This is a genomic window from Enterocloster sp., from assembly GCF_057861365.1.
Window position 1 is genome coordinate 114,378 of the sequence record NZ_DBMACH010000002.1, and the last position, 115,343, is coordinate 229,720.

General features: G+C 47.9%; 104 protein-coding genes, 4 pseudogenes and 1 riboswitch (2 of these 109 cut by a window edge). Of the genes and pseudogenes, 90 read left to right on the plus strand and 18 right to left on the minus strand.

Translation table 11 applies throughout. The features are described from left to right. The 14 genes from kdpA to ACZM6M_RS03405 form a co-directional block, all read left to right on the plus strand. On the plus strand, positions 1–1,423 hold the 3' portion of the coding sequence (kdpA, locus tag ACZM6M_RS03340; protein ID WP_489489698.1) for a potassium-transporting ATPase subunit KdpA. Its footprint begins 305 nt before the window's first position; 1,423 of the gene's 1,728 nt are visible here — the last part of the coding sequence; the start codon falls outside the window, past its left edge; the stop codon is at positions 1,421–1,423. Between the two features lie 28 nt (positions 1,424–1,451). Continuing rightward, entirely contained in the window at positions 1,452–3,506 is a 2,055-nt protein-coding gene (gene kdpB / locus ACZM6M_RS03345; protein ID WP_337433978.1) for a potassium-transporting ATPase subunit KdpB, read from the plus strand. 43 nt (positions 3,507–3,549) lie between these two features. Continuing rightward, entirely contained in the window at positions 3,550–4,188 is a 639-nt protein-coding gene (gene kdpC / locus ACZM6M_RS03350; protein WP_066549515.1) for a potassium-transporting ATPase subunit KdpC, read from the plus strand. A gap of 10 nt (positions 4,189–4,198) precedes the next feature. Beyond that, positions 4,199–6,259: a DUF4118 domain-containing protein gene (locus ACZM6M_RS03355; protein ID WP_489489700.1), complete on the plus strand. Its 2,061-nt coding sequence runs from the start codon at positions 4,199–4,201 to the stop codon at positions 6,257–6,259. Next, on the plus strand, positions 6,256–8,214 hold the full coding sequence (locus ACZM6M_RS03360) for an ATP-binding protein (RefSeq protein WP_489489702.1): 1,959 nt from the start codon (positions 6,256–6,258) through the stop codon (positions 8,212–8,214). The genes ACZM6M_RS03355 and ACZM6M_RS03360 overlap by 4 nt, the downstream gene beginning before the upstream one ends. Before the next feature lie 121 nt (positions 8,215–8,335). Beyond that, a complete protein-coding gene (locus tag ACZM6M_RS03365) occupies positions 8,336–9,859 on the plus strand; it encodes a 4Fe-4S dicluster domain-containing protein (protein WP_066549508.1) in 1,524 nt (507 codons plus the stop codon). A 146-nt stretch (positions 9,860–10,005) separates the two neighbouring features. Next, positions 10,006–12,867, plus strand: coding sequence for an ATP-binding protein (locus tag ACZM6M_RS03370; protein WP_337934200.1), 2,862 nt, complete (start codon positions 10,006–10,008; stop codon positions 12,865–12,867). Next, positions 12,818–14,335 (plus strand): HD-GYP domain-containing protein, encoded by a 1,518-nt coding sequence (locus tag ACZM6M_RS03375; protein WP_337934201.1) that lies wholly within the window; start codon positions 12,818–12,820, stop codon positions 14,333–14,335. The genes ACZM6M_RS03370 and ACZM6M_RS03375 overlap by 50 nt, the downstream gene beginning before the upstream one ends. Before the next feature lie 24 nt (positions 14,336–14,359). After that, positions 14,360–14,728 (plus strand): Hpt domain-containing protein, encoded by a 369-nt coding sequence (locus tag ACZM6M_RS03380; RefSeq protein WP_417046018.1) that lies wholly within the window; start codon positions 14,360–14,362, stop codon positions 14,726–14,728. A 24-nt stretch (positions 14,729–14,752) separates the two neighbouring features. Further along, positions 14,753–15,694, plus strand: coding sequence for a 2-hydroxyacid dehydrogenase (locus ACZM6M_RS03385; protein ID WP_337934203.1), 942 nt, complete (start codon positions 14,753–14,755; stop codon positions 15,692–15,694). 14 nt (positions 15,695–15,708) lie between these two features. Then, positions 15,709–15,987, plus strand: coding sequence for an acylphosphatase (locus ACZM6M_RS03390; protein ID WP_066549499.1), 279 nt, complete (start codon positions 15,709–15,711; stop codon positions 15,985–15,987). Positions 15,988–16,017: 30 nt separating this feature from the next. Continuing rightward, positions 16,018–16,884, plus strand: coding sequence for a YihY/virulence factor BrkB family protein (locus tag ACZM6M_RS03395; RefSeq protein WP_340277144.1), 867 nt, complete (start codon positions 16,018–16,020; stop codon positions 16,882–16,884). Further along, entirely contained in the window at positions 16,881–18,629 is a 1,749-nt protein-coding gene (locus ACZM6M_RS03400; protein ID WP_484076422.1) for an ABC transporter ATP-binding protein, read from the plus strand. The genes ACZM6M_RS03395 and ACZM6M_RS03400 overlap by 4 nt, the downstream gene beginning before the upstream one ends. Further along, a complete protein-coding gene (locus ACZM6M_RS03405; protein WP_296038332.1) occupies positions 18,619–20,394 on the plus strand; it encodes an ABC transporter ATP-binding protein in 1,776 nt (591 codons plus the stop codon). Before ACZM6M_RS03400 ends, ACZM6M_RS03405 begins: the two co-directional genes overlap by 11 nt. Before the next feature lie 11 nt (positions 20,395–20,405). Here ACZM6M_RS03405 and ACZM6M_RS03410 read toward each other — a convergent pair whose 3' ends face one another. Then, positions 20,406–21,092: a YjjG family noncanonical pyrimidine nucleotidase gene (locus ACZM6M_RS03410; protein ID WP_066549487.1), complete on the minus strand. Its 687-nt coding sequence runs from the start codon at positions 21,090–21,092 to the stop codon at positions 20,406–20,408. A 136-nt stretch (positions 21,093–21,228) separates the two neighbouring features. Here ACZM6M_RS03410 and ACZM6M_RS03415 point away from each other — a divergent pair, with 136 nt between their 5' ends. From ACZM6M_RS03415 to ACZM6M_RS03425, 3 genes are all read left to right on the plus strand, one after another. Then, complete coding sequence (locus ACZM6M_RS03415; protein WP_066549485.1) at positions 21,229–22,599, plus strand: hemolysin family protein; 1,371 nt, start codon at positions 21,229–21,231, stop codon at positions 22,597–22,599. Between the two features lie 107 nt (positions 22,600–22,706). Beyond that, on the plus strand, positions 22,707–23,855 hold the full coding sequence (locus ACZM6M_RS03420; protein WP_296038328.1) for a sodium ion-translocating decarboxylase subunit beta: 1,149 nt from the start codon (positions 22,707–22,709) through the stop codon (positions 23,853–23,855). A gap of 12 nt (positions 23,856–23,867) precedes the next feature. Continuing rightward, positions 23,868–23,996: an OadG-related small transporter subunit gene (locus tag ACZM6M_RS03425; protein ID WP_278284588.1), complete on the plus strand. Its 129-nt coding sequence runs from the start codon at positions 23,868–23,870 to the stop codon at positions 23,994–23,996. 88 nt (positions 23,997–24,084) lie between these two features. Here ACZM6M_RS03425 and ACZM6M_RS03430 read toward each other — a convergent pair whose 3' ends face one another. Continuing rightward, a complete protein-coding gene (locus ACZM6M_RS03430) occupies positions 24,085–27,003 on the minus strand; it encodes a polysaccharide lyase 8 family protein (protein WP_489489705.1) in 2,919 nt (972 codons plus the stop codon). 341 nt (positions 27,004–27,344) lie between these two features. After that, positions 27,345–28,442 carry a redox-regulated ATPase YchF gene (gene ychF / locus ACZM6M_RS03435; protein WP_066549480.1) on the minus strand — a complete coding sequence of 366 codons (1,098 nt, stop codon included), beginning with the start codon at positions 28,440–28,442 and terminating at the stop codon, positions 27,345–27,347. Positions 28,443–28,841: 399 nt separating this feature from the next. Between ychF and ACZM6M_RS03440 the strand changes: the two genes are divergently transcribed. Together ACZM6M_RS03440 and ACZM6M_RS03445 are read left to right on the plus strand one after the other, a co-directional pair. Further along, positions 28,842–30,353, plus strand: coding sequence for a Y-family DNA polymerase (locus ACZM6M_RS03440; protein WP_489489759.1), 1,512 nt, complete (start codon positions 28,842–28,844; stop codon positions 30,351–30,353). Further along, entirely contained in the window at positions 30,350–30,874 is a 525-nt protein-coding gene (locus tag ACZM6M_RS03445) for a YolD-like family protein (RefSeq protein WP_242963015.1), read from the plus strand. Before ACZM6M_RS03440 ends, ACZM6M_RS03445 begins: the two co-directional genes overlap by 4 nt. On the opposite strand, the gene sdaAA is transcribed toward ACZM6M_RS03445, so the two are convergent. Both sdaAA and sdaAB read right to left on the minus strand, forming a co-directional pair. Then, entirely contained in the window at positions 30,871–31,752 is an 882-nt protein-coding gene (sdaAA, locus tag ACZM6M_RS03450; RefSeq protein ID WP_337433965.1) for an L-serine ammonia-lyase, iron-sulfur-dependent, subunit alpha, read from the minus strand. The two genes, ACZM6M_RS03445 and sdaAA, sit on opposite strands and share 4 nt — an antisense overlap. 45 nt (positions 31,753–31,797) lie before the next feature. Continuing rightward, on the minus strand, positions 31,798–32,466 hold the full coding sequence (sdaAB, locus tag ACZM6M_RS03455; RefSeq protein WP_066549475.1) for an L-serine ammonia-lyase, iron-sulfur-dependent subunit beta: 669 nt from the start codon (positions 32,464–32,466) through the stop codon (positions 31,798–31,800). A gap of 168 nt (positions 32,467–32,634) precedes the next feature. Between sdaAB and ACZM6M_RS03460 the strand changes: the two genes are divergently transcribed. The 9 genes from ACZM6M_RS03460 (at position 32,635) to atpC (ending at position 40,019) form a co-directional block, all read left to right on the plus strand. Next, positions 32,635–33,516 (plus strand): LysR family transcriptional regulator, encoded by an 882-nt coding sequence (locus ACZM6M_RS03460; protein ID WP_066549468.1) that lies wholly within the window; start codon positions 32,635–32,637, stop codon positions 33,514–33,516. Positions 33,517–33,808: 292 nt separating this feature from the next. Beyond that, on the plus strand, positions 33,809–34,495 hold the full coding sequence (locus ACZM6M_RS03465) for a F0F1 ATP synthase subunit A (RefSeq protein WP_066549466.1): 687 nt from the start codon (positions 33,809–33,811) through the stop codon (positions 34,493–34,495). A gap of 29 nt (positions 34,496–34,524) precedes the next feature. Beyond that, complete coding sequence (gene atpE, locus ACZM6M_RS03470; RefSeq protein WP_066549462.1) at positions 34,525–34,749, plus strand: ATP synthase F0 subunit C; 225 nt, start codon at positions 34,525–34,527, stop codon at positions 34,747–34,749. Between the two features lie 25 nt (positions 34,750–34,774). Next, positions 34,775–35,266, plus strand: coding sequence for a F0F1 ATP synthase subunit B (gene atpF, locus ACZM6M_RS03475; protein WP_066549460.1), 492 nt, complete (start codon positions 34,775–34,777; stop codon positions 35,264–35,266). Then, positions 35,259–35,765, plus strand: coding sequence for a F0F1 ATP synthase subunit delta (locus ACZM6M_RS03480; protein WP_066549458.1), 507 nt, complete (start codon positions 35,259–35,261; stop codon positions 35,763–35,765). The genes atpF and ACZM6M_RS03480 overlap by 8 nt, the downstream gene beginning before the upstream one ends. A gap of 19 nt (positions 35,766–35,784) precedes the next feature. Further along, positions 35,785–37,323, plus strand: a complete 1,539-nt coding sequence (gene atpA / locus ACZM6M_RS03485; RefSeq protein WP_340277060.1) for a F0F1 ATP synthase subunit alpha — start codon at positions 35,785–35,787, stop codon at positions 37,321–37,323. After that, positions 37,290–38,180 carry an ATP synthase F1 subunit gamma gene (gene atpG, locus ACZM6M_RS03490; protein WP_484077989.1) on the plus strand — a complete coding sequence of 297 codons (891 nt, stop codon included), beginning with the start codon at positions 37,290–37,292 and terminating at the stop codon, positions 38,178–38,180. The genes atpA and atpG overlap by 34 nt, the downstream gene beginning before the upstream one ends. Positions 38,181–38,188: 8 nt before the next feature. After that, positions 38,189–39,589, plus strand: coding sequence for a F0F1 ATP synthase subunit beta (atpD, locus tag ACZM6M_RS03495; protein ID WP_066549451.1), 1,401 nt, complete (start codon positions 38,189–38,191; stop codon positions 39,587–39,589). A gap of 1 nt (position 39,590) precedes the next feature. Next, positions 39,591–40,019, plus strand: a complete 429-nt coding sequence (gene atpC, locus ACZM6M_RS03500) for an ATP synthase F1 subunit epsilon (RefSeq protein ID WP_066549450.1) — start codon at positions 39,591–39,593, stop codon at positions 40,017–40,019. A 28-nt stretch (positions 40,020–40,047) separates the two neighbouring features. Here the strand turns inward: atpC and ACZM6M_RS03505 are convergent, their stop codons facing one another. Next, entirely contained in the window at positions 40,048–40,938 is an 891-nt protein-coding gene (locus ACZM6M_RS03505; RefSeq protein WP_066549448.1) for a LysR family transcriptional regulator, read from the minus strand. Between the two features lie 216 nt (positions 40,939–41,154). On the opposite strand from ACZM6M_RS03505, the pseudogene ACZM6M_RS03510 reads away from it, so the two are divergent. Further along, positions 41,155–42,087 (plus strand): annotated as a pseudogene (locus tag ACZM6M_RS03510) (type I phosphomannose isomerase catalytic subunit); the annotation flags it as partial. Next, positions 42,070–42,909, plus strand: coding sequence for a DUF7402 domain-containing protein (locus ACZM6M_RS03515; RefSeq protein ID WP_066550929.1), 840 nt, complete (start codon positions 42,070–42,072; stop codon positions 42,907–42,909). The pseudogene ACZM6M_RS03510 and the gene ACZM6M_RS03515, both read left to right, overlap by 18 nt. On the opposite strand, the gene ACZM6M_RS03520 is transcribed toward ACZM6M_RS03515, so the two are convergent. After that, positions 42,906–43,832 carry a LysR family transcriptional regulator gene (locus tag ACZM6M_RS03520; RefSeq protein ID WP_066549441.1) on the minus strand — a complete coding sequence of 309 codons (927 nt, stop codon included), beginning with the start codon at positions 43,830–43,832 and terminating at the stop codon, positions 42,906–42,908. The genes ACZM6M_RS03515 and ACZM6M_RS03520 overlap by 4 nt on opposite strands. 152 nt (positions 43,833–43,984) lie before the next feature. Here ACZM6M_RS03520 and ACZM6M_RS03525 point away from each other — a divergent pair, with 152 nt between their 5' ends. From ACZM6M_RS03525 to ACZM6M_RS03590, 14 genes are all read left to right on the plus strand, one after another. Next, complete coding sequence (locus tag ACZM6M_RS03525; protein WP_317437894.1) at positions 43,985–44,812, plus strand: ABC transporter permease; 828 nt, start codon at positions 43,985–43,987, stop codon at positions 44,810–44,812. Beyond that, positions 44,812–45,594 (plus strand): ABC transporter permease, encoded by a 783-nt coding sequence (locus ACZM6M_RS03530; RefSeq protein ID WP_317437895.1) that lies wholly within the window; start codon positions 44,812–44,814, stop codon positions 45,592–45,594. Before ACZM6M_RS03525 ends, ACZM6M_RS03530 begins: the two co-directional genes overlap by 1 nt. A gap of 12 nt (positions 45,595–45,606) precedes the next feature. After that, a complete protein-coding gene (locus ACZM6M_RS03535) occupies positions 45,607–46,647 on the plus strand; it encodes an ABC transporter ATP-binding protein (RefSeq protein WP_337433959.1) in 1,041 nt (346 codons plus the stop codon). Positions 46,648–46,686: 39 nt separating this feature from the next. Next, the gene (locus tag ACZM6M_RS03540; protein WP_066549430.1) at positions 46,687–47,742 is read left to right on the plus strand and encodes an ABC transporter substrate-binding protein; all 1,056 of its coding nucleotides are present in this window, start codon (positions 46,687–46,689) and stop codon (positions 47,740–47,742) included. Positions 47,743–47,755: 13 nt separating this feature from the next. Continuing rightward, on the plus strand, positions 47,756–49,474 hold the full coding sequence (locus tag ACZM6M_RS03545) for an adenine deaminase C-terminal domain-containing protein (RefSeq protein ID WP_489489708.1): 1,719 nt from the start codon (positions 47,756–47,758) through the stop codon (positions 49,472–49,474). Between the two features lie 2 nt (positions 49,475–49,476). Then, complete coding sequence (locus tag ACZM6M_RS03550; RefSeq protein WP_340277048.1) at positions 49,477–50,817, plus strand: amidohydrolase family protein; 1,341 nt, start codon at positions 49,477–49,479, stop codon at positions 50,815–50,817. Positions 50,818–50,889: 72 nt separating this feature from the next. Further along, complete coding sequence (locus tag ACZM6M_RS03555) at positions 50,890–51,747, plus strand: sirohydrochlorin cobaltochelatase (protein ID WP_417045807.1); 858 nt, start codon at positions 50,890–50,892, stop codon at positions 51,745–51,747. A gap of 114 nt (positions 51,748–51,861) precedes the next feature. Then, on the plus strand, positions 51,862–53,415 hold the full coding sequence (locus tag ACZM6M_RS03560; RefSeq protein ID WP_340277044.1) for a purple acid phosphatase family protein: 1,554 nt from the start codon (positions 51,862–51,864) through the stop codon (positions 53,413–53,415). A gap of 7 nt (positions 53,416–53,422) precedes the next feature. Next, positions 53,423–54,550 (plus strand): YibE/F family protein, encoded by a 1,128-nt coding sequence (locus ACZM6M_RS03565; protein WP_418763132.1) that lies wholly within the window; start codon positions 53,423–53,425, stop codon positions 54,548–54,550. 134 nt (positions 54,551–54,684) lie between these two features. Continuing rightward, on the plus strand, positions 54,685–54,834 hold the full coding sequence (locus ACZM6M_RS03570; RefSeq protein ID WP_337433952.1) for a hypothetical protein: 150 nt from the start codon (positions 54,685–54,687) through the stop codon (positions 54,832–54,834). Beyond that, positions 54,815–55,129, plus strand: coding sequence for a hypothetical protein (locus tag ACZM6M_RS03575; RefSeq protein ID WP_489489711.1), 315 nt, complete (start codon positions 54,815–54,817; stop codon positions 55,127–55,129). Before ACZM6M_RS03570 ends, ACZM6M_RS03575 begins: the two co-directional genes overlap by 20 nt. Positions 55,130–55,196: 67 nt before the next feature. Next, positions 55,197–55,667, plus strand: coding sequence for an LURP-one-related/scramblase family protein (locus ACZM6M_RS03580; RefSeq protein WP_337433950.1), 471 nt, complete (start codon positions 55,197–55,199; stop codon positions 55,665–55,667). Positions 55,668–55,675: 8 nt separating this feature from the next. Beyond that, complete coding sequence (locus ACZM6M_RS03585; RefSeq protein ID WP_066549412.1) at positions 55,676–56,098, plus strand: 2-thiouracil desulfurase family protein; 423 nt, start codon at positions 55,676–55,678, stop codon at positions 56,096–56,098. Next, positions 56,095–56,793 (plus strand): metallophosphoesterase, encoded by a 699-nt coding sequence (locus ACZM6M_RS03590; RefSeq protein ID WP_066549411.1) that lies wholly within the window; start codon positions 56,095–56,097, stop codon positions 56,791–56,793. Before ACZM6M_RS03585 ends, ACZM6M_RS03590 begins: the two co-directional genes overlap by 4 nt. Here the strand turns inward: ACZM6M_RS03590 and ACZM6M_RS03595 are convergent. Further along, on the minus strand, positions 56,790–58,034 hold the full coding sequence (locus ACZM6M_RS03595; RefSeq protein ID WP_066549410.1) for an NAD(P)-dependent oxidoreductase: 1,245 nt from the start codon (positions 58,032–58,034) through the stop codon (positions 56,790–56,792). The two genes, ACZM6M_RS03590 and ACZM6M_RS03595, sit on opposite strands and share 4 nt — an antisense overlap. A gap of 213 nt (positions 58,035–58,247) precedes the next feature. Between ACZM6M_RS03595 and nagA the strand changes: the two genes are divergently transcribed. Both nagA and ACZM6M_RS03605 read left to right on the plus strand, forming a co-directional pair. After that, positions 58,248–59,396 carry an N-acetylglucosamine-6-phosphate deacetylase gene (nagA, locus tag ACZM6M_RS03600; RefSeq protein ID WP_418926850.1) on the plus strand — a complete coding sequence of 383 codons (1,149 nt, stop codon included), beginning with the start codon at positions 58,248–58,250 and terminating at the stop codon, positions 59,394–59,396. 126 nt (positions 59,397–59,522) lie between these two features. Continuing rightward, positions 59,523–60,428: a DUF1266 domain-containing protein gene (locus tag ACZM6M_RS03605; RefSeq protein ID WP_418926849.1), complete on the plus strand. Its 906-nt coding sequence runs from the start codon at positions 59,523–59,525 to the stop codon at positions 60,426–60,428. An 87-nt stretch (positions 60,429–60,515) separates the two neighbouring features. On the opposite strand, the pseudogene ACZM6M_RS03610 reads toward ACZM6M_RS03605, so the two are convergent. From ACZM6M_RS03610 to ACZM6M_RS03620, 3 genes and pseudogenes are all read right to left on the minus strand, one after another. After that, positions 60,516–61,058, minus strand: a pseudogene (locus tag ACZM6M_RS03610) (GlgC family sugar phosphate nucleotidyltransferase); the annotation flags it as partial. Next, a pseudogene (locus ACZM6M_RS03615) lies at positions 61,055–61,996 on the minus strand (glucose-1-phosphate adenylyltransferase); the annotation flags it as partial. The pseudogenes ACZM6M_RS03610 and ACZM6M_RS03615, both read right to left, overlap by 4 nt. Before the next feature lie 215 nt (positions 61,997–62,211). Then, positions 62,212–62,802: a GNAT family N-acetyltransferase gene (locus tag ACZM6M_RS03620; RefSeq protein ID WP_418926656.1), complete on the minus strand. Its 591-nt coding sequence runs from the start codon at positions 62,800–62,802 to the stop codon at positions 62,212–62,214. A 142-nt stretch (positions 62,803–62,944) separates the two neighbouring features. Beyond that, positions 62,945–63,114: riboswitch (Lysine riboswitch) on the plus strand. Positions 63,115–63,229: 115 nt separating this feature from the next. On the opposite strand from ACZM6M_RS03620, the gene ACZM6M_RS03625 reads away from it, so the two are divergent. The 9 genes from ACZM6M_RS03625 (at position 63,230) to ACZM6M_RS03665 (ending at position 73,330) form a co-directional block, all read left to right on the plus strand. After that, entirely contained in the window at positions 63,230–64,711 is a 1,482-nt protein-coding gene (locus tag ACZM6M_RS03625) for an alanine/glycine:cation symporter family protein (RefSeq protein ID WP_296038695.1), read from the plus strand. Between the two features lie 17 nt (positions 64,712–64,728). Beyond that, on the plus strand, positions 64,729–66,342 hold the full coding sequence (locus tag ACZM6M_RS03630; RefSeq protein ID WP_066549395.1) for an amidohydrolase: 1,614 nt from the start codon (positions 64,729–64,731) through the stop codon (positions 66,340–66,342). Between the two features lie 8 nt (positions 66,343–66,350). Next, on the plus strand, positions 66,351–66,986 hold the full coding sequence (locus ACZM6M_RS03635; RefSeq protein WP_337433945.1) for an endonuclease III domain-containing protein: 636 nt from the start codon (positions 66,351–66,353) through the stop codon (positions 66,984–66,986). Between the two features lie 65 nt (positions 66,987–67,051). Next, positions 67,052–68,215: a glycosyl hydrolase family 18 protein gene (locus ACZM6M_RS03640; RefSeq protein WP_489489714.1), complete on the plus strand. Its 1,164-nt coding sequence runs from the start codon at positions 67,052–67,054 to the stop codon at positions 68,213–68,215. 73 nt (positions 68,216–68,288) lie between these two features. Next, positions 68,289–69,275: a diaminopimelate dehydrogenase gene (locus ACZM6M_RS03645; RefSeq protein ID WP_418493961.1), complete on the plus strand. Its 987-nt coding sequence runs from the start codon at positions 68,289–68,291 to the stop codon at positions 69,273–69,275. A 10-nt stretch (positions 69,276–69,285) separates the two neighbouring features. Beyond that, entirely contained in the window at positions 69,286–71,295 is a 2,010-nt protein-coding gene (locus tag ACZM6M_RS03650) for a molybdopterin-containing oxidoreductase family protein (RefSeq protein ID WP_489489716.1), read from the plus strand. 26 nt (positions 71,296–71,321) lie between these two features. Then, entirely contained in the window at positions 71,322–72,593 is a 1,272-nt protein-coding gene (locus ACZM6M_RS03655) for a DUF1576 domain-containing protein (protein WP_337434039.1), read from the plus strand. Positions 72,594–72,672: 79 nt separating this feature from the next. After that, positions 72,673–72,921, plus strand: a complete 249-nt coding sequence (locus ACZM6M_RS03660) for a hypothetical protein (RefSeq protein WP_066549386.1) — start codon at positions 72,673–72,675, stop codon at positions 72,919–72,921. Positions 72,922–72,934: 13 nt separating this feature from the next. Continuing rightward, positions 72,935–73,330, plus strand: coding sequence for a DUF2085 domain-containing protein (locus ACZM6M_RS03665; protein WP_337433941.1), 396 nt, complete (start codon positions 72,935–72,937; stop codon positions 73,328–73,330). A 37-nt stretch (positions 73,331–73,367) separates the two neighbouring features. Here the strand turns inward: ACZM6M_RS03665 and ACZM6M_RS03670 are convergent, their stop codons facing one another. Together ACZM6M_RS03670 and ACZM6M_RS03675 are read right to left on the minus strand one after the other, a co-directional pair. Continuing rightward, positions 73,368–73,727, minus strand: a complete 360-nt coding sequence (locus ACZM6M_RS03670) for a NusG domain II-containing protein (RefSeq protein ID WP_340277020.1) — start codon at positions 73,725–73,727, stop codon at positions 73,368–73,370. Continuing rightward, entirely contained in the window at positions 73,727–74,221 is a 495-nt protein-coding gene (locus ACZM6M_RS03675) for a hypothetical protein (protein ID WP_066549380.1), read from the minus strand. The genes ACZM6M_RS03670 and ACZM6M_RS03675 overlap by 1 nt, the downstream gene beginning before the upstream one ends. Before the next feature lie 88 nt (positions 74,222–74,309). Between ACZM6M_RS03675 and ACZM6M_RS03680 the strand changes: the two genes are divergently transcribed. From ACZM6M_RS03680 to ACZM6M_RS03690, 3 genes are all read left to right on the plus strand, one after another. Next, the gene (locus tag ACZM6M_RS03680; protein ID WP_337433939.1) at positions 74,310–74,816 is read left to right on the plus strand and encodes a Gx transporter family protein; all 507 of its coding nucleotides are present in this window, start codon (positions 74,310–74,312) and stop codon (positions 74,814–74,816) included. 194 nt (positions 74,817–75,010) lie between these two features. Next, positions 75,011–76,531: a UDP-glucose--hexose-1-phosphate uridylyltransferase gene (galT, locus tag ACZM6M_RS03685; protein ID WP_489489720.1), complete on the plus strand. Its 1,521-nt coding sequence runs from the start codon at positions 75,011–75,013 to the stop codon at positions 76,529–76,531. 30 nt (positions 76,532–76,561) lie between these two features. Beyond that, the gene (locus ACZM6M_RS03690) at positions 76,562–76,894 is read left to right on the plus strand and encodes a cupin domain-containing protein (protein ID WP_337433937.1); all 333 of its coding nucleotides are present in this window, start codon (positions 76,562–76,564) and stop codon (positions 76,892–76,894) included. A gap of 6 nt (positions 76,895–76,900) precedes the next feature. On the opposite strand, the gene ACZM6M_RS03695 is transcribed toward ACZM6M_RS03690, so the two are convergent. Beyond that, positions 76,901–78,310, minus strand: coding sequence for a spore germination protein (locus ACZM6M_RS03695; RefSeq protein ID WP_337433936.1), 1,410 nt, complete (start codon positions 78,308–78,310; stop codon positions 76,901–76,903). 458 nt (positions 78,311–78,768) lie between these two features. Between ACZM6M_RS03695 and ACZM6M_RS03700 the strand changes: the two genes are divergently transcribed. Continuing rightward, positions 78,769–79,188: an RrF2 family transcriptional regulator gene (locus ACZM6M_RS03700; RefSeq protein ID WP_066549371.1), complete on the plus strand. Its 420-nt coding sequence runs from the start codon at positions 78,769–78,771 to the stop codon at positions 79,186–79,188. A 6-nt stretch (positions 79,189–79,194) separates the two neighbouring features. On the opposite strand, the gene ACZM6M_RS03705 is transcribed toward ACZM6M_RS03700, so the two are convergent. Continuing rightward, the gene (locus ACZM6M_RS03705) at positions 79,195–79,968 is read right to left on the minus strand and encodes a tRNA threonylcarbamoyladenosine dehydratase (protein ID WP_066549369.1); all 774 of its coding nucleotides are present in this window, start codon (positions 79,966–79,968) and stop codon (positions 79,195–79,197) included. 222 nt (positions 79,969–80,190) lie between these two features. On the opposite strand from ACZM6M_RS03705, the gene ACZM6M_RS03710 reads away from it, so the two are divergent. The 12 genes from ACZM6M_RS03710 (at position 80,191) to ACZM6M_RS03765 (ending at position 91,161) form a co-directional block, all read left to right on the plus strand. Beyond that, entirely contained in the window at positions 80,191–82,167 is a 1,977-nt protein-coding gene (locus ACZM6M_RS03710) for an NAD(+) synthase (RefSeq protein ID WP_337433935.1), read from the plus strand. Continuing rightward, entirely contained in the window at positions 82,164–82,955 is a 792-nt protein-coding gene (locus ACZM6M_RS03715; protein ID WP_066549366.1) for a TrmH family RNA methyltransferase, read from the plus strand. The genes ACZM6M_RS03710 and ACZM6M_RS03715 overlap by 4 nt, the downstream gene beginning before the upstream one ends. A 56-nt stretch (positions 82,956–83,011) precedes the next feature. Further along, the gene (locus tag ACZM6M_RS03720) at positions 83,012–83,230 is read left to right on the plus strand and encodes an NfeD family protein (protein WP_066549364.1); all 219 of its coding nucleotides are present in this window, start codon (positions 83,012–83,014) and stop codon (positions 83,228–83,230) included. Beyond that, the gene (locus ACZM6M_RS03725; protein WP_066549361.1) at positions 83,227–84,366 is read left to right on the plus strand and encodes a patatin-like phospholipase family protein; all 1,140 of its coding nucleotides are present in this window, start codon (positions 83,227–83,229) and stop codon (positions 84,364–84,366) included. Before ACZM6M_RS03720 ends, ACZM6M_RS03725 begins: the two co-directional genes overlap by 4 nt. A gap of 102 nt (positions 84,367–84,468) precedes the next feature. Continuing rightward, entirely contained in the window at positions 84,469–85,458 is a 990-nt protein-coding gene (gene argF, locus ACZM6M_RS03730; RefSeq protein ID WP_337433934.1) for an ornithine carbamoyltransferase, read from the plus strand. Between the two features lie 48 nt (positions 85,459–85,506). Then, complete coding sequence (locus tag ACZM6M_RS03735) at positions 85,507–85,815, plus strand: DUF6637 family protein (RefSeq protein WP_418926630.1); 309 nt, start codon at positions 85,507–85,509, stop codon at positions 85,813–85,815. Between the two features lie 16 nt (positions 85,816–85,831). Beyond that, positions 85,832–86,812: a biotin--[acetyl-CoA-carboxylase] ligase gene (locus ACZM6M_RS03740; protein WP_066549357.1), complete on the plus strand. Its 981-nt coding sequence runs from the start codon at positions 85,832–85,834 to the stop codon at positions 86,810–86,812. Further along, complete coding sequence (mutY, locus tag ACZM6M_RS03745; RefSeq protein ID WP_417045233.1) at positions 86,805–87,944, plus strand: A/G-specific adenine glycosylase; 1,140 nt, start codon at positions 86,805–86,807, stop codon at positions 87,942–87,944. The genes ACZM6M_RS03740 and mutY overlap by 8 nt, the downstream gene beginning before the upstream one ends. Further along, entirely contained in the window at positions 87,941–88,834 is an 894-nt protein-coding gene (locus ACZM6M_RS03750) for a diacylglycerol/lipid kinase family protein (protein ID WP_337433933.1), read from the plus strand. Before mutY ends, ACZM6M_RS03750 begins: the two co-directional genes overlap by 4 nt. Positions 88,835–88,911: 77 nt before the next feature. After that, positions 88,912–90,054: an RNA polymerase sigma factor RpoD gene (gene rpoD / locus ACZM6M_RS03755; RefSeq protein WP_066549352.1), complete on the plus strand. Its 1,143-nt coding sequence runs from the start codon at positions 88,912–88,914 to the stop codon at positions 90,052–90,054. A 96-nt stretch (positions 90,055–90,150) separates the two neighbouring features. Further along, positions 90,151–90,801 carry an epoxyqueuosine reductase QueH gene (locus ACZM6M_RS03760; RefSeq protein ID WP_066549349.1) on the plus strand — a complete coding sequence of 217 codons (651 nt, stop codon included), beginning with the start codon at positions 90,151–90,153 and terminating at the stop codon, positions 90,799–90,801. A 93-nt stretch (positions 90,802–90,894) separates the two neighbouring features. Then, on the plus strand, positions 90,895–91,161 hold the full coding sequence (locus ACZM6M_RS03765; RefSeq protein ID WP_066549348.1) for an HPr family phosphocarrier protein: 267 nt from the start codon (positions 90,895–90,897) through the stop codon (positions 91,159–91,161). A gap of 85 nt (positions 91,162–91,246) precedes the next feature. Here ACZM6M_RS03765 and ACZM6M_RS03770 read toward each other — a convergent pair whose 3' ends face one another. Both ACZM6M_RS03770 and ACZM6M_RS03775 read right to left on the minus strand, forming a co-directional pair. Further along, positions 91,247–93,808, minus strand: coding sequence for a heavy metal translocating P-type ATPase (locus tag ACZM6M_RS03770; protein ID WP_418496536.1), 2,562 nt, complete (start codon positions 93,806–93,808; stop codon positions 91,247–91,249). Positions 93,809–93,825: 17 nt separating this feature from the next. Then, positions 93,826–94,137, minus strand: coding sequence for a metal-sensing transcriptional repressor (locus ACZM6M_RS03775; protein ID WP_066549347.1), 312 nt, complete (start codon positions 94,135–94,137; stop codon positions 93,826–93,828). Positions 94,138–94,345: 208 nt separating this feature from the next. Between ACZM6M_RS03775 and ACZM6M_RS03780 the strand changes: the two genes are divergently transcribed. The 7 genes from ACZM6M_RS03780 to ACZM6M_RS03810 all read left to right on the plus strand — a co-directional run bounded on the left by ACZM6M_RS03780 (position 94,346) and on the right by ACZM6M_RS03810 (position 102,256). Then, entirely contained in the window at positions 94,346–95,266 is a 921-nt protein-coding gene (locus ACZM6M_RS03780; RefSeq protein ID WP_337433931.1) for a DUF4349 domain-containing protein, read from the plus strand. Positions 95,267–95,333: 67 nt separating this feature from the next. After that, positions 95,334–95,936, plus strand: a complete 603-nt coding sequence (locus ACZM6M_RS03785) for a TetR/AcrR family transcriptional regulator (RefSeq protein WP_066549341.1) — start codon at positions 95,334–95,336, stop codon at positions 95,934–95,936. Between the two features lie 148 nt (positions 95,937–96,084). Further along, entirely contained in the window at positions 96,085–96,702 is a 618-nt protein-coding gene (locus tag ACZM6M_RS03790; protein ID WP_337433930.1) for a TetR/AcrR family transcriptional regulator, read from the plus strand. 33 nt (positions 96,703–96,735) lie between these two features. Continuing rightward, entirely contained in the window at positions 96,736–97,863 is a 1,128-nt protein-coding gene (locus ACZM6M_RS03795; RefSeq protein WP_489489728.1) for an efflux RND transporter periplasmic adaptor subunit, read from the plus strand. A gap of 3 nt (positions 97,864–97,866) precedes the next feature. Beyond that, positions 97,867–100,911, plus strand: coding sequence for an efflux RND transporter permease subunit (locus ACZM6M_RS03800; protein WP_417045833.1), 3,045 nt, complete (start codon positions 97,867–97,869; stop codon positions 100,909–100,911). Positions 100,912–101,127: 216 nt separating this feature from the next. After that, on the plus strand, positions 101,128–101,748 hold the full coding sequence (locus ACZM6M_RS03805) for a TetR/AcrR family transcriptional regulator (protein ID WP_419504073.1): 621 nt from the start codon (positions 101,128–101,130) through the stop codon (positions 101,746–101,748). A gap of 22 nt (positions 101,749–101,770) precedes the next feature. Then, positions 101,771–102,256, plus strand: a complete 486-nt coding sequence (locus ACZM6M_RS03810) for a hypothetical protein (protein WP_066549327.1) — start codon at positions 101,771–101,773, stop codon at positions 102,254–102,256. A gap of 189 nt (positions 102,257–102,445) precedes the next feature. Here ACZM6M_RS03810 and ACZM6M_RS03815 read toward each other — a convergent pair whose 3' ends face one another. Continuing rightward, on the minus strand, positions 102,446–103,468 hold the full coding sequence (locus ACZM6M_RS03815) for a LacI family DNA-binding transcriptional regulator (protein ID WP_417046121.1): 1,023 nt from the start codon (positions 103,466–103,468) through the stop codon (positions 102,446–102,448). Positions 103,469–103,702: 234 nt separating this feature from the next. Between ACZM6M_RS03815 and ACZM6M_RS03820 the strand changes: the two genes are divergently transcribed. The 12 genes and pseudogenes from ACZM6M_RS03820 to htpG all read left to right on the plus strand — a co-directional run. Beyond that, on the plus strand, positions 103,703–104,512 hold the full coding sequence (locus ACZM6M_RS03820; RefSeq protein WP_489489731.1) for an ABC transporter permease: 810 nt from the start codon (positions 103,703–103,705) through the stop codon (positions 104,510–104,512). Further along, positions 104,488–105,279: an ABC transporter ATP-binding protein gene (locus tag ACZM6M_RS03825; RefSeq protein ID WP_489489733.1), complete on the plus strand. Its 792-nt coding sequence runs from the start codon at positions 104,488–104,490 to the stop codon at positions 105,277–105,279. The genes ACZM6M_RS03820 and ACZM6M_RS03825 overlap by 25 nt, the downstream gene beginning before the upstream one ends. A 61-nt stretch (positions 105,280–105,340) precedes the next feature. Then, entirely contained in the window at positions 105,341–106,441 is a 1,101-nt protein-coding gene (locus ACZM6M_RS03830) for an ABC transporter substrate-binding protein (RefSeq protein ID WP_489489734.1), read from the plus strand. 103 nt (positions 106,442–106,544) lie between these two features. After that, positions 106,545–107,366, plus strand: a complete 822-nt coding sequence (locus ACZM6M_RS03835) for a sugar phosphate isomerase family (RefSeq protein WP_418762046.1) — start codon at positions 106,545–106,547, stop codon at positions 107,364–107,366. Positions 107,367–107,386: 20 nt separating this feature from the next. Beyond that, positions 107,387–108,580, plus strand: coding sequence for a diphosphate--fructose-6-phosphate 1-phosphotransferase (locus ACZM6M_RS03840; RefSeq protein WP_418762045.1), 1,194 nt, complete (start codon positions 107,387–107,389; stop codon positions 108,578–108,580). After that, a complete protein-coding gene (locus tag ACZM6M_RS03845; RefSeq protein WP_489489737.1) occupies positions 108,577–109,380 on the plus strand; it encodes a triose-phosphate isomerase in 804 nt (267 codons plus the stop codon). The genes ACZM6M_RS03840 and ACZM6M_RS03845 overlap by 4 nt, the downstream gene beginning before the upstream one ends. Continuing rightward, positions 109,299–109,571, plus strand: a pseudogene (locus ACZM6M_RS03850) (triose-phosphate isomerase); the annotation flags it as partial. The gene ACZM6M_RS03845 and the pseudogene ACZM6M_RS03850, both read left to right, overlap by 82 nt. Positions 109,572–109,596: 25 nt before the next feature. Next, positions 109,597–111,048 (plus strand): lactate racemase domain-containing protein, encoded by a 1,452-nt coding sequence (locus ACZM6M_RS03855; protein ID WP_418762043.1) that lies wholly within the window; start codon positions 109,597–109,599, stop codon positions 111,046–111,048. Next, positions 111,039–112,196: a class II fructose-bisphosphate aldolase gene (locus tag ACZM6M_RS03860; RefSeq protein WP_340276988.1), complete on the plus strand. Its 1,158-nt coding sequence runs from the start codon at positions 111,039–111,041 to the stop codon at positions 112,194–112,196. Before ACZM6M_RS03855 ends, ACZM6M_RS03860 begins: the two co-directional genes overlap by 10 nt. A gap of 191 nt (positions 112,197–112,387) precedes the next feature. After that, complete coding sequence (locus tag ACZM6M_RS03865) at positions 112,388–112,894, plus strand: DUF5721 family protein (RefSeq protein ID WP_066549209.1); 507 nt, start codon at positions 112,388–112,390, stop codon at positions 112,892–112,894. A gap of 59 nt (positions 112,895–112,953) precedes the next feature. Then, the gene (locus ACZM6M_RS03870) at positions 112,954–114,165 is read left to right on the plus strand and encodes a sigma-70 family RNA polymerase sigma factor (RefSeq protein WP_066549208.1); all 1,212 of its coding nucleotides are present in this window, start codon (positions 112,954–112,956) and stop codon (positions 114,163–114,165) included. A gap of 185 nt (positions 114,166–114,350) precedes the next feature. Continuing rightward, a protein-coding gene (gene htpG, locus ACZM6M_RS03875; RefSeq protein ID WP_317439835.1) for a molecular chaperone HtpG crosses the window boundary here: on the plus strand, positions 114,351–115,343 show its start. 1,017 nt of this gene lie beyond the right edge of the window; 993 of the gene's 2,010 nt are visible here — the first part of the coding sequence; the start codon lies at positions 114,351–114,353; its stop codon lies beyond the right edge, outside the window.

Sequence of the window (115,343 nt, forward strand, 5' to 3'; positions counted from 1 at the left end):
TACGATTATCAGCTTTATGACAAATACAAACCTTCAGCACTATGCCGGAGAGTCGGGACTTTCCTATTTAAGCCAGACGCTGGTAATCATTTTTATGATGTTTACCTCGGCGGCCACGGGATATGCGGCCTGCATGGCCTTTATCCGCGGAATAACCGGAACGGGAAAGGATATGGGAAACTTCTATGAGGATATGATCCGTATCATGACCCGTGTGCTGATTCCCGTTTCCATTGTGATCGCACTGATCCTTGTAAGCCAGGGAACACCGGAAAATTATACAGCCAATCTGACGGTGCAGACGTTAGAGGGGAAAAATCAGGATATCGCCATGGGGCCGATGGCAGCGCTGGTTGCCATTAAGCATCTGGGAACCAACGGAGGCGGCTTTTTGGGGGCCAATTCATCGACTCCTCTGGAGAACCCGACCATTCTTTCCAATATGGTAGAAATGTATGCAATGGCAATTCTGCCCGGAGCCTGCGTGATCGTCTTTGGACGTATGTTCCATGATAAGAATAAAAAAGCGCAGGCAGAAAAGAAGGGCACCCGTCCCATGTTTGGCCGTCAGGCAGGCCCTGTATTCGGAGCCATGGCAATTCTGTTTTTAGTGGGGCTTATGATCTGCTTTTTTGCCGAAAAGGCCGGAAATCCGGTTCTGGAGCAGGCCGGTTTAAGTCAGGCCATGGGAAATATGGAAGGCAAAGAGGTACGGTTTGGAATCAGCCAGTCGGCGCTCTTTACCACCGTTACCACCTCCTTTACAACCGGTACGGTCAACAATATGCATGATTCCCTTACACCCTTAGGCGGTATGGTGCCGCTGCTGCACATGATGCTTAACTGCGTATTCGGCGGCAAGGGCGTCGGATTTATGAACATGATTATGTATGCGATCCTGGCAGTTTTCCTCTGCGGACTTATGATCGGCCGTACGCCGGAATATCTGGGAAAGAAGATTGAAGGCAGGGAAATGAAGCTGATCGTGATCGTACTGATCCTTCATCCTCTTTTAATCCTGGGCTTTTCCGCTCTGGCAGTGGTAAACCAGGCGGGACTTGCAGGAATCACCAATCCGGGCTTTCACGGCTTAAGCCAGGTGCTCTATGAATTTGCCTCTTCAGCGGCAAACAACGGCTCCGGCTTTGAGGGGCTGGCGGACAATACGGGATTCTGGAATATGACAACCGGCATTGTAATGTTTTTAGGGCGCTATATTCCTATTATTGCCCAGATCGCCATTGCAGGAAGCCTTCTTGCAAAGCGCCGCATGAATGAAAGCGTGGGTACGCTGCGCACGGACAATGTGCTCTTTATGCTGATTCTTGTGTTTATCGTATATATTTTTGCGGCTCTGACCTTCTTCCCGGCTCTGGCTCTGGGACCAATCGCAGAGCATCTGATCCTGTGGTACCCCATGTAGGCAGGGAAACAGGTAGAAAGGAATTTCTATGGCAAGAGAGAAACATACTGAATTTATTACAAAGGATATTCTGAAAAGCTCCGTTAAAGGGGCCTTTCAGAAGCTGGATCCCAGATATATGATAAAGAATCCGGTGATGTTTGTGGTGGAGGTCGGATTTTTCATTACCCTGCTGTTAAGCATTTTTCCTTCTATGTTTGGAGATGGCGGTGAGCTTCGGATTTACAATACGATCGTAACGCTGATCCTGTTTGTGACAATCCTGTTTGCAAACTTTGCAGAATCGGTTGCAGAGGGCCGTGGAAAAGCTCAGGCAGAGACGTTAAAAAAGACGAAAAAGGATACCACTGCCCGGATTCTGGATAAGGCAGGGAATGAAACGGTGATCCCGGCTTCCCAGTTAAAGAAGGGAGACGTAGTATTAGTAGAAGCAGGAGAGCTGATCCCCAATGACGGAGAGGTGATTGAAGGAATTGCTTCTGTGGATGAATCGGCTATTACCGGTGAATCTGCCCCTGTAACAAGAGAGGCAGGCGGTGATTTTTCTTCTGTCACAGGCGGAACCACGGTGGTATCAGACTGGTTAAAGATCCGGATTACCTCAGAACCAGGCCAGTCCTTCTTAGATAAGATGATTTCACTTGTAGAAGGCGCGTCCAGACAGAAGACGCCCAATGAGATCGCTTTAAATACCCTTCTTGTAAGCTTAACCATTATTTTCCTTATTGTGGTAGTGACGCTGCACTGCTTTGCAGATTATTCTCAGACCCGGATTCCCATTTCAACCCTGATTGCCCTTCTGGTATGTCTGATCCCAACTACTATCGGCGGCCTTCTTTCTGCTATCGGTATTGCGGGAATGGACCGTGTGACCCGGTTTAATGTAATTGCCATGAGCGGTAAGGCCGTAGAGGCCTGCGGAGACGTAGATACCATGATCCTTGATAAGACGGGAACCATTACATATGGAAACCGTCTGGCTGCGGAGTTTTATCCGGTAAAGGGTGTTTTAAAGGAAGACCTGATCGATTATGCGGTGATGACCTCATTAAAGGATACCACTCCGGAAGGAAAATCGGTAGTAGAACTGGGAAATACCATGGGAACCAGGATCGACCCTTCGGCAGCCAGTCAGATGGAATTTGTGGAGTTTACGGCTCAGACCAAGATGAGCGGCGTTAATCTTTCAAACGGTATGGAGGTAAGAAAGGGCGCCTCCGAGGCCATCAAGGCCAGAGTAAGGGAATTAAATGGAACCATCCCTAAAGATCTGGAAGAAATTGTAACAGGAATTTCCAAGCTGGGTGGTACTCCCTTAGTGGTTTGCGCCGGAAATGTGATTTATGGTGTGATTTACTTAAAGGATACCGTAAAGCCCGGACTGACGGAACGCTTTGAGCGCCTGCGCCAGATCGGAATCAAGACCATCATGTGTACCGGTGATAATCCTCTGACAGCAGCTACCATTGCGAAGGAGGCAGGCGTAGACGGCTTTATCGCAGAGTGTAAGCCGGAGGATAAGATCGACGCCATTAAAAAAGAGCAGGCAGAGGGAAAGATCGTGGCAATGACCGGCGACGGAACGAATGATGCTCCGGCTCTGGCTCAGGCGGATGTGGGGCTGGCAATGAATTCCGGTACGGCCGCGGCAAAAGAGGCTGCTAATATGGTTGATCTGGATTCCGACCCTACAAAGATCCTTGAGGTAGTAGAGATCGGAAAGCAGCTTTTGATTACCAGAGGTTCTCTGACTACTTTTAGTATTGCAAATGACGTGGCAAAGTATTTCGCCATTATCCCGGCCATGTTTATGATGGTGATTCCTCAGATGGGCCGGCTTAATATCATGGGGCTTTCAAGCCCATACAGCGCCATTTTATCCGCACTGATTTTTAATGCGCTGATCATTCCCGGACTGATCCCCATTGCAATGCGCGGCGTTAAATATAAGCCTATGAGCTCGGAGCGTATGCTGCTTAAAAATATGGGAATCTACGGAGCAGGCGGAATTGTAGTACCTTTTATCGGAATCAAGATCATTGACCTGATCATTGCTCCCCTGGTTGGACTGATGGGGCTGTAATACAGCCCCCGGTTTCCGGGCGGTTTATGAGGAGGAGAAGAATATGAAGCAATTTTTAAAGACATTAAAGGGAGCGGTTGTCCTGACCGTGCTTATGGCTGTTTTAAGCTCTGTTATATATCCGGCTGTGACGACGGTACTGGCTCAGACGGTGTTTAAGGAAAAGGCAGATGGAAGCCTGATTTACGCAGACGGAAAGGCGGTAGGCTCTGAGGTGGTGGGACAGCAGTGGAGCGATCCCCGCTTTTTCAAAGGAAGACCTTCTTCGGTCAATTATAATGTGTATACAGATGAGGAAAAGGCAGACGGAACCTATACAGGCGTGGCATCGGGAACCTATAACTATGGTCCATCCAATGAGGCATTAAAGGAAAGGGTGGAAACAGCTGTAACAGAGTTTAAGGCAGAATATAAAAAAGCCACAGGAGAAGAACTGACAGAGGAAATCCCGACAGATCTTTTAACTGCTTCCGGTTCCGGACTGGATCCCCATATCAGCCCGGCATCAGCCAAGATCCAGGTTCCCATTGTGGCAGCCAATACAGGCTTTGAGGAGGAGGAGCTTTACCAGATGGTAGAAGCCCACACAGAGCATAAGGCGCTTGGGATTTTTGGAGAGGAACGGGTCAATGTGCTGAAACTGAATCTGGATCTGGCAAGGAAGCTGGGAGTGACAGCATAAGGAGGCTTAGATGGAAGAGAACAGACCGGACCCGGAGCTTCTTTTAAAAAAGCTCCGTAAAGAGGAAGAAAAGCGGGAGAAGGAGCAGAGGGGAAAGCTTAAGATCTTTCTGGGATATGCGGCCGGCGTGGGAAAGACCTATGCCATGCTGGAAGCAGCCCAGACCCTTCGCGACAGAGGGGAAGAGGTGGTAGCCGGATATATTGAGCCCCATGACCGCCCGGCTACTCTGGCTATGGCAGAGGGGCTGGAAACGCTTCCTCCCTTTATGGTTGAATATAAAGGCATCCGTTTAAGGGAATTTGATCTGGACGGAGCCTTAAAGAGAAAACCAAAGCTGATCTTAGTGGATGAGCTGGCACATACAAATGCTCCCGGACTGCGGCACGAAAAGCGGTATCAGGATGTAAAGGAGCTTTTACAGGCCGGGATCAGCGTATATACCACCTTAAATATCCAGCATCTGGAAAGCCTCAATGACCAGATCGGAAGCATTACGGGAATCCGGGTCAGGGAAAGGATTCCGGACGGGATTTTTGATCAGGCAGATCAGGTAGAACTGATCGACATTGAGCCTTCGGATCTGCTTCAGAGACTGAAGGAGGGAAAAATCTATCATGCAGTTCAGGCAGAACGGGCGCTGGATCATTTCTTTGCAGAGGAAAAGCTGATTGCCCTGCGTGAGATTGCATTAAGACGTACGGCGGACAGGGTAAACCGTCTGGCAGTGATGGAGCGGGAAAACAGAGGCGGGGCCGATTACTATACAGGTGAGCATGTGCTGACCTGTATTTCGCCGTCTCCGACCTGCGCAAAGGTAATCCGTACGGCGTCCCGTTTGGCCTATGCATTTCGGGGAGAATTTACAGCCCTTTATGTGGAAACGCCTTCGTTACAGCATGCAGATCCGAAAGTCAGGCAGATGGTAGAGGAAAATATCCATCTGGCGAAAGCTCTGGGAGCCAGAATTGCTACGGTTTTTGGAGAGGATATTGCAGGGCAGATCGCAGAGTATGCCAAGCTTAGCAATGTATCAAAAGTAGTTCTTGGAAGAACGAATCACAAGATTTTATTTGGACAGACAAAGGGAACACTGGCAGATCATGTGGCTCAGTATGCGCCCAAACTGGATATTTACATTATTCCGGATATAGAAAACGGAGGGACGAAAAAGAAAAGAGGTTTTTATGCCGGATACGGCAGAGGAAAAAGAAAGAAGCCGGAGACTTTTATGGAAGGGATCGGAGGAGACTGCGTGAAATGTTTTCTGGCTTTGGCAGTATCTACAGGGTTTGGAATGATGTTTCAGCATTTTCAAATGTCTGAATCCAATATTATCATGCTCTATCTTCTGGGGATTCTTTTAGCGGCTATGACTGTTTCCAGACGGGGGGCAGTAGTCGTATCTTCTCTGCTCAGCGTGCTTTTGTTTAATTTCTTTTTTGTAGAGCCTCTTTACAGTTTTCAGATGGATGGAAAAGAATATCCGGTTACGATCGCCGTAATGCTGGCGGCTTCCCTTATTACTTCTTCTCTTATGAACCGTGTCCGCAGCCATTCCAGAGAAATGGCAAAAAAGGCATACCGGACGGAGATCCTTTTAGATAACAGCAGAAGGCTGCGGAGAATCCGGGATAAAAAGGAAGCGGTAAAGGAGGTGAGCGGACAGATCAAAAAGCTTCTGGGGCTGCCCGTGCTTTTTTATCTGTATTCCGGAGGCGGACTGGAAGGGCCGTTTTTCTTCCCGGCTGACGGAGAGGGCCATATGCAGGAGGAGGAATTTTTAAATCAGAAAGAACGGGCAGTGGCGATGTGGAGCGCCGCACGGGGAAAGAGGGCCGGAGCATGTACCCATACGCTGCCGGATGCCAAAGCGATTTACCTTCCTGTTAAGAGCGGTGATAGAGTATATGGCGTAGCGGGAATTGCTCTGGAGGAGCGAAGGGAGATCCCCCCGTTTGAATACAGCCTTTTAACCGCCATGTTAAATGAAGCCGGACTGGTATTTGAACGTATGGAAATGATGGCGGCTTCAGATGAAATGAAAGAAAGGAAGGGGGAAATTATATGACTCAGGGAGAGCATATTTTAGTTTGTCTGTCCTCTTCTCCGGCCAATGGAACCATTATCCGGGCTGCTGCCCGGATGGCGGAGGCCTTTAAGGGGGAATTTACAGCGCTGTATGTGGAAACTTCCCAATCCCAGAAAATGGACGAGGAGGACAGGAGCCGGCTTCGGGGGCATATCCGTCTGGCAAAGAAGCTGGGAGCCAAGATCGAAACCACCTGCGGGGACGACATTGCGTTTCAGATATCTGAGTTTGCCAGACTTTCCGGCGTGACAAAGATCGTGATCGGAAGAAGCATGGCGGAGCGCAGGCATCTGTTTGGAAAGCCGCCTCTGACGGAAAAGCTCATTACCAATGCTCCCAATATGGATATCTATATTATTCCCTGTCAGATGGCGGAAAACCGCAAGTTCAGCCGCAAAAACTGGCAGAGCGCTCTTGTATTATCTGTTGGAGATATGATAAAGAGTGTTTTGGGACTGGCAGCGGCAAGTTTCATCGGTATCCTGTTTGAACATTTGGGCTTTGATGAGGCTAATATTATTACTGTTTATGTGCTTGCAGTATTGATTATATCTGTGGTGATCCGCAATCAGATCTACAGCCTGATAGCGTCGATTGTCAGTGTTTTAGTATTTAATTTTCTGTTTACAGATCCCAAATATTCGCTGATGGCTTATGACAGAGGCTATCCAGTGACTTTTTTTGTGATGTTTATTGCTGCTTTCCTTACGGGGACGTTAGCTTCCCGGATGAAAAACGGTTCCAGACAGCTGGCCCATGTGGCTTTTCGGACCCGGGTGCTGTTTGAGACGAACCAGCTTTTACAGCAGAAAAAGACCCGGACTGAGATTGTATCTGCCACGGCCCACCAGCTGATGAAGCTTTTAAACCGGGATATCATTTTTTATCTGGCAAAGGACGGGAAGCTGGGAGAAGCTCAGGTATTCCGGATAGAAGGAACAGACATACCGGAGGATTATGTATCGGAAGAGGAAAAAAAGGCCGCCCAGTGGGCGTTTGACAATAACCGCCATGCAGGAGCTACCACCAGAACCCTGTCCCATGCAAGCTGTCTGTATCTGGCTGTGCGGATTAACGACACGGTATACGGAGTGGTGGGAATCGTCATAAAGAAGCATCCGCTTGCCATGTTTGAAAACAGTATTCTCCTTTCGATTTTAGGTGAATGTGCCCTGGCGCTTGAAAATGAAAAAAATGCATGGGAAAAGCAGGAGGCGGCTGTCCTGGCAAAAAACGAACAGCTGCGCTCCCAGCTTTTAAGGGCTATTTCCCATGATCTGCGTACCCCTCTGACCTCGATCTCCGGCAATGCGAGCAATCTTTTATCTAACGGTCCCTCCTTTGACGAGGCCACCAGACAGAGTCTGTATCAGGACATTTATGACGACGCCATGTGGCTCATTAACCTGGTAGAAAATCTTCTTTCCGTCACCCGGCTGGAGGAAGGGAGGCTGAATTTAAATATGTCTGCGGAACTGGTAGATGAGGTGATAAAAGAGGCGCTTAATCATGTGGACCGGAAATGCACGGAGCATATTCTTACGGAACGCTGTGAGGACGAACTCCTTTTGGCAAAAATGGATGCCAAGCTGATCGTCCAGGTGGTGATTAACCTGGTAAATAATGCCATCAAGTATACAGAGCCCGGTTCCCATATTTCGGTTGAAGCAAAACAGGAGGGAAAATGGGCGGTGATTTCCGTGGCCGATGACGGACCCGGCGTTCCGGATGAAAATAAAGAGAAGCTTTTTGAAATGTTTTACAGCGGGGCCAACCGGATCGTGGACAGCCGCAGAAGCCTGGGGCTGGGGCTTTCCCTGTGCAAATCCATTGTAAATGCCCATGGAGGCACCATTTCTATACGCGATAATGAGCCTCATGGGGCCGTGTTTACTTTTACGCTTCCCGTAGAAGAGGTACAGCTGACAGAATAAACCGGAAAAAATGTGTATTTTTGATGATACAAGGCGATTGTATGCTTAAAAAGGCTTGCAATCGCCTTTATCCATGCCTATAATATGTTTGATAAAAAATAGACAAGTGAGGATACAGAATATGAGAGGAGTAGAGACCAGGATCCAGGAGATCCGTCACAGAATTTTCCGTGAGGTTGCCCGCATGGCTTATCACACCGAATGGCCGGTGGACAAGAGGATCGAGGAGCTTCCCTACAAGATCATTCCCGGCGAAGTTGGGAATTTCCGCAACGATGTATTTTTAGAGCGCGCCATTGTAGGAGAACGTCTTCGTCTTGCCATGGGTCTTCCCAGCCGCAGTGCAGCAGAGCATGCGCCTCTTTCCGATAACATAGAAGCAGCCGATAAGGCGGAGACCTATTATACGCCGCCGCTGATCAATGTGATCAAGTTTGCCTGCAATGCCTGCAAGGAAAAACGTGTTATGGTAACAGACGGCTGCCAGGGCTGTCTGGCCCATCCCTGCGTGGAGGTCTGTCCCAAGGATGCCATTCATTTAGACCGTACCAACGGCCGTTCCCATATTGATGAGGACAAGTGCATTAAGTGCGGCAAGTGTGCAACCGTATGTTCCTATAAGGCGATCATCATTCAGGAGCGCCCCTGCGCCGCTGCCTGCGGAATGGACGCCATCCGCAGCGACGCAAACGGCAAGGCGGACATTGATTACGAAAAGTGCGTGTCATGCGGACAGTGCCTTGTAAACTGCCCCTTTGGAGCCATTGCAGATAAGTCCCAGATCTTTCAGGTCATCCGCTCCATCCAGTCCGGAGAAAAGGTGTATGCTGCCGTTGCTCCGGCCTTTGTAGGCCAGTTCGGTCCGAAGGTAACACCGGGAAAGGTTCGTGCGGCGATGAAGGCCCTGGGCTTTACGGATGTATTTGAGGTAGCGATCGGAGCGGATCTGTGTGCGACCCAGGAGGCCATTGACTTTTTGGAGGAGGTACCAGAAAAGCTTCCGTTTATGGCAACTTCCTGCTGTCCGGCCTGGTCTGTGATGGCAAAGAAGCTGTTCCCGGAGTACGCTAACTGCATTTCCATGGCATTGACCCCTATGGTTCTGACCGCCAGACTGATCAAGAGAGAGCACCCGGATGCCAAGATCGTATTTATCGGCCCCTGCGCGGCAAAGAAGCTGGAAGCGATGAGAAAATCTGTCCGCAGCGAGGTGGATTTTGTCCTGACCTTTGAAGAAATGGATGGAATCTTTGATGCAAAGCATGTGGATATTGAGAATATCGAAGAGGATCCAGAGGGCGTAAATGACGCTTCCACAGATGGAAGAAACTTTGCTGTGGCAGGCGGCGTGGCCAAGTCCGTAGCCGATGTGATCCATGCAAAATATCCGGATAAGGAAGTAAAGATCGCCAATGCAGAAGGCTTAAAGGAATGCCGTCAGCTTCTTAAGATGGCAACTCTTGGAAAGTACAACGGTTATCTGTTAGAGGGTATGGCCTGTCCCGGCGGCTGTGTAGCCGGAGCCGGAACCATGCAGCCTGTGAAAAAATCCCAGGCAGCCGTAAATCTCTACGCATCCAAGGCAAAGCATAAAAACTCAAATGAAACAGAGCATGTAAAAGAGCTGGATAAGCTTGTATATTAAAAAGATAAAATCCCCGGACAGCGGCTGGAGACGGCCTTTTGTCCGGGGATTTTTCTGTTTTTGCCCCCAGGCCGTTGCTTAAAAGAAAAAATTTCGATATAATGGACAGATAAAAGAAAAAATCTGCAAATGGAGAGGATGCTGTTTTGGAAACAGAGAAGAAACAGACCGTGCACACGAACGTTAAATGGAAAATTTTAGCTGCCACCGCTGTTTTCCTTACTTTGATCCTGGCGTTTCCTGGCTATTGTCAGGAGAAAAAACGGATCATCCGGGTGGGAGTATTCTCCATGGAAGGCTATCATATGACGGATGCAGATGGAGTGCGCAGCGGTTACGGCTATGACTTTCTTCAGAAGCTGAGCCGTTATGGAAATGTAGTTTATGAATATAAAACTGCAAACGCTGAGAATGGCGGCGTCCTGAAAATGCTGAAAAACGGAGAAGTTGACCTTGTGACATCGGCGGTAAAACGCGGGCAATGGGAAGAGGATTTTGTGTTTTCAAATCAGCCTGTAGGTACCTGCGGCACCATGCTGACGATAAAGGCGGGAAATGAACAGATCATTCCTCAGGACTATTCTACCTATGACGGGATGAGGGTAGGAATGATCCGTCAAAACATCAGAAATGAAAATTTTAAAAAATTTGCCGAAATGAAGGGCTTTTCCTATGAAAGTGTTTATTATCCAGATGCAGCCGCTCTTTATGACGGACTTCAAAGCGGTGAGGTAGATGCAGCAGTTACTACCAGTTTGCGGGCAGTTAAGAATGAATGGATGCTGGATATTTTTTCCCGGGAACCATTTTATGTTATGGTACGCAAAGAAGATACAAAGCTTTTGCAGTGGGTGGATCAGGCCATCGCGGCTATGGATCAGGACGAACCGGGATGGAGAACGCTGCTTTCCAGTCAATATTATGAAGATCAGCTCCATGGATCGCTTCATCTGAGCCAGAATGAAAAGAAATATCTGGATCAGCTGGAAAAAAATGGAAGTGTTTTTACGGTGGCGGTAAATCCGGACCGCTTTCCCTATTCCTACTATGAAGACGGACAGATAAAAGGAATCCTTCCGGAGCTTTTTGCGGATATTGCAGAGCGGGTGGGGATACGGTATCAGATTTTGATATCCAGGACCAGAGAAGAATATAAAACTCTTTTAGATGAAAAAAGGCCGGATTTGTGCATTGACTGTCATGACAGCTTTTCGCGGGCAGAGGATCTGGGCTATAAGCTGACTGATTCCTATGTAAGTGCAGGTATGTCCTGGCTTGAATTTAAGGATTCCAAGGGAGAAAAAGAGAAGATCGCTGTGATCGGAAATTCTGTTTTTCCTGAAAGCCTGCCTGAAACTCTGGGAAAGGACTGCCTGGTATACTGTGATTCCTTTGCAGAATGTTTAAAGGCGATGGAGACGGGAAGAGCAGATGCTTCCTATGCGTATACCTATCAGGTGGAAAAAACTGTGTTTGACGATATAAAGGATAAATATAAGACATCGTTTACATCGCATTATCAGTATTTTAATATTGGTATTTCCGAGGATCTTGACAGTATTCTGGTCCGGATCCTGAATAAGGGTATAAAGAGCATGGATTCTGATTTTGTAGATCAGGTTATCAGCAGGAACACCGATTACGGTACCCCGCCTTTTTCCATTGCCAGAGTGGCCTACCAGTATCCTGGACTTATGATCCTTTTATGCGTTATGATCGCAGCGATCATTGCGGGACTTGTATGGGTCTATGTACAGTATAAGTATCACAGCCGTTTGATGACAGCCCTGGAGGAGGCCAAAAGCGCCAGTAGGGCCAAGTCGGAATTCCTCTCTAATATGTCCCACGATATCCGTACGCCGATTAACGGGATTATGGGAATGCTGGAAATCGCCCGGCGCAGTATAGGGAATCCGGAGCGGATGGAGGATTGTCTGAATAAAATCCAGGGAGCTGCGGGTCATCTGATGGCTCTGATCAACGATGTGCTTGATATGGCAAAGCTGGAAAGCGGAAAAGCAGAAAGCAGCATGGAATCTTTTGAGCTGCAGGAGATCCTGGATGACTGTATTTCCATTACAGAGGGACAGCTTACAGGCAGGAGGATAGAATTTATAAAAGAGACGGATTACGCCAGAGGGGAGCGGGCAGTGGGAAATCCTCTTCATCTGCGCCGGATCCTTTTAAATCTTTTAAGCAATGCAGTTAAGTATACAGAAGACGGCGGAAGGATTCGCTTTTGCGTTCATAAAGAGGCAGAAGATGAAAACAGCATGCTTTTTGTATTTACAGTGGAAGACACCGGGATCGGCATGAGTCCGGAATATATGGATCATTTATTTGAGGCGTTTACCCAGGAGCATCGACAGGCCAGAACTACCTATCGGGGCACCGGCCTGGGAATGGCAATTACCAAAAAACTGGTCGATCAGCTGGGAGGAGTAATTGAGGCAGAAAGCCATCAGGGAGAAGGAAGCTGCTTTACCGTCAGGCTTTCCTTTGAAAAGGGAGAAGCTTCAGATGTGCATGAGGAAAGGAAAATGACATCTTGCCGGGCTGTTCTGAATGGTCTTAAGATCCTGGTGGCTGACGATAATGAATTGAACAGGGAAATTGCCGTATGCCTTTTGGAAGAAGAGGGTGCGCATGTGACGGCTGCAGAGAATGGAAAACAGGCTGCAGAGGTGTTTGAAAATCATCCGCCAGGCTGCTTTGACGCCATTCTTATGGACATTATGATGCCGGAAATGGATGGGCTGGAGGCTGCAAAAAGGATCCGCTCCTGTAAAGGACGGCCGGATGGAGAGACGGTTCCCATTATCGCCATGACAGCCAATGTGTTCGCAGAGGATATCGCAAAAACGCATGGTGCAGGAATGGATGCCCATCTTATAAAACCCATCGACTTGGATCAGGTATGCAGGGCACTGCACAAGTTGGTTAGAAAAGAGAAGAAGGATGAAGAGTACGGAAATAAGAACAAAACAGAGAATTCTGATCGTAGATGATTCGGAAATGAACCGGGCGATCCTTGCGGATATGCTGGGAGAGGGATACGAAATTTTAGAAGCGGAAAATGGTCTTGAGGCGGTAGCGTATTTAAAAAAGCTTACTACCAATATTGACCTGCTCCTGTTGGATATCATGATGCCTCTGATGGACGGATTTGAGGTTCTGGCTGTGATGAATAAATATCATATGATTTCCGACATTCCTGTGATTATGATTTCTGCAGAAAGCGCTTCCTCTTATGTGGAGCGTGCGTATGAAATGGGAGTTACAGACTATATCAGCCGCCCCTTTAATGCGCTTGTGGTTCAAAAGAGGGTGGAAAATACGCTCATGCTTTATGCCAAACAGAAGCGTCTGGTCCACATGGTGGCAGACCAGATTTATGAGAAGGAAAAGAATAACGATATGATGATCAATATTCTGAGCCATATGGTGGAATTCAGAAATGGAGAAAGCGGACTTCATATTCTTCATATCCATACAATGACAGAAATCCTGCTGCGTCAGTTATGCTCCAAAACAGACCGCTACGGCCTGACAAGAGAGGATATTGAGCGTATCAGCACAGCCTCAGCGCTGCATGACGTGGGAAAAATCAGTGTGCCTGATTCAATTTTAAATAAGCCGGGCCGTCTTACAGATGAAGAATTTCAGATCATGAAAAGCCATTCTGTGATAGGAGCCCAGATGCTTTCCCAGCTTCCTGTTTATAAGGATGAGCCCTTTATCCAGACTGCCTATGAAATCTGCCGATGGCATCATGAGCGCTATGACGGAAAAGGGTATCCGGACGGTTTAAAGGGAGACGAGATCCCGATTTCAGCTCAGATCGTATCTTTGGCGGATGTGTATGACGCCCTTACCAGCGAGCGCTGCTATAAAAAGGCATTTTCCCATCAAAAAGCCATGGAAATGATTTTAAACGGAGAGTGCGGCGCCATAAATCCCTTGCTTCTGGAGTGTCTTGAGGAAGTGCAGGAGCTGATCCGCGAAGAACTGCAGGTTTATTCTCCAGGCATCAGGCATAACCGGCAGATCTATGAGACAGTGGAGCGCAAACTGTATAATAAAGAACTTCGGATGGTGGGATACAATGTAGGCCAGATAGAGATCCAGGAGGAGAAAAAACAGTTTTTTCTTTCAAAAATCCCCATAGTCAGCTTTGAGTACAGCGCAGTGACAGGTATTACAGAGATGTCCGGTTATGCGGCAGAGGTTTTTGGAATGGAACCGAATGTGCTGGATATAAGAGATGAATCCTGGATAAATTCGTCAGGTACAGAGGCTGGGAAAATTGTAAAAATGGTTCGCGAAACAACGCCAGAGGATTCTGAGCGGGAGGATGAAATAGAACTCCTGTTTAATAATGTACTCCATAAGTGCCGTGTGACGGTACGTACTCTGTGGTCGAAAGATCAGAAACCTCAGTATCTGGGTGCGGTAGGAGTGGCTGTAAAAATATGAAAAGGCGTAATAGAGGTGGTATTTATGACAATAAAAGAATGCTATGAACAAATAGGAGCCGATTATGAGGATGTGCGTTCCAGACTGCGCAGCGATCTGCTGATCCGTAAGTTCTTTTTAAAATTTCCCGATGATAAGAGCTTTGGACAGTTAAAGGAGGCGTTAAAATCCGGGGATCGTGAGGGAGCCTTTCGAGGGGTCCACACCTTAAAGGGGGTGGCGCAGAATCTGGGATTTGTTCCGCTTTATGAGGCGGCGGACCGTCTTACAGAGGATCTGCGTCCTGAGGGAAAAGGAGCGGCTTTGGAAGAAGTAAACGATGCTTTTGCGGTGGTAAATGAGGCGTATGAGAAAATTATAAAGACGGCAGAGCAGTTTATAAAAGAAGAATAGAAGAATTAAAAGGAGGACGGAAAAATGAAACTGGTCATCATAGAACCTTTGGGTGTAGAAAAGGAACGGCTGCTTTCCATGGCAGAGGAGGCCCTAAAAGGAAGGGCAGAGATTATTTATTATGATACAAGAGCAACGGATACGCAGGAGCTGATCCGAAGGGGGCAGGATGCGGATGTGATCGTGGTGTCGAATCTGCCTTTAAATGGAGAGGTGATCCGGGGCTGCAGAAATCTGAAGCTTTTATCCGTGGCATTTACAGGGGTCGACCACATTGACATGGAGGCCTGTAAAAAACAGGGGGTAACGGTGTGCAATTGCGCCGGCTATTCTACCTGTGCGGTGGCGGATCTCGTCTTTGGCCTGCTTATCGGCCTGTACCGCAATCTGATCTCCTGCGACAGCGTCTGCCGCAGGGAAGGGACGAAGGACGGCCTGGTGGGCTTTGAACTGGAGGGAAAGACTTTTGGCGTCATCGGAACAGGAGCGATCGGCCTGCGGGTAGCAAAGATCGCAAAGGCATTTGGCTGCCGGGTGCTGGCTTACAGCCGTACCGTAAAGGAACTTCCAGGTATAACCTATGTGGATATGGACAGACTCCTGGAGGAAAGTGATATCATTTCCCTCCATGTGCCATTAAATGACAAAACACGAGGCATGATCGGGGCCAAAGAGATTGGAAAGATGAAAAAAACAGCCGTACTGATCAATACGGCCAGAGGGCCGATCGTAGATTCGAAAGCTCTCGCAGAGGCATTAAAGGAGGGGCGTCTTGCCGGAGCCGGTGTAGATGTATTTGAACAGGAACCTCCGGTGCCGTCGGATCATCCGCTGTTTTCGGCGCCCAATACGATCGTGACGCCTCATGCTGCCTTTGCTACGAAGGAAGCCATGGTAAAGCGGGCTGTGACTGTATTTGAAAATGTGGATTTCTATTTAAAGGGTACGCCACGGAATGTGATGTGAGAAAGGGCCATATAATGAGGAAACAGATCCGCAGACATATTTATTTTTCCGGACGGGTTCAGGAGGTGGGATTCCGCTTTACCGCCTGCCTTCTGGCCCGCCGCCTGGGCCTTACCGGCTGGGTGAAAAACCTGTGGGACGGCCGGGTTGAAATGGAGGTTCAGGGAACAGAGGATGAGATCCGCCGTCTGATCCAGGGGCTGCAGGAAGGACCTTATATACGAATTGAGGGGATGGAAGCAGAGAATCTTCCTTTAAAGGAGAAAGAAAGGGAATTTCGTGAGACCTGGTAAAAAATGGATATTGTATGAAGGGAGAGAAGGATGGTAAAATGGATTGCTGCCGGAAGAGAAATTTACCGGAAGTACAAGGAGGATGAGATGACCGTCTATGCGGCTCAGGTCTCTTTTTTTGTGCTCCTGTCCTTCGTACCCTTTATTATGCTGCTTCTTACTGCGGTCCAGATGATACCGGCCATTTCGCAGGCGGAATTTATGGAACTGGTCGTAGCATTTACGCCGGAGGATTATAAATCTCTGGCGTTTCGCATGGTAAATGATCTTTCTTTAAAGTCTCCGGCTACGATGGTTTCCCTTACAGCGGTGACGGCGTTATGGTCGGCCGGAAGGGGGATGTTCAGCATGGCAAGAGGGCTGGACCGCGTATGGGGAAAGGAGGAGAAATACTGGTACATTATCAGCCGGCTGATCTGCTGCGGCTACACTATTGTTTTTGTGGCTGTGTGCATCCTTTCTCTGATCCTTCTGGTGTTTGGCCAGCTTCTTCGGGGGTTTTTGAACACACATTTTCCCTTTGTGGGAGCTGTGATTGGCCGGCTGATCGATTTCAGATCCCTGTGGTTTTTTCTGGTTCTGTTTTTCTTTTTCTGGGGGATTTATACCTTTGTGCCGGAAAAGCGCTTAAAGGCGGCAAAGCAGATTCCGGGAGCGCTCTTTTCCGCTTTGGCATGGATGGTTTTTTCTCTGGGCTTTTCCATTTACTTTAACCGGATCGGAGGACGGGGATATTCGTATATGTACGGCAGCCTTGCAGCCATTGTGATCCTCCTTTTGTGGCTGTATTTCTGTATGTGCATTCTTTTTATGGGGGCAGAGCTGAACTGGTTTTTTGTACGGCTGTGCGGTGGAGAATGGAAAAAATTCGATAGAAACAAGGAGAAACGGCAATGAAACGATTGCTCAGTTATATGAAGGCGTACAGGACAGAAAGCATCCTGGGGCCTCTTTTTAAGATGCTTGAGGCCAGCTTTGAGCTGTTTGTGCCTCTGGTGGTGGCAAGTATGATCGACGTTGGAATAGGGGGGAGGGATACGGGCTATGTGTCTCTTATGGGAGGCTTTCTGGTGCTCCTTGGAGTGATCGGCCTGGCCTGCTCCCTCACCGCGCAGTATTTTGCAGCCAAGGCAGCCACCGGAGCAGCTACGGCTCTGCGCAATGATCTGTTTACGCATATTTCAGGCCTGTCTTATAAAGAAATCGACCAGGTGGGAGCATCTGCCCTGATTACCCGCATGACCAGCGATATCAATCAGGTACAGAACGGCATCAATATGACTCTGCGCCTGCTTCTGCGGTCTCCGTTTGTAGTGTTTGGAGCCATGGTAATGGCCTTTACGGTAGACCGGAAGGCGGCCATGGTTTTTGCAGTGACGATCCCTCTTTTATGTATCGTAGTATTTGGGATCATGCTTATCAGTATGCCCCTGTATCAGGCGGTACAAAAAAAGCTGGACCGGGTACTGATGACTACGAGAGAAAATCTCATGGGAATCCGGGTGATCCGTGCCTTTAACCGGCAGGAAAGTGAAAAGAAAACGTTTGAGAAGGAAAATGGCAGCCTGGTGCAGATGCAGGTATTTGTGGGAAAAATTTCCGCTCTTTTAAATCCCGTTACCTATGTGATCGTCAATCTGGCTGCTGTGGCTGTGATCTGGGTGGGGGCAGAACGCACCGATGCAGGCATCATTACTCAGGGACAGGTCATTGCGCTTGTAAACTATATGTCTCAGATCCTCACAGAACTGGTTAAAATGGCCAATCTTATTATCCTGATCTCAAAGGCAGTGGCCTGCATGAAGCGGGTGGACGGAGTATTTGAGCTGGAAAGCAGCCTAAGGGACGGCTCCGGTTTGAATCCTGCCGGGGCAGAAAAACAAAGCGGTCCAATGGTGGAATTTAAGCGCGTAAGCTTCTCCTATGGGGAGACTCAGTCGGAAGTCCTTACAGATCTTTCATTCTGCGCCATGAAGGGGCAGACGGTGGGAGTCATAGGAGGCACCGGTTCCGGCAAATCTACGCTTGTAAATCTGATCCCCCGGTTTTATGATGTGGGAAAGGGAATGGTTCTTGTAGATGGCCGTGATGTGAAGGATTATTCTATGAAAGAGCTACGTTCCATCATCGGAGTGGTGCCTCAGAAGGCGGTGCTTTTTAAGGGGAGCCTTAAAGACAATATGCGCTGGGGAAAGGCGGATGCCTCGGATGAGGAAATCTGGGAGGCATTAGAAATTGCCCAGGCAAAGGAAGTGGCAGAGAAAAAGGGACAGGGACTGGAGTTTATGATCGATCAGGGAGGCCGAAATCTGTCCGGAGGCCAGAGGCAGCGTCTGACCATTGCCAGGGCTCTGGTGCGCAGGCCGCGGATCCTGATCCTGGATGACAGCGCATCAGCCCTTGATTTTGCCACAGATGCCAGGCTGAGAAGAGCGATCCGGGAAAAAACGGGGGATATGACGGTATTTATCGTATCCCAGAGGGTATCGGCTATCCAAAGTGCAGACTGTATTCTGGTACTGGATGACGGGCATCTGGCCGGTATGGGAACCCATAAAGAGCTTCTTTCTTCCTGTGAGGTTTATCGGGAAATCTGTCTGTCGCAGCTTTCAAACGAGGAGGTGGAACGGGATGAGCAGTAAGGGAAAATTAGATAAAACAAAAAGCATACAGACCCTGAAAAGGATCCTGCTCTATATAAAAGATTACCGTGCGGCAGTGCTTTTGTCCCTTTTTCTGGCAGTGACAACGGTGGCTTCAACTCTCTATATCCCGATCCTTACGGGACAGGCTGTGGATCAGATCGTGGGAAGAGGACAGGTGGACTTTCAGCAGCTGATCCAGATACTGAAACGGATTTTGATCGTTATGGCAGTGACAGCAGTAAGCCAGTGGCTGATGAACCATATCAACAATACCATTACCTACCGTGTTTCCATGGATATACGTACCCGGGCATTCGATCATCTGGAGGTTCTTCCTTTAAGTTACGTTGATTCTCATCCGGCGGGAGATATGATCAGCCGTATTATTACAGATATTGACCAGTTTTCAGAAGGCCTGCTGTTAGGCTTTACCCAGTTATTTACCGGTGCTTTAACGATTTTGGGAACTCTTTTATTTATGCTGTCGATCCAGCCATTTATTACTGCTGCGGTGGTGGTGTTGACGCCAGTATCCTTTTTTGTAGCCAGCTTTATTGCAAAAAAGACTTTTGTGATGTTTAAGCAGCAGTCTGAGGCCAGAGGTGAACTCACAACACTCACAGATGAGATGCTGGGAAATATGAAGGTCGTTCAGGCCTTTGGATATGAGAAGGAGGCTGAAAAACGTTTTCAGGAGATTAACAGCCGGTTGGCCGGATGCAGCCTTAAGGCCACCTTCTTTTCTTCCATTACCAATCCGGCCACCCGTTTTGTTAACAGCATGGTCTATGCGGCGGTTGGGATTACCGGAGCCTGGGGAGTGATCCGTGGGCTTTTAACCATCGGGCAGCTGACCAGCTTTTTAAGCTATGCCAATCAGTATACAAAGCCATTTAATGAAATTTCTGGAGTAGTGACAGAGCTGCAGAATGCGTTGGCCTCTGCTGCCAGGGTTTTTGAACTTATGGATGAACCAGCCATCCCGGAGGATGGACCGGAGGCTGTTGTTTTAAAGGATGTGGATGGAAATGTAGCTCTGGAGCATGTGAGCTTTTCCTATCAGCCGGAGCGTCCTTTGATCGAGGATCTGAACCTGAGCGTCAAACCGGGGCAGAGAGTGGCGATCGTTGGGCCGACGGGCTGCGGAAAGACTACCGTGATCAATCTTCTTATGCGTTTTTATGACGTAAAATCAGGAAGCGTACGGGTAGAAGGAAGAGATATCCGGGATATAACGAGACAGAGTTTAAGAGCCAGCTATGGCATGGTTCTTCAGGAAACCTGGCTGAAGGCCGGAACCATCCGGGAAAATATCGCTTACGGAAGGCCGGAAGCTTCAGAGGAAGAGATCATCCGTGCAGCAAAAGAGGCACACGCCCACAGCTTTATCATGCGTATGCCTCAGGGATATGATACGGTCATAAATGAAGATGGAGGGAATCTGTCTCAGGGACAGAAACAGCTTTTATGCATTGCCAGAGTGATGCTCTGCCTACCGTCTATGCTGATCCTGGATGAGGCCACCTCATCCATTGATACCCGCACAGAAATCCGGGTACAGAAGGCATTTTCACGGATGATGGAGGGAAGAACCAGTTTTATTGTGGCCCACCGTCTTTCTACCATCCGGGAAGCGGATGTGATCCTGGTCATGCGTGATGGCCGTATTGTGGAAAAGGGCCGTCACAAAGAGCTGCTGCGTAAAAACGGCTTTTATGCAGAAATCTATAATAGCCAGTTTGCCCCTTCCACGGGGGAATGACCGTTTACTCTTTACATGGAGCGAAGAAGGTCCGGTAGCTCGCTAAGAGCTTTGATCGTATGATCGGGGCGGATTTCTCCGGAAGATTCTTTTAAGTCCTTATTAAACCATATGGTGCGGATCCCTGCACGGATTCCGCCTAAGATATCAGAGGTTAGGCTGTCACCGACCATGACAGCCTCCTCTTTTTTAAAATCAGGGATTGTTGCAAAGCAGCGTTCAAAAAATGAGGTTTCCGGCTTGTTGCAGCCCAGTTCCTCGGAGATGAAGATCTGTTCAAAAAACGGTTCGATCTCTGCACTTTTGAGTCTGCTTTTCTGCACAGATGCTGTGCCGTTTGTTGCCAGATAGAGATGAAAGGAGCCATAAAGCGCCTGAAGCATTTCCACAGCCCCGTCCATAAAGTAATGGCCCTGTCCTAAAAGGCCTTCATAAATACGGGCGGCTTCCTCAGGGGACGCATCCGTTTTAAGCTCGTCAAAGAGAAGCCGGTAGCGGCGCACCTTTACCTGTTCCCTTGTAAGCTTTCCCTGCTCCAAAAGCTTCCACTGGGCCAGATTGAGCTGGCTGTAGCGGCGGATCACCTCTGGAGAATGTGGGACAGACAGGGCGGAAAGGGTCTTTTCCAATGCTATAGCCTCGGCTTTATTAAAATCCAGAATGGTATTATCTACATCAAGAAAAATATGAGTGATCATTTTTACCTCCAAGTATGTATCATTGATGTTACTTTAACACAGTTTTAACGCTTCGTAAATAAAACTTTTAGCTGACAAATTCCTCCTTTTTCAGTATAATGTACCTTATACCATCAAAAAGGAGGAATTTTTTATTATGGAATCCGATCCGCAATCGGCCAGTATCATCACACAGCTTCTGATCCTTCTGGTGCTGACTCTTGTCAATGCATTCTTTTCAGGCTCTGAGATGGCTGTGGTCTCTGTCAACAAAAACAAAATCCACCGTCTGGCGGAGCAGGGCAATAAAAACGCTGCTCTGATCGAACGTCTGATGGAGGACTCTACGGTCTTTCTTTCTACGATCCAGGTCGCGATCACTCTGGCAGGCTTCTTTTCCAGTGCGTCTGCGGCTACCGGTATTGCTCAGGTACTGGCAGTAAAAATGAGCCAGTGGAATGTGCCCTACAGCCAGACGGCAGCAGGAGTGCTTGTTACCATTCTTTTGGCCTATTTTAATCTGGTTTTTGGTGAGCTTGTGCCAAAGAGGATTGCTCTTCAGAAGGCAGAGGGCTTTAGCCTGTTCTGCGTAGGCCCGGTATATTTCATTTCCAGGCTCATGAATCCCTTTATCCATCTGCTCACCTTTTCCACCAGCGGTATTTTAAAGCTTATGGGGATGCACAGTGAAACTCTGGAGACAGACGTATCAGAGGAAGAGATCAAATCCCTTCTGGAAACAGGAAGTGAGACAGGGGTATTTAATGAAATTGAAAAGGAAATGATCACATCCATTTTTTCTTTTGATGACAAGAAGGCCAGAGAGGTCATGGTGCCCAGACAGGAAATGGTGGCGATTGATATTGAAGAACCGTTGGAATCCTATCTGGATGAAATTTTACAGTCTATGCATTCCAAGATTCCGGTTTATGAGGGAGATATGGATAATATCATCGGCATCCTGTCCACCAAGCTTTTAGTGATTCAGGCGAGAGAACGCTCCTTTGAAACACTGGATATCCGCTCCATCCTGCTGCCGCCGTATTTTGTGCCGGAAAATCTCCGCACAGACGCCCTGTTTGAACAGATGCAGGCCAGAAAGGAAAAGATGGCTATTCTGGTGGATGAGTATGGTGGGGTTTCCGGTATGGTGACCCTGGAAGATCTGATCGAGGAGATTGTGGGAGATATCCATGAAAAATATGAGGAGGAAGAGCCGGAAATACAGGAGTTAGAGCCTCACCGGGTTTATCGGATCGCAGGCAGTATTTCTCTTTTTGACCTGAAGGAAAAACTCCATCTTCATATGGACAGCACCTGCGATACGCTTTCCGGCTATCTGATGGAGCTGTTAGGCCATATTCCTGAAGAGGGAGAGCTTCCGCTGACCGCTCAGACGGAGGAGGCGTATTTTGAGATCGAATCTGTGGAGGACAGAGTGATCGATAAGGTAAAGCTTACTTTAAGAGATCTGCCGGATGCGATTGAAGAGGAAGAAATATTGCAGAAAATTAGCAGACAAATGTAAAATAATCAGTTATAATAAGAGCGATGTGCGAAACGGCACAAAAATACCGCAGATGTGTATGGAGAAAAAAGAGGGTTTTCTATACACGCGCAAAAGGAGGAGAAACGATGAGTTTTCTTTTGGAGGGAATCCTGGCAGTCACCTGGCAGCAGCTGGTCATGTATGTGGTGGGTATTGTGCTCATATGGCTGGCGGTCAAAAAGGAATATGAGCCTTCGCTGCTGCTGCCGTTGGGATTTGGTGCAATTTTGGTGAATCTTCCCTATTCCGGTGTGATCGACCAGATGGTTCAGGGAAAGGTTCCGGCAGCGGGTATCATCCAGTGGCTTTTTGAGACCGGAATTGAAGCATCGGAGGCTATGCCGATCCTGCTGTTTATCGGTATCGGAGCTATGATTGATTTTGGGCCCCTGCTCAGTCAGCCTGTGCTGTTTCTGTTCGGTGCGGCCGCACAGTTTGGTATCTTTGCAGCAATCCTGATCGCCTGTCTGCTGGGCTTTGATCTTAAAGACGCTGCATCCATCGGTATCATCGGAGCTGCGGACGGCCCTACCTCGATCCTTGTATCTCAGGTGCTTGGTTCTAACTATATGGGACCGATTGCAGTGGCAGCCTATTCCTATATGGCTCTGGTTCCTATTATCCAGCCTTTTGCGATCAGGCTCGTAACTACTCACAAAGAACGCTGTATCCATATGGAGTACAATCCCAAGAGTGTCAATAAAACACTGCGGATCGCATTTCCGATTGCAGTTACGATTATTGTAGGCTTTATTTCTCCTCAGTCGGTCGCTTTGGTCGGCTTTCTGATGTTCGGCAATCTGCTGCGTGAATGTGGCGTGCTTAACAGCTTAAGCCAGGCAGCGCAGAATGAGCTGGCAAATATCATTACCCTTCTTCTGGGAATTACGATTTCCTTCAGCATGAAGGCAGAGCAGTTTGTAAATCCTGCAACACTGATGATCATGGCCTTAGGCCTGGTTGCTTTTGTGTTTGATACCATAGGCGGAGTGCTTTTTGCAAAGCTGGTTAATGTATTCCTTAAAATGGCAGGCAAAAAGCCTGTAAACCCAATGATCGGCGGCTGCGGCATTTCCGCGTTCCCCATGTCTTCCCGTGTCGTTCAAAGACTGGCGGCAGAAGAGGAGCCGGGAAATATCATTCTCATGCAGGCAGCCGGAACCAATGTATCCGGACAGGTGGCCTCTGTGATTGCAGGCGGCCTGGTGATCAGTATTGTGACACAGTATCTGTAAGGAGGAAGGTTTATGAATAACATGGCAATTGCCCTGGAAATCATGGCAAAGGGAATGGGTGGAATTTTTGTTGCTATTTTTGTGATCATGCTGGCAGTGATCGTTTTGGGAAAGATTACTGGTGGCAAGAAGGACGAATAGAAACTGCTTTTAGAAAAATTAGTGTAAAAAGGCGCCGCTGTAGAGAATGCGGCGCCTTTTTTAGTTTTTAGAGCAGATTGCCGTACGTTTACTGGATCACTGCCCGCATGGTTTTTCCGCACATTCCGTTTACATTAAATTCCAGATAAACAGAGCCGTTTTCAGTACGGATCGTGATACCGTCATCTGCTTCGATCAGTTTGCCGGATATGGGAAGCTCCTGAAGCTTCAGGCAGATCGTTCCTGTATTGAGCATGGTGGGGTCGGACAGGGCGATGGTAAAGGCTCCGTTGTTTTCCTGAACCATCACAGATGCCTGGCTGTCGCAGCTGATCCGGTCTGTCTGTCCGCCTGCTTCATCCCAGAAGTTTACAGCCAGAGTGTTGGTGGAATGATTGTTTACGGCCTGCAGCTTCTCAGAGTTTTCAAGTATTTCCACATCAGGAGACTGGCTGTAGGCTTTCGTTTCTTCGCTGGTCATATCCGGAAGGAGAACATAGCTGTAGGTATCATTTTCCGGTGCAGCGCCGTGGTCAAACCAGCATGTGAAATAGGAGCGCTCAGCAGTTTCCTCCTCTGTCTTTAGATCGCCTTTGATCTGGTGATAGCTTCCGGTTCTGGTACTGCCCATGATGTGAACGTCCTGTTTTTCAGGGAAGTAGTAGCCAATATCAGAGCCGGTTTCGGTATTTCCTTTTAAATGAAGCCACTGGGGAGAAATGATCTGCTCCTCAGGCATGATCCATTCTCCTGCATCGGAGCTTATCTGATTGGAACCGCCGCTGTTTAATTTCCGGTTTTCCACAGTGGTGATTACCGGAGCGTCTGAACCGCTGTTTTGGATTCCCGCACCCAGACAGACAATCTCATCATCAAACATGAAGTAGGACTTTTCTGCACGGAAGCTGTCTGCATAGACAGTAGAAGAGGCATTGCTTTGATCCCCATTGGATACTGCAGTGCCGTTTACCTTCATTCCGCTGACTCCGGTCGTTCCGATCGAGGTGCCGCCCACCCAGTTTTCAGGAGAGAGAAAATCGCCGCCCTGATGGAATCCGCTGGAATCAGGCTCGCCGTTGTCGACTTCTTCTGCCACGATGGTTGTTCCCGGCAGTCTCAGGGGATCCACGGTATCCCAGAAGTGATCCGTATACTGCTGCTTATCATCATTATAGAGATAGGTCATTCCGAACCCGGTGAACCAGCCTTTCAGGTTCTCGTCGTTCATGATCTCGCAGTTGCTGATGCGGCTGGAATACATACTGATGCCGAACAGATAATCAGTGGTCCGGTGTATGGTGCGGTCCATGTAAGGATATACCTGGTGCATCGCTGCTTCGGCTGAGGAGGTATCGATGGTATCGTCTGCCATGATTTCTTTCAGGCTTGAAAATACGGAGATATCCTTTACTCCGGCCAGGAACTGCTCTTCACCGGACTGGCTTACCCATGTTTTTACAGCGCCGCGGATCTGTGCGGCAGTTTCCGGAGAAACGATATCAATGGTTTGGACGATCATTTCAATGATCTGCTGTCCGGCAGCCCGGTCAGTCAGATCGGGTCTGGAAATGGCTCTGCCACGGAGCATATCCAGCGCAGCGCCCTGATAGATAGAAGGAAGATAGCCCTTGACTACGTAGGATTCCAGCATTTTGGCGTTTTCCGGAGAAAGAGCCCAGGGGCTGTCTGCCAGCAGAGAGCTTAAGCGCACGGAGCCTTTCAGAAAATCAATGCCGTAGGAAGCCGTGTAGGGTACGGTACCGTGGTCAATGTAGGAGCCGTCTTCATAAAATCCATTTGCATAGACATAGTTTCCGTCTTTCAGTTCCGGTTTCTGAAAGCGTTCCAGGGTAGTGGCAGCTGCCTGCTTTGCAAGAGCCAGATATTCGCTGTCTTCACACACCAGGCCAAGGCCGACGGATGTGTAGGCGCAATCCATCAGGTTTGCGCTGGCGGCAGGCGCATAGCCGGAAGGAAGGGTACTGGCAGTACCTAAAACAGCCAGATGAAATGGATCGGGCATGAAGAATTCCACGCCTTTTACAAATTTGCGGCTTTGCTCTTTGGGAATATCATCATAAATATAGAGGACAGCCGGAAGGACGTTCTTTGGCATTCCGATTTCCCAGTTCCACCAGTTGTCGGTTTCGGAGCGGGGATAGTAGCAGTTATCGGTCAGCCAGTCCAAAATATTGACAATATCCGTTAAGAGGGCTTCATTTTTATAGTAGGAACTGGAAGGGGATGCGTAGGCTTTGGCCATAGCCTCTGCCTTCTGATAACTTTTGCGGAATTTTGCGGCGTCATTTTTGTAGTTTTCTTCATCGCCTCCTGCAAGATCCTCCGCCCAGGGAACGCCTGCGCAGCCGCTGCCTTTATAAAGGTAGCTGTTCCATGCATTGTCACAGGCCTGGTCTGTGGCCTGGATCATAGCAGCGGCAGCGGGAGAGGATATATCTATATTTCCTCCGGTCAGACGCTCTACATAGCGGGTACGGAGTGTCTGAAAATCCTCTTTGGATGTTTCGGGAAGCTGATCCTCTGAAAAAATCCGAACTTCCATAGGAAAGATCCGGCGATTGCCGTTTTTGTCCTCCGCTACTGCAAACAGATGATTGCCTTTTTCAAGAGCAGTAATGGTTCCGTCTGGTTCGATTTTTAAAAGATGTTCTGCAGAGGCATAACCGGCTGTGCGTTCCCCGTCCGTTTCTCCGTCGCTTAGCGGATACTTTTTCTGGCTGCCTCCTACGGTTTTCATGCCGTTTGTGACAGTCCAGCGGATTTCGCCCTTAAAATTGGCCGGGAGCGGCAGCCTGGTGGATTCTCCTTTTACAAGAACCACGGGCTCTGCCCAGGATTCTCCTTCTGCGGGTTCTGCGGTCGGAGCTGCGTTTATGTCCGCGGTAGAATCCGGAATGGTGTCTGTTTTTGTGCTGTTCATCTGGCAGCCGGCTGCGCTGACTGTCATGCAGGAAATCAGGGCAGCGATCAGTGCTTTTTTGTACATTGCATTTCCTCCTTTTTTATGAACGGTATTCATGAACGTTTGATGCGAGCAGAACAAGGTGTTCGCGGTATTGTGAGTTTACTTCAGTTTACCAATATATTTACCAAAGTTTACAAGACATATATACCATTATTTTACCAATAAATCAAGACAAACTGAAAAAAGTTTACAAAAAAATGGGAAAACAGACGAAATAATGATTGATCTGAGCAAAAAAGAAGCTTATAGCTGTTTCGGTGGGGATAGAAAGAAAAAAACCGCCTGCTACCAGATGGTATATCAGGCGGTAATGAAGGAGAATCATAAAACAAGATCGATCTCCCTCTGGCAAAATGATTAAATTATACATTAAAACGGAACAGAACCACATCTCCGTCCTTCATGACGTATTCCTTGCCCTCAGAACGCACAAGTCCCTTTTCTTTTGCGGCATTCATGCTTCCGCAGGCCATAAGATCGTCATAGTTTACAACCTCTGCCCGGATAAAGCCGCGTTCAAAATCGCTGTGGATTTTTCCGGCAGCCTGAGGTGCCTTGGTGCCTACTTTAATGGTCCATGCTCTGGACTCCTGAGGACCTGCAGTCAGATAGCTCATAAGTCCCAGAATACGGTAGCTGGCAGCGATGAGCTTCTCAAGTCCGGACTCTGTTAAGCCCAGATCATCAAGGAACATTTTCTTTTCATCTTCCTCAAGCTCTGCAATTTCCTGCTCGATTTCTGCACAGATCACAAATACCTCACAGTCATTTTCTGCTGCAAACTGGCGTACCTCAGATACATACCGGTTGGAAGCGCCGTCATCTGCCAGATCATCCTCGGAAACATTGGCAGCAAAGATAACAGGCTTCCAGGTCAGCAAATCCAGCGTGTTGATAAATGCGCGGTCATCCTCGTCTTCGGGTTCAAAGCTGCGGGCCAGCTTTCCATCCTCCAGATGTGCTTTGATCGCCTTTAAAAGAGCGACCTCCTTTGCCAGCTCCTTATTGTTAAATGCGCCTTTGGACTGCTTTGCGATCCGGCGCTCCAGGATTTCGATATCAGAGAAGATCAGTTCCAGATTGATGGTTTCAATGTCGCGGACCGGATCTACGCTTCCGTCTACATGAATCACATTAGGGTCATCAAAGCAGCGCACCACATGGACGATCGCGTCTACCTCCCGGATATTGGAAAGAAACTGATTTCCCAGACCTTCACCTTTGGAAGCTCCCTTTACCAGACCTGCAATATCTACAAATTCAATCACTGCATGGGTGGTTTTTTCGGAGTTATACATGGCGGTCAGCTTGTCCAGCCTCTCATCGGGAACCGGTACAACGCCTACATTGGGATCGATGGTACAGAAGGGATAATTGGCAGACTCGGCGCCTGCTTTTGTGAGAGAATTAAAAAGTGTACTTTTTCCTACATTCGGAAGTCCGACGATACCTAATTTCATTTTTATCTTTACCTGTTCAGAAACCCTTGATTTATGCGGGTTTCTGCCTTTCTCTATATTTCTTTTATTGTATGTTAAAAAAGTCTGATGCAGATATAAAGTATATCACAGGGATTCCGTTTTTTCAATCACTGAAGTGGAAATACGGGGTGTTTCGCAGCAGTTCAGCCCTGCAAAAAAGATGTTTCTTTTTGGTTTATTTCTGGTAAACTATGTTTATAGGCACACGGGCTGTATTTTAGCCGGTGTAAAGCCCGTGGATCCGGTTGTTAACTGCATGATCCTGCCATATGATGTACACGATTTAAGGATACGTTTTGCAGCTTTGTTGTTTATTATGTTCGTTGACAGCCCATAAGGAAAGGAGGTTTTCCATTGTCCCGTCCACAGCAAGACCGCATGTATATAGCCATTGATTTAAAATCCTTTTACGCCTCCGTAGAGTGTGTGGAGCGGGGGCTGGATCCTTTAAAGACCAATCTGGTAGTTGCGGATATAAGCCGTACGGAAAAAACCATCTGTCTGGCAGTGTCCCCCTCCCTTAAGGCCCATGGCATTTTCGGCCGCGCAAGGCTTTTTGAGGTGGTTCAGAGGACAAAGGAGGTAAATGCCCTTCGCAGATTAAACGCACCGGGAAGGAAGCTTACAGGGGAGTCCTGGAAGGATGATGAATTAAAGGCAGACCCGTCTCTGGCTCTTTCTTACATCATTGCTCCGCCCAGAATGGCGGAATATATGAAATGGAGCGCCAGGATTTACAATATTTATCTGAAATACATTGCGCCGGAGGATATTCATGTCTATTCCATTGACGAGGTGTTTATGGATGTAACCCAGTATCTGGAAATTTATGGTATGACTCCCGCACAGCTGGCTGGAAAAATAATCAGGGATGTGCTGGCACAGACCGGGATAACAGCATCAGGAGGGATTGCACCGAATCTTTACCTGTGTAAAGCTGCCTTGGACATTGTTGCAAAGCATGTGTCCCCGGATGAGGATGGGGTGCGGATCGCCCAGCTAAATGAGATGTCTTACCGCAGGCTCTTATGGGATCACCGGCCTTTGACGGATTTTTGGAGAGTTGGAAAGGGATACGCCCGAAAACTGGAAGAAAATGGAATCTATACCATGGGAGATGTGGCAAGATGTTCCCTGGGAAAGCAGGGAGAGGCCCACAGCGAGGAACTGTTGTACCGGCTGTTTGGGATCAATGCAGAGCTTTTGATCGATCACGCCTGGGGATGGGAACCCTGCACGATTCAGGATATCAAGTCCTATAAGCCTCAGACGAACAGCCTTTGTTCCGGTCAGGTGCTGCGCGGTCCGTCCTCCTGGGATCAGGCCAGACTGGTGGTGAAGGAAATGGCTGATCAGCTTGCGTTAGATTTGGTAGAAAAAGGGCTGGTTACGGATCAGATCGTGCTTACTGTGGGCTATGACAGGGAAAATCTGACCGATCCGTTGCGCAGAGGCGCCTATGGGGGAGAGATCACCTCCGACCGGTATGGCCGTCCTGTTCCAAAGCATGCACACGGTACCCGGAATCTGGATCAGCCCACCTCCTCAGCCAGAAAGCTCAGGGAAGCGGCGGCAGCTCTTTTTGACCGGATCGCGGATCCGGGGCTTCTGGTTCGCAGGCTTTATGTGACAGCCGGACGGGCCGTGCCGGAGGAAAATATAAAAAAAGAAGAGGTTTATGAACAGCTGGATCTGTTTACCGATTATATGGCGTTAGAGCAGCAGAGAAAGAAGGAAAATGAGGCGCTGGAACGGGAAAAGAAAATGCAGCAGGCTATGGTGGATATTCGGAAAAAGTTTGGGAAAAACGCTATTTTAAAGGGAATGAATCTGGAGGAAGGCGCTACGGCCAGAGAACGAAACCGTCAGATCGGAGGTCATAAAGCATGATCGGGAAAAATAACAGGCTTTATACAGGCCCGGATGCAGAATGGGAGCGAAGGGTAAGAGAGAGCATGGAGGCAGGAAAAGAATGGGCTTTTAAAGTTCCGTCCCATGCGTATGATGATATCATTCATCTGCCTCACCATGTATCCTCTGTCCATCCTCCCATGTCTCTTCACGACCGGGCGGCTCAGTTTTCGCCCTTTGCTGCCCTGAGTGGCTTTGAAGGGGAAATAAGGGAAACAGAGAGGCTTACAGAGGGGAAAATAGAACTGGATGAGGAAGAAGCGGGCCGGCTGGACGAAAGGCTCAGACAGATCCGGCAGCATCTTTCCGTCTGCCCCCGTGTTTCTCTTACCTGGTTTTTGCCGGATGAGAGAAAGAACGGAGGCTCCTATGAAAGGGCTGCCGGAAGGGTAAAAAAGCTGGATCCGGTCCAGGGGCTTCTTGTCTTCACGGACGGAAGGAAGATCCCGCTGGAGCAAATTGTCTGGATTGAAGAAGAGACGGGGATATCTGATTTTTAAGAACAGTGTCCGTTGCAGCCGTACTGACATCCCGTAGGCGTTACGGCACAGCCGCCCATGGCAGTTTCCCGAAGTTCGCCGGGAAGTTTTTTGCCTACGGTATACATAGCTTCCAGCATTTCATCAAAGGGAATCAGCTGGGGGATTCCAGCCAAAGCCAGTTCTGCAGCGATCATGGCATTTGCTACACCGGAAGCATTTCTCATCTGGCAGGGATATTCAACCAGACCGCCTACCGGATCGCAGACCAGTCCCAGCATATTCATAAGAACTGTGCTTGCAGCATAGAGACACTGGCGAGGTGAGCCTCCCATAAGTTCTACGGCGGCAGAAGCAGCCATGGCAGAAGCAACGCCTACTTCGGCCTGACAGCCGCCTACTGCGCCTGCTACAGTGGCATTGCGCATGGCCAGATATCCGATTGCTCCGGCATTAAACAAAGCATCAACAGCCTGACTGTCAGAAAAATCATGTTCCTCTTTTAAAGAAAGAACTACTCCGGGGACAATACCTGAGGAGCCTGCAGTGGGGGCAGCTACGATCAGACCCATGGAGGCATTGACCTCCAGTACAGCCATGGCATAGGTAATTCCCCGGCTGACTGCTGTACCGCAGATGTTTTTTTCAGCTTTAAAAAGCTGATTCAGCTGTTTTGCTTCTCCTCCGATGAGGCCGCCGATGGATTTTCCGGGGGAGGAAATAGGGGAGAGGGCTGCCTCTTTCATAATATTCCATGCAGTTTCCATTCGTGTGTATATGGAAGATTCTGTTTTTTCTGTCTGGTCACTTTCGCGTAAAAGCATAGCTCTGGAAATGCTTATTTTTTCTTTTTCACAAAATTCCAACAATTCTTTTCCGTTCTTAAAATCAGTATTCATGATCTGGATTCTCCTTTTGTATATGAAACGTATTCGGAAAATGAGTTACAGATGAACCAGCATTACATTTCGCACAGAAGGATTCTGGCAGATTTTTTCGCTGACAGAATCCGGAAGCTCATCATCAGATTCTACGATAGAGTAAGCAGTCTGTCCTTTTTCTTCACGGAAGAGTTTCATAAAGGCAATATTGATGTTTTCTTCTGCCAGACAGCGTGTAATGTGGGCCACAACACCGGGAGTATCCTGATGGATTACAATAGCAGTGCTGTATTCACCGGTAAAGTCTACGTCTACCTGATTGATACGGCTGATGCGGATTTTTCCGCCGCCTAAAGATTCTCCCCGCACTGTAAGTGTCTGACCGTCTTCATTAACCATGGTAATATCTACAGTATTGGGATGATCTACCTCTTCTGTCTCGTTGATATGAAAATGGTATTCAAGTCCTTTTTCTTCAGCAATGGAGAAAGAGTCAGGGATACGTTTGTCATCAGTCGTAAATCCCATAATACCGCCCAGAAGAGCCCGGTCAGTTCCGTGACCACGGTAGGTTTTGGCAAAAGAGCCGTAGAGGGTAAAATCCACTTTTTTTAAAGGTCCGTTTATCATTTTCTGAGCCAAAAAGGCCAGGGAATCAGCACCTGCGGTATGGGAGCTGGAAGGCCCGATCATGTTGGGGCCTATTACATCAAAAACACTGATAAATGCCATAATGCAGTTCCTTTCTGTTTTCTGGTATTGCCATAGATCTGGAGTATAGTTTTATCCTTGACGTTACTATATATAAAGTATATCATGTAGAATAGGAAGAATCAAATTCATGGATTATATAGATTGATTGAAAAAAATTCATAACAGGATTGAAAAGGAGAGAATGAGGTGGAGATACGTCAGATACAGTCTTTTGTAACCATTACTCAGACAGGAAGCTTTTCCGGAGCAGCCCAGTTACTGGGATATTCCCAGTCAGCAATTACGGTTCAGATTCGTCTTCTGGAGGAAGAACTGGGAGTCAGGCTGTTTGACCGTATGGGTAAAAAGATAGGCCTGACTTCCCAGGGAAAGCGTTTTTTACTTTGCGCAGATGAGATACTAAAGCAGGTACAAATGGCAGGAGAGTTGAAAAATACAGGGGAAGAGCTTAAGGATCCTCTTCATATCGGTACCCTGACATCCATCTGCTTTTCAAAGTTTCCTCCGATTCTGCAGTATTTCAGAGAGCACCATCCCAGGGTTCCTATTCGTATTACCACTGCATCTCCGGGAGAACTGATTGACATGATGGAGCATAATCAGCTGGATCTGGTTTACCTGTTGGATCGTTCACGCTACAGTGATCGATGGGAAAAGGTGATGGAGGTACCGGAACCGGTGATGTTTGTGGCTTCTCCACGGTTTCATTTGGCCGGGCAGAAGGAGATTTATCTGGAGCAGCTTCTGAAAGAGCCTTTTCTTCTGACAGAGAGAAACGAAAACTACCGCAGGGAGCTGGATCAGTTTCTGGAATCCAGAGGAGTAACACTGACTCCGTTTTTGGAAATCAGCAGTACGGAATTTATTATACGTATGGTGTGTGAAAACAGAGGAATTACCTATCTGCCGTATTTTGCCGTGGAGAAGAATATAGAAGAAAAAAATCTTATGGTACTTAATGTGCCTGATTTTAAGCTTCAGATGTATCGTCAGATCTTTTATTATAAAAACAAATGGAAAACTCCGGAAATGGAGGAATTTATCCGTTTAGCCCGTGAACTGCGGTAGCGAAAATTTCGCTCCGCAGTTTTTTGTCTATAAAAATAGGTTTAAAAACAGGATAACAATTCATATATTTTTAAATCACAATGAAATAAAAATAAGCCTTCCATTAAAAAATCACAAATAATTTTCCAAAATCCCCAAAGCCTATTATGGGAAAATTATGCATATTTTATTTTCATAATGTGAAAGTTATCAATTTATAACAATTTCCATATTTGAAATGGGAATATCAGGTGGCTATAATAGCGTCGAAATGAAAAAGAAACCGTTTTGGAGGAAAGGATGGTGAGATAAGTTGGATCAGCTGGTTGAATCATTGATGGAAGAATTGAATTGTAACACTGTATTTACAATTCCCATATTTGGAGGAATTCAGGTCTTTGAATCTGTGGTGGTAACCTGGATAATCATGGCAGTTCTGATGGGGGCTTCCCTGATCCTGACCAGACATTTGAAGGTCAGGAATATAAGTACACGTCAGGCAGCGCTGGAAAGTGGCTTTTCATTTGTTTACAGCTTCTTTTCAGATCTGCTGGGAGAAGAGGGAAAAGAATATATTCCCTATCTGATCACAGTAGCGGTTTATATTGCAATTGCAAACATGATCGGCCTTTTGGGATTTAAATCTCCCACAAAGGATCTGAATGTAACTGCATCACTGGCGGTTATGAGTATTATTTTAGTAGAGGCTGCAGGAATCCGCAGTAAAGGCGTAAAGGGCTGGATCAGAAGTTTTGCGGAGCCAATACCCATTGTTGCGCCGATTAATGTGCTGGAGCTTTTTATCCGTCCGCTGTCACTGTGCATGCGTTTGTTTGGAAATGTATTGGGAGCAATTGTGGTCATGGCTTTAATAAAGTATCTTGTGCCTCTGGTGCTTCCCCTTCCGTTCAGCGGATATTTTGATATATTTGATGGAGTGATACAGGCATACGTGTTTGTTTTTCTTACATCATTATATATAAAAGAGGCAATTGAATAAACAAAAACAAATAAAAGGAGATTGAAAAAATGTCAGGAATTATCGCAATTGGAGCAGCAGTAGCAGTTATTACAGGAATTGGAGCAGGAATTGGAATCGGTATGGCAACTTCTAAAGCAGTTGATGCAATCGCAAGACAGCCTGAGGCAGACGGTAAGATCACAAAGGCTCTTCTGCTGGGATGTGCCCTTGCAGAGGCTACTGCAATTTATGGTTTTGTTATCGGCCTTCTGATTATCCTGTTTTTAAAGTAAGTTGGAATAGAAAGGCATTTTGAATATGTTAAGAATAAGCGTTTGGAATATTGCTTTTACGATCATTAATATTCTGGTGCTGTTTTTCTTCATGAGGCACTTCCTGATGAAACCTGTCATGGAAATTCTGGAGGAAAGAAAGAAGCTGGTGGAAAAGGATCTGGACGAGGCAGACAGATCAAAAATCCAGGCAGCAGAACTCAAAGAGAGGTATGAGGCATCTCTTGCAGCTGCTGAAAAAGAGGCCGACTGTATCGTAGCAAAGGCCAGGCAGCAGGCGCAGAGTGAATATGAACGTATGATGGAACAGGCAGATCAGGATGCCAGGAAAAAACTGCAGGCTTCTGAAAAGACCATGGAACTGGAACGGGAAAAGGTATTAAATGAATTGAGAACCTCTGTAACAGGACTTGCCATGACAGCTGCCGCAAGGCTTTTGACAGAGAAGAACAGCCCGGAATGGAATAAACGGCAGTATGATGTATTTCTGGCAGGTGAAGGTGAGAAGAATGACTGAACAGACACGGATGTACGGAAGGGTTCTTTATGAATTGCATCTTCCTGAAAAAATGGTATGTGAGATGGTAAAGGTTATTCGGGAAAATCCACTGTTGGTTCAGATCCTGTCAGATCCGGTGCTGCCGTCATTTAAAAAGGACAGAATAATTGAAAAAGTGTGGCGGGCCTCTGAGTTTACGGAAATAGTACCTTCCTTTCTGAAAAAGGTATGTGCAGCAGGCTGTATTGGCAGTATGGATTCCATACTGTCAGTATGGGAACAGTGCCTGAGGGATGAAAAAGGAATTATTCAGGCAGAACTTTTTTACGTTACACCGCCAGATGAGGAGGAACTTCAGAAAATCCGCAGATTTTTGTGTGGAAAATATGGAAAAAAAGAGGTTCAGTTTATACTGGCGTCTGCCCCGGAACTGATCGGAGGTTTTCTTCTTCGAACAGAAAATGTGGAATATGACTATAGTCTGAAAAGCCGGTTAGAAGAACTTTTTGGTATATAGGAGAATAGGAGTTATCATTATGAGTACAATCAGTTCTCAGGAAGTTATCTCCATCGTAAAGGGCGAGATTGAGGATTACGATGCTCATGCAGGCAGAATTCGTGAAACCGGATCTGTAATCTGGGTGGGAGATGGAATTGCCATTGTATATGGAATCGATCACGCTATGTATGGAGAGATTGTGATATTTGAAAACGGTGTTCGCGGTATGGTTCAGGACATTCGTAAAAATGAGATTGGCTGTATCCTTTTTGGAAAAGATACAGGAATTATGGAAGGTACAAAGGTAACAAGGACAAGAAAACGGGCTGGAGTTCCTGTGGGAAGCGGATTTTTAGGTCGTGTCGTCAATGCGCTCGGTGATACTATAGACGGTCTTGGTCCTGTAAAAGAAGAGGATTATTATCCGGTAGAGCGGGAGGCTCCCGGAATAGTGGAAAGAAAATCCGTAAGTGTTCCAATGGAAACGGGTATTCTTGCTATTGATTCCATGTTCCCTATTGGCCGGGGGCAGCGAGAGCTGATTATCGGTGACCGTCAGACTGGGAAAACATCCATTGCACTGGATACTATTATCAATCAGAAAGGAAAGGATGTAATCTGTATCTATGTTGCTATAGGACAGAAGGCATCTACAGTTGCAAAGCTGGTTAATACTCTGAAAAATAAGGATGCACTGGATTATACGGTGGTGATGGCGTCTACAGCCAGCGATCCGGCTCCTCTGCAGTATATTGCCCCTTACGCAGGAACTGCAATGGCGGAATATTTTATGCATCAGGGAAAAGATGTGCTGATCGTCTATGACGATCTGTCCAAGCATGCTGTAGCGTACAGAGCGCTGTCTCTGCTTTTGGAACGCTCTCCGGGCCGTGAAGCATATCCGGGAGATGTATTCTATCTTCATTCCAGACTTCTGGAACGGTCCTGCCGGTTAAATGACCAGCTTGGAGGAGGGTCGATCACAGCTCTCCCTGTTATAGAAACACAGGCGGGAGACGTGTCAGCTTATATTCCCACTAATGTTATTTCTATTACAGACGGACAGATTTTCCTGGAAAGCGATCTGTTTTTTGCAGGTATGCGTCCGGCAGTGAATGTGGGACTTTCCGTATCACGTGTGGGAGGAGCTGCTCAGACCAAGGCCATGAAAAAGGCCAGCGGAAGTATACGAATTGATCTGGCCCAGTATCGCGAGATGGAGGTTTTTACTCAGTTCAGTTCAGATTTGGATGAGGCTACAAAGGAGCAGCTGGCTTACGGAAAACGTCTGATGGAGCTGTTAAAGCAGCCTTTGGGCCGTCCCTTATCTCTTCATGAACAGGTGATTACGCTGTGTGCCGTGACACATAAGGTCATGCTCACGGCAGAGGTCAGACAGATCAAGGAATTCCAGATGGGAATGCTGGAGTGGTTTGACCGGAAACATCCGGAACTTGGAAATGAGATTGAGGAAACGAAGGTCTTAAGCGATGAGCTTGCAGACAGGATCGTGGCTGCGGCGAACGAGTTTAAGGAGGCAGTATGGCAAACGCAAGAGAGATCCAGAGCCGTATAAAAAGTATTAAGGATACACGCAAGATCACAAATGCCATGTATTTGATCTCATCAACCAAGCTGAAAAAAAGCAGAAAGCTTCTGACAGATACAGAACCTTATTTTTATACTCTGCAGGGAGTAATACGACGTATTCTGCGTCATATGGAGGTTACAGAGCATCCGTTTTTTGACATGAGAGAAGAGATTCCCAACGGTCAGCGTTCCAGAGGGTTGGTTGTGATCACAGGAGATAAGGGGCTTGCAGGTGCGTATAACCACAATATTCTGAAATTGGCAGGTGAGTGGATGGAAGAAAGCGGGAATAATCACCTGTATGTGGTTGGAGAACTGGGAAGACAGTATTTTTCTGCCCGGCATATTCCCATAGAAGAGCAGTTCCATTATACGGTTCAGAATCCATCCATGCACCGGGCAAGAATGATTGCTTCCCGTGTCCTTCAGGATTTTATGGATAAACGTCTGGATGAAGTCTGGGTTATTTATACAGAAATGGTAAATTCCATGAAAATGGAGGCACGGACAGAACAGCTCCTGCCTCTGAAAAAAGAAGATTTTGGAAGTCTTGTGATTCCGGCGGATACTCATCAGGAGGAGATCCAGATGGTTCCTTCTCCTGAAGCAGTACTGGATCATGTAGTACCCAATTATGTAACCGGCTTTGTATTTGGCGCCCTGGTGGAGTCTTTCTGCAGTGAACAGAATTCACGAATGATGGCTATGCAGTCTGCAAGTGATAATGGGGCAAAGCTGCTGAATGAGCTGGCTGTTGAATATAATCGTGTGCGTCAGGCTGCCATTACTCAGGAAATCACTGAGGTAATAGGCGGAGCCAGATCACAGAGAAAGAAACGATAGGAGGAGCCATGAATAAAGGAAAGATCGTGCAGGTTATGGGACCTGTAGTAGATGTGGCATTTGAGAATGGCGCTCTTCCCCATATTCAGGATGCCCTTGTGACATACAACGAAGGAAAACGCTGTGTAATGGAGGTGGCTCAGCATATTGGCGGAGATGTAGTCCGCTGCGTAATGCTGGCTTCCAGCGAGGGCCTGTATAAGGATATGGAGGTTGAGGCGACCGGAAGAGGGATCTGTGTGCCGGTAGGAGAGAAAACACTGGGACGGCTCTTTAATGTTCTGGGTGAAACAATTGACGGCGGAGAAAGTCTGGAAAAAGAGGAAAAGTGGGTTATTCACAGAGATCCGCCATCCTTTGAAGACCAGAGTCCCGTAGTTGAAATGCTGGAAACAGGAATCAAGGTGATTGACCTTCTTGCTCCGTATGCAAAAGGAGGAAAAATCGGACTTTTTGGCGGCGCCGGAGTAGGAAAGACAGTGCTGATCCAGGAGCTGATCACCAACATAGCAATGGAACATGGCGGATACTCCATTTTTACCGGAGTCGGTGAACGTTCCAGAGAGGGAAATGATCTTTGGACAGAAATGGGAGAATCCGGAGTGCTTAAAAAAACAGCGCTGGTGTTTGGACAGATGAACGAGCCGCCGGGGGCCCGTATGAGAGTAGCGGAAACAGGGCTTACCATGGCAGAATACTTCCGCGATGTACAGCATCAGGATGTGCTGCTGTTTATTGATAATATTTTCCGTTTTGTTCAGGCAGGCTCTGAGGTCTCGGCTCTTTTGGGACGTATGCCCTCTGCTGTAGGATATCAGCCGACGCTGGCAACCGATGTAGGCGCACTTCAGGAGCGGATCGCATCTACAAAAAACGGATCTGTTACCTCGGTACAGGCAGTTTATGTGCCTGCAGATGATTTGACAGATCCGGCGCCCGCCACAACCTTTGCCCACCTGGATGCAACCACAGTCCTTTCCAGAAAAATTGTAGAACAGGGAATTTATCCGGCAGTGGATCCTCTGGAATCCACATCGCGTATTCTGGAAGAGGATGTAGTAGGTAAAGAGCATTATGAGGTGGCAAATAAGGTGCAGCAGATGCTTCAGAAATACAAGGAGCTGCAGGACATTATCGCTATCCTCGGTATGGAGGAGTTGTCTGAGGAGGATAAGCTTACGGTAGGGCGCGCCAGAAAAATACAGAGATTTTTGTCTCAGCCCTTCCATGTAGCTGAGAATTTTACCGGTGTTCCGGGAAAATATGTACCTGTTAAGGAAACGGTCCGGGGCTTTAAGATGATCATTGACGGAGAAATGGATTCTTATCCGGAAGCAGCCTTCTTTAATGTGGGAACCATTGATGAAGTGATCGAAAAAGCCAGGTCCATGGAGGAAAAGGAGCGGTAATATGTCAACATTCTGGCTTAAGGTCATCGCAAGTGACCATACGTTTTATAATGGAAACTGTGAAATGCTGGTCGTTCCTGCCCATGATGGGGAATTTGGAATTCTTCCACATATGGAGGCAATGATCCTGGCGATCCGGGAAGGCGTATTGAAATTCCGCATTCCCGGATCCAAGGAGATAGAAGAGGCTGTAGTGGGAACAGGGATTGTTCAGGTAGCGAACAACAGAGTCACTGTTGTTACTGACACAGCAGAGCGGCCGGAGGATATTGACCGGATCAGGGCTGAGCAGGCTTTGGAAAGAGCCAGGGAGCAGCTGCGCCAGAAACAGAGCATTGCGGAATACAAAATGTCTCAGGCGGCCCTGGCGCGGGCCCTGAACAGGCTGCAGGTTAGCCAGAAAAAGGGAACTTATTATAACGGCCTGTAGGAAGATTTATAAGCGGTCTGCACAACGCTCAGATCCAGCGGGAATTGCGGACCAGAAAGCTGCAGAAATCGTTTAATACAGATTTATCCACACTTTTAGGGGATCGGGTAAGCGTGATCTGACGGCGGCACACCTGTCCTTCTATAGGGAGAAGCCTGACGGGGGAACTGCTCTGGGAATTCCATTCGGAGGGGAGAGGTCCCCATGAATACTGGGGCCAGAAGCCGATTCCCATTCCGGCGGCAATCAGATTGCGTACAGACTCAGTTGTGTCACTTTCAAAAACAATTCTGGGTGTAAAGCCAGCCTCCATAAAATAACTGTTGGTAATCTGGCGGATGGGTCTTGATCCTGCCAGACAGATATATCCGGCATCTTTTGTATCTGTCAGCCGTATGGAAGTGCGGTGACCATATGGAGAATGGGTGGGAACTGCAAGGTAAAGGTCTTCTTCCAGCATTACAATGGGCTGTTCGCCTGTGGGCGAAGGAATATCTGCCCGTCGGGCGGAAACACAGAGATCATAGTCATCAGACTGATCAGAAGTCTGATACAGCTGGAAATTCACATCCGGACGGAGACTGCGAAAGGCAATAATCCTGTTGGTGATTAAAGCAGACGCAGATAAAAGACGAAGCCGTATGGTATGAATAGCCTGTTCTCTTCCCATCTGCAGCTCTGCTGCCAGCTGGTCCAGGCTGCTTATAATAGGAATCAGCCGTTTTTGCAGGAAGCGCCCGGCGTCATTTAATTCAATAGAGCGGCTTTTGCGTTCAAACAGAGGAACGCCAAGTTCCGCTTCCAGACGGTGGATTGCCTGAGAAAGAGCGGGCTGGGCAATCTGAAGATGTTCAGCAGCCTTTGTTATATGCTGGTATTCGGCTGCTGTGAGAAAATATCGCAATTGAAGAAGTTCCATATGTATCACCTCAAAAAAATATTTATGAAATATAGCATGAAGAAGCAGATATGTCAATGCACGGACTGCTTCTTTTTGTATGTGTTTTACAGTTTAGCTCACCTTTTAAAAGGAAAACGCTTGACGGATAAGCCAGGTACGGCTAAGATGAACATGAGTGCTGTCTCTGTTTTGAAACAGGATCAGATACAGTAAAGATAGAAAGGTGTGTGTAAAATGTACGAACTGTTATTTTTGAAACCGATTTTCAAAGAGGCCGTATGGGGCGGAAACCGGCTGAAGGATCAGTTTGGCTATGAAATCCCAAGCGACCATACCGGTGAGTGCTGGGCTATCAGTGCTCATGAAAATGGAGACTGTGAAGTGGCAGAGGGAGAATATAAGGGACAGCGTTTGTCTGTCTTATGGGCAGAGCATCCGGAATTATTTGGCAATGAGGATGGGTGTCTGGGAGATCGCTTCCCTCTTCTTATAAAGATTATTGATGCAAAGGATGATTTAAGCATCCAGGTTCATCCGGATGATGCATATGCCGCAGCCAATGAAAATGGTTCTCTGGGAAAGACAGAATGCTGGTACATTCTGGATTGTGAGCCGGATACTTCTATTGTTATAGGGCATCATGCAAAAGATAAGGAAGAGCTGAAGCAGATGGTGGAGCAGGGAAATTATTCTCAGCTGATCCGTCAGATCCCGGTTCATAAGGGAGATTTCTTCCAGATCGATCCGGGCTGTGTTCATGCTATCAAAGGCGGTACTGTGATTCTGGAGACGCAGCAGTCCAGTGATGTAACGTATCGTGTGTACGATTATGACAGAAAGTGGAACGGAGCGCCCAGAATGCTCCATGTAAAGGAAAGCCTGGACGTGATCAAGACCCCCTTTGTACCTGCAAAGGATCAGAGAAAATCGTACCATACAGAGGCGGCGGATCAGGAGCATCTGGAAACCTGCCCATTTTATACCGTAGAGAAATTCGAGGTTCATGGCTGCTGGCAGCATAAGTTTTCAGATCGTTTTGCCAATGTGAGCGTTCTGGAAGGAGAAGGAACGGTAGATGGAATTCCGGTAAAGAAGGGAACGCACTTTATTGTCCCGGCAGGTCATAATGTCTGTGAATTTAAGGGAAATATGACTCTTATCTGCTCCTGGATCCCGGCAGAGGCAAAGGAGACAAAAGAGGATCAGATTTCTATCCGTGTTTCAGACTGGAAGGGTCATACCAAGGCATTTGCACAGGATCCGGAGGAAAGCATACTGGCATTTAAGGATGTATATGAGCCGGGAGATATCATTCAGTTTCATTTTCCTGAAACAGAAGGGTATTATATGGTACGTGTAGATGATACCATGGATGAAGCTCTGGTATATATGACAAAGAAGGATCTTACGTTTGAGGTACCGTTTGATGAAAAGAAATTCTCCTACAATCCCAAGAGTTTTACTGGTGTGCGTCATTATCTGACCTGCCGTAAGGCTGCTTCATGGGAAACCGGTATTTATCGTAATCTGGCTAAAAATGTGCTTGATCAGCACGGGGACAGAGGCTGCTATCCTCATGCTTCTGCAAATGTGGAAACAAGAGGGGAGTCTGTTTTTGCAGCCCGTAATGCAATTGATGGCGTAACCGCTACTCTGAGTCACGGAAAATGGCCATATGAGTCCTGGGGCATCAACCGCAGAGATGATGCGGAACTTTTGCTGGAGTTTGGCCGTCCGGTGGACATCGATCAGGTGCGTTTGTGGACCAGAGCTGATTTTCCGCATGATAACTGGTGGGTCAGCGCAGTTCTTACCTTTTCAGACGGCACCAGAGAGGTGGTAAATATGGAAAAGAGCGAGAAGGCTCATACCTTTGCCATTACAAAGAAGGGGATTACCTGGGTACGCCTGTCTGATCTGATCAAGGCAGACGATCCATCTCCATTCCCGGCTTTAACCCAGATTGAGGTTTATGGAAAAGAAGCTTAGGAAGAGCTGTTTCCATATATTTTTAACAGATCTATATAATCTTTAACATGTTTTGGCATATACCTTCCGGGCCGGCAGGCTGCAATGGTTGTGGTAAGGACAGGCTTTTCTCCTACACAATAGCAGCCTGGCCGATCTGAACGAAGAGATGCCATATAGTTGAAATAACTTTCCGGTGCAAAGGCAGCTCCCATTCCGTCCATAGCAAGTTTGATGGACATCTGGCTGTTGCGTGTATGCAGAAGTACCGGAGGATTAATTTCATGCCGGGCGAAGAGATCCCTGGCGATGCCGCCGGTGTTCTGATCCGGATATAAAAGAATAAAATTTTCCTGAGAGAGCTTTTTTAAATCCAGCCATGGATGAGAAAAGCCCTCTTTTTTTTCGGCCTCTTTTTCAAGAGGATGGCCTTCCGGCAGTATCAGTACGATTTCCTCTGTGCGGATAACCTGATAATCTAATAATTTTGGAAAAGTATGTACATTATAAATTGTAAGGTCAATAGAGGTATTTTTCAGCGTCTGTTCAGCGACAAAGCTGACTTCCTCCATAATGTTAATTGTCACATGAGGATAGCGCCGGTGGAATTCCATCAGAGTAGGCTGCAGTAAAGTGCTTCCGAGCATGATGGGAATGGCAATATTGAGCCGTCCATGGGCTCTTCGGGTAATATCTTCATATTCCTGATCCCATTCCTGGCCAAAGGCTGCGATCTGTTCGGCATAGTATAGATAGCGTTCTCCCATATAAGTAGGGATGTATCCCTGTTCCAGACGGGAAAAGAGGGGGGAGCCAAGCTGCTGTTCCAGATTCTTGAGGTATTTGCTGAGAGAAGGCTGGGAGATAAACAGGGCTTTTGCTGCTTTTCCGATGCTTTTATAGTGTGCAATAGCCAGAATGTAGCGTGCTTCTTTTAAATCCATGGATTAACCTCCTTTTTAATCAGTATATCATAGCTTTACTGCATAAAAAATATAGAAATTATGTATTGGACGGAATGTATATTACTTTTTATAATAAATTCAGAATTAAAAATTAGTATAATTAATGAATATATTCAGAATGGAGGAAGAACATGAAGAAAAGCAGTACATGGATGATGCTGGCTCCCGGGCTGATCATTTTGCTGTTGTGTCTGGGTCTGCCCCTTATAAGTGTGCTGACCCCTACATTTACAGCAGGACAATATCCTCTCAGTGCGTATGTGGAGTTTTTTCAGGATGAGTACTACAGAAAAATTCTGTTTCGCACCCTGAAAATTGCAGTTATTACCACAGGGATCTGCATGGCAGGAGGGATTCCCACCGCATATTTTATAAGCCGGTGTGATAAAAAATGGAGAGGTCTTCTTCTGGCAGCATCCATTTTTCCAATGATGACAAATTCTGTGATCCGAAGTTTTGCCTGGATCAATATTTTAGGAAGCAACGGTATAATCAACCGCATTCTGCTGGCTCTCAATGTAGCTGATAAGCCCATGAAGCTTCTTTATACAGATTTTGCTATTATTATCGGTTCTGTGTATCTGTTTCTTCCTCTTATGATCGTTACGGTTACAGGTGTAATGGAGAATATAGATGATGATATGATGGAGGCGGCTCAGAGTCTGGGAGCAGGACGATTTGAGGCTTTTATGAAAGTGATTTTCCCTATGAGTCTTCCGGGAATTATAGTAGGAGGTATCCTTGTTTTCACAGGAACCCTCACTGCATATACAACACCTCAGCTGCTTGGAGGAAACAGCAATATGGTTCTGGCAACTCTGATTTATCAGAGAGCCATGTCTGTAGGGGATTGGAACGGGGCTTCTGCAGTAGCGCTGATTATGATCGTAATTACTCTTATAGTAATCAGGGGCTTTAATGCTCTGGCAGCAAGATTGGATAAAAGAGGAGGAAAATAATGAAAAAGAACCGTTGGCTGACAGTTTACGCTGTCCTGGTATTTTTGTTTTTGATGATCCCTCTGGTGATTATTACCGTTACGGCTTTTGGAGGAGGAAGTGCGATTACATTTCCAATTGATTCTTTTTCCCTGAAATGGTTTGGAAATGTTTTTGCTTTGAAGTCTTTCCGGCGTTCCTTTCTGACCAGTCTGGAAGTGGCATTCCTTGCAACCTTTATTGCTCTTTTGGTGGGAATTCCTGCAGCATACGCACTGGCACGGTCAGGAATCCGCGGAAAACAGCTTCTGCGATCCGTATTTTTGTCTCCAACCATTGTTCCTGGGATTGTAGTAGGTTTTATCCTGTATCAGTTCCTGATCCTGACTTTCCGCCTTCCGGTTATGGCAAGTCTTCTGGCAGGCCATTTTCTTGTAACTCTGCCTTATGTAATCCGTGTAGTTGGTTCTGCTATGGAGCAGTTTGATTTTTCTATTGAAGAAGCTGCCTGGAGTCTGGGATGTCCTAAGGGAGCAGCATTTTTTAAAGTGGTTCTCCCCAATGTAACCTCCGGTATTTCATCTGCTTTTATGCTGGCTTTTATCAACTCATTTAATAATATTCCTGTATCCATGTTTTTAACGGGTCCCGGTGTCAGCACCTTCCCGGCAACACTGATGAATTATATTGAATACAATTATGACCCTACGGTGTCCGCTGTTTCTGTGCTTTTAATGGCAGCTACTGTACTTATTATGGTAATCGTGGACAGAACCCTGGGAATTGCTTCACTGGCAAAATAGGAGGATAAGAAAATGGCATTTATGACATTAGAGAAAATCGGCGTCAGCTATGATAAGAAAAAACAGATCTTAAAGGGCCTGGATCTGTCTGTGGAAAAAGGCGAGCTGGTATCACTCCTTGGTCCCAGCGGATGCGGAAAGACTACGACTCTTCGGGTAGTGGCCGGCTTTATTGAACCAGGTGAAGGAACCTTTACACTGGACGGAGAAGATATGACAAAGGTTCCGGTACACAAGCGAAATTTTGGAATAGTATTTCAAAGCTATGCCCTTTTTCCGCATCTGACGGTATATGATAATGTGGCTTTTGGACTGCGTACGCGCAAGATGGATAAGGCACAGATTGACAGAAAGGTAAAAGAGATTCTGGAGGTTTGCGGCCTGACAGAGCTGTCTGGCCGTTTTCCGAGAGAAATGTCCGGTGGACAAAGACAGAGAGTTGCTCTTGCAAGAGCACTGGTAATCGAACCTAAGCTTCTTCTTTTAGATGAGCCACTGAGTAATCTTGATGCAAAACTTCGCATCAGTATGAGAGTCGAAATTAAGCGCCTTCAGAAAAAACTGGGAATTACTACTTTGTTTGTTACTCACGATCAGGAAGAATGTTTCTCTATTTCTGATAAAGTGGCTGTTATGAATGGAGGGATCATCGAACAGTATGACACACCGGAACAGATTTACAGACAGCCTGCCACAGAGTTTGTAGCCCGGTTTATTGGATTTGAAAATTTCCTGAATCTGGAAAGATGTGGGGATGGAAGTTATCTTGCAGGCGGTCAGAGCCGTTTCTGTTCTTTTATGGAATGTCCGGAAGGAGAATTTACAGGAACGATCAGACCGGATGATATCCGTATTGCAGCACCGGATCAGCAGGAAAATGTTATTACCGGAAGAATCGGCGTTCGCACCTTTCTTGGAAAGAGCTATCAGTATGAAGTGGAAACAGCTGCTGGTGTTCTGAAGGTTAACATGAATACGGAATGTATCTATGCTGAGGGGGATCAGATTCGTCTGTATCTTCCTGAGGATAAGCTGATCCTGGTACGGCGGTAAAAAGCAGAAAATTGAAATTATTATAAAAGGAGAAAAAAGATGAAAAAGAGAGTATTAGCAGCAGTCTGCATGGCAGCTATGGCAGTAACAGCCTGTTCCGGTGGAGCAGAAGGAGAAGGTGCACAGGCAGGTGGAAAGCAGAAACTGGTTCTGTCTACGTATGGTTTGAGTGAGGATATTTCAGCAGAGGAGGTTTATGCTCCTTTTGAAGAGCAGTTTAACTGCCAGATTGTGACAGAAACCGGAGGAACCAATGACAGATATACTAAGCTGAAGGCAGACAGTGAAACTACGATTGATGTAATTGAACTGTCTCAGGCTATGGCTGCCAAGGGTGCAGAGGAAGGTTTGTTTGAGACCATTGATTTAAGTAAAATTGAACATGCCTCTGATCTGATCGCGGCAGCAAAGACGCTGGCTGACAATGGTCAGGGTGTTCCTTATACTATTAACAGTATTGGGATTATGTATAATCCGGAAGCAGTAGGGTTTGAGATTACAGGCTTTGATGATCTGTGGAAGCCGGAACTGGCAGGTATGGTATCTATTCCCGAGATTACTACAACCTTCGGACCGGCTATGGTATATATGGCCAGTGATCATGCAGGAGTTGATATTAAAACCGATAACGGAGAGGCTGCTTTTAAGGCACTGGAGGAATTAAAGCCAAATCTGGTAAAAACATATGCCAAATCCTCAGACCTGATCAACATGTTTACGTCCGGTGAAGTAGCAGCTGCTGTAGTGGGAGACTTTGGTGTTCCGACGATTAAGGCAGCAAATCCTGATCTTGTATACGTAACTCCGGAAGGAACCTATGCGAATTTTAACACCATCAGTATTACGAAGAATTGCCAGAATAAAGAACTGGCTTATGAGTATTTAAATTACCGTTTAAGTGCAGAGCTTCAGTCTAAGACAGGAAAAGCCTTAAATGAGGCTCCAACGAATAAAACAGTTACGTTTACAGAGGAGGAGTCCCAAAATATGACATACGGTCCGGCAGCAGAAAAAGCAAAAGTTCTGGACTATGGCTTTGTTAATCCTCTTTTAAATCAGTGGATCGATCAGTGGAACAGAATTATCAATAACTAAAGGAGCAGGAACTATGTCCCCGGATTATATTATAAGAAATGTCAATATCTACCAGACTTTCCGTCAGTGTTTTGAACTCCGGGATGCAGCTGTAAAGGACGGCCGTTTTTATGCCGTCCTTCCTGTTAATTCGGGTGTTTATCCCGAAGGCGTTCCCGTCTATGATGCGCAGGGGCGTTATATGATCCCGGGGCTGATTGATATTCATATGCATATAGAAAGCTCCATGACCTGTCCGTCCCGTTTCGGACCGCTGGCTCTGTCTCATGGGACTACAACGATAGTGGCAGATGCACATGAGATTGCCAATGTGTTCGGCATGAAAGGGATTGCGGAATTTCAATCTCAGAAAACAGAAATGGATATTTTCTGGGCTATTCCTTCCAGCGTTCCGGCTACAGATACAGCTTTGGAAACATCTGGAGCCACTATTACACCTGAGGATGCAGCAGCTCTTTTGGAGGACAGAAATATCCTTTGTCTGGGAGAAGTGATGAATTTTAAGCAGCTGGCTTCTGAAGATGACAGAGATACGCCGATTCGGCAGATGATTCGTCTGTGTCGGAAGAAAAGAGGAAGGGATATCCGTTTGGAGGGACATTGCCCCAGAATTTCCGGTGCTGACTTAAACCGGTTTATTTATGAAGGAATTGATGCGGATCATACTCAGCAGACTCCCGAGTCTGTTCTGGAAAAGACAGATCTTGGAATGTTTCTGGAACTGCAGAGAAAATCCCTGACGCCCGAGGTGGTAGAAACGCTGAACCATTATAATCTGTACGAAAATACTGCACTTGTAACGGATGATGTTATGCCGGATCAGCTTTTGAAGGGGCATCTGAATCAGATTGTGCGGACAGCTGTTCTGGCAGGAATGCCGGTGGAAAAGGCAATTTACTGTGCCACTTATACACCGGCCAGAAGAATGCATCTGGATGACAGAGGAATGATTGGTCCGGGAAAACTGGCTGATTTTGTGTTCCTTAAAGATCTGGATACCATGGAACCGGAAGCAGTGGTGAAAGAAGGACGCCTTGCCTGGATTGAGGGAGATTCCCGCTGCGGTATGGAAGAAGAAACGAACTTTCCAGAGCATTTTTATCATTCCGTCCACTGCAGGCCGGCTGTACTGGAGGATTTCATCCTGAAAGCACCGGTGAAATTCGGGCATGTTACAGCCAATGTGATGCAGATTAATACATTCGGAACAGCAACCCGACACATAAAGCGTCAGCTTCCGGTAAAGGATGGAATTGTCTGCTGGCAGGAAGCAGGGCTGAGTCTGGCAGTTCTCTATGAGCGCCACGGGAAAAATGGAAATATAGGTTACGGACTTGTGGAAGGAGCATTTGCAAAGAAGGGAGCTGCAGCTACAACCTGGTGTCATGACAGTCATAATCTGCTGGTTTTAGGAACTTCTCCTGAGGATATGGTTTTGGCTCAGAAACGTATTTTAGAGCTTGAGGGAGGATACTGTATTTTTTCAGACGGCTGTTGTCTGGGGCAGGTACAGCTGAATGTGGCAGGAATTATAAATGAAGGTTCTCTTGAAAAACTTTCCTGTGAACTGGGACAGATAAGAAAGAGCATGGCTTCTCTGGGATATAAAAATAATAATGAAATCATGTCCATGTCTACTCTGGCGCTTCCTGTTTCCCCGGCATTAAAGCTTACAGACAGAGGATTGCTGGATGTAAAAACCCAGAAACAAGTAGAGCTTATCGAGGTATAAAGATGAAAACCATAATCACTAACTCTATTATCATTACAATGAATTCTGATATGGAGGTGTTTCCTGACGGCTATGTGAAAATAGAAGGTACGAAGATTCTGGAGACAGGGCCTTCCTGTGATCTGAAGGAGACAACAGAAGAATTAAGAGCTGCTGGCTGGCAGATAAAAGACGGAAAAAGAGGAATTCTTATGCCTGGTATGGTTAATACACACTGCCATCTGGGAATGATTCCATTTCGGGGACTGGGCGATGACTGTAAAGACCGGCTTCGTGTGTTTCTGCTTCCAATGGAGCAGAAGGCTATGAGCCGGAGAATGGCAGCACTTTCCAGCCGCTATGCAATTTGCGAGCTGCTGCTGTCCGGAGTTACTTCCGTAATGGATATGTATTATTTTGAGGCTGCTGTAGCTCAGGTTATGGATCAGACAGGAATCAGGGGAATTGCCGGACAGACATTAATGGATGAAGGCGGATGTGACGCTTCTGATGCAGATCAGTCTCTGAGTATGGCAAAAGAACTGATAGAAACATACAGAATGCATCCACGTATCAGTGGATGTGCTGCACCTCATGCTACTAATACTTGCAGTCCGCAGATTCTGAAAAAAGCCTGGGAACTTGATACTGCCAATCAGGTACCATTTACTCTTCATGCAGCAGAAATGGATTACGAGATGACCTGGCTGGCACAAACACGGGGCTGTACGCCGGTTGGATACCTGGATCAGCTGGGGGTCCTTTCAAATCAAACGGCTGCAGCTCACTGCATCCATCTGACGGATCGTGACATAGAAATTTTAAGGCAGAGAGGAAGCGGAGTGTGTCACTGTATCGGCTCCAATGCCAAGGCGGCGAAGGGAGTAGCACCGGTGCTTAAGCTGTTAAAGGAAGGTGTTTCGGTAGGCCTTGGAACAGATGGACCGGCCAGCGGCAATACTCTGGATCTCTTTACGCAGATGCGTTTGTGCGCCGGATTTCAGAAAAACAACAGCCATGACAGAAGTGCCATGCCTGCAAAAGATATTGTTTCCATGGCGACCCGTCAGGGAGCCAGGGTTCTGGGACTGGAAGAAAAAACAGGTTCTATTGAACCTGGCAAAGAAGCAGACCTGGTACTGGTGGAAACAGATTCTCCCAATATGTTTCCTGTTTACGATCCCTATTCTGCCCTGGTTTACAGTGCCAATGCATCCAATGTGAGAGATGTATATGTGGCAGGTACCTGCCTGGTTCAGGATAAAAAATTGGTTTATGAGGATTTTGAGTCGATCAGAAGAGAACTTTCAGACTGTATGGGAAGAAGTGCCTTTGGAGAGATGCAGGAGCTGCATCGGCTGTAAAAAAATTGACAGAAAAAATGATTTCCATTAAACTGTAAATACTCATTAAAAACACAACAGGAGAATGAACGAATGAATCTGAAAACAGTATCGGAAATCAAGGGTACAAATCAGAATAAAACAGGAGAACGGGAACTGCTGGCAGTCAGTTTTGGAACCAGCTACAAAAACACAAGAGAAAGAACCATTGAAGCCATAGAAAGAGATATGGAGAGCGCTATGCCGGAATATATCCTGCATCGGGCTTTTACAAGTCAGATTATTATTAACCGGGTAAAACAAAAAGAAAATCTGGTTATTGATAATGTAAGAGATGCTTTAAAGCATGCGGTAGAGAATGGTGTAAAAACACTGATCATTCAGCCTACACATATGATGAAGGGATTTGAATACCAGGATCTGGCTGAAGAAGCATCGGAGTACAGGGCATTATTTGAATACATGGCTGTGGGAGAGCCGCTTTTGACATCAGAGGAAGATTTTGAAACAGTGATCCGCGCTATTACCGAAGATACAAAGGAATATGATGATGGTGAGACAGCTGTTTGCTTTATGGGACACGGTACAGAGGCAGAAGCTAATCAGGTATATAAAAAGCTTCAGAGTATTCTCCTGCAAAAGGGGTTTACGAATTATTATATAGGGACTGTAGAAGCGGAGCCGTCTATTGAAGATGTACTCAGGGAAGTGAAAAAAGGATCCTATAAGAAGGTTGTACTTCAGCCGCTTATGATCGTGGCAGGAGACCATGCAAACAATGATATGGCAGGAGACGAAGAAGGATCCTGGAAAAGGGAATTTGAAAGGGCCGGATATGAAGTCAGCTGTGTTTTAAAAGGACTGGGAGAGATTGAACTGATACGGCATCTGTTTGTCAGTCATGCAAAAGCAGCCGGAGAGCTGTTTTTGCCGGAAACAGGAAAAGAGTAACAAAAATTGATGTATTTCATACATAAACCTGATAGTAAATTTTACATTTCCTTTCTATACTTATATTTATCAGGGAATAGCAGGCCTGAAAACTAAAAGAAGAAGGGAAATGTTATGAAAAAGAAGAGAGTTATGGCCGGAATTCTGGTCGGAGCGTTGGCTGTAGGCGGTCATCAGGTGTGGGCTGCGACTGTCCATTACAATGACTCATCCGTAACCGGAGGGAGTGCAGAATGGCAGGCGTGGACCAGACAGTGGGAGCAGCTGGCAAATGACTATACTCAGGTATCCCTTACTCCGGGAGCGGCAGCGTCTCAGCTGAATTTTGCATGGTATAGCGAGGGCGAAAATGCAACTCCGGTGGTATATTTTGGAATGGACGCAGATGACTTAAAGGCCTGGGAAGGTCAGGCATCTGGTGTGGATACAAACCTTACAGGTGGAAAAGTTTATTCTTACAATTATGTGACTGTAGACGGACTGAAAGAGAACAGTACATATTACTATTCTGTTGAAAAAAACGGCGTCAGGACTCCGGCAGAGGTTTATAAAACGGGCAGCTTCAGCAATGTAAATATTCTTTACGTCGGCGATCCGCAGGTGGGCGCTTCAAAGGGACAGCCCCAGGGAGAGGGTAAGCTGTCAGCGGATCCAGGCGCAGCGAACACTGCGGCCCGTAATGATGGATTTGGCTGGGATCGTACGCTGGATATTGCCCTGGCAGAAAACCCTGATCTTAATTTTGTGATTTCTGCTGGTGATCAGGTGAATAAAACCGGAAAGCCTAAGGAAGAAGAGTATGCTGCATACCTATCCGCAAGCGCGTTAAAGAGCCTTCCGGTAGCCACTACCATCGGAAACCATGACTCTTTAAATAAAGACTACAGCTATCATTTTAATAATCCCAATCCTACCAATTTAGGCATGACTGAGGCCGGCGGGGATTATTACTATACATATGGCCCGGGTTTGTTTATTGTTTTAAATACGAATAATTACAATGTGGCAGAACATGAGCAGGCCATTAAACAGGCGGTAGAGAATTTCCCTGATACAAAGTGGCGTATTGTTACGATACATCAGGATATTTACGGATCCGGTCTGGATCATTCCGATACAGACGGTATGATCCTCCGTACTCAGCTGACGCCTGTATTTGACAAATATGATGTAGATGTGGTTTTGCAGGGACATGACCATACATACAGCCGTTCTAAGCTGCTTTATGGGGATGGAAAAACGCATGGCGCGTATGAATTCCGTCTGGATGAAACAGGCAGTGACTATGACTGGGATCACGCCTATAATGTAAATACAGATGAGTCTATTGCGCTGTATCCGGAGGATGAGCCGTCGGCAGCCTTAAAGGAAGCCTTTGCCCAGGATAACCATTGTTATACGATCGAAGGTTCCGGTCAGTCCGTTGTAACAAATCCTAAGGGAACGCTGTATATGACGGCTAACTCTGCATCCGGATCCAAATATTATGAGCTTACAAATACCCAGCAGGATTATATTGAGGTAAGAAGCCAGAACTGGCTCCCCAGCTATTCTGTGATCAATCTTACTTATGATGATTTCAAGATTACCAGTTATCAGATTACGGATAATGGAAAGGTAGAGACAATAGACAATACCTTTACCATTCACAAGACAGGCAGCAGATAACAGGAAAATGAAAGATATAGAAAACTTAGCTGTAAAAAAATTACTGATCCTGGCGGCCGTTGTGCTTCTTAGCGCTCTGGCCGTCGTAAATCTGAACCATATTTCAAAAACCAGACTGGTCAATCGGACAGGGCAGAGCTTTGAAACGGGAGTGGTCGTACGTATCCTGGAGGACAACATTCAGGAAGACGGCATGAGAGTGGGACAGCAGACGGTGGTTGTGCGGATGACAAGCGGCGAAAAAAAAGGACAGGAGCTTATCACAACCAGCAGCGCCGGATATTTATTTGGAGCGGCGTGTACAGTAGGGATGCGTGTGGTGGTCATTCAAAGCATAGCAGGCGATTCTGTGATCACAAGCATATATTCCAGGGACAGGACAGCCGTAATGATTGGTTTTGCAGTCCTGTATCTGGCGATTTTATGTATTGTAGGCGGTAAAAAGGGGCTGCGCGGAGCCTTAGGGCTGGTTTTTACGTTTGGTGCAATTGTGTATGTTTATCTTCCGGCTGTTTATCTGGGAAATTCACCGTTTTGGACGGCTGTTTTTATCTGCGCAGTGACCACGCTGGTTACGATGTATCTGATCGGCGGAGCGGGAGAAAAGACACTGTGCGCTACTGTTGGGACGTTATCGGGAGTAATTATTGCAGGCTTCACAGCTACTGTTTTTTCACAGCTTTCCGGAATTACCGGATGGAATGTATCAGACATAGAAAGCCTGCTTACTTTATACGAAACAAATGGGATTAAAATAGGAGGGCTGCTTTTTTCCGGCCTTCTGATCAGTTCTCTTGGAGCCGTTATGGATGTGGCAATGTCTATTTCCAGCGCGATGAAAGAACTCTGCGACCAGAATCCGTCAATTACCAGAATGGAGCTGATGAAGTCGGGAATGCGGGTAGGACGGGATATGATGGGAACAGATTCCAATACCCTGATTCTGGCATTTGCAGGAAGCAGTGTATCGATGCTTCTTATGGATTATGCCTATGATCTGCCATTTCTTCAGATCATCAACTCAAATAACATAGGAATTGCAGTCATGCAGGGGCTTTCCGGCAGTTTTGGCATTGTTCTCAGTGTTCCAGTTACTGTGATATTTGCTGCGTTTGTGTATTGTAGAAAAAAATAAAGAGTGCTTTATGGCAGCGGAAGGAATGTTATCCGCTGCCTTTTTGTAATAAAAAAGTAAGGGAGTAAAATATAAAAGCATGCTATAATGGAGATGTACCAAACAAATATGATGTATTGCAGGAGGAAATGCATATGAATATGATTGGAGGACTGTTTGGAATCCTTATGGCACTGACCATCTGGGCCGGTATGATCGCGCTGTTTTTTTATATTGCATACCGTGTGATACGGACCGCAGTTAAGCATGGAGTTATGGATGCCTATGAAGAAATCCATAAATAAAACTGTCGGAAACGGTACAGCTGTTCTTCTGGTATTTCTGGCAGCATGGATATTTTTTTGCCGGATTCCCTCTTTGGGGCTGCCGGATGAAAAGGAGGCAGAACTTTTCTCCGGCCCGGATACCAGACGGGAGAAACAGACTGTGTGTATAAGACAGGGAGAGCAGCTTGCTGAGCTTTCGGAGCTTCCCGTATATGGACAAACGTATGACGGAGACGGGATGCAGAGCTTGATAAGCTTCCGGCAGGAGTCTGGTATGTGGCAGCAGAAACGGACCGGAAGGGCCGTTATATAGAAGAGCTGGAGCAGTGGGAGCATTTCGGAAGCCAGTTTGTATTCTGTATGATAAAGGAGGAAGCGGCATGAAACTTATATTTAAGCAGAGACTGTTTTCATGGTTTGACAGCTATGATATCTATTACGAAGACGGAACCACTGCCTATACTGTAAAAGGACAGCTTTCCTGGGGACACTGCCTGAAAATATACGATGGTCAGGGACGTGAGGCCGGTATGGTGAAGGAACGTATTTTTACCATGCTGCCCAGATTTGAGCTGTATCTGGGACAGGAATATGCAGGCTGCATCAGTAAGGAATTGACCTTTTTTAAGCCGCGCTACAATATTGACTGCAATGGCTGGCATGTGGAAGGGGATTTTCTGGAATGGGATTATAAGATCTTAGACCGGAACGGAAGGCTGGCAGCGGCGGTTTCAAAGGAACTATTCCGCATGACAGATACATATGTAATCGACGTGGAAGATTCGTGGGACGCCCTCTGCGCCCTGATGGTGGTGCTTGCCATTGATGCGGAAAAATGTTCCCGGAATTAGGAGAGTATATGAAGGTTTTAGTCAGCGCCTGTCTTCTGGGCGAAAACTGTAAGTATAATGGAAAGAATAACAGAAATGAGGCGGTTCTTCGTTTTGTAGAGGATAAGGAGGTTATTTCCATCTGTCCGGAGCTTTTAACCGGACTGGGTGCGCCTCGTACGCCTGTAGAGCTGTCCGGAGGCCGGGTGGTAGACAGGGAAGGAAAGGACAGAGATGCCCTGTACCGAAAGGGCGTGGAAATGGCTCTGGAACAGATAAAGGATATGGATATTGACCTTGCCATTCTTCAGTCGCGCAGTCCTACCTGCGGAGTACGCCAGATTTATGACGGCACCTTTACAGGGAGAAAGATTGATGGGATGGGAATTTTTGCCCGTGAGCTGAAAGAGCGTGGAATCCCTCTTATGGATGCAGAGGAGTGTGAAGGATGAGCCTGTACGCCATAGGTGATCTCCATTTGTCCTTTACGGCCAACAAGCCTATGGATATATTTGGAAAAGAATGGAAGGATCATGTAAAAAAGATCGAAAAGAACTGGAATAAGATGATTTCTTCTGGGGATACAGTGGTTCTCGCAGGGGATCACTCCTGGGGGAGAAATTTAAAGGAAGCAGAGGCTGATCTGGAATTTATTGCGTCCCTTCCCGGACGCAAGATTCTTCTGCGGGGGAATCACGATATGTTCTGGGATGCAGGAAGGACAAAAAGGCTGAATGAAAAATATAATGGCCGTCTTTTCTTTCTCCAGAACAATTTTTATTCTTATGGAAATACGGCATTGGTAGGAACCAAAGGATATTGCTATGAGGGAAAGGACAGCCCGGAGCATTTTGAAAAGCTGGTAAAGCGGGAGCTGGAGCGCCTGCGGCTGTCCTATGAGCTGGCTGTGGCAGCAGGCTATACCTCTTTTATTCAGTTTCTTCACTATCCGCCTACCAGTATTGGAGAAGAGGAAAGCGGTTTTACCCGGATGGCGCTGGAATATGGGGCAGATCAGGTGATTTACGCTCATTGCCATGGGAAAGACCGCTTTCAGGACAGTTTTCTGGGAAATGTAGACGGGGTGAATTACCGTCTGGTGTCCTCTGATTATCTGAAATTTAAACCGGAACGGATTCTTCCTTAATCAGGTGCCTCTTCTGTCTGTTTCAGGCTCTGCATATACTGATGCATGGATTCGGCCACAATTTTACTGTGGGCTACGGCTTCCACCACTGTCCGCGCACCGTTTACCACATCTCCGGAGGCAAAGATGCCGGGACGGGTGGTATGACCGGTTTCATCTGCCACCAAAAGACCTTTGGCATCAGCAGCCAGTCCCTCAGTGGTGTTGACAATCCGGTTCTGTGGACCCTGACTGATGGAAATAATCACGCTGTCAGCGGGGTAAAGGGTTTCGCTTCCGGGAATTTCGGTGAGACGGCCTTCTTCATCCTCGGCCATATCCTTAAAGATTACTCCTTCATCTGTGATTTCCACAGGAGCCTTGTTGTATTCAAACTGAACTCCCTCCAGCTGGGCATAGCTGAATTCATGGTGGCTGGCTGCCACCTTTTTTGTGATGGAAAAGCAGGTCAGATAGCGTACGCCTTTTCGGATGGCGGTTCTTGCCACATCCATAGCGGCATTCCCCGCTCCGATCACAATAACCCGTTCGCCCAGGCAGTAACTGTCAGGATTATTCAGATAATTGATTCCAAAGTGCACATGTCCCAGCGTTTCGCCTTTGATATGAAGGGCATTGGGCTTCCATACACCGGTTCCTACGAAAATAGCTTTATAGCCGTCGCGGAAGAGGTCGTCAATACCGATTGCCCCTCCGATATGGGTGTTTGGCCGGAATTTGATGCCTTTCAGATCCAGATGGCGGTATTTGAAATCGTCCAGAACAGACTTTGGAAGGCGGAATTCAGGAATGCCGTAGCGCAGTACGCCTCCGATCTGGTCCTTACCCTCAAAGATAGTCACATCATAGCCGTACCGTGCCAAAATCACTGCGATGGTCAGGCCGGCAGGGCCGGAGCCGACGATCGCTGCACGGATGCCGTTTGATGGAGCCGGCCCCTTTGTCATTTTGTTGGCATAGGTGGTGGAAATATAGCTTTCAATGGTTGAAAAATGGACCGGAGCACCCTTGCGTCCCAAAACGCAGTGGCCCTCGCACTGATTTTCATGGTTGCAGACCAGACTGCACACAGTGGTCAGCGGATTATTTTCAAAGAGCATCTGCCCGGCCTCATCTAATTTCCCTTCCTTTAAGAGGCGGATCACCTGGGGAATCGGAGTGCTGATGGGGCAGCCCTTTTGACACTGGGGAACTTTGCAGCCAAGGCAGCGGCTGGCTTCATCCATAACATGTAATGCCATATTGATTTCCTTTCTACTTTTTTTCTATCTTATCATAAAAGAAAATCTGTTGCCAGTGCATAATGGCATGTATCTGATTCTGATACGAATGATAAAAAATGCACAATCTTAAAAGCATGACACAAACGTTTGGGTAAAAGTTTCACAAAGTATCCCCGGTCTGTGTTACTATGAAGACAGAAATAAAAATATAAGAACGGGAGAGGTATCATTATGAGCAGACAGTTATTTTACAATGGACGTGTATACAGGGATCATCGGTTTGAAACGCTCTGTGTTCTTTCTGAAAATGGTGTGATCACCGAGATCGGAGAATGGATTTATGCTCCTGAGGCAGAGCGCATTGATTTAAAGGGACGCCGTCTGGTGCCGGGATTTTTAGATATCCATACCCATGGTGCTGCTGGGGTGGATGTAAACAGCGCAGACCCTGATGGATATGAGAAGATCAGCCGCTTTATGGCATCTCAGGGTACAACTGGCTGGCTGGGTTCTGTGCTCACAGATACGAAGGAGCAGACACTGGCCTGTATTGAAGCATATAAACAGTGGAAGGGCATGGAACACAAAGGCGCCGCCATGATGGGGATCCATCTGGAGGGTCCATTTTTAAGCCCAGAGTATAAGGGCGCTATGCCGGAGCATCTGCTGCAGAGTAAAAATATTCCTTTGATCGAGGAATACCAGAAGGCTGCCCAGGGGGAAATACGTTACATTACGGTTTCGCCTGAGGTAGACGGCATGGTAGAGGATATCCCCAAATTAAAGGCTCTTGGCATCCAGGTAGCCATCGGCCATTCTGGGGCAGATTATGATACGGCCAGAGCGGCCGTTGCAAATGGAGCAATGGCGTCGACCCATACAGGAAATGCAATGAAGCTGCTCCACCAGCATTTTCCTGCCATCTGGGGAGCGGTGCTGGAGGATGACCGTGTTTACTGCGAGGTGATCTGCGACGGCCGCCATCTGCATCCGGGAACGGTGCGCTTGATCTTAAAGACAAAGGGGCTTGAGCGGGTAGTAGCTGTGACTGATTCGATCATGGCTGCGGGTCTGCCGGATGGAGAGTATCGCCTGGGCGTTAATGAGGTTGTGGTCATTGACGGGGATGCAAAACTGAAAGAAAATGGTACACGGGCAGGAAGTACCTTGACTTCGGGAAAAGCACTGAAAAATCTGATTGCCTTTACAGGGCGGCCGGCAGAGGAGCTTATTCCGCTTCTCACAGAAAATCCGGCAAAGCTTCTGGGCATGGATGGCCAGAGGGGATTTATCCGCCAGGGACTTTTCGCAGACTTTGTGGTGTTGGATGAGAATGATGGGGTAGAAGAAACTTATGTACAGGGACGGCGTGTTTTTTAAAATTTCCTGACATTTATTATAATTTCGTCAGAAATGTGTAAGTTGGCAATCCGAAACGCCTGTGCTATACTGTAAATGTGCTCAGACAGAAGGTGCACAGCAGAGATAGGTGAGAGGATGATTCGGATGAATACAGGACGAAAATGGTTTATAAAAGCAGCAGCTCTTGCCTGCGCGGCGATGCTTATGACTCCCCTTATAGCCTTTGCAGGCTGGCAGAAAGAGGGAGATACCTATGCGTATTATGAAGAGGATGGCACTCGGGTGGTCAATGACTTCCGTAGATCAGGCAATCAGTGGTTTTACCTGGATGAAAACGGCCATATTTTAAAGAACTGTCAAAGGGAAATCAACGGAAAGCTTTATACATTCAATGAAAGAGGCGCTATGGACTCAAGTCCTTCCCGCAGATCAGGGGAAGGGAGTAAAAGCAGTGTATCAGGCTCTTCTTTTACAGCTATCAGCAGCCGGCAGCAGTATTTAAACAAAACAGCAAATCCCTATATGAACAATCAGACAGTTCAGTGGTTTAATGCTGCCTGTGCGATTCTTACCCGGCACAATGCTGGCAATATCCGTGCCTTTGGCGGTGGCTTAAAGCTTGCGGGAAAGGAAGAGAACGGCGAGGAGATGGATAGGGCGGCAAAAGATCAGAATCGTCAGATGTTAAAGACCAGCTGGGGGATCACAGACCGTTCTTCGGCAGACCGTGTTTTACAGGAGCTTTTATCGTCGGCATCAGCAGAAAATTCTGCCTATGATTACAGCAGGGCCATGTCCAATCTGGGTTTTTATTATCTGGCGGATTATTATACAGAGACAGAAGCTTTGGATCGGGCGTTAGAGGTGGCAAAGGAAATACAGAAGAGCTTTTCTTCCTGGGAGGAATTTGTAGAGGATTATCTGAAGGGCTATGAAGAGCGTTCCGGCGACAGCTCAAAAGAGAGAAGAGAAATTTATGAAAATCTGAAAGCAAGTCAGTGGAATCCTTATGAGGTGGACTGGAATTTAAAGCTTAAAAAGAGCTGGTAAGAGGCTTTATACAGGATAGGGAAGAGGATCACCCCTCAGGGCGGAATGGAAAGACCGGTCTGAGGGGTGATTTTTAAGCATATGATGTTATACAGTTCTGGATTTTGCGATATATACCGGGAAGGTGTCTGAACCCTTTAATTCCTTATCGGCTGTAACCGTCACGTTCTTATCGGTGATCACATATTCAAGATCAGCGCCTTCTTCGATCACAGTATCCTGCATAAGAACGCAGTTTTTTACCCTTGCGCCCTTTGCGATTTTTACACCGCGGAACAGGATAGAGTTTTCTGCTTCTCCCTCGATTACACAACCGTCCGCTGCCATGATATTATTTGCACGGGAGCCGTTGATGTAGCGGGTGGGGTTGTCATCACGGATCTTTGTATATACGGGACTGGGGGAAAACAGAGCATCCAGATTTTCATCATCCAGCAGCTTCATGTTTTCGTCAAAGTAGCTATTCATATCACAGATCCGGGCGGTATAGCCGTCAAAACGGAAGGATCGGATATCCAGTTTGTCAATCTGCGGCGCTAAAATGTCGCGTTCAAAATATACATAGCCGCGGATAAAGGCTGTATTGATGAGATCGATCAAGAGTTCTCTTGACATAACGCAGATATGAAGAGTACGGAGTGGCGTACGGTGCCTGCAATACGGCAGCCGTCGGTGATCATGGAGTTTTCTACAACGCCTCCGTCTGAAATCTTGTGTCCGGTCATACCGCTGTTACGGCTATAAATCTTCCAGTTTTCGTCAAACAGGTTGATGCCGCTGTGCTCCGGATCCAGAACCTCCATATTGGCCTCCCAGAGAGAAGGAATCGTTCCTACATCCTTCCAGTAGCCGTCAAAGTGGTAGGCGTACATCCTGCGTCCGTCCTTTAAGAGATTAGGGATGATATTGTTGCCGAAATCATTTTCAGAATCCGGATCTTCCTCATCTTCAATGAGATATTTTCTTAAAATATCCCAGTTAAAGATATAGATACCCATAGATGCCAGATTGGATTTAGGATTTTTGGGTTTTTCCTGGAATTCGGTGATGCGGTCGTTTTCATCCGCTACCATCAGGCCAAAGCGGGAAGCATCCTCCCAGGGGACTTCCATGACAGCCACGCTGAATTCCGCATTCTTTTCCTTATGGAAGCGGAGAAAATCGCTGTAATCCTGCTTACAGATCTGATCGCCAGAAAGGATGATCACATACTGGGGATCATAGCGTTCAATAAAGGATATATTCTGATAAATTGCATTGGCTGTACCCTTGTACCAGTCCGAGCCGGAGGCTTTCTGATAGGGCGGAAGCACATGAACTCCGCCGTGAAGGCGGTCCAGATCCCAGGGCTGTCCATTTCCGATATATTCATTCAGTACCAGAGGCTGGTACTGGGTCAGGATACCTACTGTGTCAATTCCTGAATTTACGCAGTTTGACAGCGGAAAGTCGATAATACGGTATTTTCCGCCAAAAGGAACTGCAGGTTTTGCCAGCTTTTGAGTCAGGGCATAAAGCCGTGAACCCTGGCCGCCGGCAAGCAGCATTGCGATCATTTCTTTTGCCATTTCAAATTCTCCCCTTGTATAGTAGTGACGCCTCGGTCCACAGAACACATAAGCCACTCTGCTTACCGGGCAGCATTCCCAACGAAAAACATTTCAGGAATGTTCTGTTAGAATTGTAGCACAAATCGGTAAAAACGGACAGTATTTTGTAAAAAAAGAACATGAATACAATATTCAAAAGACAAAGTGCAAAATCATGCATAATAGAAGATGCTTTAAACAGGCATCCGGTGAAGCAGTTCCTGGAAAGGGATAATGGGTTCTGCATGGCCGGAATGGGGGCCAAGCTGTTTTTCCATCCAGATCATACTGTACCAGCGGTCGAATTTATAGCCGCAGTTTTTAAACATTCCTGCCAGTTCATAGCCCAGATGGCGGTGGAAATCAGCGCTGTTTCTGGTAAGATATTCATCTTCCTTATCCGGCCATGCGATGCAGGCGTAAAGATTGAGGATATTCTGGGCAGTAAGTGCGTGCTCCAGAGCTTCATAGAGTTTTTTTCCAATCCCTGTGCCGCGGGCATCAGTCCGTATATAAATGGAAACCTCAGCGCACCAGTCATAGGCTGCCCGTTCATGAAAAGGGCCTGCATAAGCATAGCCTAAAAGCTGTCCGTCTTTTTCTGCTGCCAGATAGGGGTAGCGCTTTAAGGTGTGGCGGATCCGGCGGGTAAATTCCTCCACAGTGGGAACCTCATATTCAAAGGTAATGGCAGTATGCTCCACATAGGGACGGTAAATATCAAGGAGAGCCTGGCTGTCAGCGGTGGAAACGGGGCGAATGGTGATGGGTGGTGTGAGTGACATAATGTGTACCTCCGGATAAAACATATGATTTTTTAGTATAGGACGAAAAAAAGATTGTATCAAGTGAAATTTGGCCGAAGAAATAAACTTGCAAAAACAGTTGACAGCCAGCGTGAAACCAGCTATGATACTACAAAAAGAGTACGGCAATAGAGGTGCGGATACTATCAGTACCTGTTTGGAGGCAGCGAAGCCAGGGAAGAGCAGGGAAAGGAGGAGCCGCCGAAATGTACTGCTTTCGCAGGCAGTATGTTGGGGTGCAGTCGAACAGGCTGCACACTCTCACCAAACGGTGGAGGCGCTATTGTTTCATGGATGGATGATTTATGGAGCAGTGGGATGCAAAAACCGCTGCTCCTTTTTTGCGGGCAGAGCCCAGGTGGAATAGATTGCTGTACATAAACAAAAGAAAAGGGGGATCATAAAAATGATCGAATTTCTCAACTGGTTAGACGGCGTCCTGTGGGGGCTTCCGTTAATCGTACTGATGATTTCTACCGGTATTTATTTCACAGTCCGTTCCGGATTCTTTCAGTTCAGGCGCTTTGGCTGGATTTTAAAGAATACCGGTGGCACGATTTTAAACAAAAAAAGCCAGAAGCAGGAGGATAATGCAAAGGGAATGTTAAGTTCCTTTGAAGCAATTTCCACAGCAATCGGCGGTACGGTAGGCTTTGGAAATATTGCCGGTGTGGCTACGGCAGTTGCGGCAGGAGGCCCTGGCGCTGTGCTGTGGATGTGGCTGTCTGCCTGTCTTGGAATGATCTTGAAGCAGGTAGAGGTAACGCTGGGCTGCTATTACCGCCATACCAATGAAAAGGGTGAATATTACGGCGGCCCTACCTATTATATGGAGCGGGGACTGGGAGAGGAGCGCCGCTGGGGAAAGCTGTGGCTGATACCGGCAGTTATTTTCGGCGCAGGTATTTTCTCTACATTCTTTGTAACCTCCTCTACGCTGACTGCTTCCCAGGTGGTAGCAGGAGCCTTTAAAATGGATACGGTGAATATCGGAGGCTTTCAGATTGAGGGCGTTATTCTGGTGGGAGCGGCTCTTTGCGTTCTGACCTATATTGTAACGGACGGAGGCACCAAAAAGATTGCGTCTTTGTTCAGCAAGCTGGTCCCCTTAATGAGCGTTTTCTACATTTTAATGGGAATTGGCATGATTCTGGCAAATCTTTCCAGAGTGCCCTCTGTGTTTGCTGCCATTGTAACAAATGCGTTCACTGGTACGGCAGCCATCGGCGGCTTTGCCGGCTGTGCAGTCAGTGAGATGATCCGGGTAGGTATGGCACGTTCCGTATACTCCAATGAGGCCGGCTGGGGTACTTCTCCCATGATCCATTCCTCTGCCAGAACACCCCATCCTGTTGCACAGGGACTTTGGGGTTCCTTTGAAGTATTTTTTGATACCTTTGTAGTCTGCTCCATCACATCTGTTTCTGTGCTTTTAAGCGGAAACTGGACCAACGGCACAGACGGCGGCACTCTGGCATTAAGCGCCTTTTCCCAGAGTTTTGGTACTGCAGGAAGCCTGCTTTTAGCTTTGATCATGGTTATTTTTACTGTCACCACCTCCGGCGGCTGGTTTACCTACTATCTGTCAATCCTGGAGCACCTTTGCAAAAAGGAAGGCCCCATGAAAAAAGTGATGCTGAAGCTGTTTTACGCAGTCCGTGCGCTTCCGGGCCTTATCTGGACGATTTATCTGGTAAAGACAAATAATCAGGGCTTTATCTGGACCGTGGTAGACATTACTTCTGCCATTCCCACCTTTGTGAATGTGGCTGTGATCCTGCTGCTGTCAAAGGACTATTTCCGTCTGTTAAAGGATTATAAGGCACGGTATCTTGGAGAGGGAACAGCAGAGCCGGATGCCTGCCTGTTCTATGAAGAAAAGCACTGACGAAAGGAGAATGTGCCATGAAACATATTTATTTTAATGGAAAGGTTTATACAGGCAGTCTTCCGCTGGCTGAGGCCTTTGCGGTAGAAAATGGTAAATTTATCTTTGCCGGTTCCAGCAAATCCGTTCTAAAACTGGCCGGGGAGGGAGATGTGTGTACCGATCTTAAGGGCCGTTTTGTATGCAGCGGTTTTAATGACAGCCATATGCATCTTTTAGGATACGGAAACAGCCTGTGTTCTGCCCGGCTGGCTGCCCGTACAGAGAGCCTGGCGGATATGCTTCAGTGCCTAAAGGAGTTTTACAGGGAGAATCCCTGCGCAGAGGGTGAATGGCTGATGGGCCGGGGATGGAATCAGGATTATTTTACAGATGCAGACCGGATGCCGGACCGTCATGATCTGGATCAGGTATCAGAGGACGTGCCCGTCTGTGCGGTCCGGGCCTGCGGTCACTGTCTGGTCGTAAATACAAAGGCATTACAGCTGCTTGGCATCACAAAGGATACGCCCCAGCCGGAGGGCGGATGTATCGGTATGGATGAGGAGGGGCCGGACGGCCGTTTCTTTGACAATGCCATGGATCTGGTGTACCATGCAATTCCCGTTCCGGATAAGGAAGGGATCAAAAACAGGATCCGTCTGGCCTGCAGGGCTTTAAATTCCTACGGTGTTACCAGCAGCCAGACGGATGACTACTGCATGTACCGGGATGTGCCGTGGCAGACTGTGAATGAGGCCTACAGGGAGCTGGAGGCAGAGGGAGAGCTTACGGTTCGTGTCTATGAACAGTGTAACTTCACAGAGCTTTCAGAGCTTAAAGCTTTTGTAGAGGCGGGAAATGTCACGGGCAGCGGTACAGAGCTTTTTAAGGTCGGGCCTCTTAAGATGCTGGGAGACGGAGCATTGGGAGCCAGAACTGCGTATCTGAGCCGCCCTTATGCGGATGATCCGTCCACCTGCGGGATCCCTGTATTTTCCCAGGAGGTTTTTGACGAAATGATCGGCTATGCAAATGCGCACGGAATGCAGGCAGCCGTCCATGCCATCGGAGATGCCTGTCTGGACCGTGTTTTAGATGCCTATGAAAAGGCATTAAAGGAGCATCCGAGAGAGGATCACCGCCATGGGATTGTTCACTGCCAGATTACCCGTCCGGATCAGCTTGAGCGGATTGCCCGCTTAAAGCTTCATGTGTATGCCCAGAGTATTTTTCTGGATTATGATAATCATATTGTAAAAGACAGAGTGGGAGAGGAACTGGCATCGACCAGCTACAGCTGGAAAACCCTTATGAAACAGGGGGTTTCTGTCAGCAACGGTACGGACTGTCCGGTGGAGCTGCCCGACGCTCTGGCTTCTATGGAGTGTGCCGTGACCCGCACTACCATAAAGGATCATGTAGGACCCTATCTTCCAGATGAAGCTTTTACAGTGCAGGAAGCTCTTGACAGCTATACGATCCGTGGGGCAGAAGGAAGCTTTGAGGAGAAGATAAAAGGAAAGATCTGTCCCGGTATGCTGGCAGACTTTGTGATCCTGGAGCAGTCGCCCTTTGAAACGGCTCCGGAACAGCTTCATACGATACCGGTTCATGCTGCGTATCTGGGAGGAAGAAAGGTATTTGGATAAATATGGAAATGACGAAAAAGGAACTGGCCTTAAAGCTGATCGAGCGTCTTAAGAAAGCCTATCCGGAGGCTTCCTGTACCCTGGATTATAATCAGGCGTGGAAGCTTTTGGTAGGCGTCCGTCTGGCGGCCCAGTGTACGGATGAGCGGGTCAACATTGTAACGGAGAAGCTGTACAAAAAGTTTCCGGATGTGGATGCCCTGGCGGCTGCTTCGCCGGAGGAGATTGAGGAGATCGTAAGGCCCTGCGGCCTGGGACGGAGCAAGGCCAGGGATATAAGCGCCTGTATGCGGATCTTAAAAGAGCAATATGGCGGACAGGTGCCTGAAACCTTTGATGATCTGTTGAAGCTTCCGGGTGTGGGACGTAAAAGCGCCAATCTGATCATGGGTGACGTATTTGGAAAGCCTGCCATTGTAACAGATACCCATTGCATCCGTCTGGTGAACCGTATGGGATTGGTAGAGGGCATAAAAGATCCTAAAAAGGTGGAAATGGCTCTCTGGAAGCTGATTCCTCCAAAGGAAGGCAGTGATTTCTGCCACCGTCTGGTATTCCACGGAAGAGCAGTCTGCAGTGCGAGGACAAAGCCGGACTGCGAACACTGCTGCGTATCAGACCTGTGCGCCAGGAATGGGGTCTGAAAGAAAAGAGGGAAAACTTCCTTTCTGCCTGCATATAGTTTTACAAAAAGCAAAGAGGCAGAAACATGCTGGAAGATGAATGGATTTATGTAGTAGAAGAAGGGGATACAGTGGATGAGATAGCCGCAAAAACCGGAAGGCCGGTTGGAGAACTGATCTGGGCCAACCAGCTGGAATATCCCTACCGCCTGGCAGTGGGCCAGTCTCTTTATGTGGGGGCAGAAGGCAGTATAGGGGCCGGAAGTCCCCTTCTTTATTCCTTTGGATATGCCTATCCTTTTATTGATCGGGATACATTGGATGAAACCCTGCCATTTCTTACAGATATTTACATTTTCTCCTATGGTTTTACGGCAGAGGGGGATCTGGTCTCTCCTCATATCGAGGATACGCCGGTCATCCAGTCCGCCCGGACTGCGGGCGTCCGTCCGGTGATGGTACTCACGCCTCTGGGCCCGGACGGGCGGTTTAATAACCGGCTGATCACAGAGCTTCTTTCGAATGACCGGGCCGTGCGCCGGCTGGTCTGGCAGCTGATGGCTGTGATAGAGCAAAAGGAGTATGAGGGACTGGATATTGATTTTGAATATGTGCCGGCCGGTGACAGGGAGCGGTTTGCGGAGTTTGTCCGCCTCTGTGCAGGGGTGTTTAGGGCATTGGGGATTTTTGTCAGTGCTGCCCTGGCGCCAAAGACCTCCGATGACCAGCCGGGGCTTCTCTATGAAGGCATTGATTACCGGGCCATCGGCGAAGCGGCAGACAGGGTGATGCTTATGGCCTATGAGTGGGGATATTCCCAGGGGCCGCCTATGGCAGTGGCGCCCATCCATATGGTCCGTCGGGTGGCGGATTATGCATTAAGCAGGATCCCGGCAGAAAAGATCAGCCTTGGCATTCCAAATTATGGATATGACTGGCCCCTTCCTTATGAGCGGGGACGCACACGGGCAGTTACATTAAATACCCGCCAGGCCATACAGCTGGCCATTGACCATGGCTCTGTGATCTATTTTGATGAGCTGACACAGTCTCCCTATTTTCATTACTGGCAGTACGGCATCCGCCATGAGGTATGGTTTGAGGATGTGCGAAGCTTAAAGGCGAAGTTTGAACTTATAAGGGAGAAAAAACTCACTGGCGCGGGTTTCTGGCAGCTGATGTATTTTTACCGCCCCGGCTGGCTGCTTCTTACGCGAATGTTTGCGCTTGCAAAGGAAAATTTCATATAGTATACTTTTTACAGTGGCCGGAACGGATATCTGCATCCGGCTAAAAGACCCTAAGAGAAAGGAAGACAAAATTATGAGCATCAGAATCGGAATCCTTGGATACGGAAACCTGGGAAGGGGAGTGGAGTGTGCAGTTAAGCACAATCCGGATATGGAACTGAAGGCAGTGTTTACCCGGAGAGACCCATCGTCCCTTTCTCTCCTGACAGAGGGAGTAAAGGTATATTCAGTTAATGACATTCTCACAATGAAAGATGAGATTGATGTAATGATCATCTGCGGAGGCAGCGCTACGGATCTTCCAAAGCAGACACCGGAAATGGCGAAGTATTTTAATGTGATCGACAGTTTTGATACCCACGCAAAGATTCCGGAGCATTTTGAGGCAGTAGACCGGAGCGCTTTTGAGAGCGGCCATGTGGCAGTGATCTCTGTGGGCTGGGATCCCGGTATGTTTTCCTTAAACCGTCTTTATGCGGATGCGGTCCTTCCCGGAGGAAAGGACTATACCTTCTGGGGCAGAGGCGTAAGCCAGGGACATTCTGATGCCATCCGCCGGATCCCTGGTGTAAGAGATGCGAGACAGTATACGATTCCGGTTGAGAGCGCATTGGAGGCAGTGCGCAGCGGAAGCCAGCCGGAGCTTACTACACGGCAGAAGCACACCAGAGAGTGCTTTGTAGTGGCAGAAGAGGGAGCCGATCAGGATGCAATCCGTGAAGCCATCGTTACTATGCCCAATTATTTTGCAGATTATGACACAACGGTGCATTTTATCAGCCAGGAAGAGCTTTTAAGAGATCATGCGGGAATCCCTCACGGCGGCTTTGTGATCCGCACAGGAACTACAGGTATGAAGGATGAGCATTCCCATGTGATCGAGTACAGCTTAAAGCTGGATTCTAATCCGGAGTTTACTGCTTCCGTCCTTGCCGCCTATGCAAGAGCTGCCTACCGTATGAATAAGGAGGGCGCAAAGGGCTGCAAGACCGTATTTGATATTGCTCCGGCCTACTTAAGCCCAAAGGACGGCGCATATCTGAGGAAGCATGTGCTGTAGGAGGAATGGAATGACTGATATCCGCAGGACTACCTGCCCCTATGACTGCCCGGCCTCCTGCGGCCTTTTAGCCACCATAGAGAACGGGCGCGTGGCAGGGGTGGCCGGGGATCCGGAGCATCCGGCCTCAAAAGGATTGATCTGTAAAAAAATGCAGCAGTATCAGCTGTCCGTCAACAGCCCGGACCGGATCCTTTTTCCTATGAGACGGACTGGGAATAAGGGGGAAGGGAAGTTTGAACCTATCACCTGGGAAGAGGCGGTAAGGGAGATCGCAGGACATTTTCGGCAGATCATAAGGGAAAATGGCCCGTTGGCGATCCTTCCGTCCTATTATTCCGGCACTATGGGCGTGATCCAGCGAAAGTGCGGGGATGCCTTTTTTAACCGTCTGGGAGCACGCCCACTTATTTTAAGACTCTGCGCCAATGCAAAAGGAATGGGATATGCCTCTGTCATGGGGCAGACCCCCTGCCTGGAGCCGGAGGAATTAAAAAGCAGTGATCTGATCCTGGTGTGGAGCAGCAATGTAAAGGCCACACGCCTCCATGTGATGCCCATTTTAAAGGAAGCAAGGGCTGCCGGGAAAAAAGTGCTCCTTATTGAAGCCTGCGCCAGAGAAATGGACGCCTACTGTGACGAAACGATTCTGATCCGTCCCGGTACAGACGGAGCACTGGCTCTTGCCATGATGCATGTGCTGGAGGAAAAAGGGCTGGCAGATGAGGTGTTTTTAAGAGAACGGTGTGAGGGCTATGAGGCATTTTTGCCGATTGTGAGAAAAAGCACTCCAAAGTGGGCCGAACAGATCACAGGCATACCTGAAAAAAACATCCGCAGGCTGGCTCTTTTCTTCGGACAGGCCAAAGCTCCGGCGATTCTTTTGGGAAGCGGCTTTTCCAGATATGGAAATGGAGGAATGACCTCCCGCCTGATCACGGTTTTATCTGCATTTACAGGCGCCTGGGGAAAGCCGGGCGGCGGTATCTGCGCAGCGGAGCATAATGGCGGTCCCTTCGTGGATGCGAAACGTGTTACAAGACCGGATTTCAGGAAGGTTTCAGGGCCTGGCGTGAACATCAACTGTCTCGGTTCGGCGCTTACGGCGGAAGGAGAGGATGCAGTGAAGGCCTTTTTCGTCTATGGAGGCAATCCTGTGGGCTCTGTGTGTGATCAGAAGGCGATTCTTAAGGGGCTGATGCGGGAGGATTTATTTACAGTGGTACATGAGCGGTTTCTCACCGATACGGCCCGCTATGCAGATATCCTTCTTCCGGCAGTCTTTTCCGTAGAGCAGACCGACTGTTTCAGGGCATATGGCTATCGGATCTTTAGCGTAGCAAAAAAACTGGTTGAGCCTCAGGGAGAGTGCAAAAGCAACTGGGAGCTCTTTGGACTTCTGGCAGAGGCCATGGGCTTTGAAGAGCCGTATTTTAAGCGTACCGAGGAAGAAATGTTAGAGGAGCTTTTAAGCCATCCTGAAGAGGGGCTTTTGGAACTTACAGAAAAACAGTGGAAGTTTCTTCGGGAAAATGGCACAGTACGTCAGCCCTTTGGGGATCATGGCCATTTTAAAACGCCTTCCGGTAAGCTTCGGATTGTCAATCAGGAGGAAAAGGAACCTGTGCCCTGCTATAAGGAACCTTACGGCGGAGCGTATCCGTTAAGCCTGATCAGCATACCTGATTCCCATACCTTAAATTCTATTTTTCTGGAGCGCAGGGATTTAGTACAAAAGCGGGGGCCGGCTGCCCTGATGCTCCATCCCCTGGATGCCGCAGAACGAAAAGTCCGGGAGGGAGATATGGTTACTGCATGGAACGATCTGGCCGAGGTAGACTTTCGGGCGGTGATCACAGACCGGATTGCAAAGGGAACGGCTGCTGTTTCCGGCATTTACAGCAGTTCTCAGACAGGCTCGGTTCTTTTATTTAATGCTCTGAACCATGAGAGGCTTTCCGATATGGAGGCTACGACACTGAATGATAACCGGATTGATGTAAAAAGGAGGATGGCGTGAAACACCACCTGGAACATTTTCATGAAATGAAAACACTGACCCGGAAGGGAAAATTTCTTATTTTATCCCTGTTTCCACTGTATTTTATTGTGATTGGCCTTGTGGTCCAGCCTTTTCCTGATATCCTTAAGGGGCTCATCCGCATTGTCATAGAACCCGATCTTTTGATCACGGATTACTTTGCCGTAGGCGGAATCGGAGCAGCCATGATCAATGCCGGAATTATCACTCTGATCAGTCTGGCGATGATTTATTTCCTGAAAATGGAAATGAGCGGCCATACGATCACGGCAGTGTTTCTCATGTTCGGCTTTTCGCTGTTCGGAAAGAATATTATGAATATCTGGGCCATTCTGGCAGGTGTATTTCTGTATTCCAGATATCATAAGACATCCTTTCACCGGTATCTTTATATCGGCCTTTACGGAACCAGCCTTTCGCCTATTATGACGCAGATCATGCAGATCGGCCATCTGCCGGTCTATGCCAGAGTTTTGATCTCTTTGGCGGTGGGGATCAGCATTGGTTTTGTGCTCCCGCCTTTAAGTACCCATGTCCACTATGCGCACAATGGATATTCCCTTTATAACGTAGGTTTTGCAGCAGGGATTATCGCTACGGTGGTCGTATCTCTGGAAAAATCCTTTGGGATCCGGATTGAATCAAGGCTGATCTGGTCCAAGGGCAACCAGGAACTCTTTGCAGTGCTTTTGTCCTTGTTTTTCGGAACTATGATCGCAGCAGCAGTTGCTGTGAGAGGAAAGACGCTGTGGGAATCCTACCGCCGGATCCTGGCAGATCCAGGTTTGGCGGGAGCCGACTTTTTTAAGGCTGAGGGCGGGGCAACTACGGTCTTTAATATGGGGATCAATGGCCTGTTTGCCACCTTTTTTGTGCTCATGGTAGGCGGAGATATGAACGGGCCTACAATCTGCGGTATCCTTACGATCGTGGGCTTCAGCTCTACGGGAAAACATATACGGAATATAGCACCGGTTATGTTTGGCGTATATCTTGCAAGCTTTACCAAAAAATGGAATATCAATGATCCGTCTCCCATTCTGGCCCTTCTTCTTTCGACCACGCTGGCGCCGGTTGCGGGAAAATTCGGAGTCGTGGCGGGACTTATTGCAGGGTATCTCCATTCCTCTGTGGCTTTGCAGGTGGGGATCGTCTATGGAGGCGTGAATCTTTACAATAATGGGTTTGCAGGGGGAATTGTGGCAATTTTCCTGGTGCCTGTGATCCAGTCGATCTGTGACCGCAGAGCAAGAGCAAGGGGAGGACTGTCGCTGTAGGGGAGAAAGCTTAAAGCGAAGGTATCTTGCCGATTAAGCAAGAAATCTGGATAATATTGAGAAAAAGGGAGGAAATCATATGGAAGACAGAAGATACGACGATACGGTGGAAAATCCAAAAGACAGAGGCGGTTTTTTGTGGGGCCTTTTGGGATGCTGCATTCCGGTGGTAGGCCTGGTCTTATTTCTGGTATGGAGAGATGAAAAGCCCAAAACGGCGAAAGCGGCAGGCATCGGAGCACTGGTATCCGTGATCCTTACCATACTCATCTATGTAGGTGTATTCGTTATGTCCATTGCTACGGCAGCGCTGATTGGCGGAATGTAAGGAGTAAAAGAGGATGGGGCGTTTCCTTCGGATCTTTTTTGGCTGTCATGCCCGTCCGGACCGTTCCTTTTACTGGAACGGAAAACCGTTTCCTATCTGTGCCCGATGTACGGGGGAGCTGGCCGGCATGATCGCCGGGATACCTCTGATCCTTCTATGGGGAGATATGAAGCTGCGGCTGATGATCCTTTTTATGCTTCCTATGACAGCAGACGGTTTTTTACAGCTTTTTACATCCTATGAAAGCAAAAATGGCAGGCGGTTTGCAACGGGGGTTCTGTTTGGCCTGGCCTTTGACAGCCTGCTCATTCATTTCCACAGAGCCTGTGTGATGGCAGCCGGGTGGATCGTAAAGCTGTTTATAGAGGACAGTGGGGCTGTAGAGAGAGCCATGGAACTGTTTTTGTGATACGGATACCAGAGGGATAAAAAACAGGAGAGGAAGTTTATTCCTCTCCTGTGATCGTTACAGCCATTTTATGGGGTTTACATATGATGGTATCGGTGGAAAGCTGTTTTTTTCCCTGCCGGACACAGTTTTTATCGGGACAGTCGGCCTCCTGACACCAGATCTGTCCGTCTTGGATGATCAAAAGATTTGTTCCGCCGTCTGCTCCCGAAACCCTGTATTCCAGATCCTTATTTAAAGGAAAGGAAGCAGCCTCTTTTCCGTCCACAAAAATATGAGCCGTCTGGCCTTTGGGAGCAGGGAAAAGATACTGATATCCCATAAGGACTGCGGCCAGAAGAAGCAGAACGATTATTAAAAAACAGGTTCTCCTTCCGGCTGCCGAAGTGCGGGCCATCAGGCTGCCGCCTGCTTTAAGCACTCATTGATCCCGTTGATAAAGCCGGATACATTGATGCTTACAGAAGCAATGGCATCTTTGGCATAGCCGTTTTCATCTGCCAGCTGGCTTACCGTCTGATGTTCGATCACATAGGCAGCCAGAGCTTCCGACTGGGCTTTCCATGTGGGGCCGTCCTCGGTCATGATGTACAGACCGTCCAGAGAGAGCTGCTGTTTGCCAATGCCGTCCTCACCGAAGCAGTCCCAGCTGCAGGCAGTGATGATGCCGTTTTCAACGGTCAGCTCCACATGGTTATAAAAACCCTTGGAGTCAAATTCGCTGTCATAGGAATACTGGCCGTCCTTTAAAGGAAATTCCGGCTGGTTTACAGTAACAGGTCCCCGAAGCAGCTGGTAAATAGATCCAGAAGCAGCTATAAATACCAGAGACAGGGCTGCCATAAGGATGAAGCCTGCCAGGTTATGCTTCATGAGGTGGTTTTGCTTCATAGTCAGATACACTCCTTTTTGCGTGGATGTTAGATTCCCGTTTATTTTATCATACAAACAGAACGGTTGTAAAGGAGGAACTTGCTGTATGAATATACGAACCCGCCGGGTGGCGGTTTATGGACTTTTGATTGCTCTTGCCTTTGTATTCGGCTATATTGAACGTATTCTTCCCATCTATCTGGGAGCGCCGGGGGTGAAGCTGGGACTTGCAAATCTGGTGACGATCCTGTCCCTTTATGTTTTGGGATTGTGGCCGGCAGTATGGATCAGCCTTGCCCGGATCCTTCTTTCCGGCTTTGCCTTTGGGGGAATGTCCTCCATTCTGTTCAGCCTGGCTGGAGCGGCCCTAAGCCTGCTTGTTATGTGGATCTGCTGCCGTTTTTCTCTTTTTGATATGGTGGGAGTGAGCATACTGGGAGGCGTATTTCACAATATAGGCCAGTTTTTGATGGCGGCTTATGTGGTCAAAACCTTTGGCGTGTTTTCTTATCTTCCCGTGCTGCTGTTTGCAGGAACCGCTGCCGGGGCAGCCATAGGGCTTTTAGGCGGTCTGGTGTTAAAACGGATCGGGAATGTGATAAAAAATCTGTAATCTGATCGGCATTGCATTAAATAAGCAAAAATTGACTCATTAAAACCGAAAAATCCATAAAAATTGTAATATGACAGAAAAAAATGACATTGTCATACCGAAGCGCTCCTTTTATAATAGAGGTATAAAGTCAGGACGGTTTTCTAGTTAAAAAAGCCGTCTTTTCAATAAAAAATCACAGGGAGGTTACAGACATGATCAGTAAAGCAGTCAAAGATCTGGTAAGCTATGGGCTGAAAACGGGACTTCTGAAGGAGGAGGATGCGGTTTATGCCAGAAACCAGATCCTGGATGTGCTGAGGATAAATGAATATGAAGAGCCGAAGGCAGAGGGAGAAGAACCGGAGCTGGAGGAAATTTTAAAGACTCTTTTGGATTATGCGGCAGAAAAGGGGCTTTTAGGAGGGAACAGCGTTGTATACAAAGATCTTTTTGATACAAAGCTTATGAACTGTCTGATGCCAAGACCCAGCGAGGTGACGGCAGAGTTCTGGAAACACTATGAAAAATCTCCCCAGGCTGCTACGGATTACTATTATAGGCTGAGTCAGGATTCCGATTATATCCGCAGATACCGCATCGCAAAGGATATGAAATGGACGGCACAAACACGCTACGGCACTCTTGATATTACGATCAATCTGTCGAAGCCTGAAAAGGATCCAAAGGCCATTGCAGCAGCAAGAAGGGCAAAACAGAGCGGTTATCCCAAATGCCAGCTGTGCATGGAAAATGTGGGATATGCAGGACGGGCTGACCATCCGGCCCGCAATAACCACCGTGTGATCCCGATCCGGGTCAATGACAGCCAGTGGGGCTTCCAGTATTCTCCCTATGTGTATTACAATGAACACTGCATCGTGTTTAATGGCGAGCACGTTCCCATGAAGATTGAAAAAGCCACCTTTAAGAAGCTGTTTGATTTTATCCGCCAATTCCCCCATTACTTTCTGGGTTCCAACGCGGATCTTCCCATTGTGGGCGGCTCTATTTTAAGCCATGACCATTTTCAGGGCGGTCACTATACTTTTGCCATGGCAAAGGCGCCCATTGAGCGGTATTTCACCATGGAAGGCTATGAGGATGTAGAGGCGGGAATCGTATTCTGGCCCATGTCTGTGCTGCGTCTGCGGTGTATGGACAGCGACAGGCTCATTGAGTTGGGTGACCATGTGCTGAAGATGTGGCGCAGCTATACCGATGAGGCGGCCTTTGTATTCGCAGAAGCAGAGGGAGAGCCTCACAATACCATTACGCCCATTGCCCGCAAAAACGGGAATATGTATGAGCTGGATCTGGTGCTGCGCAATAACATTACCACAGAGGAATTTCCTCTGGGCGTATATCATCCCCATCAGGAGCTGCACCATATTAAAAAGGAAAATATCGGCCTGATCGAGGTTATGGGTCTGGCAGTGCTGCCTTCCCGATTAAAGAGCGAGCTGGCAGAGCTGGGAGAATACATGGCAGAGGGAAAGGATATCCGTTCTAACGATGCCATAAGCAAGCATGCAGACTGGGTAGAGGAATTTCTTCCCAAGTATGAGAGCCGGGGAATCCGGATCACGGCTGATAATGCAGAGGAGATCTTCAAGGAGGAGGTGGGTCTTGTATTTGCCAGAGTTCTGGAGGATGCGGGCGTATACAAATGCACTGAAGAGGGCAGAGAAGCTTTTGGCCGTTTCTTAAAGGCCGCAGGCTTTAAAGAAGCATAAATAATCATAAAGAATCAGGAGGACTTACAGATGTTGGATGAAAGATGGGTATTTCATGAAAATGCAAAGGCAGAGCCTGCCGGAGAAGGCGTAGTGCGCAGAGTGCTGGCTTATAGCAAGGATCTTATGTGTGTGGAAAACACCTTTGAGACAGGGGCAGAGGGAAAACTTCACCACCACCCCCATACTCAGATCACCTATGTTGTAAGCGGTGTGTTTGAGTTTAATATTGACGGCGAGATAAAGACGGTAAAAGCCGGAGATACCATGTTAAAGTTAAACGGCGTGGAGCACGGCTGTGTCTGCAAAGAGAGAGGCATCCTTTTAGATATCTTTAATCCCATGCGGGAAGATTTCGTATAAAAACGTTTATTTTTCCCTGTGGGGCAGGCGTCCGCGGAAGAAACGTTTGCGCAGCTCACTCCAGTGGAAGGGGATCAGAGGATAAATATAGCTCTTTCCCGCGATGGTTCTGTTAAATACGATGGCGCAGATGGTAAATACAATGCCTGCCGCATATCCCCAGAGGTTAAACAGGGCTGTGAGGATCAGGATGATCACACGCATGAACTTCATGGCGTATCCTAATTCAAAGCTGGCCTGGGAATAATTGGCAACGGTTACAAAGGCCATATACAGCATGGTTTCACTGTTAAACCACCCCGATTTTACGGCGTATTCGCCCAGCACGATACCGGCGATCACACTGAGCGGGGTGGTCAGCATGCTGGGGGTATTGACAGCTGCCAGCCGCAGGCCGTCAATGGCAAATTCCAGGATCAGAAGCTGCCAGATTAAAGGCACGTTGTAGGGATCGGACAGACGGATAAAGGCCAGCCAGTCGGGAATCAGCTCCGTATTCTGCATAAACATCAGCCAGGTAGGCGTAAGAAAAAGAGATAACGCGGAAATGGTCATCCGGGTAAGCCTGAGGTACGTTCCGGTAATGGGAGGAAAATAGTAATCGTCCGCCTCCTCGATGATATCAAAGACAGAGGATGGAAGAATCATGGCGGAGGGAGAGGTATCCACCAGAATTACGATATTCCCCTCTAAAAGAGAGGCTGCAGAGGAATCGGGCCGCTCGGAAAATTTGAATTTGGGAAATGGATTGAACCACTTATAGGGAAAGAGGCATTCTGCCAGACTTTCCTGGTTCATGGTCAGAGCATCGACCTCCAGATCCCGGATTCTTTTTTTTATGGTGGAAAGCAGCTTTTGATCCACCCGGTTTTCCATATAGCAGATGGCGATATCCGTATGGGAGCTTTCACCGGCTGTCATGATTTCAATGGAAAGCTTTGGATCGCGGATCCTTCGGCGGATCAGCGCCGTATTAAATACAAGGGTTTCCACAAATCCGTCTCTGGAACCCCGCATTACCTTATCCTTTTCCGGTTCACTGACCCCTCTTGCCGGATAGGTGCGGCAGTCGATGGTAAGACAGGCGTCATAGCCGTCGATAAAGAGACAGGATACGCCAGAGAGAAGCTGGAGGACCATTTCGCTGCTTTCATGGATCAGGCCTATCTCTCCATAGGGAAGGTACTGCTTGGAAAAGCTGTGTGCATCCTTTGGCATCCGGTCTGCCTGGATGGAGGAAAGCGCCTGGAGGAGCTTTAAAAGCGTATCATCCTTTGTAAAGCCGTCGATAAAATAGAGACAGGCATTTTTTCCTCCGATAGTGAGGACGCGGTACACCACATCAAAGTTTCGATCAGTATGAAGCTCGTTGTTCAGATATTTCATTGTTTCCTGTAAATCCTGAGAAAATTTCATAATAAGGATCCTTTCTGTCTTTGCATATAGCAGTAAGACAGGCAATAGTATGACCTGATTTCTGAAAAATATGTCAATACTGTTTTGGGGAACAGAAAAATAAAATTGTTGAAATAGATATAGAATTTCCGTATTATGGAAAAGCATATGTTAAATTGCACAAAAATAGTTGACAGAAATTGACACAGGTGGTATAGTATCCCTCGTAAGAAGTACAGAGATGTGCCTTACGGGTTTTTGTTTGGTATGGGGATGCCAACACAACTTATAGTGTGACGGTTTTTGATCGTGACTGAGAGCTGCCTTCTGTGGGGGAAGGGCAGCTCTTCTTGTATTTCCGAAAAATACTATTGACATTTTTCCTACAGGAATAGTATGATAAGGGCATGAATCAAATATGGGTTTGGGCATACTGCCAGATGCCCAAACCCAAATAAAAAGAAAAGGACTGTTTTTATATGCTTGTATCCACAAAAGGGCGGTATGCGTTAAGAACGATGATCGATCTGGCTCTTCATGGGAGTGGGGAGCCGGTGAAAATAAAAGATATTGCAAGGCGTCAGGATATTTCAGGAAAGTATCTGGAGCAGATCATATCGATCCTGTCCCGGGCCGGCTGTGTGAGAAGTGTCCGTGGAAATCAGGGAGGCTATTATTTGACCCGGCCGGCCAGCGAGTATACCGTAGGGATGATCCTGCGGATCACAGAAGGAAATCTGGCTCCGGTAGACTGTCTGGCCGGTGAGGACAACCCCTGCCAGCGAAGGGATGACTGCGTCACCCTGCGGCTGTGGCAGGAGCTGGATGATGCAATCCGGGGTGTGGTAGACCAGTATACCATTGAGGATCTGGCCCGGTGGCAGGAGGCTGCAAAGTAGGTTTTGTTAGAGGCCGCAGATATTTCTTACGATTTCTCCGGCGATCATAAGGCCTGCTGCGGGAGGCACAAAGGATATGCTTCCGGGGGTGGAGCGGCGGCTGCCTGTATCTTCCTCAGCAGGCGCGGGCGTCAGAGGCTTTTCCGGGGACCAGCAGACTTTCAGGCTTTGAATGCCTCTTGTCTTCAGCTCCTTGCGCATCACACGGCACAGGGGGCAGACCGAAGTGTCTTTTAAATCAGAGATACGAAACAGTTCGGGGTGAAGCTTGTTCCCTGTCCCCATGGATGAGATCAGTGGGATGGAGTGCTCGTCTGCATAAGCAGCAAGTGCAATCTTGGCGGAAACGGTGTCAATGGCATCTAAAATATAGGTAATGGAAGAAGAGCCGGAGGAAGAAATCTGGCTTTTTTTAATATGTTCTTCTTCTAAAAGGGCATTGATCCGGCAAAAAAGCGTCTCCATTGTATCAGGGAGCACAAATTCTTCAAAGGTATCTGTCCTTGTATCAGGGCAGATATCCCGTATCCGGTCTGCCATTACTCTGGTTTTATACTGGCCCACAGTGCTGTGATAAGCAATGCTTTGGCGGTTTATATTTGTCAGGGAAACCGTATCGCTGTCTATAAGGATCAGATGGCCGATACCAGACCTGGCCAGGGCTTCAATGGCATGAGAGCCTACGCCTCCTGCTCCGAAAACAACCACACAGGATCCTTTTAAGGCATTCAGGGCCTTGGGGCCGATCAGCATTTCCGTGCGTGAAAATTCAGTGATCATGGAAAACCTCCTTTTGGTAAAAAAATAAAGCCCTGGCAAGTGTGGTAGTAGTGGTGCAGGGCTTTATAAAACATACAGAACAGGCGTTCTGAACAGCCTAAGTATACAGCAGATTTTATGAATAGTCAAGGGAAGAACAGAGAAAATTCACTCTGGGATTTTATGCGGATCTATGCTATACTACGGTCAGAAAATTTCTATGCATAAGAGCTGGAGGTCAAGATGAAAGACGGATTTTTAAGGACTGCAGCTGCTACTCCTAAAATCAGGGTGGCAGATCCGCAGTATAATGCAAAACAGATCATAGAGCTGATGGAACAGGGAGAGAGCCGGGGAGTAAAGGTGATGGTATTTCCGGAACTGTGTCTTACAGGCTACACCTGTTCGGATCTTTTTTTGCAGGCTTCCCTTTTGGAATCAGTAAAAAGGGAACTGAAACATATCGTAGAAGCATCAAAGAAGCTGCATATGATCGCGTTTGTGGGTCTTCCCTGGGAGCATGAGGGAAAGCTTTACAATGCGGCAGCTGCCATAAGCGGAGGAAGGATCCTGGGACTGGTTCCCAAAAAGAATCTGCCCAACTATTCGGAATTTTATGAGCTGCGTCATTTCTGTCCCGGACAGGAAACGGTACGCTGGATAAAGATTGACGGGGAAAGGGTTCCTTTTGGCATGAACCTTCTGTTTTCCTGTGAGGATATTCCGGGACTTGTGCTGGCAGCGGAAATCTGCGAGGACGTGTGGGTTCCCTGCCCTCCGAGCATTTCTCATGCTATGGCAGGAGCCACGGTGATCGCAAACTGCTCTGCCAGCGATGAAACCACAGGAAAGGATGCTTACCGCAGGAGCCTGATCTGTGGCCAGTCGGCCCGTCTGGTCTGCGGATATATCTATGCCAATGCAGGAGAAGGGGAATCCACTCAGGATCTGGTATTCGGCGGACAGAATATCCTGGCGGAAAATGGAACCTGCCTGATGGAATCGCGGCGCTTTTCCAATGAATGTATCTGTGCGGATATGGATCTGGAACGGATCACAGCGGAGCGCCGCAGGATGACAACCTTCCCGGCAGCAGATCCGTATCAGGAAAAAGGCGGCTATGTGACTGTGCCGTTTGAGCTGGAGCGGGGAGCGAAAGAAGCGGAGGGCTCCATTCTGCGCTATGTGGATGCGGCTCCCTTTGTGCCTGCGGATCCTGTCCAGAGAGAACGCCGCTGTGAGGAGATTCTGTCCATTCAGGCTATGGGCTTAAAGAAGCGTCTGGAGCATACGGGCTGTAAAAATGCGGTCATCGGCCTTTCCGGCGGTCTGGATTCCACGCTGGCTCTTTTGGTGACGGTTCGGGCCTTTGACCTTTTAAATCTTCCCAGAGAACAGATCCACTGCATTACCATGCCCTGCTTCGGCACTACGGACCGTACCTATACCAACGCCTGCGTGATGGCAAAGAAGGTAGGGGCATCCCTTAAGGAAATCAATATCCGCAAGTCCGTTACAAGCCATTTTGAGGATATTGGACAGGACGTAAACTGCCATGATGTAACCTACGAAAACGGACAGGCCAGAGAGCGTACCCAGATCCTGATGGATATTTCCAATCAGGTAGGAGGGCTTGTGATCGGAACCGGAGATATGTCCGAGCTTGCTTTGGGCTGGGCCACTTATAACGGAGACCACATGTCCATGTACGGGGTCAATGCTTCTGTTCCCAAGACACTGGTCCGCCATCTGGTCCGCTATTATGCAGATACCTGCGGGGAAAAAGAGCTTTCAGATGTGCTCCTGGATGTACTTGATACGCCTGTGAGCCCGGAGCTTCTTCCGCCTGAGGATGGGAAAATATCCCAAAAGACCGAGGACCTGGTAGGCCCTTATGAGCTTCACGATTTTTATATGTACTATGTACTGCGTTTCGGCTTTCGTCCGGGTAAAATTTACCGTCTGGCTCTTTGCGCGTTTGAAGGACAGTATGATAGGGAGACTATTTTAAAATGGCTTACCACCTTTTACCGAAGATTTTTCAGCCAGCAGTTTAAGCGCTCCTGTCTGCCGGATGGACCGAAGGTGGGCTCTGTGGCCGTATCTCCCAGAGGAGATCTGCGTATGCCAAGCGATGCCGTAAGCCGTCTGTGGCTGGATGAACTTAAGGAGTTGGAACTGTCCGGGACCGGAAACGGGAAAGGAGCCAGAGCAAAATGATCAACAGCACTTCAAATAAGCAGGTAAAGCGGGTTGTAAATCTTCAGGCAAAGGCAAAAGCCAGGCGGGAAGAGGGCGTCTATGTGGCAGAAGGACTGCGGATGTGCCGGGAATTTACACCAAAAGACGTAGAGGCTCTTTATGTTACGCCGTCCTTTGAGAGCCAGAAGGAAAACAGGGAGTGGCTTCACTCCTATTCCTACGAAATTGTCACCGAAGAAGTTATGAAGGCCATGGCGGATACAAAGACGCCTCAGGGTGTGCTGGCGGTGGCAAGGCAGAAGAAATACACCCTGGAGGAGCTTTTAAAGCCAGCATCTTCCGGAACTCCCCTTCTTCTCATGCTCCTTGAGAATATTCAGGATCCCGGCAATCTGGGGACGATCCTTCGGGCCGGAGAGGGGGCAGGAGTAACCGGTGTGATCATGAGCCGTGACACCGTAGATATCTACAGCCCCAAGGTGATCCGCTCTACCATGGGTTCCGTGCTGCGAATGCCCTTCCTTTATACGGAGGATTTTACAGCTGTCTGCAAAAGGCTTGGCAGAGAGGGCGTGCGTCTTTTTGCGGCACATTTGAAGGGAATGAATAATTATGACCGCCAGGATTATACTGGAAATGTGGGCTTTCTCATTGGAAATGAGGCAAACGGTCTTACAGAGGCAGCGGCAGAGGCGGCAGACTGCTGTATCCAGATTCCCATGGCAGGAAAGGTTGAGTCCTTAAATGCGGCGGTAGCAGCCTCTGTGCTGATGTTTGAGGCAGCCAGACAGCGCAGAAATATCTGACAGAGACAGTCTGCGGCGTGGCCTGAGCGTGGGAGGCCCCTGAAAGGAGAAAATCCATGACAGGGATTGCAGGCTGGTTTTTTGCATATTTATTCTTTATGGCTGTGGAGCTCTTTTTCCGCAGCCTTATTTCGCTCTGGTTTTGTGCAGGGGCTTTAGGAGCCTGGATAGGGGCTCTTATGGGGCGGACGGCAGAGGAGCAGCTTTTTGTGTTTCTTCTTGTGTCTGTTTTTTCACTGTGGATCATCGGAGCGGCCGCAAGGAGGAGAAGGTGAAGCTGCAGTTGGATAAAGGCCGCAGGTACGGTATTGTACTGGAGGGCGGAGGAGCCAGAGGAGCGTATCAGATCGGAGCCTGGAAGGCTTTAAAAGAAGCGGGCATACAGATACAGGGGGCAGCAGGAACCTCTGTGGGAGCTTTAAACGGCGCCCTGATCTGTATGGATGACTTCGAAACGGCGGAGAAAATCTGGGAAAATATCCGCTATTCCCAGGTTATGGATGTAGATGACAAAAGAATGGAAGCTTTGAGGGAGTGGAACTTAAAAAACGGTACAGCCGTAAGACTTTCGGATCTTCTAAACGGAGTAAAACGCCTGTTAAAAGAAGGCGGCTTTGATATCACACCTTTGCGGGAGCTGATCCGCGGGGCGATTGATGAGGAGAAAATACGCACCTCTGACAGGGATTTATATACAGTTACCTATTCCCTGACGGAACATCAGCCTCTTGTGGTTGATATAAAGGAAGTACCTCCGGGACAGATCTGCGACATGCTTATGGCAAGTGCGTATCTGATCGGCTTTAAACCGGAAAAGCTGGGCGGAAAGTATTACATGGACGGTGCCAGGGTCAATAATGTGCCTGTAGATGTGCTGATCGACCGGGGGTATGAGGATATTATCGTCCTTCGGATCTACGGCTATGGGGTAGATACGGAACGCCGTCTTCAGGTGCCTGACGGCGTTCGCCTTTATCATGTAGCGCCAAGGCAGGAACTGGGAGGCATTCTGGAATTTGACCGGAAAAAGGCCAGAAGGAATATGCTCCTTGGATATTTTGATGCCATGCGTATGCTCTATGGGCTGGAGGGAAGGATCTATTATCTGGATGCTCCTGAAAGCGAGGAGTATTATTTTAACCGTCTGATGGCTGAAGTTTTGGAGCTTATGGACTGGTGCGGGATGGGGGCGGAACATACAGAAAATAAAGAGGGCGGTTCCCTGCGGATTTATATGGAGGAGCTGTTTCCGCGTCTTGCCGCAAAGCTGGGATTAAAGGAAAAATGGGATTACAGGCAGCTTTATTTTTCCCTTCTGGAAGAAGCTGCAAAGAAATATCGGGTCAGCCGGTTTCGGATCTATACGCCGGATCAGCTTTTAACGGTTTTAAGAAGGCGCAGCTGGAGATAAAAATTCTTGACATCGCATTCTCATGGTGGTATATTATGCATAAAAGATGCATAAATATAAATTTCTGGCCAAATAAGTCTGGAAAAGATCACGGAGGATGCTATGAATTTAAAGGGAAGAAATTTTTTGACATTGAAAGATTATACACAGGAGGAAATCCTGTATCTGCTGGATCTGGCGGCAGAATTAAAGGACAAGAAGAAAAAAGGGATTCTTACGGATACCTTAAAGGGAAAAAATGTGGCGCTGATCTTTGAAAAGACCAGTACCAGAACCCGCTGTGCCTTTGAGGTGGCAGCCCATGATCTGGGAATGGGTTCCACTTATCTGGATCCATCCGGCTCTCAGATCGGAAAAAAGGAGAGTATTGCAGATACAGCCAGAGTTCTGGGCCGGATGTACGACGGTATTGAGTACAGAGGCTTTGGACAGGAGATTGTAGAGGAGCTGGCTCATTATGCAGGAGTTCCTGTATGGAACGGACTTACAAATGAGGATCACCCTACCCAGATGCTGGCGGATCTGCTCACTATCAGAGAACATCTGGGCCGGCTTAAGGGAGTTAAGCTTGTGTATATGGGCGATGCGCGCTATAATATGGGTAATTCCCTTATGATCGCCTGTGCCAAGATGGGAATGCATTTTACTGCCTGTGCACCGAAAAAGTATTTCCCGGATCCGGCACTGGTAAAAGAATGTGAGGCCTTTGCGGCAGAAAGCGGCGGTACGATCACCCTGACAGAGGATGTGGCAGAGGCTGTAAAGGGCGCAGATGTGATCGATACAGACGTTTGGGTATCCATGGGAGAACCAGACGAGGTATGGGAAGAGAGAATCCGGGAATTAAGCCCCTATAAGGTAACAAAGGAAGTGATGGACGGGGCAGGTTCCCAGGCCATTTTCCTTCACTGCCTGCCTTCCTTCCACGATCTTAAGACAAAGATTGGAAAGGAGATGGGCGAGCGCTTCCATGTGTCAGAGCTGGAAGTAACAGATGAAGTATTTGAGTCCAGCCAGTCAGTTGTATTTGACGAGGCTGAGAACCGGATGCACACCATTAAGGCCGTAATGCTTGCAACCCTTGGGGAGTAGGCTCTGGGTTCTGTAAGGTCTGCATCCGGAGAAATGGAGAATGCAGATATGCAGGGCCAGAGAGGAAGAAATGAGTGCCGTGCCGGGGTATTTCTCGACATGGCGCACTTGATCCTTGGGATCGCCATTGTCATATTCGCCGTGCTGTCCTTTATAAGCCCCGAAGGGAACAGGATGCTGTTTCCCCTGGTATTTTTGCTGGCGGCGCTGTTAAATGGGATCAAAGGCATATTTGAGCTTAAGACCTGTGCCAGAGATAAGAAGCGGTTCAGGCTGGGAATCTTCCAGCTGCTTCTTGGAGCAGGTCTTGGGCTTCTTGGCGTGTTAAGCGCCGTAAGTCTATGGTTTCACGGATAGATGATGGGAGAGAAGAATGAAAACAGAAATTTTAAAAATGCTGAAGGAAACACCAGATTTTCTGTCGGGCCAGCAGCTGTGCGAGGGCCTGGGGGTTTCCAGAACAGCTGTATGGAAAGCGATACGCCAGCTGGAGGAGGAGGGCTATGCCATTGAGGCGGTGAGAAACAGAGGATACCGTCTCGTGGCTTCTCCGGATGTGATCACAGCCCCGGAACTTAAAACAGTTCTTTCCACCGTGTGGCTGGGGTCTCAGGTGAACTGCTTTTATGAGACAGATTCCACTAACCGTCAGGCCAGAAAACTGGCGGAGGAGGGTGCACCCCATGGAACTCTTGTTGCAGCAGACAGCCAGAGCGCAGGAAAAGGAAGAAGAGGACGGGCCTGGGCCTCTCCTCGCGGTGTGGGAGTCTGGATGAGTTTTATACTTCGCCCTGAGTTGTCTCCGTCAAAAGCCTCTATGCTGACGCTGGTGGCCGGGATGGCAGTGGTGGCCGGGATCCGGCAGATTTCGGGTCTGTCCCCTCAGATCAAGTGGCCAAATGATGCTGTGGTCGATGGGAAAAAGATTTGCGGCATCTTAACGGAGATGAGCACAGAGGAGGATTCCATCCGCTATGTAGTAGTGGGGATCGGTATCAATGTAAATACAGAAAGCTTTCCACCTGAAATTTCAGACACTGCTACCTCTTTAAAGCTGTCTCTGGGCCATGAGCTTAAACGGGCGCCTTTGATCGGAGCGGTGCTTAAGAGCTTTGAGCAGTATTACAGCCGTTTTATGGAATATGGTGATATGACAGGGCTTATGGATGAGTACAATGAAATGCTTGCAAACCGGAAACGACAGGTTCGCGTGTTAGACCCTCACGGTTCCTATGAGGGTATGGCTCTTGGAATTGATAAAGAAGGCTGTCTTTTGGTGAAGAGAGAGGATGATTCTGTATCAGCAGTTATTTCAGGAGAGGTATCTGTGCGGGGGATATACGGCTATGTGTGACGGAAGGCTGCATTTTTATGACAGGCTCCAGATTCTGGAAGAGAAGGATCGGTCTCTTGAGCAGAGGGAGCGGCTTCGGGCGGTAGAAAAGCCGCTCCTTGCCTGGTACGCCTCCAGAGCCAGAAAGCTGCCCTGGAGAGAAGATCCAAAGCCCTACAGGGTATGGATATCGGAAATTATGCTGCAGCAGACCCGGGTAGAGGCGGTAAAGCCGTATTTCGAGCGGTTTATGGAGGCGTTTCCCGAAATTCGTGATCTGGCGCAGGCAGAGGATGACCGCCTGATGAAACTGTGGGAAGGGCTGGGCTATTACAGCCGGGCCAGAAATCTAAAAGCAGCTGCCATTCAGGTGATGGAGCGCTTTAACGGAGCGCTTCCTGCTTCCTATGAAGCGCTTTTGAGCCTTCCCGGAATCGGCAGTTATACGGCGGGAGCCATTGCTTCGATTGCCTACGGTATCCCCGTTCCGGCTGTGGATGGAAATGTGCTTCGGGTCGTTTCCCGTATTCTGGCAGATTCCTCGGACATCCGAAAAGCCTCTGTAAAAACATCCATGGAGGCTCTTTTAAAGGAAGTGATGCCGAAGGACTGCGCGGGAAGCTATAATCAGGCATTGATTGAGACCGGAGCGCTGGTGTGCATCCCCGGCGGAGAACCCAAATGCAGGGAATGCCCAATGGAATCCGTATGCCTTACGGCCCAAAATGGCCTTTGGAAGAAAATCCCGTGGAAGTCCCCGCCCAAGGAGCGGAAGGTGGAAGAAAGGACGGTATTTATTATTGAATATCAGGAGAAGGCCGCCATCCGCAAAAGGCCTCCAAAGGGGCTTTTGGCCTCTCTTTATGAGCTTCCCAACGCAGAGGGAAAGCTGTCGCCAAAAGAGGCGGAGGCGTATCTGGCAGTGTCTGAGGATGATCTGGTATGTTTGAAACCTCTTCCAGATGCCCGTCATGTGTTTTCTCATATTGAGTGGCGTATGAGCGGATACCATGCTGTCCTTAAAGAACCCTGGAGGGAACTGCCGGACGGTGTTTTTATGGCATCCAGAGAGGAGATAGAAAAACAGTATCCCCTTCCCAATGCATTTTCCGCTTACAGAGAGATCCTGTTTAAAAAGGAGGATGGACAGTGAAGCAAATGCTCTTTGTATTTAATCCGCGCTCCGGAAAGGAACAGATCCGGGGAAGCCTTTTGCGGATCCTGGATATTTTTACAAAGGATGGGTATGATATCCATGTTCATGTAACCCAGAGCCAGGGAGATGCCTCCCGTATCGTAAAAGAGCTGGGAGAGGGCATGGACCTTATCCTGTGCAGCGGAGGAGACGGAACCTTAAATGAAACCATCTGCGGGATGCTGGCTCTTAAGGATCAGCCGCCATTGGGGTATATTCCTGCGGGTTCTACCAATGATTTTGCAGTCAGCCTTCAGATCCCGAAGGATATGGAGCGGGCTGCTCTTAATGTTGTAAACGGGGCGCCTTTTGCAGTGGATGTGGGAAGCTTCTGCGGGGATCGGAATTTTGTATATATTGCCGGTTTCGGCGCTTTTACAGAGGTGGCCTATGCTACCTCCCAGGATCGAAAGAATCTGCTGGGCCATCCGGCCTATATGCTGGAGGCCTTAAAAAGTATTTCTTCTATTAAGCCATACCATATGTTAGTGCAGTGGGAAGAGGGGGAATTAGAGGAGGATTTCGTGTTCGGCATGGTGACGAATACAAGGAGCGTGGGCGGCTTTAAAAATCTGGTAAACCAGACTGTTGCCTTAAATGATGGTGCCTTTGAGGTGCTTTTGATTCGTATGCCAAAAACTCCCGGAGATCTGAGCAATATCATTTCCCATCTGTTTTTAAAGGAAGAACCGAATGAATATGTATACCGTTTTAAGACAGCTTCCATCTGTTTTCAGTCGGCAGCTCCGGTGGACTGGGTTCTGGACGGAGAGTATGGCGGAGCCAGAACCCAGGCTCAGATCGGCTGTTTAAGGGAGAAAATAAGGATTCTTGTCGATAGATGTTGAAATCCCGAAACAAATGGTATATAATGATAAGTTGTGAGAGTTTCCACATTTACCTTTAAATGAAAGGACGTTTATCATTGGAAAAGGACGATTTTTTAAAAAAACTGGAAAAGCTGGTGGAGCATGCCAAATCCAAGCACAATACGCTGGATGCAGGCGAGATCAATGACTTTTTCACAGGGGACAACCTGTCTCCCGAGCAGATGGATCAGATTTACAGTTACCTGGAGAACCGTAATATTGACGTAGTTCCCGTACTGGACGAAGCGATGTTGAATGCAGATCCCGCTCTGGATGACATTGGCCTGGATCTTGATCTGGACGATGACAGCTTCATGAAGGATGCAGAGGAAGAAGAAATCGACCTGGATGCAGTGGATCTTCTGGAGGGCATCGGAACCGAAGACCCGGTTCGTATGTACTTAAAGGAGATTGGTACCGTACCCCTTCTTACGGCAGATGAAGAGCTGGAGCTTGCACAGCGCAAGGCAGACGGAGATGAATCTGCAAAGGAGAGACTGATCGAGGCAAACCTGCGTCTTGTGGTCAGCATTGCAAAGCGCTACACGGGAAGAGGCATGAGCTTCCTTGATCTGGTGCAGGAAGGCAATCTGGGGCTGATCAAAGGCGTTGAGAAATTTGATTATACAAAGGGTTATAAGTTAAGTACATATGCGACCTGGTGGATCCGTCAGTCAGTGACAAGAGCTCTGGCTGATCAGGCGAGAACCATCCGTGTGCCGGTGCATATGGTTGAGACGATCAATAAGATGTCAAAGATGCAGCGTAAGCTGACTTTGGAGCTGGGCTATGAGCCTTCTGTCACCGAGCTGGCAGAAGCTCTCGATATGTCTGAGGACAAGGTGATGGAGATCATGCAGATCGCCCGCGAACCGGCTTCCTTAGAGACGCCCATCGGCGAAGAGGATGACTCCAATCTGGGCGATTTCGTAGCGGACAGCAACGTAGTGACCCCTGAGGGAAATGTAGAGTCTGTGATGTTAAGAGAACATATCGATGCCCTCTTAGGCGATTTAAAAGAGAGAGAACGCCAGGTCATTGTCCTGCGTTTTGGTCTGGAAGACGGCCATCCCAGAACCCTTGAGGAAGTGGGAAAAGAGTTTAATGTTACCAGAGAGCGTATCCGACAGATCGAGGCCAAGGCTCTGCGCAAGCTGCGCAATCCGGTAAGAAGCAAGCGCATCAGGGATTTCCTGTAAATGAAATAAAATAAAAAGGGCTGCTCACAAAAGCAGCCCTTTTGTGCGTGGCGGGATATTGATGCGTTTGTCCCTGCTGTAAAGGAGGAAATTGTTATGGCTGCACAGCAGCAGAAGCAGAATTATCAGAGAATTTTAGAACACACATTGGAAGAAATTGGAAAAAACGGAGCCGTTCCGACTCTTTTACTCCACAGCTGCTGCGCTCCCTGCAGCAGCTATGTATTGGAGTATCTGTCACAGTATTTTGAGATCACTGTTTTTTATTACAATCCCAATATTTACCCGGAAACAGAATACAGGGAACGGGCCAGGGAGCAGGAACGGCTGATCTGTGAGATGAAGACAGAAAATCCTATTCATTTTTTGGAAGGAACATACGATCCATCCGTTTTTTATGCCATGGCAAGGGGACATGAAAAGGACCTGGAGGGAGGAGAACGCTGCTTTCGCTGCTATGAGCTGCGTCTCCGGGAAGGAGCAGCTGTGGCAAAACAGGGCGGTTTTGACTATTTTACCACCACACTCTCTATCAGCCCTTTAAAGAACGCCCAAAAGCTTAATGAAATCGGGATCCGCCTGGGAGAGGAATATGGCGTTCCCTACCTGCAGTCGGACTTTAAAAAGAAGAACGGCTATAAGCGTTCTACCGAGCTTTCTGCCCAGTACGGCCTTTACCGCCAGAACTACTGTGGCTGTGTATTTTCTCAGGAAAAGGAAAATAAAACTTGGGAAACTCAAACTTGACATAGATAGGCAGATGTAATAAAATTCATATAGAGGACAAGGGAGCGGCGGTTCCCTTCCGAATGCAGAATACACCATAAGGAGAGTATAATTATGATCAGCAAGACTTTAACCGTAGTAAATCCATCCGGCTTACACTTAAGACCAGCAGGCGTTCTGTCTCAGACTGCTATGAAGTTTAAGAGCGATATCACCATCGAGTGCGGTGAGAAGAAGATCGTTGCAAAGAGCGTATTAAACGTAATGGCAGCAGGCATTAAGTGCGGTACAGAGATTACTCTGGTCTGTGACGGAGAGGACGAGCAGGCAGCTATGGATACCTTAAGCCAGGCAATCGAGAGCGGTCTGGGCGAGATGTAATTTTTTTTCAGACGTAAAAGGAGCCGTTCCACCGGATGGGTGGGCGGCTCCTTTTTAGTATCAGCATGTTGTGCGGCGTGTTTGTTTACTGTATTTCCACTACCGTATAGTCCTTATCCTCTACGGCCTTTTTAAGCACCTCATCTGTAACAGCCTCGTTTAAGGTCACGACGGCAGTTCCGTTTTCGTGGCTGACAGCCGCCTCGGCTACCTGAGGAAGAGCCTCCAATGCCTTCTTTACAGCTGCCTCACAGTGGCCGCACATCATTCCTTCGATTTTCATTGTCTTTGTCATAGAAGTATTCTCCTTTTCGTTGTTAATAGTTGTATCAGCAGCAACCGCATCTGCGGTTACAGGATGCTTTAGCGGTTTATCCTTTCTGGCGCTTCTTACCGGAAAAAGATTGAGCCTTAAGGCGTTGGAAACCACGCAGAAGCTGGAAAGGCTCATGGCAGCGGCTCCGAACATAGGATTCAGCTTTAAATGAAAGAGCGGGTACAGTGCGCCGGCTGCCAGGGGGATCCCGATCACATTGTAGAAAAAGGCCCAGAACAGATTTTCATGGATATTTTTAAGGGTCGCCCGGCTGAGGCGGATGGCCGCAGGAACGTCTAAGAGGCGGCTTTTCATCAGAACTACATCAGCCGCGTCGATGGCTATATCGGTTCCGGCTCCTATGGCAATTCCCATATCAGCCCTTGTAAGAGCGGGAGCATCGTTGATCCCGTCGCCTACCATGCAGGTTTTGCCCTTTTTCTTTAAGGTGCGGATCACACTTTCCTTCCCTTCGGGGAGAACGCCTGCGATTACCTCGTCCACTCCGGCCTGGCGGCCAATGGCTCTGGCTGTCCGCTCATTGTCTCCTGTGAGCATTACCACATGGATTCCCATGTTTTTAAGCTCCTTGATTGCCTGTGGGCTGTCCTCCTTGATGGTGTCTGCCACGGCAATGATACCTGCAGGACGATCATTTTCCGTAAAGAGAAGCGGTGTTTTGCCCTCCTCAGCCAGCGCTTCGGCCTGCTTTTTCATATTTTGTGAAATGGGCGTACGGCTGCTGATAAAGGAAAGGCTTCCTCCGGTAAGTACATGGTGATCTCTGGTGCGGACAGCAGAAAGCCCGTTTCCGGGAAGTGCCTTAAAGTCTGTTACAGCCTCAGGCTCCATCTGGTTTTCTTCGGCCCGCTTCAACACGGCTTTTGCCAGAGGATGTTCGCTTTTGGCCTCCAGGGCGTGAGCCAGGGAAAGAAGAGAGCCGTCTGTATAGCCGTCTGCGGGAACGATATCCGTTACCTTTGGCTGTCCCTCTGTGATGGTGCCTGTCTTATCCAGGGCAATGATCTGCATCTTTCCTGTTTCTTCCAGAGAAACAGCCGTTTTAAAGAGAATTCCGTTTTTGGCGCCCATTCCGTTTCCGACCATAATGGCTACGGGGGTTGCAAGTCCCAGTGCACAGGGGCAGCTGATGACAAGTACAGAGATTCCTCTTGCCAGTGCAAAACCCAGACCTTGGCCTGCAAGGAGCCATACGATCGTGGTAATAATGGAAACAGTGATAACTGCCGGAACAAAAATGCCGGATACCCGATCTGCTGCCTTGGCAATGGGAGCTTTGGTGGCAGCAGCATCGCTTACCATCTGTATGATCTGGGAGAGGGTGGTATCTTCTCCTACCCGTGTGGCCTGGCAGCGTAAAAAGCCAGACTGGTTGGAGGTAGCGGCAGATACCCGGTCACCCTGTGATTTGTCAACAGGGATGCTTTCTCCTGTAAGAGCAGATTCGTTTACTGCGCTGTTTCCTTCTAATACAATACCATCTACGGGTATATTTTCTCCGGGACGTACAACGAAAATATCCCCGATTTGTACCTGGTCGATGGAGACTTCTGTCTCAGCTCCGTTTTTTATAAGCGTGGCCGTCTTGGGAGCTAGTTTCATAAGGCCTTTTAGGGCATCGGTGGTGCGCCCCTTGGAGCGCGCCTCCAGCATTTTGCCTACGGTGATCAGAGTGACGATCATAGCGGCGGACTCAAAATAAAATTCATGCATATAGGTCATGATGCCGTCCATATCGCCCTGAAGCTGTGCTCCGGTCATGGCAAAAAGGGCATAGGTGCTGTAAACAAAAGCGGCTGTGGAGCCTAAGGCTACCAGGGTATCCATGTTGGGAGAGCCGTGAAACAGGCTTTTAAAGCCGTTGATAAAAAATTTCTGGTTGATTACCATTACAATTCCTGTAAGAAGAAGCTGCAAAATCCCTACTGCAACGTGATTATCTGCAAAAAATGGGGGCACCGGCCAGCCCCACATCATATGGCCCATGGAAAAATACATGAGGACAATGAGAAAGCCTGCGGAACAGAGCAGCCTTTTTTTCAGTATGGGAGTTTCATGGTCAGCCAGCATATCTTCGTTTTCAGATGTCCGGGCAGAAGCATGATCCGATATGCCCTTTTCAGATGCGCCGTATCCTGCCTGCTCTACCGCGGCTATGACAGCCTTTGGATCTGCGTTTCCTTCTACGCCCATGGAATTTGTCAAAAGGCTCACGGAACAGGAAGTAACGCCGGGGACGTGATTCACGGCTTTTTCCACCCGGGCGCTGCAGGCCGCGCAGCTCATGCCGGTTACGGAATATTGTTTCATAAGCATCAATGCCTCCTTTATTTCATCAGTTTCTGCAGGGTGTTCATCAGTTCGTCGATTACCTGATCGTTTCCTTCCCTGATATCATTTACAACGCAGGTGTGGATATGGCTGGAAAGAAGGGTGCGGCTGAAGCTGTTGAGAGCAGCGGTAACGGCGGCTGTCTGTATCAGTATATCCGGGCAGTAGGCATTTTTTTCAACCATGCTTTTGATGCCGCGCACCTGTCCTTCGATCCGGTTTAAGCGATGTATAAGATCTTTATATTCTTTTTCGGAACGCTCTTTTGTCTTATGGCAGCTGCATGCTGCTGGATTTTTTGCTTCCATATAAGTCCTCCTGTCTGATACGGGATTGGGATGAGAATATACCCTGGTGGGGTATAGTGATATTATATACCCTGGTGGGGTATGTTACAAGAGGAATATTAAAAAAATATAACAAAAGCTGTCGTTCCTCTTACGATTTTCTCAGGGACATTGAGAGGAAAGAAAAAATATGATATGTTGGGATCAGAAAGGAAAGGAGGAGAAGAGCATGAAAAAAAGATTTGTGGGATTATTGGCGGTGGTGCTTGTCCTGTTTGGGTTTACAGCCTGCGGAGGCGCTGCTTCCGGTGCAGCTGCGGATAAAATGGAGATAGCTGAAACGATGGCTGTCAGTCCTCCGGCAGCTGCAGGAGGACATATGCCGGAAGCTCCTGCTTTGGAAGAAACAGAACGGGAAACGGGAGAAACGTTAACATCCCGGTCTCAGACACGAAAGCTGATCCGCACGGTAGAACTTCAGATGGAGACAGGAGAATTTGACGCGTTTCTTCAGGCGGTCGGGGAAAAGACAGAGACTTTTGGGGGATATACGGAGCGGTCAGATGTGATGGGAAAACAGGCAGATTCCGAAGGAAATCCCATTTTGCGTACTGCCAGCCTTACAGTCAGGATCCCGACGGGCCGTCTGGATGAATTCATTACAGACCTGGAAGGAAAAGGAAGTATAGTGAATCGTTCGGAAAACACAGAGGACGTTACCCTTCAGTACAGTGATATTGAGAGCAGGAAAAAGACGTTGGAAATGGAGCAGGACAGGATCTGGGCTCTTTTGGAAAAAGCTGATACTCTGGATGCAGTGATCGCCTTGGAAAAACGGCTGTCTGAGATCCGCTATGATCTGGAATCCATGGAATCCCAGCTGCGCTTGTATGATAATCAGGTGGAATACAGTATTCTGCGTTTGGATCTGTCAGAAGTAACAAATTACAGTCCCACAGAGCCTCAGACCATATGGCAAAGGATCCGCACTGGATTTGTGGAAAATGCCCACAGGGCAGCAGGTTTGTTTTCTTCTCTTTTTGTAGGGATCATAATATCGGTTCCGTTTTGGGTTCCTGCGGCGGCGATTCTTTTTATCTTTTACTTTATAGGCCGAAAATATGCGAAAAAACATGGGGAAAAGAAGTGAATTTGCAGTTTGGACCATTTTACGGTATAATGGACTCCTATTTAATTAAAGGAGGACATGTCTGCCCATGGCATCATTTACGAAATTTGCAATCTTGAAAGTGTTCGGGGATCTGGCAGCTTCCAGACCGGTAGATAAAATTACGGTAAAGGATATTACAGATCAATGCGGTATTTCCAGAAATACGTTTTATTACCATTATCAGGATATTTACCAGGTGCTCAAAGCCTATGTCCAGTATTCGGCTGAGCATGTGATCGAGCTGATGGTAGAGGATGAGGGGGAGGATGGTAAGGCAGGCTTAAAGGAAATCCGGTATCTGGAAGCCAACAGAGAGCTTTTATGCAATCTGTATCGCTCTGCTGCCAACGAGGAGGTCAGAAACTGCCTGCAGTCTGCCAGCCAGATTATTTTTGACCGCCTCATTGAAAGCGTATCTCAGGGAATGGAGGTACAGGCAGAGGATAAAAAGATACTCAGTGCGGTGTGCCAGTATACGGTTCGGGGGATCATGACCAGCTGGATGGAAGAGGACGGAATGCTGAACGGGGAAACACTGGAGCAGGTTTTGGTCCGCCTGGACTATTTGTTTAAAGGGGCCATAAGAGAAGCGTTGATGCGGAGCGCGTCCAGAGAACAGGGGCTTCTGCCAGAAAGCAAAATGTTGTAAAGCAAGTCTGCTGTAAATTGTGAAATAAAAGTAAAAAATAGTACACATATGGGTCAAATGCACAAATTTTGTGCATTTGATTTTATTTTGCCTATTGTCAATTAGACAAAAGTCCATATAATGATTAATGGTAAAGGAGATGAAAAAAATGCCCACAGAGAAATTCATGAATCTGGGTGATTACAAGAAACAGGCAATCCTGGATGCAATGCGCGCAGAATTCATGACTACGCCTTACTCGGAGATCCGAATCAGCAGCCTGATCAAGCGGGCAGGCATATCCAGAGCCAGTTTTTATCTGTATTTCCAGAGCAAAGAAGATTTGTTTACCTGTATGATGCATCAACTGAGAGAGCGGCTGGTGCAGGGGCTGGTAGAAGCCTTCCAGGAACAGAAAAGTTCATTTGATGCGTCCATGAGCCGGCTGGTAAACCGGATTATGGATGATGAGATCTACAGAGACTGCTGGGAGTTCTGCAAGCGGGTGATGGAGGATGGGACCTGCAGAGAGGTGGCAGCCTGCGCAGAGCGGGAATATGACAAAGAAGACCTGCGGGAAAAGACAGAAAAAAAATGTTATGAGGCCATGGATCATTCCGGATATCCAGGGCTTGATAAGGAAAAGCTGCGGTATGCCATCGGCATGGGGATGCTGGTAATCCTCAGGATATCCATGCTGTATCTGGACCATGCGGCAGATCCAAAAAGGCTGAAGGAGATGGCAGCCAGGCAGTTTGCCATACTTGACAGAGGAATCCGGGATTAAAATCGTGTATAAAAGAAAGGAAGGCAGAAAAAAATGAAAAAAAGCAGCAAAAGACTGATCGCAGGAGCGGTAGTCCTTTTAGTGGCGGCAGGGTTTGTATTTAAACTGGTGTCAAGCAAAGAGGAGGCCCCGCAGTATGAAACACGTCCTACGGTAGCCGTACAGACACCGGTAACAGGAGACATTACACTCTATACCGAACTTACAGGAACCGTAGAGCCTGTATCCAGAGCGTCTGTAATGCCAAAGATCAGCGGCGAAATCTTAGAGGTAAATTTCCAGGCAGGCGATACGGTACAGGCCGGTCAGGTGCTGTGTAAAATTGATTCAGATGCGTTAAGGACCATGGAACTTCAGATGCAGTCCGCATCCGTAGCCGCAGATACGGCAGCCAGAGAGCTGGCGCGTCTTCAGCCTTTGTTTGACGGCGGATTTGTTTCCCAGCAGCAGTTCCAGCAGGCTCAGGATGCGGCCACCAGCGCCCGTCTGGCTTATGAAACGGCAAAAACCCAGTATGACCTTCAGATGGAATATACCACAGTGACCGCTCCGATCGGCGGCGTGATCGAGAGCAGAGGGATTGAGCTTCATGACCATGTAAGCCCTTCTGCCCCTATCTGCGTAATTTCCGGAGGAGACCAGCTTCAGGTGAATTTCGGGGTAACAGAGAAGGTAATGAAAAATATGAACGTAGGCGACGCTTTGACGGTAGAAAAGAACGGAAGCACCTATGAAGGCAATCTGACGGAAATAGGAGCCATGGTAAATGCATCCGGCTTATACGATGCAAAGGCAGCTGTCAGCCAGGGAGCCAGTCTTACAAACGGAGCAAAGGTAAAGCTGACCGTTGTAATGGATCGCGCAGAGGGTGCAATGACGGTTCCTGTAGACGCGGTCAATTATGACAACGGTAACGCTTTTGTATACTGCTATGAAGACGGCACTGCTAAAAAAACCATGGTAGAAGCCGGTATTTATGATTCACAGAATATGGAAATTATTTCCGGACTGGAAGCAGACAGCCAGGTGATCGTAACCTGGAGCAATGAGCTGGTAGACGGACAGCAGGTGCTTTTGGATGACGGACAGAAGGAAGAAAGCAGCGAAGGAAATGCGGATCAGGAAACATCTGCCGCAGAGTCAGAGAAAGCAGGTGAATAAGGAATGGTTAATATTACTAAATTTGCGGTACGCAAGCCTGTAACCATCATCATGTGCCTGATTACCATTGCATATTTCGGTATTCAGGCTCTGATGGGGACGAAGGTAGAGCTGACGCCGGAAATGGAACTTCCTGTTCTGCTGATCAGTACCGTATATGCGGGCGCTACCCCTGAGGATATCAACGACCTTGTAACAACGAAACAGGAAGATGCCATTACCTCACTGGACGGCGTTAAAAATGTATACAGCTTTTCCCAGGAAAATGTTTCCATCATCATGGTGGAGTATGAGTTCGGAACCAATATTGATACGGCATACATCAACCTGAAAAAAGCCATTGACGGAACCAAGCGGGATATGCCGGAAGATGTGGAAGATCCCAATATCCTTGAGATGGATATGAATGCTTCTCCTGTTATGACGCTTGCAGTCGGCGGACAGGTAGACGGAAACCTTTATACATATGTAGAAAACAATGTTCAGCCGGAACTGGAAAAATTAAGCTCCGTAGGTGAAGTTTCCCTTGCCGGCGGACAGAAGGAATATGTAAGCGTTTGTCTGGACCCTGAAAAGATGGCCCAGTATAACTTAAGCCTTTCTACGATAGGACAGCTGGTAGGCGCAGCGGATTTCGCTATTCCTGCCGGTGATGTAAACGTAGGAAAGCAGGAATTGAACGTCAGCGCGGGCAACGATTATGACGATGTGGAAAGCCTGAATAATGTTGCTATCCCTCTGGCAGACGGCAATGTAATCCATCTGTCAGATATTGCGACCGTTTCCCAGACACTGGAAGAAGAAAATTCCATCGGCCGTTATAACGGAAAGGATGTTGTTTCGATTGCCATTAAAAAGCAGCAGAGCTCAACGGCAATTGATGTATCAAGACAGGTAACAAAGCAGATTGAAAAGCTGAAGGCAGCCAATCCGGGACTGGAATTTACGGTTGTAAATGATTCCAGCGATATGATCAACGAATCCATCGTCAACGTATACCAGACCATGTTCATGGCGATTATCCTGTCCATGTTTATCCTGTGGCTGTTCTACGGAGATCTGCGTGCTTCCGTTATCGTTGGTACTTCCATTCCTATTTCCATTATGCTGACCCTGATCGCCATGAGCTTTATGGGATTCTCCCTGAACGTTATTTCACTGACGTCTCTGGTTCTGGGCGTAGGTATGATGGTAGATAACTCGATCAACGTACTGGACGGATGTTTCCGTGCAAAGGAAAAGATGAATTTCTACGATGCGGCCATTGAGGGAAGCCGTGTTATGATCAATTCTATCATTGGCGGTACAGCGACCACCTGTGTTGTATTTATCCCTCTGTCCATGTTAAGCGGTATGTCCGGCCAGCTTTTTAAACAGCTCGGATTTACCATTGTGTTCAGTTTGATCGCATCTCTGTTCTCGGCAGTTACCATTGTGCCTCTGTGTTATTATCAGTGGCATCCGGTAGAGAAAGAAAAGGCTCCTGTAGCGGGCTTTATCCGCAGCTGCCAGGAGTGGTACCGTGCGCATATGCCTTCCATTATTCCTAAAAACGGCCTGATCATTGGCGGAAGCCTTTTGCTTTTGGTAGCCTCCTTTGGCCTGGCTTCCCAGCTCAGAATGGAGCTGATGGTAGCGGTAGATGAAGGTATCGTAGATTTGGAGATCAAGACAAAACCGGGCCTTTCAATTGCAGCGGTAAATGAAGCGGTAGCTGAGGTAGAGCAGCTGGTAGCGCAGGATGAAGAGGTAGACCATTATCTTCTGACTTACGGAGCCAGCGGCCTGAGTATGGGAGGAAGCGGCGTTGCCCTGAGCGCATATTTAAAGGATGACCGCAAGCTTTCTACCGACGAAGTAATTGATAAATGGACCAGAGAGATCGAAAATTACACGAACGTATCGGTTACTCTGGAGCAGGGAAGCACCAGCGGTTCTTCCAGCAGCAGTACAAATGAAATTGAGGTAGACTTACAGAGTACGGATTATGACGCATTAAAGATGGCGTCAAATGATCTGGTAACGGAGCTCAGAAAACGCGATGATGTTATGCAGGTTCATTCATCCATTGAAAATGCGGCTCCTATCATTAAGGTAAGGGTCGATCCGGTTGCCGCTCAGGCAGAGGGTCTGACGCCTGCGTCCATCGGCTCTATGCTTTACAGCAATTTAAGCGGTGTGGAAGCGGCTACGATGAGAGTCAACGGCGAGGATATTGACGTAATCGTAGAGTTTGCTCCGGATCGGTATGATTCCATTGAAAAGGTTCAGGGTATGATGATCCCTACTGCCACGGGAACGGTTCTTCCTCTGGAAGATCTGGCAGATATTGTTTATGAGGACAGCCCGCAGCAGATTTCACGTAAATCAAAGCAGTATCAGGTATCCATCACCATGCAGCCTCAGTCCGGCCTTAAAGATGAGGCAAAAGCGGCTGTAAATGAGTTTGTGCGGAACTGGCCAATGCCGGAAGGCGTAGAAATGGCGGCCAATGCAGCGGATGAAAGTATGATTGAAGAGATGACCGCTTTAGGAAGCGCGCTGATCACCGGTATTTTCCTGGTATTCGTAGTAATGGCAATCCAGTTTGAGTCGCCGAAATTCTCAATGATGATTATGACTACCATTCCGTTTGCTCTGATTGGTTCCTTTGGACTGCTGTTTATTGCAGACAGCCCCATCAGTATGGTATCCATGCTGGGCTTTCTGATGTTAGTCGGTACGGTTGTAAATAACGGTATTCTGTATGTAGATACGGTTAACCAGCTTCTTCTTGAAATGCCTCTGGATAAGGCTCTGGTAGAGGCGGGAGCCATCCGTATGCGTCCGATTCTGATGACAACCGGAACGACCGTTATTTCCATGCTCCCCAATGCGTTTGCTTACGGTAAATCCGGTGCCATGATGCAGGGTCTTGCCCTTGTAAACGTAGGCGGTCTGATTGCAGCTACAATCCTGACCCTGGTTCTTCTTCCTACCTATTACAGACTGGTTCACAATATGGGCAGAAAGGCCATGGGAGAAGGCGGACTGGAGATTGCAGACTGATCGAGCCATCACTGCAGTTTGAAATAATTAAATAAAGAAATGATAAAATGAAGCAGCCGTTCCTGCGTGTTCCGATTTAATTCGGGGGCGCGGGGGCGGCTGTGTTTTGCTAAAATGGATGTCGTTAGAGTTATTTTGCTCTTGTGTTTTCTGGCAGGCAGTGATAAAATAAAAACAAATTATAAGAATTGTTTTTATTTTGAAGGGAGATGCGGTATGCCAAAGGTGGCCTATTCTGAGGAAGACAGAGAACGCATTCGGGCGAAACTGATCGCAGTTGGACTTGAACTGATGGCAGAGCAGGGAATCCAGCATACAACCGTAGAACAAATCTATAAAAAAGTTGGTATCTCGCGTACGTTTTTCTATTCCTTTTTTGCTGCAAAAGAGGATTTGATCGTTGAGACATTATATCTGCAGCAGCCGAAGATCATTGCATATGTGAAACAGTTAATGGCTGATCCTGCTTTGAGCTGGCGTGATGGGGTCAAGCACTTTCTTTACACCTGCTGTTATGGAGAGAAAAACGGGATCGCTGTTTTAACGATTGAGGAACAGCAGCTTATTTTCAGGCATTTATCAAAGGAAAGCTATCAGACGTTCCGAAAAAAGCAGTTCCGCCTTTTTGGAGAAATATTGGAAAACTTTGGGATAAAGGCGAATGTAGAAAGGATTCATCTGTTTACAAATCTGAGCTTGACCGTGATGGTTATACGCAGAGCCATTCCCGATACACTTCCTTTCTTTGTTCCGGAAGCTGCGGATGAAACGGTTGATTTTCAGCTGAATGCCATTGTGGATGCCCTGGAAAAATTAAAAGAGGAAACGAACATATAAAAGATTCAGGAGGAAAAAGATTATGGGATTTTTTGGAAAACTGTTTAAAGGCCCTGAGGTTGACATGGAAAAGAGCAATGCAAATGCAAAGAAAATGCGTCTGCTGTTTGACCAGGCCGTAGAGGGAGGAAGCGGTTACAGGTTGATTTTTGGATATACCGAAGATGTAAGCCGCTTTAATTATGGATTCGTTCACGGGAGCAAAACAAAGATCGGAAATTTAATTGTGGGCTGGAATGAGGCAAACCAGACAATCGTGGTCGTTCCGACGGTTCCCGATCTTTCTGGCTGCGGCGATCCGACATACTACCGCCGTTCTGAGATTTTAAAAGCATACAGGAATAAGTATCCCACCGATGCCTTTATCATTTACCCGGACAAAAAGGGCTATATCGGCATCAATGCCTATGACTGGCTGGAAGATGAAAAACTGTATGTTTATGTATCGCAGGCCGATGAACTGGCTGCGTTTACAGACTTTTTTATGAACCGTTTTGCAAAAAAGTGAGGAAACTATGAAAACACGGATTCACAGCACACTGCCCTAGGAGGCGGACGGATTCTTCTTCATGCGCAGTGCAGGGCAGCGGGTATGAAAAGCAAGGGTATGTCCGCCGGGGAGAAATCGATTTTGATGAAGAATGCCCTCATATATGGATGGGGAAGGAGATTGGGGGGAGAGAGGGCATAGTGCTCTTTACCCCCGATACTCCCTGCAGCTTTCCCTTCCTGCAATATAAAACGGAAAGCTGATTTTCATCGGCAGGGTATGGCCGCCTTCGATTCGGTCGATGAGTGTTTTTGCGGCCATTTTTCCCATCTCTTCGATGGGGATGTGGACCGTGGTGAGCATGGGAGTCAGATACTGGGCCGTATCAATATCGTCGATGCTGATAATGGAGATATCCTCCGGTATCTGAAGTCCGTGCTCCTTTACGGCACGCATGGCCCCGATCGCGGTCATATCGTTGGAGCAGAACCAGGCTGTGGCATCGCAGTCTCTGTCGAACAGGATATTGGCTCCCTGGTATCCTCCTTCGGAGGAGAGCTTTACATTGCTGATATATCCCTTTAAAATAGGGATCCCTGTATGTTCGAGAGCCCGGCAGTATCCGTTATAGCGCTCTTCTTTATCTGTTTCGCCGATATAGGCGATTTTTTTATGTCCAAGTTCAATGAGACGGCTGACTGCAGCATAAGCGGCCTGACCGCCGTCGCAGATGATCTGGTCATATTTGGCGTCCAGGCTGTTGAGTCCGGCATACACAACATACTTAAAATACTGTTTTAAAAACTTTAACAGCTCTTTATCGCACCGTCCCAGGACCGCTACGCCGTCTGCCTGATTGTCTTCAATGAGGCGGAAGGTGCTGGGATGGTGGATATCAAAGGCGGAAAAGGTATATTTTAATATATAGCCGTGGCGGAACGCCTCTTTTTCGATGCTCCTTGCAAGAGGAGTAAAGAAGCTGTCAGCGGCTCCATCCTCTACTCTGGCAAACAGGCAGGCAAGCGAGCGGGATAAGGGTTCTTTCTCAGTGGAAGAGCCTTTTTTTAGTTCCCTGGCTGTATGATTTGGGGTATAGCCGGTGCGCCGGACGATTTCCCAGATTTTGTCCTGAACCTCTTTCCCGGCCGGAGATTTGCTGCTTTTATTGATTACCCGCGATACGGTGGAAATGGATACGCCTGCCTCGGCAGCGATTTCCTTCAGTGTCATGCGATTTCCTCCTTACCCACTGATGCTATGATGTAAGTATACATGATAAAAACACAAAAAAACAGAGCCAAACGCAAAAATGAAAGAAAAAGGGAGGGAAAACAAGGCAAACGTTTGGGTAAATAGGCAGTGGCTTTTTTGTACAACATGATATACTGAACCCATAAGAAACAGAAATGATTTGGCAAAGACGACAAAAATAAGAGCCAAAAATAAAAAACAGGAGGAAAAATTATGGCTTCTGATGAAAACAGGAAGAAAGATCATGCGCAGTGGGATATCATCAGCCGTATCCCCAACTGGGGCTGGCTGCTTATTTCCTTTCTTACAGCGATGCTTCTGTGGAAATGGCTGTCTGTGAATCCGACTACGGCCCGCAGCTTTCCCTTTGCGCCGGAGGTGCTGGCGTCCCTGGGTACCATGATCGAGCGAGGCGTACTGTGGCAGGATTTCAGCAGCAGTATGATTTCCGTGGTGATGGGCTTTGTCCTTGGCTTTGTTACATCGGTTCCGGTAGCCTTTCTCATGGCCTGGTACCGGCCGGTGCGCTACATTGTAGAGCCGTGGATCCAGTTCATCCGTAACATCCCGCCTCTGGCCTATGTTCCGCTGGTGGTTATTTCTGCCGGAGTAGGAAGACGGCCTCAGGTCATCGTGATCTGGCTGGCAACCTTCCTTATTATGACCGTGACGATTTATCAGGGTGTGCGCAACGTAGACGAGACCTTGATCAAAGCTGCAAAGGTGCTGGGCGCAAAGGACAGCGATCTGTTTGTAAAGGTTATTTTCCCGGCCACGACTCCATTTATCATTACCGCAGTCCGCCTGGGCGTATCCGTAGCTCTTACAACCCTGATCGCCGCTGAGTCTACAGGCGCGATCGCAGGTATGGGAATGAGGATCCGTTCTTTAAATAACACCTTTGAAGTGGAGCCTATGCTGCTTTATATTATCATGATCGGCATTATCGGGATCACCAGTGAAAAGATCATTAAATATCTGGAAAGGAGGTTCACCGGATGGCAGGAGACGAGAAACGTGTAAAGGTCAAGATTGACCATGTGGAAAAGATCTACGATGGTCGCAAGGGTCGTATGGTTGCTTTAAACGGCGTGGATCTTGATATTATGGAAAATGAATTTATCTGTGTGGTAGGCCCGTCCGGCTTCGGAAAGTCCACGCTGTTAAATATCATTGCAGGCCTCTTGGAGCCTACCTCCGGAGCAGTATATGTAGACGGAAAGAAGGTAGAGGGAACCGGAACCGAGCGGGGCGTGGTATTTCAGCAGTATGCATTATTTCCATGGCTGACCGTTCTTAAAAATGTCATGTTCGGCCTTAAATTAAAGGGGATGAAGGATGACGAGGCAAGAGAGGTTGCCATGAAGTACATAAAGATGGTACAGCTGGAGGATTTTGTGGATGCTTATCCAAAGGAACTTTCCGGCGGCATGAAGCAGAGGGTAGCTATTGCCAGAGCCTATGCGGTACAGCCGGAGGTGCTTTTGATGGATGAACCCTTCGGAGCCTTAGACGCCCAGACAAGGACGCAGCTTCAGTCAGAGCTGATCAAAACGTGGCAGGAGGAGAAAAAGACCTGTTTCTTTATTACACATGATGTAGAGGAGGCTGTTATCCTTGCAACCAAGGTTATTATTATGAGTGCAAGGCCGGGCCGTATCAAAAAGATCGTAGATATCAACCTTCCGTATCCGAGAACACAGGAAATGAAGATGGAGCTTCCGTTCCTGGATCTTAAGACGTATATCTGGGGTGAAGTATATAAGGAGTATCTGGAAGTAAGAAAGTAATAGGAGCAAAATGGTAAGTGTTTCAAAACTATATCATTTATTTTAAGGAGGATACAAATCTATGAAAAAACGTTTTTTAGCAGCAGCAATGGCAGCAGTAATGGCATTGTCCGTGACAGCCTGCTCCGGCGGAAGTTCTGCTCCTGAGACAAAGGCTCCGGAGTCTGCGGAAGCATCCAAGGCAGAGGAAACGTCCAAGGCTGAAACTGAAAAGGAGACAAAGGCAGAAGAGGAAAAGACAGAGGCAGCGGCAGAGGCAGAGCCCATTACATTAAATATTGCATATATGCCAAACTATGGAAGCCTTTGGTCTGTGGCGGCAGCACAGGCTCAGGGATTCATGGAAGAAGAAGGAATTAAGCTGAATCTGGTATCCTTTGCAGATGGCCCTACCATCATTGCGGCGATGGAGTCCGGCAGTATTGATATCGGCTATATCGGACAGGGCGCACACAAGCTTTGTGTCAACGGCCAGGCCAAGATTTTTGCATTGTCCCATATTTCCAACGGCGACGCTGTGATCGGCGGACCAAGTGTGAAGACCATGGAAGATTTAAAGGGTAAGAAGGTGGCTTATTCCTCCGGTACATCCAGTGAGGATATTTTAAATAATACACTTACAAAGGCCGGTATGACCATGAGCGATATCCAGGCCGTTGATATGGACGCATCCGGTATTGTTACGGCAATGATTTCAGGCGGCGTAGATGCCTGTGCTACCTGGTCTCCAAACAGCTTAAAGATCATGGAAGAGATTCCGGAGGCAACCAAGCTGGCTGATAATATGACCTTTAAGGATACTACCGTTTCTCTGGCAAGCTGGATCGTAACTCCAAAGTATGCAGAGGAGAATCAGGATACCATCCTTCGCTTTACAAAAGCGCTCTTTAAAGGAATGGATTATGCGGCAGACGATCACTATGAGGAGACTGCAAAGGCAGTTGCCGATATTACAAAGACAGATGAAGCAAGCGTATTTGACCAGAGAGGCGATGCAGACTGGCTGACCGGAAAGGAAGTATCAGAAGGTGCAGCAGACGGAACCGTAGAGAATTACTACAAGATCCAGCAGGAGAATTTCATTGCCGGAGGACAGGTGGAAAAGGAAGTTCCTGTAGCAGATTATGTAATGCTTGACAATATGATCGAAGCAGGTAAGTAAAAATCATTGCAGGGAGCGTCCTGGGGGCCGGTTGGGGCGCCGGACGCTCTCTTTATGGCGGAAAAATGGCAGAAGGGCCGGCGTGACAGGGAAAGGAGCAGTTATGAAACACGACTATTACAGCTATACAAAAGAGCAGCTTTTGGAAAATCCAAAAATGAAGCTGTTTTGCTTGGAGGATAATGCTGCTGTATTTAAACAGATGGCAGAGCAGATGGCAGAAGAGATCAAAGCTCATAATGCAGAGGGAGGGCACACCGTCTTTATCTGTCCGGTAGGGCCGGTGGGACAGTATCCGTATTTTGTGGATCTGGTAAATGAGCAGAATATCAGTCTTAAAAATGTATGGTTTATCAATATGGACGAATATCTGGATGATGAGAAGTGCTGGGTGCCGGAGGATCATCCTCTGAGCTTTCGGGGCTTTATGAACCGTACCGTATATGACAGAATACGCCCAGAGCTTGTGATGCCCAAAGAACAGCGGGTATTTCCGGATCCTTTTGATACGGAACGGGTCCCAAAACTGATTGAAGAGCTGGGAGGCGTGGATATTGCCTTTGGAGGAATCGGCATTAACGGCCATGTGGCTTTTAATGAAGCAGATGCGTCGCTGACCAATGAGGGATTTCTGGCTCAGAAGACCCGTGTGCTTGCAATTACCCCTGAAACACGGACGGCCAATGCCATCGGAGATTTTAACGGAGCTCTTGAGGATATGCCTCATTACTGCGTAACCATTGGTATTTATGAGATCGCTCATGCGAGAAAAATTCGTCTGGGCTGCTTTAGAAACTGGCATCGGGCAGTGGTGCGGAGGGCCGCATACGGTGAACCGTCCTCTGATTTTCCCGTAAGCCTGCTCCAGAGCCACCCGGATCTTACCCTTACCTTTACGGATTATGTGGCAGCTCTGTCTGACTGAGAAGAAAGGCAGGTTGGTTTATGAGGGACAATGTACTGGTTGTTCATGGAGGAGGGCCTACGGCAGTGCTGAATGCATCGCTGTACGGCGTACTTCTTGAAGCAAGGGAAAGCGGCGCAGTGGGCGCAGTTTACGGAGCCATCGGCGGAAGCGAGGGAATTTTAAAGGAACGGTTTTTAAATCTGTCCCGGTTTCCTGAAGAAGAGCTGAAAAAGCTCCTTGCCACGCCGGGAACTGCCATTGGCTCTTCCCGATATGCGCTGGAGGAGGAAGATTATAAGGCAATGGAGGCCATTTTCCGTAAGCACCATATCCGATATGTGCTTTTTAACGGGGGAAACGGCACGATGGACGCCTGCGGAAAGCTGGTGAGGGTTTTAGATCCAGACTCAGATATCCGGGTGGCAGGAATCCCAAAGACCATTGATAATGATATCGGCATTACAGATCATACTCCGGGCTACGGCAGCGCGGCCCGGTATATAGCCAGAACAACGGCTGAGATAGGGGCGGATGTGAAATCTCTTCCCATTCATGTGTGTATTTTAGAGGCCATGGGGCGCAATGCAGGCTGGATTACAGCGGCCTCAGCTCTGGCGAGGAAAAAACACGGGGATGCGCCGCACCTGATCTATCTTCCGGAGCGTCCTTTCAGGGAAGAGGAATTTCTGGCAGATGTGAAGGAGCTGTATGACAGGCTGGGCGGTGTGGTTGTGGTCGCCAGCGAGGGCTTAAAGGATGAAAGCGGAAAGCCTGTCGTGCCTCCTATTTTCCAGACAGGCCGTTCCGTCTACTACGGAGACGTGGGAGCTTATCTGGCAGAGCTGGTGATCAAAAAGCTGGGAATTAAGGCCAGAAGCGAAAAGCCGGGGCTTTGCGGCAGAGCATCCATCTCCCTTCAGTCCCCGGTGGACCGTGAGGAGGCGGTGCTTGCAGGAAGAGAAGCCTTAAAGGCTGCAATGGAGGGCTGTACAGGCATTATGATCGGCTTTGCGCGCAGGGAGCAGGAGAAATATGAGGTCTGCCCCATCCGTATTCCGGTGGAACAGGTGATGCTTACAGAACGGACTGTTCCGGCTTCCTATATCAATAACAGGGGAAATGATGTGACGGATGCCTTTGTAAGCTGGTGCCGCCCTCTTACCGGAGAGGAAATACCGGACTATATTGATTTTCAGGAGATATACAGGGAAAGAAGAGAGGACAGAGAATGAAGCATATCTTTTTAAATCTGAAGCGTTTTGATATTCCAAAGGAGTATGGCGGCGTAAACGCTATTGCTGCCATGAAGGACTGGGGTTCCTATATTGTGGAGCAGACTCAGAAGGGGCTTATGGAGTATGGAACAGAGGATGTGGAATTTGCCATGTTTTTCCCCGAAGCCCACATACTCACAGCGGCAGGGACTCTCTGCGAAGGCAGTCCGGTAAAGGTAGGCTGCCAGGGAGTATTCCGCCAGGATACGGCAGTGGGGGGGAACTTCGGAGCCTTTACTACCAGCCGCACAGCTAATGCAGCCAGAGCTTTGGGATGCAGTTATGTGCTCATCGGCCACTGTGAGGAACGAAAGGATAAGGCAGGGATCCTTGCAGCGGGAGGAGGAGACCCGGCAGCTGTAAACGGAATATTAAATCAGGAAATCAGAGAGGCTGTACGGGCTGGTCTGAAGGTGCTTTACTGCATCGGAGAAACTTCAGAGGAGCAGACCAGGTGGCAGGAGGTTTTAAGGACGCAGCTGGAGGAGGGATTAAAGGATGTGGACAAGAGCTGCGTAACCATTGCATATGAACCCGTATGGGCTATCGGGCCGGGAAAAATCCCGCCGGATAAGGAGTATATCCAAAAGATCGGAGCATTTGTAAAAGAGATTACCGGGGACATGGATGTGGTTTACGGAGGCGGATTAAAGCAGGACAATGCCGCTATGCTTGCGCATATGAACCCGTATGGGCTATCGGGCCGGGAAAAATCCCGCCGGATAAGGAGTATATCCAAAAGATCGGAGCATTTGTAAAAGAGATTACCGGGGACATGGATGTGGTTTACGGAGGCGGATTAAAGCAGGACAATGCCGCTATGCTTGCCTCTGTTCCGGATATGGATGGCGGACTGATTGCGCTGACCCGTTTTTCAGGTGAGATCGGATTTTATCCGGAGGAATATCTGGAAATCGTAAAGCTGTACCTGACAGCAGAAAAAGCTTAAAGCATTTGGGAAGGAGAGTTTTTATATGAAAGTATCATTTGAATACGGGCAGGGCATGGTAGATGCCGTTCTGCCGGATTCTACAGACATTTTTATCCCAGGGGAGACGGTGCCGGATCCGCCCTGTATTCCGGAAGATAAATTAGAAGAGGAAACCTTAAAATCCATCCGCAACCCTATGGGAATGCCGCCTTTAACAGAGTTAGCCCACAAGGGTTCCAAGGTGGTCATTATTTTCCCGGATATTGTAAAGGGAGGGCTTCAGCCCACGGCTCACCGGAAGATTTCCATTAAGCTGATCCTTCAAGAACTGTACTCTGTGGGGGTAGAAAAAAAGGATATCCTGCTGATCTGCTCCAACGGCCTTCATCCCAGAAGTACGGAAAAGGAGATCCGCGATATCCTGGGGGAGGAGTTGTTCCACGAATTCTGGTATACCCACCAGATCATCAGCCATGACAGCGAGGATTATGAACACATGGTTGATCTGGGAATGACAGACCGGGGAGACCCTGTTCTTATGAATAAGTATGTGTATGACAGTGATGTGGCGATCCTTATCGGCCATACCCAGGGAAATCCTTACGGCGGCTATTCCGGAGGATATAAGCACTGTTCTACAGGAATTACCCACTGGCGTTCCATTGCATCCCATCATGTGCCTCAGGTTATGCACCGGAAGGATTTTACCCCGGTAAACGGCCACTCCCTTATGCGGACCAAGTTTGATGAGATCGGCCAGCACATGGAAAAATGCATGGGAAAGAAGTTTTTCTGCTGCGACGCGGTTTTGGATACGTATTCCAGACAGATTGAGATCAACAGCGGCTATGCAAAGGTGATGCAGCCACACTCCTGGATTACGGCCGACAAGCGGACCTATATCCCCTGGGCTGAAAAGAAGTATGATGTAATGATTTTTGGCCTTCCACAGAAGTTCCATTACGGCGACGGCATGGGAACCAATCCTGTTATGATGATGCAGGCCATTTCCGCACAGGTAGTGCGCCATAAACGGGTCATGAGCGATCACTGCGTGATTATCTGCGCTTCCATCTGCAACGGCTATTTCCATGATGAGAGATGGCCCTATATGAGAGAGCTTTACGATATGTTCCAGAAGGATTACATGAATATCCTGCCGGATTTAAACCGCTACGGCGAATATTTTGCCACCAATGAGGAATATATCCGCAAGTACCGCTACTGCAATGCCTTCCATCCGTTCCACGGCTTTTCCATGATGAGTTCGGCCCATATTGCAGAAATGAATACGTCGGCAATTTATGTATGCGGTGCCCAGGAACCCGGCTATGCCAGAGGAATGGGTCTTAAGACCAGAGCCACCATTGAGGAGGCTCTGGAGGATGCAAAGAAAAAATTTGTAGGACCAAACCCAAATATATTGGCTCTGCCAAAGACCTTTAAGCTGGGAGCAGTCCATCTGATGATGAAGGAGGGAGATCCATGTCTTTAATTCCCCTGCGGCCTCTTTTGGAGGCTTCCATGAAATACGGCTTCGGCCAGGGAGCATTTAACGTAAATGCGGTTGCTCAGGCAAAGGCAGCCATAGAGGTTCATGAAATGTTCCGCTCTGCAGCTATCCTGCAGGGGGCGGATCTGGCAAATGGCTTTATGGGAGGAAATACGGATTTTATCCACGCTACTCTGGAGGATAAGAAGATCGGAGCCAGAAATATTGCCGGCGCAGTAAAAAAATATGCTCAGACAGCAGCCATTCCTGTGGTGCTCCATCTGGATCACGGCAGAGACTTTGACTCCTGCGTGGCAGCCATAGAGGGAGGCTATACCTCTGTCATGATCGACGGCTCCTCCCTTCCCTTTGATGAAAATGTGGAGCTGACCAGAGAGGTCGTAAAATACGCTCATGCCAGAGGTGTCAGCGTAGAAGGAGAGCTGGGAGTTCTGGCCGGTGTGGAGGATCATGTGTTTGCAGCTTCCTCCACCTATACGAATCCATTGTCCGCAGTGGAATTTTTCCAGAAAACAGGGGTAGATGCACTGGCGATTTCCTATGGAACCATGCATGGAGCCTCAAAGGGGAAAAATGTAAAGCTCCGTAAGGAAATCCCGGTGGCAATCCGTGAGTGTATGAACCATCTGGGGATTTTTGGGGCTCTTGTTTCCCATGGCTCATCTACCGTTCCCGGATACATTGTAGATGAAATCAACGCTCTAGGAGGGGAGCTTGCAGATACCCACGGTATTTCCATTGAGCAGTTAAAGGCAGCGATCCGCTGCGGCATTAATAAGATCAATGTGGATACGGATATCCGTTTGGCTGTGACGCGCAATATGAAGGAGCTGTTTGCAGCCCGGCCAAAGCTTCGCACCAGTCCCTCAGTAGGAGGAATTTATGAACTTCTGGAGAAAAAGAAGGATCAGTTTGATCCAAGAGTATTCCTTCCTCCTATTATGGACACAGTGATGTACGGTGTTGTAGAGGATGAGGATCGGGCAGCCATTGTGGACTGTATCGAACGGGGTGTGAAAGAGGTTGTGGGGACTCTGATCGTAGAGTTTGGCTCCTTTGGAAAAGCGCCTCTTGTGGAGCAGGTATCTCTGGAAGAAATGGCAGAGCGCTATCGGAAAGCGGGAATTTAAAGGTACAGGTTAAAAGAGCTGATGCTGCGGCAGAGAGAAGCATTTCTCTCTGCCGTATTTTATACAGCTGAGAGAACAGAAGCGGTTTTTGCGACACTTCCTTTAAACTGATTGACGTTTTTCGGCTAAAAAGGTATAATTAGATAAGATTTGGAAAATTTAGACACAATAGGCCGGACAGGAGAGAACTTATGATCGCATTAAAGGCCGAGGACGTAAAGTCCTTTACATCCCGACTGTTTATAAAGGAGGATTTTGATTCCTTCTGGGTGCGGGAGGTGAATATCGTTACATACAATAGTTTTACCATGGATGGACATATCAGATCCGGGTATTATACAGAAGAGGAGCGGGAGGAGCAAAGGATCGGGGAGTTTTCTTCCTGGAGACAGCTGCGCCCGTTTTGTTTTTCTCTTATCAAAGGAAAAAAGCTGCCTGAAAGCTTTAAGATCGTACTGCAGCTTCCGGCCGGACAGACAGAGCGTTTTGCTTCGAAAAGCGGCACCGGAATAAGCGGGGATCAGATCCAGGGACTGTATCTGAATATCCGGTATGAAGAAGGGGAATTATACTGTATTACGGGAACCGCACTTAAATTTTTTACTCTGGACAAGGCCCTGGAGGTTCAGTGGGATGAGTCTGTGAGGGAGTTTTTCCGTTCCCGTCAGATTCCGTGCACACAGGAAGGGGTAAATTAGCAGAGCGAAAAATCGAAAGCATATGAGGGACAAGCTCTTAAAACAGGGAAGGGAGCAATATGGATAAGACAAAGCTGATGAAGAAACTGGATGAACTGACTGCTTTGGCAGCAGCTCATGACAAACGTCTTGAGATGACCCAGGTGTTAGACTGCTTTGCAGATGAAGCAGTAACGCCGGAGGAAATGGAAGATGTATATGCCAGACTGGAAAAGCGGGGCGTACAGATTCTGGCAGAAGAGGGAACGGATACATCTGAGGATGAAGGACTTCTTCTGGAAGAAGATGGGGATGATTCTGAGGATACCGTATCAGAACTGATAAACAGCAAATACCGCTGGAACAGGGAGGATTCCGAGACAGATGATGAGGATTTTTCTCCATCTGCGGACAATGATGAGGAAGATGAGGAAAATTCTCACGAACAGCTGTTAGAGGGCGTAGCCAGTACGGATCCGATCCGGGAATATTTAAAGGAAATCGGCTCCATTCCTCTTCTTACCCAGGAGCAGGAGCAGGAATTGGCAAAACGCAAGGCCTTAGGAGACCTGCATGCAGGCCAGAAACTGGTAGAGGCCAATCTCAGGCTGGTAGTCAGCATTGCAAAGCGCTATACAGGCCGCGGGATGAGCTTTCTGGATCTGGTCCAGGAGGGAAATATCGGCCTGATGAAAGCGGTGGAAAAGTTTGATTATACAAAGGGCTACCGTCTCAGCACCTACGCTACCTGGTGGGTAAAACAGTCTGTAACAAGAGCGCTGGCGGATCAGTCCAGAACTATCCGTCTTCCTGTTCACATGGTAGAAGCTGTAAACCGGGTGCGCAGGGCTCAGAGGATGCTGGCAGTGCGGCTGGGCCGGGAACCTTCCAATGAGGAGATCGGGAAAGAGATAGGAATGTCGGAAAAGAGGGTCACAGAGCTGATGCAGTCTTCCGGCGACACAGTATCTTTAGAGACGCCGGTGGGTGATGAGGACGGTTCCAATCTGGGAGATTTTGTGGCAGACGATGCTAACGCATCCACAGAGGAAAAGGCTGAGAGCGTATTTTTAAGAGAAGAAATCGATCAGATGCTCCAGGGTCTAAACCCCAGAGAGCGGGAGGTCATTATCCTGCGCTTTGGCCTGGAATCGGGCCATCCCATGACACTGGAGGAAGTGGGAAAGCGGTTTAAGGTTACCAGAGAACGTATCCGCCAGATTGAAACGGCGGCTTTAAGAAAACTGAGAAATCCGTCCAGGAGCAGGAAAATAAGGGATTTTCTTCCCTAGAAGCTAAAGGATTTTGCTAGCACTCATTTCGAATGAGTGCTAATTTTTTGTTGACATTTCTCCAAAGTGGTACTACAATGTAATTTATGAGCAGATAAAATAAAGGGATATTTCCAGAACCACTTTGGAAGTCCCAGACCATATGAGTTTCAGAAAAGAAAAATCAAAAGAAAGAGGCGCATATTATGGCAAAGAAAGGCAGTTTATCTATTACAAGCGAGAACATTTTCCCTGTGATCAAAAAGTGGCTTTATTCCGATCACGATATCTTTTACCGCGAGCTGATCAGCAATGGCTGCGACGCGATCACCAAGCTTAAAAAGCTGGAGCTGATGGGCGAGTACGAAAAGCCTGAGGATGTGGAGTATAAGATCCAGGTCAGCGTAAACCCCAATGAAAAGACCATTACCATCAGGGATAATGGCCTTGGCATGACGGAGGAAGAGATTGACAAATATATTAACCAGATCGCATTTTCCGGCGTTCAGGACTTCATGGAGAAGTACAAGGACAAGGCAAATGAAGACCAGATCATCGGACATTTCGGTCTGGGCTTTTATTCCGCATTTATGGTGGCAGATAAGGTTACCATTGATTCCTTATCCTATCAGAAGGATGCAAAGCCGGTGCACTGGGAGTCTGAAGGCGGCATTGACTATGAGATGACAGAGGGAGAAAAGGCAGAGGTTGGTACGACCATTGTTTTATACCTCAACGAGGACAGCACCGAGTTCTCCAACGAGTACCGTGCAAGAGAGGTTATTGAGAAATACTGTGCTTTCATGCCTGTAAGCATTTTCCTGGAGAATGAGACTGCAGAGCCTCAGTATGATACCATCGAAAAGGACGAACTGACCGAAAAGGATACGGTAGTTGAGACTGTTATCGAGCCTGCAAAGACCGAGGAGAAGGAAAAGGAGGACGGTACCAAGGAAACCGTGGAGATCGAGCCGTCCAGAGAAAAATATAAGATTTTAAGACGTCCTGTAGCGTTAAATGACACCAATCCTCTGTGGAATAAGCATCCCAACGAGTGTACAGAGGAGCAGTATAAGGATTTCTACCGCAAGGTATTCAGAGATTACAAGGAGCCATTATTCTGGATCCACCTGAACATGGATTATCCCTTTAACTTAAAGGGTATTCTGTACTTCCCGAAGATCAACATGGAGTACGAG

Coding starts and splice junctions, on each gene's coding strand:
- ACZM6M_RS03770 (WP_418496536.1), bottom strand. CDS start 93,808: ATGAAACAATATTCCGTAACCGGCATGAGCTGCGCGGCCTGCAGCGCC.
- ACZM6M_RS03395 (WP_340277144.1), top strand. CDS start 16,018: ATGGTAAAATGGATTGCTGCCGGAAGAGAAATTTACCGGAAGTACAAG.
- ACZM6M_RS03635 (WP_337433945.1), top strand. CDS start 66,351: ATGACGAAAAAGGAACTGGCCTTAAAGCTGATCGAGCGTCTTAAGAAA.
- ACZM6M_RS03825 (WP_489489733.1), top strand. CDS start 104,488: ATGGCAGGAGACGAGAAACGTGTAAAGGTCAAGATTGACCATGTGGAA.
- ACZM6M_RS03560 (WP_340277044.1), top strand. CDS start 51,862: ATGAAAAAGAAGAGAGTTATGGCCGGAATTCTGGTCGGAGCGTTGGCT.
- ACZM6M_RS03785 (WP_066549341.1), top strand. CDS start 95,334: ATGGCATCATTTACGAAATTTGCAATCTTGAAAGTGTTCGGGGATCTG.
- ACZM6M_RS03555 (WP_417045807.1), top strand. CDS start 50,890: ATGAATCTGAAAACAGTATCGGAAATCAAGGGTACAAATCAGAATAAA.
- ACZM6M_RS03415 (WP_066549485.1), top strand. CDS start 21,229: ATGGAATCCGATCCGCAATCGGCCAGTATCATCACACAGCTTCTGATC.
- ACZM6M_RS03795 (WP_489489728.1), top strand. CDS start 96,736: ATGAAAAAAAGCAGCAAAAGACTGATCGCAGGAGCGGTAGTCCTTTTA.
- ACZM6M_RS03515 (WP_066550929.1), top strand. CDS start 42,070: ATGACTCTTATCTGCTCCTGGATCCCGGCAGAGGCAAAGGAGACAAAA.
- ACZM6M_RS03810 (WP_066549327.1), top strand. CDS start 101,771: ATGGGATTTTTTGGAAAACTGTTTAAAGGCCCTGAGGTTGACATGGAA.
- ACZM6M_RS03840 (WP_418762045.1), top strand. CDS start 107,387: ATGAGGGACAATGTACTGGTTGTTCATGGAGGAGGGCCTACGGCAGTG.
- ACZM6M_RS03700 (WP_066549371.1), top strand. CDS start 78,769: ATGCTTGTATCCACAAAAGGGCGGTATGCGTTAAGAACGATGATCGAT.
- ACZM6M_RS03505 (WP_066549448.1), bottom strand. CDS start 40,938: ATGGAACTTCTTCAATTGCGATATTTTCTCACAGCAGCCGAATACCAG.
- ACZM6M_RS03780 (WP_337433931.1), top strand. CDS start 94,346: ATGAAAAAAAGATTTGTGGGATTATTGGCGGTGGTGCTTGTCCTGTTT.
- ACZM6M_RS03425 (WP_278284588.1), top strand. CDS start 23,868: ATGAATAACATGGCAATTGCCCTGGAAATCATGGCAAAGGGAATGGGT.
- ACZM6M_RS03705 (WP_066549369.1), bottom strand. CDS start 79,968: ATGATCACTGAATTTTCACGCACGGAAATGCTGATCGGCCCCAAGGCC.
- ACZM6M_RS03670 (WP_340277020.1), bottom strand. CDS start 73,727: ATGGCCCGCACTTCGGCAGCCGGAAGGAGAACCTGTTTTTTAATAATC.
- ACZM6M_RS03520 (WP_066549441.1), bottom strand. CDS start 43,832: ATGGATTTAAAAGAAGCACGCTACATTCTGGCTATTGCACACTATAAA.
- atpD (WP_066549451.1), top strand. CDS start 38,189: ATGAATAAAGGAAAGATCGTGCAGGTTATGGGACCTGTAGTAGATGTG.
- kdpB (WP_337433978.1), top strand. CDS start 1,452: ATGGCAAGAGAGAAACATACTGAATTTATTACAAAGGATATTCTGAAA.
- sdaAB (WP_066549475.1), bottom strand. CDS start 32,466: ATGGCATTTATCAGTGTTTTTGATGTAATAGGCCCCAACATGATCGGG.
- ACZM6M_RS03390 (WP_066549499.1), top strand. CDS start 15,709: ATGAGGAAACAGATCCGCAGACATATTTATTTTTCCGGACGGGTTCAG.
- atpG (WP_484077989.1), top strand. CDS start 37,290: ATGGCAAACGCAAGAGAGATCCAGAGCCGTATAAAAAGTATTAAGGAT.
- sdaAA (WP_337433965.1), bottom strand. CDS start 31,752: ATGAATACTGATTTTAAGAACGGAAAAGAATTGTTGGAATTTTGTGAA.
- ACZM6M_RS03760 (WP_066549349.1), top strand. CDS start 90,151: ATGGCTGCACAGCAGCAGAAGCAGAATTATCAGAGAATTTTAGAACAC.
- ACZM6M_RS03665 (WP_337433941.1), top strand. CDS start 72,935: ATGGGGCGTTTCCTTCGGATCTTTTTTGGCTGTCATGCCCGTCCGGAC.
- ACZM6M_RS03355 (WP_489489700.1), top strand. CDS start 4,199: ATGGAAGAGAACAGACCGGACCCGGAGCTTCTTTTAAAAAAGCTCCGT.
- ACZM6M_RS03570 (WP_337433952.1), top strand. CDS start 54,685: ATGAATATGATTGGAGGACTGTTTGGAATCCTTATGGCACTGACCATC.
- ACZM6M_RS03830 (WP_489489734.1), top strand. CDS start 105,341: ATGAAAAAACGTTTTTTAGCAGCAGCAATGGCAGCAGTAATGGCATTG.
- ACZM6M_RS03820 (WP_489489731.1), top strand. CDS start 103,703: ATGGCTTCTGATGAAAACAGGAAGAAAGATCATGCGCAGTGGGATATC.
- ACZM6M_RS03650 (WP_489489716.1), top strand. CDS start 69,286: ATGACTGATATCCGCAGGACTACCTGCCCCTATGACTGCCCGGCCTCC.
- ACZM6M_RS03620 (WP_418926656.1), bottom strand. CDS start 62,802: ATGTCACTCACACCACCCATCACCATTCGCCCCGTTTCCACCGCTGAC.
- ACZM6M_RS03365 (WP_066549508.1), top strand. CDS start 8,336: ATGAGAGGAGTAGAGACCAGGATCCAGGAGATCCGTCACAGAATTTTC.
- ACZM6M_RS03835 (WP_418762046.1), top strand. CDS start 106,545: ATGAAACACGACTATTACAGCTATACAAAAGAGCAGCTTTTGGAAAAT.
- ACZM6M_RS03550 (WP_340277048.1), top strand. CDS start 49,477: ATGAAAACCATAATCACTAACTCTATTATCATTACAATGAATTCTGAT.
- ACZM6M_RS03545 (WP_489489708.1), top strand. CDS start 47,756: ATGTCCCCGGATTATATTATAAGAAATGTCAATATCTACCAGACTTTC.
- ACZM6M_RS03815 (WP_417046121.1), bottom strand. CDS start 103,468: ATGACACTGAAGGAAATCGCTGCCGAGGCAGGCGTATCCATTTCCACC.
- atpE (WP_066549462.1), top strand. CDS start 34,525: ATGTCAGGAATTATCGCAATTGGAGCAGCAGTAGCAGTTATTACAGGA.
- nagA (WP_418926850.1), top strand. CDS start 58,248: ATGAGCAGACAGTTATTTTACAATGGACGTGTATACAGGGATCATCGG.
- ACZM6M_RS03405 (WP_296038332.1), top strand. CDS start 18,619: ATGAGCAGTAAGGGAAAATTAGATAAAACAAAAAGCATACAGACCCTG.
- ACZM6M_RS03480 (WP_066549458.1), top strand. CDS start 35,259: ATGACTGAACAGACACGGATGTACGGAAGGGTTCTTTATGAATTGCAT.
- ACZM6M_RS03805 (WP_419504073.1), top strand. CDS start 101,128: ATGCCAAAGGTGGCCTATTCTGAGGAAGACAGAGAACGCATTCGGGCG.
- ACZM6M_RS03860 (WP_340276988.1), top strand. CDS start 111,039: ATGTCTTTAATTCCCCTGCGGCCTCTTTTGGAGGCTTCCATGAAATAC.
- ACZM6M_RS03720 (WP_066549364.1), top strand. CDS start 83,012: ATGACAGGGATTGCAGGCTGGTTTTTTGCATATTTATTCTTTATGGCT.
- ACZM6M_RS03375 (WP_337934201.1), top strand. CDS start 12,818: ATGAAGAGTACGGAAATAAGAACAAAACAGAGAATTCTGATCGTAGAT.
- ACZM6M_RS03625 (WP_296038695.1), top strand. CDS start 63,230: ATGATCGAATTTCTCAACTGGTTAGACGGCGTCCTGTGGGGGCTTCCG.
- ACZM6M_RS03380 (WP_417046018.1), top strand. CDS start 14,360: ATGACAATAAAAGAATGCTATGAACAAATAGGAGCCGATTATGAGGAT.
- ACZM6M_RS03445 (WP_242963015.1), top strand. CDS start 30,350: ATGATCGGGAAAAATAACAGGCTTTATACAGGCCCGGATGCAGAATGG.
- ACZM6M_RS03710 (WP_337433935.1), top strand. CDS start 80,191: ATGAAAGACGGATTTTTAAGGACTGCAGCTGCTACTCCTAAAATCAGG.
- ACZM6M_RS03420 (WP_296038328.1), top strand. CDS start 22,707: ATGAGTTTTCTTTTGGAGGGAATCCTGGCAGTCACCTGGCAGCAGCTG.
- ACZM6M_RS03735 (WP_418926630.1), top strand. CDS start 85,507: ATGCAGGGCCAGAGAGGAAGAAATGAGTGCCGTGCCGGGGTATTTCTC.
- ACZM6M_RS03865 (WP_066549209.1), top strand. CDS start 112,388: ATGATCGCATTAAAGGCCGAGGACGTAAAGTCCTTTACATCCCGACTG.
- galT (WP_489489720.1), top strand. CDS start 75,011: ATGATCAGTAAAGCAGTCAAAGATCTGGTAAGCTATGGGCTGAAAACG.
- ACZM6M_RS03440 (WP_489489759.1), top strand. CDS start 28,842: ATGTATATAGCCATTGATTTAAAATCCTTTTACGCCTCCGTAGAGTGT.
- ACZM6M_RS03525 (WP_317437894.1), top strand. CDS start 43,985: ATGAAGAAAAGCAGTACATGGATGATGCTGGCTCCCGGGCTGATCATT.
- ACZM6M_RS03630 (WP_066549395.1), top strand. CDS start 64,729: ATGAAACATATTTATTTTAATGGAAAGGTTTATACAGGCAGTCTTCCG.
- ACZM6M_RS03680 (WP_337433939.1), top strand. CDS start 74,310: ATGAATATACGAACCCGCCGGGTGGCGGTTTATGGACTTTTGATTGCT.
- ACZM6M_RS03660 (WP_066549386.1), top strand. CDS start 72,673: ATGGAAGACAGAAGATACGACGATACGGTGGAAAATCCAAAAGACAGA.
- argF (WP_337433934.1), top strand. CDS start 84,469: ATGAATTTAAAGGGAAGAAATTTTTTGACATTGAAAGATTATACACAG.
- ACZM6M_RS03400 (WP_484076422.1), top strand. CDS start 16,881: ATGAAACGATTGCTCAGTTATATGAAGGCGTACAGGACAGAAAGCATC.
- atpA (WP_340277060.1), top strand. CDS start 35,785: ATGAGTACAATCAGTTCTCAGGAAGTTATCTCCATCGTAAAGGGCGAG.
- ACZM6M_RS03575 (WP_489489711.1), top strand. CDS start 54,815: ATGAAGAAATCCATAAATAAAACTGTCGGAAACGGTACAGCTGTTCTT.
- ACZM6M_RS03655 (WP_337434039.1), top strand. CDS start 71,322: ATGAAAACACTGACCCGGAAGGGAAAATTTCTTATTTTATCCCTGTTT.
- kdpC (WP_066549515.1), top strand. CDS start 3,550: ATGAAGCAATTTTTAAAGACATTAAAGGGAGCGGTTGTCCTGACCGTG.
- ACZM6M_RS03740 (WP_066549357.1), top strand. CDS start 85,832: ATGAAAACAGAAATTTTAAAAATGCTGAAGGAAACACCAGATTTTCTG.
- ACZM6M_RS03565 (WP_418763132.1), top strand. CDS start 53,423: ATGAAAGATATAGAAAACTTAGCTGTAAAAAAATTACTGATCCTGGCG.
- ACZM6M_RS03855 (WP_418762043.1), top strand. CDS start 109,597: ATGAAAGTATCATTTGAATACGGGCAGGGCATGGTAGATGCCGTTCTG.
- ACZM6M_RS03765 (WP_066549348.1), top strand. CDS start 90,895: ATGATCAGCAAGACTTTAACCGTAGTAAATCCATCCGGCTTACACTTA.
- ychF (WP_066549480.1), bottom strand. CDS start 28,442: ATGAAATTAGGTATCGTCGGACTTCCGAATGTAGGAAAAAGTACACTT.
- ACZM6M_RS03775 (WP_066549347.1), bottom strand. CDS start 94,137: ATGGAAGCAAAAAATCCAGCAGCATGCAGCTGCCATAAGACAAAAGAG.
- ACZM6M_RS03410 (WP_066549487.1), bottom strand. CDS start 21,092: ATGATCACTCATATTTTTCTTGATGTAGATAATACCATTCTGGATTTT.
- ACZM6M_RS03845 (WP_489489737.1), top strand. CDS start 108,577: ATGAAGCATATCTTTTTAAATCTGAAGCGTTTTGATATTCCAAAGGAG.
- ACZM6M_RS03790 (WP_337433930.1), top strand. CDS start 96,085: ATGCCCACAGAGAAATTCATGAATCTGGGTGATTACAAGAAACAGGCA.
- ACZM6M_RS03595 (WP_066549410.1), bottom strand. CDS start 58,034: ATGGCATTACATGTTATGGATGAAGCCAGCCGCTGCCTTGGCTGCAAA.
- ACZM6M_RS03695 (WP_337433936.1), bottom strand. CDS start 78,310: ATGAAATTTTCTCAGGATTTACAGGAAACAATGAAATATCTGAACAAC.
- ACZM6M_RS03535 (WP_337433959.1), top strand. CDS start 45,607: ATGGCATTTATGACATTAGAGAAAATCGGCGTCAGCTATGATAAGAAA.
- ACZM6M_RS03360 (WP_489489702.1), top strand. CDS start 6,256: ATGACTCAGGGAGAGCATATTTTAGTTTGTCTGTCCTCTTCTCCGGCC.
- ACZM6M_RS03530 (WP_317437895.1), top strand. CDS start 44,812: ATGAAAAAGAACCGTTGGCTGACAGTTTACGCTGTCCTGGTATTTTTG.
- mutY (WP_417045233.1), top strand. CDS start 86,805: ATGTGTGACGGAAGGCTGCATTTTTATGACAGGCTCCAGATTCTGGAA.
- ACZM6M_RS03690 (WP_337433937.1), top strand. CDS start 76,562: ATGTTGGATGAAAGATGGGTATTTCATGAAAATGCAAAGGCAGAGCCT.
- atpF (WP_066549460.1), top strand. CDS start 34,775: ATGTTAAGAATAAGCGTTTGGAATATTGCTTTTACGATCATTAATATT.
- ACZM6M_RS03675 (WP_066549380.1), bottom strand. CDS start 74,221: ATGAAGCAAAACCACCTCATGAAGCATAACCTGGCAGGCTTCATCCTT.
- ACZM6M_RS03540 (WP_066549430.1), top strand. CDS start 46,687: ATGAAAAAGAGAGTATTAGCAGCAGTCTGCATGGCAGCTATGGCAGTA.
- ACZM6M_RS03645 (WP_418493961.1), top strand. CDS start 68,289: ATGAGCATCAGAATCGGAATCCTTGGATACGGAAACCTGGGAAGGGGA.
- ACZM6M_RS03605 (WP_418926849.1), top strand. CDS start 59,523: ATGAATACAGGACGAAAATGGTTTATAAAAGCAGCAGCTCTTGCCTGC.
- ACZM6M_RS03715 (WP_066549366.1), top strand. CDS start 82,164: ATGATCAACAGCACTTCAAATAAGCAGGTAAAGCGGGTTGTAAATCTT.
- ACZM6M_RS03800 (WP_417045833.1), top strand. CDS start 97,867: ATGGTTAATATTACTAAATTTGCGGTACGCAAGCCTGTAACCATCATC.
- ACZM6M_RS03590 (WP_066549411.1), top strand. CDS start 56,095: ATGAGCCTGTACGCCATAGGTGATCTCCATTTGTCCTTTACGGCCAAC.
- atpC (WP_066549450.1), top strand. CDS start 39,591: ATGTCAACATTCTGGCTTAAGGTCATCGCAAGTGACCATACGTTTTAT.
- ACZM6M_RS03870 (WP_066549208.1), top strand. CDS start 112,954: ATGGATAAGACAAAGCTGATGAAGAAACTGGATGAACTGACTGCTTTG.
- ACZM6M_RS03585 (WP_066549412.1), top strand. CDS start 55,676: ATGAAGGTTTTAGTCAGCGCCTGTCTTCTGGGCGAAAACTGTAAGTAT.
- ACZM6M_RS03580 (WP_337433950.1), top strand. CDS start 55,197: ATGAAACTTATATTTAAGCAGAGACTGTTTTCATGGTTTGACAGCTAT.
- ACZM6M_RS03430 (WP_489489705.1), bottom strand. CDS start 27,003: ATGTACAAAAAAGCACTGATCGCTGCCCTGATTTCCTGCATGACAGTC.
- ACZM6M_RS03640 (WP_489489714.1), top strand. CDS start 67,052: ATGCTGGAAGATGAATGGATTTATGTAGTAGAAGAAGGGGATACAGTG.
- ACZM6M_RS03385 (WP_337934203.1), top strand. CDS start 14,753: ATGAAACTGGTCATCATAGAACCTTTGGGTGTAGAAAAGGAACGGCTG.